101 protein-coding genes, 1 tRNA gene and 2 pseudogenes (2 of these 104 cut by a window edge) are annotated in these 115343 nt (G+C 35.1%); 44 read left to right on the forward strand and 60 right to left on the reverse strand.

The window, feature by feature from the left end:
• The 5 genes from FNW21_RS02885 to FNW21_RS02905 all read left to right on the forward strand — a co-directional run.
• Positions 1-298, forward strand: the 3' portion of a protein-coding gene (locus FNW21_RS02885) for a GAF domain-containing protein (protein WP_144255420.1). The gene continues 158 nt to the left of window position 1, outside the view; 298 of the gene's 456 nt are visible here — the last part of the coding sequence; its start codon lies beyond the left edge, outside the window; its stop codon occupies positions 296-298.
• A gap of 147 nt (positions 299-445) precedes the next feature.
• Positions 446-868, forward strand: a complete 423-nt coding sequence (locus FNW21_RS02890) for a DUF2452 domain-containing protein (RefSeq protein WP_144255232.1) — start codon at positions 446-448, stop codon at positions 866-868.
• Between the two features lie 388 nt (positions 869-1256).
• The gene (locus FNW21_RS02895) at positions 1257-2015 is read left to right on the forward strand and encodes a YqjF family protein (RefSeq protein ID WP_144255233.1); all 759 of its coding nucleotides are present in this window, start codon (positions 1257-1259) and stop codon (positions 2013-2015) included.
• 153 nt (positions 2016-2168) lie between these two features.
• Complete coding sequence (gene rpsO, locus FNW21_RS02900) at positions 2169-2435, forward strand: 30S ribosomal protein S15 (RefSeq protein ID WP_144255234.1); 267 nt, start codon at positions 2169-2171, stop codon at positions 2433-2435.
• A 206-nt stretch (positions 2436-2641) separates the two neighbouring features.
• Positions 2642-4768 carry a polyribonucleotide nucleotidyltransferase gene (locus tag FNW21_RS02905; protein ID WP_144255235.1) on the forward strand — a complete coding sequence of 709 codons (2127 nt, stop codon included), beginning with the start codon at positions 2642-2644 and terminating at the stop codon, positions 4766-4768.
• Positions 4769-4845: 77 nt separating this feature from the next.
• Here the strand turns inward: FNW21_RS02905 and FNW21_RS16765 are convergent, their stop codons facing one another.
• Positions 4846-5007, reverse strand: coding sequence for a hypothetical protein (locus FNW21_RS16765; protein WP_394344685.1), 162 nt, complete (start codon positions 5005-5007; stop codon positions 4846-4848).
• Between the two features lie 455 nt (positions 5008-5462).
• Here FNW21_RS16765 and FNW21_RS02910 point away from each other — a divergent pair, with 455 nt between their 5' ends.
• The 4 genes from FNW21_RS02910 (at position 5463) to rpe (ending at position 11927) form a co-directional block, all read left to right on the forward strand.
• Positions 5463-7388, forward strand: a complete 1926-nt coding sequence (locus tag FNW21_RS02910; RefSeq protein WP_144255236.1) for a DNA methyltransferase — start codon at positions 5463-5465, stop codon at positions 7386-7388.
• Between the two features lie 96 nt (positions 7389-7484).
• A complete protein-coding gene (locus FNW21_RS02915; RefSeq protein ID WP_144255237.1) occupies positions 7485-10052 on the forward strand; it encodes a DEAD/DEAH box helicase family protein in 2568 nt (855 codons plus the stop codon).
• An 89-nt stretch (positions 10053-10141) separates the two neighbouring features.
• Entirely contained in the window at positions 10142-11005 is an 864-nt protein-coding gene (locus FNW21_RS02920; RefSeq protein WP_007137700.1) for a sigma-70 family RNA polymerase sigma factor, read from the forward strand.
• Positions 11006-11261: 256 nt separating this feature from the next.
• Positions 11262-11927 (forward strand): ribulose-phosphate 3-epimerase, encoded by a 666-nt coding sequence (gene rpe / locus FNW21_RS02925; protein ID WP_144255238.1) that lies wholly within the window; start codon positions 11262-11264, stop codon positions 11925-11927.
• A gap of 71 nt (positions 11928-11998) precedes the next feature.
• Here rpe and FNW21_RS02930 read toward each other — a convergent pair.
• The 10 genes and pseudogenes from FNW21_RS02930 to FNW21_RS02975 form a co-directional block, all read right to left on the reverse strand.
• A pseudogene (locus tag FNW21_RS02930) lies at positions 11999-12157 on the reverse strand (ribosome biogenesis GTP-binding protein YihA/YsxC); the annotation flags it as partial.
• A 20-nt stretch (positions 12158-12177) separates the two neighbouring features.
• Complete coding sequence (locus FNW21_RS02935; RefSeq protein WP_144255239.1) at positions 12178-12726, reverse strand: hypothetical protein; 549 nt, start codon at positions 12724-12726, stop codon at positions 12178-12180.
• 79 nt (positions 12727-12805) lie between these two features.
• A complete protein-coding gene (locus tag FNW21_RS02940; RefSeq protein WP_144255240.1) occupies positions 12806-13207 on the reverse strand; it encodes a hypothetical protein in 402 nt (133 codons plus the stop codon).
• Positions 13208-13307: 100 nt separating this feature from the next.
• Positions 13308-14918 (reverse strand): hypothetical protein, encoded by a 1611-nt coding sequence (locus tag FNW21_RS02945; protein WP_221932043.1) that lies wholly within the window; start codon positions 14916-14918, stop codon positions 13308-13310.
• A 161-nt stretch (positions 14919-15079) separates the two neighbouring features.
• Positions 15080-15178 (reverse strand): annotated as a pseudogene (locus tag FNW21_RS16500) (ribosome biogenesis GTP-binding protein YihA/YsxC); the annotation flags it as partial.
• A gap of 44 nt (positions 15179-15222) precedes the next feature.
• Positions 15223-15675: a hypothetical protein gene (locus tag FNW21_RS02955; protein WP_144255242.1), complete on the reverse strand. Its 453-nt coding sequence runs from the start codon at positions 15673-15675 to the stop codon at positions 15223-15225.
• A 5-nt stretch (positions 15676-15680) separates the two neighbouring features.
• Positions 15681-15998, reverse strand: coding sequence for a hypothetical protein (locus FNW21_RS02960; RefSeq protein ID WP_221932044.1), 318 nt, complete (start codon positions 15996-15998; stop codon positions 15681-15683).
• Between the two features lie 89 nt (positions 15999-16087).
• The gene (locus FNW21_RS02965; RefSeq protein WP_144255244.1) at positions 16088-16657 is read right to left on the reverse strand and encodes a hypothetical protein; all 570 of its coding nucleotides are present in this window, start codon (positions 16655-16657) and stop codon (positions 16088-16090) included.
• Positions 16658-16780: 123 nt separating this feature from the next.
• The gene (gene yihA / locus FNW21_RS02970; RefSeq protein ID WP_144255245.1) at positions 16781-17401 is read right to left on the reverse strand and encodes a ribosome biogenesis GTP-binding protein YihA/YsxC; all 621 of its coding nucleotides are present in this window, start codon (positions 17399-17401) and stop codon (positions 16781-16783) included.
• A 31-nt stretch (positions 17402-17432) separates the two neighbouring features.
• Positions 17433-18206: an alpha/beta fold hydrolase gene (locus FNW21_RS02975; RefSeq protein WP_144255246.1), complete on the reverse strand. Its 774-nt coding sequence runs from the start codon at positions 18204-18206 to the stop codon at positions 17433-17435.
• A 380-nt stretch (positions 18207-18586) separates the two neighbouring features.
• Between FNW21_RS02975 and mraZ the strand changes: the two genes are divergently transcribed.
• From mraZ to FNW21_RS03065, 18 genes are all read left to right on the forward strand, one after another.
• Positions 18587-19060, forward strand: a complete 474-nt coding sequence (gene mraZ / locus FNW21_RS02980) for a division/cell wall cluster transcriptional repressor MraZ (RefSeq protein ID WP_144255247.1) — start codon at positions 18587-18589, stop codon at positions 19058-19060.
• Positions 19035-19952, forward strand: coding sequence for a 16S rRNA (cytosine(1402)-N(4))-methyltransferase RsmH (rsmH, locus tag FNW21_RS02985; protein ID WP_185963873.1), 918 nt, complete (start codon positions 19035-19037; stop codon positions 19950-19952). Before mraZ ends, rsmH begins: the two co-directional genes overlap by 26 nt.
• 99 nt (positions 19953-20051) lie before the next feature.
• Positions 20052-20399, forward strand: a complete 348-nt coding sequence (locus FNW21_RS02990; protein WP_144255249.1) for an FtsL-like putative cell division protein — start codon at positions 20052-20054, stop codon at positions 20397-20399.
• On the forward strand, positions 20390-22396 hold the full coding sequence (locus FNW21_RS02995; protein WP_144255250.1) for a penicillin-binding protein: 2007 nt from the start codon (positions 20390-20392) through the stop codon (positions 22394-22396). Before FNW21_RS02990 ends, FNW21_RS02995 begins: the two co-directional genes overlap by 10 nt.
• Positions 22393-23856, forward strand: a complete 1464-nt coding sequence (locus FNW21_RS03000) for a UDP-N-acetylmuramoyl-L-alanyl-D-glutamate--2,6-diaminopimelate ligase (protein ID WP_144255251.1) — start codon at positions 22393-22395, stop codon at positions 23854-23856. The genes FNW21_RS02995 and FNW21_RS03000 overlap by 4 nt, the downstream gene beginning before the upstream one ends.
• Before the next feature lie 62 nt (positions 23857-23918).
• Complete coding sequence (gene mraY / locus FNW21_RS03005) at positions 23919-25148, forward strand: phospho-N-acetylmuramoyl-pentapeptide-transferase (protein WP_144255252.1); 1230 nt, start codon at positions 23919-23921, stop codon at positions 25146-25148.
• Positions 25149-25323: 175 nt separating this feature from the next.
• On the forward strand, positions 25324-25584 hold the full coding sequence (locus FNW21_RS16770; RefSeq protein ID WP_394344686.1) for a four helix bundle protein: 261 nt from the start codon (positions 25324-25326) through the stop codon (positions 25582-25584).
• 51 nt (positions 25585-25635) lie between these two features.
• On the forward strand, positions 25636-26970 hold the full coding sequence (gene murD, locus FNW21_RS03015; protein ID WP_144255253.1) for a UDP-N-acetylmuramoyl-L-alanine--D-glutamate ligase: 1335 nt from the start codon (positions 25636-25638) through the stop codon (positions 26968-26970).
• A gap of 113 nt (positions 26971-27083) precedes the next feature.
• Positions 27084-28382 carry an FtsW/RodA/SpoVE family cell cycle protein gene (locus FNW21_RS03020; protein WP_144255254.1) on the forward strand — a complete coding sequence of 433 codons (1299 nt, stop codon included), beginning with the start codon at positions 27084-27086 and terminating at the stop codon, positions 28380-28382.
• Positions 28383-28411: 29 nt separating this feature from the next.
• A complete protein-coding gene (murG, locus tag FNW21_RS03025) occupies positions 28412-29497 on the forward strand; it encodes an undecaprenyldiphospho-muramoylpentapeptide beta-N-acetylglucosaminyltransferase (protein ID WP_144255255.1) in 1086 nt (361 codons plus the stop codon).
• Positions 29498-29841: 344 nt separating this feature from the next.
• Entirely contained in the window at positions 29842-31191 is a 1350-nt protein-coding gene (gene murC, locus FNW21_RS03030; protein WP_144255256.1) for a UDP-N-acetylmuramate--L-alanine ligase, read from the forward strand.
• Positions 31178-31900 carry a cell division protein FtsQ/DivIB gene (locus tag FNW21_RS03035; RefSeq protein WP_144255257.1) on the forward strand — a complete coding sequence of 241 codons (723 nt, stop codon included), beginning with the start codon at positions 31178-31180 and terminating at the stop codon, positions 31898-31900. The genes murC and FNW21_RS03035 overlap by 14 nt, the downstream gene beginning before the upstream one ends.
• Before the next feature lie 6 nt (positions 31901-31906).
• Positions 31907-33295 carry a cell division protein FtsA gene (gene ftsA, locus FNW21_RS03040; RefSeq protein WP_144255258.1) on the forward strand — a complete coding sequence of 463 codons (1389 nt, stop codon included), beginning with the start codon at positions 31907-31909 and terminating at the stop codon, positions 33293-33295.
• A 72-nt stretch (positions 33296-33367) separates the two neighbouring features.
• On the forward strand, positions 33368-35371 hold the full coding sequence (gene ftsZ, locus FNW21_RS03045) for a cell division protein FtsZ (RefSeq protein ID WP_144255259.1): 2004 nt from the start codon (positions 33368-33370) through the stop codon (positions 35369-35371).
• A gap of 245 nt (positions 35372-35616) precedes the next feature.
• Positions 35617-36066, forward strand: coding sequence for a GatB/YqeY domain-containing protein (locus tag FNW21_RS03050; protein WP_144255260.1), 450 nt, complete (start codon positions 35617-35619; stop codon positions 36064-36066).
• A 61-nt stretch (positions 36067-36127) separates the two neighbouring features.
• Positions 36128-36201 (forward strand) — tRNA-Arg (locus FNW21_RS03055).
• Positions 36202-36281: 80 nt separating this feature from the next.
• Positions 36282-37133: a helix-turn-helix domain-containing protein gene (locus tag FNW21_RS03060; RefSeq protein ID WP_144255261.1), complete on the forward strand. Its 852-nt coding sequence runs from the start codon at positions 36282-36284 to the stop codon at positions 37131-37133.
• Between the two features lie 93 nt (positions 37134-37226).
• Complete coding sequence (locus FNW21_RS03065; protein ID WP_144255262.1) at positions 37227-37625, forward strand: GlcG/HbpS family heme-binding protein; 399 nt, start codon at positions 37227-37229, stop codon at positions 37623-37625.
• Positions 37626-37823: 198 nt separating this feature from the next.
• Here FNW21_RS03065 and gldC read toward each other — a convergent pair whose 3' ends face one another.
• Both gldC and gldB read right to left on the reverse strand, forming a co-directional pair.
• A complete protein-coding gene (gldC, locus tag FNW21_RS03070) occupies positions 37824-38159 on the reverse strand; it encodes a gliding motility protein GldC (RefSeq protein ID WP_144255263.1) in 336 nt (111 codons plus the stop codon).
• Positions 38149-39114 (reverse strand): gliding motility lipoprotein GldB, encoded by a 966-nt coding sequence (gldB, locus tag FNW21_RS03075; RefSeq protein WP_144255264.1) that lies wholly within the window; start codon positions 39112-39114, stop codon positions 38149-38151. The genes gldC and gldB overlap by 11 nt, the downstream gene beginning before the upstream one ends.
• Before the next feature lie 99 nt (positions 39115-39213).
• Between gldB and nadE the strand changes: the two genes are divergently transcribed.
• Together nadE and FNW21_RS03085 are read left to right on the forward strand one after the other, a co-directional pair.
• On the forward strand, positions 39214-40014 hold the full coding sequence (gene nadE / locus FNW21_RS03080) for an NAD(+) synthase (protein ID WP_144255265.1): 801 nt from the start codon (positions 39214-39216) through the stop codon (positions 40012-40014).
• 87 nt (positions 40015-40101) lie between these two features.
• A complete protein-coding gene (locus tag FNW21_RS03085; RefSeq protein WP_144255266.1) occupies positions 40102-40731 on the forward strand; it encodes a response regulator transcription factor in 630 nt (209 codons plus the stop codon).
• Positions 40732-40785: 54 nt separating this feature from the next.
• Here FNW21_RS03085 and FNW21_RS03090 read toward each other — a convergent pair whose 3' ends face one another.
• The 3 genes from FNW21_RS03090 to FNW21_RS03100 all read right to left on the reverse strand — a co-directional run bounded on the left by FNW21_RS03090 (position 40786) and on the right by FNW21_RS03100 (position 43931).
• Positions 40786-41121, reverse strand: coding sequence for a Dabb family protein (locus FNW21_RS03090; protein ID WP_221932045.1), 336 nt, complete (start codon positions 41119-41121; stop codon positions 40786-40788).
• A 19-nt stretch (positions 41122-41140) separates the two neighbouring features.
• Positions 41141-43060, reverse strand: a complete 1920-nt coding sequence (locus FNW21_RS03095; RefSeq protein ID WP_144255267.1) for an alpha-amylase family protein — start codon at positions 43058-43060, stop codon at positions 41141-41143.
• 115 nt (positions 43061-43175) lie between these two features.
• On the reverse strand, positions 43176-43931 hold the full coding sequence (locus FNW21_RS03100) for an NUDIX hydrolase (RefSeq protein WP_144255422.1): 756 nt from the start codon (positions 43929-43931) through the stop codon (positions 43176-43178).
• Positions 43932-44392: 461 nt separating this feature from the next.
• Between FNW21_RS03100 and FNW21_RS03105 the strand changes: the two genes are divergently transcribed.
• Positions 44393-45526 carry an acyltransferase family protein gene (locus FNW21_RS03105; protein WP_144255268.1) on the forward strand — a complete coding sequence of 378 codons (1134 nt, stop codon included), beginning with the start codon at positions 44393-44395 and terminating at the stop codon, positions 45524-45526.
• A gap of 164 nt (positions 45527-45690) precedes the next feature.
• Here the strand turns inward: FNW21_RS03105 and FNW21_RS03110 are convergent, their stop codons facing one another.
• The 6 genes from FNW21_RS03110 to FNW21_RS03135 form a co-directional block, all read right to left on the reverse strand.
• On the reverse strand, positions 45691-46749 hold the full coding sequence (locus FNW21_RS03110; RefSeq protein ID WP_144255269.1) for a family 16 glycosylhydrolase: 1059 nt from the start codon (positions 46747-46749) through the stop codon (positions 45691-45693).
• A gap of 34 nt (positions 46750-46783) precedes the next feature.
• Positions 46784-48238: a glycoside hydrolase family 30 protein gene (locus FNW21_RS03115; RefSeq protein WP_144255270.1), complete on the reverse strand. Its 1455-nt coding sequence runs from the start codon at positions 48236-48238 to the stop codon at positions 46784-46786.
• A 227-nt stretch (positions 48239-48465) separates the two neighbouring features.
• A complete protein-coding gene (locus tag FNW21_RS03120) occupies positions 48466-49929 on the reverse strand; it encodes a glycoside hydrolase family 30 protein (RefSeq protein WP_144255271.1) in 1464 nt (487 codons plus the stop codon).
• A gap of 155 nt (positions 49930-50084) precedes the next feature.
• Positions 50085-50945, reverse strand: a complete 861-nt coding sequence (locus tag FNW21_RS03125) for a hypothetical protein (RefSeq protein ID WP_144255272.1) — start codon at positions 50943-50945, stop codon at positions 50085-50087.
• A 16-nt stretch (positions 50946-50961) separates the two neighbouring features.
• Positions 50962-52470: a RagB/SusD family nutrient uptake outer membrane protein gene (locus tag FNW21_RS03130; protein ID WP_144255273.1), complete on the reverse strand. Its 1509-nt coding sequence runs from the start codon at positions 52468-52470 to the stop codon at positions 50962-50964.
• Between the two features lie 14 nt (positions 52471-52484).
• On the reverse strand, positions 52485-55595 hold the full coding sequence (locus tag FNW21_RS03135; protein ID WP_144255274.1) for a SusC/RagA family TonB-linked outer membrane protein: 3111 nt from the start codon (positions 55593-55595) through the stop codon (positions 52485-52487).
• 279 nt (positions 55596-55874) lie between these two features.
• Here FNW21_RS03135 and FNW21_RS03140 point away from each other — a divergent pair, with 279 nt between their 5' ends.
• Positions 55875-58814 (forward strand): triple tyrosine motif-containing protein, encoded by a 2940-nt coding sequence (locus FNW21_RS03140; protein ID WP_235889580.1) that lies wholly within the window; start codon positions 55875-55877, stop codon positions 58812-58814.
• Positions 58815-58867: 53 nt separating this feature from the next.
• On the opposite strand, the gene queA is transcribed toward FNW21_RS03140, so the two are convergent.
• The 20 genes from queA to FNW21_RS03235 form a co-directional block, all read right to left on the reverse strand.
• Complete coding sequence (gene queA, locus FNW21_RS03145; RefSeq protein ID WP_144255275.1) at positions 58868-59917, reverse strand: tRNA preQ1(34) S-adenosylmethionine ribosyltransferase-isomerase QueA; 1050 nt, start codon at positions 59915-59917, stop codon at positions 58868-58870.
• A gap of 162 nt (positions 59918-60079) precedes the next feature.
• Positions 60080-61327 carry a 3-phosphoshikimate 1-carboxyvinyltransferase gene (gene aroA, locus FNW21_RS03150; protein ID WP_144255276.1) on the reverse strand — a complete coding sequence of 416 codons (1248 nt, stop codon included), beginning with the start codon at positions 61325-61327 and terminating at the stop codon, positions 60080-60082.
• A gap of 77 nt (positions 61328-61404) precedes the next feature.
• Positions 61405-61731 (reverse strand): nucleotide pyrophosphohydrolase, encoded by a 327-nt coding sequence (locus FNW21_RS03155; RefSeq protein ID WP_144255277.1) that lies wholly within the window; start codon positions 61729-61731, stop codon positions 61405-61407.
• Between the two features lie 55 nt (positions 61732-61786).
• Complete coding sequence (locus FNW21_RS03160; protein WP_144255278.1) at positions 61787-63754, reverse strand: DUF3857 domain-containing protein; 1968 nt, start codon at positions 63752-63754, stop codon at positions 61787-61789.
• Positions 63755-63758: 4 nt separating this feature from the next.
• Complete coding sequence (locus FNW21_RS03165) at positions 63759-65750, reverse strand: DUF3857 domain-containing protein (RefSeq protein WP_144255279.1); 1992 nt, start codon at positions 65748-65750, stop codon at positions 63759-63761.
• An 8-nt stretch (positions 65751-65758) separates the two neighbouring features.
• Positions 65759-67783: a transglutaminase domain-containing protein gene (locus FNW21_RS03170; RefSeq protein ID WP_144255280.1), complete on the reverse strand. Its 2025-nt coding sequence runs from the start codon at positions 67781-67783 to the stop codon at positions 65759-65761.
• Between the two features lie 3 nt (positions 67784-67786).
• The gene (locus FNW21_RS03175; protein WP_144255281.1) at positions 67787-69802 is read right to left on the reverse strand and encodes a DUF3857 domain-containing protein; all 2016 of its coding nucleotides are present in this window, start codon (positions 69800-69802) and stop codon (positions 67787-67789) included.
• 5 nt (positions 69803-69807) lie between these two features.
• Entirely contained in the window at positions 69808-71718 is a 1911-nt protein-coding gene (locus FNW21_RS03180; protein WP_144255282.1) for a DUF3857 domain-containing protein, read from the reverse strand.
• A 146-nt stretch (positions 71719-71864) separates the two neighbouring features.
• A complete protein-coding gene (gene dtd, locus FNW21_RS03185; RefSeq protein WP_144255283.1) occupies positions 71865-72317 on the reverse strand; it encodes a D-aminoacyl-tRNA deacylase in 453 nt (150 codons plus the stop codon).
• A gap of 2 nt (positions 72318-72319) precedes the next feature.
• Entirely contained in the window at positions 72320-72832 is a 513-nt protein-coding gene (locus FNW21_RS03190; protein WP_144255284.1) for a DUF4276 family protein, read from the reverse strand.
• Positions 72829-72987 (reverse strand): hypothetical protein, encoded by a 159-nt coding sequence (locus FNW21_RS16260; protein WP_185963874.1) that lies wholly within the window; start codon positions 72985-72987, stop codon positions 72829-72831. Before FNW21_RS16260 ends, FNW21_RS03190 begins: the two co-directional genes overlap by 4 nt.
• 3 nt (positions 72988-72990) lie before the next feature.
• Positions 72991-74391: an AAA family ATPase gene (locus tag FNW21_RS03195; protein ID WP_144255285.1), complete on the reverse strand. Its 1401-nt coding sequence runs from the start codon at positions 74389-74391 to the stop codon at positions 72991-72993.
• A 68-nt stretch (positions 74392-74459) separates the two neighbouring features.
• Complete coding sequence (gene rsgA, locus FNW21_RS03200; RefSeq protein ID WP_144255286.1) at positions 74460-75437, reverse strand: ribosome small subunit-dependent GTPase A; 978 nt, start codon at positions 75435-75437, stop codon at positions 74460-74462.
• 203 nt (positions 75438-75640) lie between these two features.
• Entirely contained in the window at positions 75641-76165 is a 525-nt protein-coding gene (locus tag FNW21_RS03205) for a hypothetical protein (protein WP_144255287.1), read from the reverse strand.
• A 122-nt stretch (positions 76166-76287) separates the two neighbouring features.
• On the reverse strand, positions 76288-77370 hold the full coding sequence (locus FNW21_RS03210; protein WP_144255288.1) for a bifunctional 3-deoxy-7-phosphoheptulonate synthase/chorismate mutase type II: 1083 nt from the start codon (positions 77368-77370) through the stop codon (positions 76288-76290).
• An 87-nt stretch (positions 77371-77457) separates the two neighbouring features.
• Positions 77458-78309 carry a prephenate dehydrogenase gene (locus FNW21_RS03215; protein WP_144255289.1) on the reverse strand — a complete coding sequence of 284 codons (852 nt, stop codon included), beginning with the start codon at positions 78307-78309 and terminating at the stop codon, positions 77458-77460.
• A 65-nt stretch (positions 78310-78374) separates the two neighbouring features.
• Positions 78375-79532: a pyridoxal phosphate-dependent aminotransferase gene (locus FNW21_RS03220; RefSeq protein WP_144255290.1), complete on the reverse strand. Its 1158-nt coding sequence runs from the start codon at positions 79530-79532 to the stop codon at positions 78375-78377.
• A 50-nt stretch (positions 79533-79582) separates the two neighbouring features.
• Positions 79583-80413 carry a prephenate dehydratase gene (locus FNW21_RS03225; protein ID WP_144255291.1) on the reverse strand — a complete coding sequence of 277 codons (831 nt, stop codon included), beginning with the start codon at positions 80411-80413 and terminating at the stop codon, positions 79583-79585.
• A gap of 386 nt (positions 80414-80799) precedes the next feature.
• Complete coding sequence (locus FNW21_RS03230; protein WP_144255424.1) at positions 80800-82035, reverse strand: ABC transporter permease; 1236 nt, start codon at positions 82033-82035, stop codon at positions 80800-80802.
• Positions 82036-82130: 95 nt separating this feature from the next.
• Positions 82131-82625, reverse strand: coding sequence for a YkgJ family cysteine cluster protein (locus tag FNW21_RS03235; protein WP_144255292.1), 495 nt, complete (start codon positions 82623-82625; stop codon positions 82131-82133).
• Between the two features lie 69 nt (positions 82626-82694).
• Here FNW21_RS03235 and FNW21_RS03240 point away from each other — a divergent pair, with 69 nt between their 5' ends.
• Positions 82695-83399, forward strand: a complete 705-nt coding sequence (locus tag FNW21_RS03240; RefSeq protein ID WP_144255293.1) for a class I SAM-dependent methyltransferase — start codon at positions 82695-82697, stop codon at positions 83397-83399.
• A 23-nt stretch (positions 83400-83422) separates the two neighbouring features.
• Positions 83423-83965 carry a YfiT family bacillithiol transferase gene (locus tag FNW21_RS03245; protein ID WP_144255294.1) on the forward strand — a complete coding sequence of 181 codons (543 nt, stop codon included), beginning with the start codon at positions 83423-83425 and terminating at the stop codon, positions 83963-83965.
• A 4-nt stretch (positions 83966-83969) separates the two neighbouring features.
• On the opposite strand, the gene FNW21_RS03250 is transcribed toward FNW21_RS03245, so the two are convergent.
• The 8 genes from FNW21_RS03250 to FNW21_RS03290 form a co-directional block, all read right to left on the reverse strand.
• The gene (locus FNW21_RS03250; protein WP_144255295.1) at positions 83970-85124 is read right to left on the reverse strand and encodes an aminotransferase class V-fold PLP-dependent enzyme; all 1155 of its coding nucleotides are present in this window, start codon (positions 85122-85124) and stop codon (positions 83970-83972) included.
• Positions 85125-85180: 56 nt separating this feature from the next.
• Positions 85181-85813, reverse strand: coding sequence for a 7-carboxy-7-deazaguanine synthase QueE (locus FNW21_RS03255; protein ID WP_144255296.1), 633 nt, complete (start codon positions 85811-85813; stop codon positions 85181-85183).
• A 132-nt stretch (positions 85814-85945) separates the two neighbouring features.
• Positions 85946-87613, reverse strand: coding sequence for a tetratricopeptide repeat protein (locus tag FNW21_RS03260; protein WP_144255297.1), 1668 nt, complete (start codon positions 87611-87613; stop codon positions 85946-85948).
• Positions 87614-87628: 15 nt separating this feature from the next.
• On the reverse strand, positions 87629-88540 hold the full coding sequence (locus FNW21_RS03265) for a PstS family phosphate ABC transporter substrate-binding protein (RefSeq protein WP_144255298.1): 912 nt from the start codon (positions 88538-88540) through the stop codon (positions 87629-87631).
• Positions 88541-88772: 232 nt separating this feature from the next.
• Positions 88773-89564, reverse strand: coding sequence for an energy transducer TonB (locus FNW21_RS03275; protein ID WP_144255300.1), 792 nt, complete (start codon positions 89562-89564; stop codon positions 88773-88775).
• A 37-nt stretch (positions 89565-89601) separates the two neighbouring features.
• Entirely contained in the window at positions 89602-90162 is a 561-nt protein-coding gene (locus tag FNW21_RS03280; protein ID WP_144255301.1) for an ExbD/TolR family protein, read from the reverse strand.
• A gap of 19 nt (positions 90163-90181) precedes the next feature.
• A complete protein-coding gene (locus FNW21_RS03285; protein WP_144255302.1) occupies positions 90182-90820 on the reverse strand; it encodes an ExbD/TolR family protein in 639 nt (212 codons plus the stop codon).
• A 36-nt stretch (positions 90821-90856) separates the two neighbouring features.
• Complete coding sequence (locus FNW21_RS03290) at positions 90857-91675, reverse strand: MotA/TolQ/ExbB proton channel family protein (RefSeq protein WP_144255303.1); 819 nt, start codon at positions 91673-91675, stop codon at positions 90857-90859.
• 373 nt (positions 91676-92048) lie between these two features.
• On the opposite strand from FNW21_RS03290, the gene FNW21_RS03295 reads away from it, so the two are divergent.
• Together FNW21_RS03295 and FNW21_RS03300 are read left to right on the forward strand one after the other, a co-directional pair.
• Positions 92049-93557, forward strand: coding sequence for a helicase HerA-like domain-containing protein (locus FNW21_RS03295; RefSeq protein ID WP_144255304.1), 1509 nt, complete (start codon positions 92049-92051; stop codon positions 93555-93557).
• A 102-nt stretch (positions 93558-93659) separates the two neighbouring features.
• On the forward strand, positions 93660-93827 hold the full coding sequence (locus tag FNW21_RS03300) for a DMT family protein (RefSeq protein ID WP_262710608.1): 168 nt from the start codon (positions 93660-93662) through the stop codon (positions 93825-93827).
• Positions 93828-93922: 95 nt separating this feature from the next.
• Here FNW21_RS03300 and FNW21_RS03305 read toward each other — a convergent pair whose 3' ends face one another.
• Positions 93923-95260 carry an FAD-dependent oxidoreductase gene (locus tag FNW21_RS03305; protein WP_144255305.1) on the reverse strand — a complete coding sequence of 446 codons (1338 nt, stop codon included), beginning with the start codon at positions 95258-95260 and terminating at the stop codon, positions 93923-93925.
• 66 nt (positions 95261-95326) lie between these two features.
• On the reverse strand, positions 95327-97717 hold the full coding sequence (locus FNW21_RS03310) for a penicillin acylase family protein (protein ID WP_144255306.1): 2391 nt from the start codon (positions 97715-97717) through the stop codon (positions 95327-95329).
• 183 nt (positions 97718-97900) lie between these two features.
• On the opposite strand from FNW21_RS03310, the gene FNW21_RS03315 reads away from it, so the two are divergent.
• The 4 genes from FNW21_RS03315 to FNW21_RS03330 all read left to right on the forward strand — a co-directional run bounded on the left by FNW21_RS03315 (position 97901) and on the right by FNW21_RS03330 (position 102826).
• On the forward strand, positions 97901-98542 hold the full coding sequence (locus FNW21_RS03315; protein WP_144255307.1) for a flavin reductase family protein: 642 nt from the start codon (positions 97901-97903) through the stop codon (positions 98540-98542).
• A 2-nt stretch (positions 98543-98544) separates the two neighbouring features.
• Complete coding sequence (locus FNW21_RS03320; protein WP_144255308.1) at positions 98545-100077, forward strand: cryptochrome/photolyase family protein; 1533 nt, start codon at positions 98545-98547, stop codon at positions 100075-100077.
• A 162-nt stretch (positions 100078-100239) separates the two neighbouring features.
• Positions 100240-100827, forward strand: a complete 588-nt coding sequence (locus FNW21_RS03325; protein WP_144255309.1) for a Uma2 family endonuclease — start codon at positions 100240-100242, stop codon at positions 100825-100827.
• A gap of 184 nt (positions 100828-101011) precedes the next feature.
• Positions 101012-102826, forward strand: a complete 1815-nt coding sequence (locus FNW21_RS03330; RefSeq protein ID WP_144255310.1) for a hypothetical protein — start codon at positions 101012-101014, stop codon at positions 102824-102826.
• A gap of 93 nt (positions 102827-102919) precedes the next feature.
• On the opposite strand, the gene kynU is transcribed toward FNW21_RS03330, so the two are convergent.
• From kynU to mutY, 5 genes are read right to left on the reverse strand one after another with little or no spacing between them, the layout of a single operon-like run.
• The gene (kynU, locus tag FNW21_RS03335) at positions 102920-104197 is read right to left on the reverse strand and encodes a kynureninase (protein ID WP_144255311.1); all 1278 of its coding nucleotides are present in this window, start codon (positions 104195-104197) and stop codon (positions 102920-102922) included.
• A 58-nt stretch (positions 104198-104255) separates the two neighbouring features.
• Positions 104256-104819: a gliding motility lipoprotein GldD gene (gldD, locus tag FNW21_RS03340; protein WP_144255312.1), complete on the reverse strand. Its 564-nt coding sequence runs from the start codon at positions 104817-104819 to the stop codon at positions 104256-104258.
• A gap of 7 nt (positions 104820-104826) precedes the next feature.
• A complete protein-coding gene (locus tag FNW21_RS03345; protein WP_144255313.1) occupies positions 104827-106122 on the reverse strand; it encodes a gliding motility-associated protein GldE in 1296 nt (431 codons plus the stop codon).
• Between the two features lie 23 nt (positions 106123-106145).
• Complete coding sequence (locus FNW21_RS03350; RefSeq protein ID WP_144255314.1) at positions 106146-106586, reverse strand: single-stranded DNA-binding protein; 441 nt, start codon at positions 106584-106586, stop codon at positions 106146-106148.
• A gap of 46 nt (positions 106587-106632) precedes the next feature.
• A complete protein-coding gene (gene mutY, locus FNW21_RS03355) occupies positions 106633-107676 on the reverse strand; it encodes an A/G-specific adenine glycosylase (protein WP_144255315.1) in 1044 nt (347 codons plus the stop codon).
• A gap of 134 nt (positions 107677-107810) precedes the next feature.
• On the opposite strand from mutY, the gene FNW21_RS03360 reads away from it, so the two are divergent.
• The 5 genes from FNW21_RS03360 (at position 107811) to FNW21_RS03380 (ending at position 112891) form a co-directional block, all read left to right on the forward strand.
• Positions 107811-108101 (forward strand): HU family DNA-binding protein, encoded by a 291-nt coding sequence (locus FNW21_RS03360; protein WP_039112429.1) that lies wholly within the window; start codon positions 107811-107813, stop codon positions 108099-108101.
• Positions 108102-108473: 372 nt separating this feature from the next.
• Complete coding sequence (locus FNW21_RS03365) at positions 108474-110018, forward strand: Rne/Rng family ribonuclease (protein ID WP_144255316.1); 1545 nt, start codon at positions 108474-108476, stop codon at positions 110016-110018.
• A gap of 261 nt (positions 110019-110279) precedes the next feature.
• Positions 110280-110984, forward strand: coding sequence for a phosphatase PAP2 family protein (locus tag FNW21_RS03370; RefSeq protein WP_144255317.1), 705 nt, complete (start codon positions 110280-110282; stop codon positions 110982-110984).
• A 3-nt stretch (positions 110985-110987) separates the two neighbouring features.
• Entirely contained in the window at positions 110988-111365 is a 378-nt protein-coding gene (locus tag FNW21_RS03375; protein ID WP_144255318.1) for a GtrA family protein, read from the forward strand.
• Positions 111365-112891, forward strand: coding sequence for an ArnT family glycosyltransferase (locus FNW21_RS03380; RefSeq protein WP_144255319.1), 1527 nt, complete (start codon positions 111365-111367; stop codon positions 112889-112891). The genes FNW21_RS03375 and FNW21_RS03380 overlap by 1 nt, the downstream gene beginning before the upstream one ends.
• Positions 112892-112979: 88 nt before the next feature.
• Here FNW21_RS03380 and FNW21_RS03385 read toward each other — a convergent pair whose 3' ends face one another.
• The 3 genes from FNW21_RS03385 to FNW21_RS03395 form a co-directional block, all read right to left on the reverse strand.
• Positions 112980-113738: an SIMPL domain-containing protein gene (locus tag FNW21_RS03385; RefSeq protein WP_144255320.1), complete on the reverse strand. Its 759-nt coding sequence runs from the start codon at positions 113736-113738 to the stop codon at positions 112980-112982.
• A 93-nt stretch (positions 113739-113831) separates the two neighbouring features.
• Positions 113832-114275 carry a nucleoside deaminase gene (locus FNW21_RS03390; protein ID WP_144255321.1) on the reverse strand — a complete coding sequence of 148 codons (444 nt, stop codon included), beginning with the start codon at positions 114273-114275 and terminating at the stop codon, positions 113832-113834.
• 104 nt (positions 114276-114379) lie between these two features.
• Positions 114380-115343, reverse strand: partial view of a Fic family protein gene (locus FNW21_RS03395; RefSeq protein WP_235889581.1) — the 3' portion only. Its footprint extends 161 nt past the window's final position; 964 of the gene's 1125 nt are visible here — the last part of the coding sequence; the start codon falls outside the window, past its right edge; the stop codon is at positions 114380-114382.

Here is a 115343-nt window from a genome sequence, read left to right on the forward strand (position 1 = left end):
GTTACATCTTGGTCCTTACGTGGGCGCCGAAACCGACCATACTGTAATCCCATTTGGGAAAGGAATTTGTGGTCAAGTGGCAGTTTCTAATGCTAATTTTGTCGTTCCAGATGTGGCCGCACAAGACAATTATATTGCGTGTAGTTTTACCGTAAAATCCGAAATTGTGGTACCACTTTTTGTAAACGGTAAAAACATTGGTCAAATAGATATAGACAGTCATGTAATTGATCCCTTTACCGAAGCCGACGAACGTTTTCTTGAGTTTGTGAACCAAGAAATTGCGAAGTTATTTTAAAGTGTAAATAAACATAAAACAGCCGTTCGACTATTTTCGATTCTTAATATTTTAATCAAAAAAAGTATCGAGAAGTGTTTTCTAATTTATCTTTAGTACCTTTGTTTACTTTTTATTTAAAAATGTTAAACAAAACTGATTTTGAGAATGAAAAAAAGCCACCCCGATAATGTTGTTTTTTCTGAAGAAAAAGGATATAACGCAAGTGTTTTGCCTTATGCAACAAGTGTAGGCGCACCCGTGATTAAAACCGATGATGTAGTTGCTTGGAAAACTAGAGGCATTCATAATGTCAATAAAGAATTCGAAAACAAGTTCAACGAGCTCAAACAACAATACCAAAAATTGATGCAAGAATACGAATGGAATGATATCGTATACAACGCTAAATTTTCGTTTGAACCTGTTATTGGCGAAATTTACCATTTGTATACGGGTGATGATGGGATTCATTTTTTGTCCTTAATTGGGCCACAGGAATGGAACAAAGAACACATTGCTACCTTTAAATTGAATAGCGACAAAAAGTGGATGCTTTTAAATCAAAAAGACCATTTTTCTTCCTATTAGCACTAAATTTTGGGTGAATCACCTGCTTTTAAGGGGCAACGCAAAATGATATTCTTTTTTTATCTCAAATAATTTATAAACACCAAAGCGTTCGATTTTAAAACAATTGTGAATTAAAAAAAATACACCACTGGTTGCTTCGCCTGTTCACCAGCGCTCGGGTCACAGATTTTAAAACCAAAATAACGCTGTTTGATTGCACAAATTCAAAAATCAGTGTCAATTTCATTACTTTTAAGTTATTAAAATCTGTGAATCTGTGACAGTCTTTATAAAAGCGAATGACCTTTACAAACGCAAAGTTATTGGGTATAAAAAGTATTTATTCCAACTGAATTTAATTTTTGCGAACTGTTTAACACAGAAAATAAATTCAAAAACAATGGTAATGACGACATTTTTAAAAGCAAATTGGGAAAACATCATTATGGCCAATTATGCCATTGATCCAGAAATCTTAAAGCCTTACCTACCCAAAGGAGTGAATTTAGATGTTTACGATGGCAAAGCCTATGTTAGTTTGGTTGGTTTTATGTTCAAAAACACAAAGTTGTTCCAAATCCCAATTCCGTTTTTAGGAACTTTCGAAGAAATTAATTTGCGTTTTTATGTCTACAGAAAAGAAGGCGGTACCATCAAACGTGGCGTTGTATTTATCAACGAAACTATTCCTTACAAAATAGTAGCTTGGATGGCGAATAAATTATACAAAGAACATTATACTGTGGTGCCAACCAAACATGAAATTGTAAAAAGTTCCGCTACTACCAAAATAAAATTCGAATGGCTCTTGCATAAAAAATGGAACAGTATTTATGTAGAAGCAGCCAATGAATCCCAAGAAATGGAGCAAAATACTTTGGAAAAATTCATTTATGAGCACTATTTTGGCTACACAAAAATCGACGACAACAACACCGAAGAATACCAATTACAACACCCAAGTTGGAATGTTCAAAAAGTGGTAGATTATAAAATAGATTGCGATTTTGAAGCCATGTATGGCAAATGCTTTTCGGTTTTAAACCATACTAAACCCGAAGCAGTATTTATTGCCCAAGGTTCCGCCGTAAAAGTTGCCTGGAAAAGAACCAAATTAGAGTTTACAAAGCAAGAAAACGGCAATGAAAATTCTGAATTTGAATAACAAAGAGAATTTAGTTGGTACAGTTTATGTGAAAAACGTCCGAATGGTTACTTTTTTGGATTTTTAAGGTTTTTTTTGAATTTTTATAGTACTTTTGCACCCGTCTTACAATAGCTGTATGACATACATAACAATCATTTAAATAATATTAGCATGTATTTAACGAAAGAAGTTAAAGAAGAAATCTTCGCAAAACACGGAGAAAAAACAAACACAGGAAAGTCAGAAGCACAAATTGCTTTATTTACTTTCAGAATTAGCCACCTTACAGAGCATTTGAAAAAAAATCGTCACGATTACAACACAGAGCGTTCATTAGTATTGCTAGTAGGTAAAAGAAGATCTTTGTTGGATTACTTGAAAAAGACAGAAATCAACAGATACCGTGAAATTATCAAAGTATTGGGTATTAGAAAATAATCAATATATAAAAGAGGTGCGAAAGTGCCTCTTTTTTATTTTAGAATTTAAATGGAAAGATTTAGATTCTTATAAAAAAGCTATTCGTTCTTACTAAACAGATAGCCCTTAAAAAAGTTAGGTTTTCATTGGAATTTTAGGCATTAACTACGCAAACAACTACACACAACTAAAAAACCATTGTATAAACAATTAGAAAAAAAATTATGATTCCACAATTATTTGTAGAAAGCATCGATTTAGGTGATGGCAGAAACATCACAATCGAGACAGGAAGATTAGCCAAACAAGCTGATGGATCTGTAGTAGTACGTATTGGAAAAACTGTTATTTTAGGAACAGTTGTATCCTCAAGAAAAGCAAGTCCAGGTATCGATTTCTTACCACTTACGGTAGATTATCGCGAAAAATTTGCAGCAGCAGGTCGTTTTCCTGGTGGTTTCTTCAAAAGAGAAGCACGTCCAAGCGATAACGAAGTATTAACAATGAGATTAGTTGACCGTGTTTTGCGTCCGCTTTTCCCATCAGATTATCACGCAGAAGTGCAAGTTATGATTCAGTTGATGTCTCATGACGAAGATGTAATGCCAGATGCATTAGCAGGTTTAGCCGCTTCGGCAGCTTTGGCTTTGTCTGACATTCCTTTTGAAACGTTGATTTCAGAAGCCAGAGTGGGAAGAATTGACGGTAAATTTATCATCAATCCATCTCGTGCACAATTAGAATTATCGGATATCGATATGATGATTGGCGCTTCAACCGATTCTATCGCCATGGTAGAAGGTGAAATGAAAGAAATCTCGGAAGCAGAAATGGTAGAAGCCATTAAATTTGCGCACGAGCACATCAAAAACCAAATTGCAGCGCAAGAACGTTTGCAAGCCGCTTTTGGAAAAAAAGAAGTGCGTACCTACGAACAAGAAAAAACAAACGATGCTATTTACGCTAAAGTAAAAGCAGCAGCTTACGATAAAATTTATGCTATTGCAAGCAAAGGTTCTTCTAAACAAGAGCGTACAGCAGCATTTGCAGAAGTAAAAGAAGAAGTAAAAGCTTTATTCTCTGAAGAAGAATTGGCAGTTGATGGCGATTTAGTTTCTAAATATTTTTACAAAACTAATAAAGAAGCCGTTCGTAACGTAACTTTAGATTTAGGAACTCGTTTAGACGGAAGAAAAACTACAGAAATCAGACCAATCTGGTGTGAAGTAGATTATTTACCATCGGTTCACGGATCTGCATTGTTTACTCGTGGAGAAACGCAAGCATTGGCAACAGCCACTTTAGGAACTTCTAGAGAAGCCAACCAAATTGATTCCCCTTCTGAACAAGGAGAAGAAAAATTCTATTTACATTATAATTTTCCACCATTTTCTACAGGAGAAGCGCGTCCGTTGAGAGGAACTTCAAGAAGAGAAGTTGGTCACGGAAACTTAGCACAACGTGCTTTGAAAAACATGATTCCTGCTGATTGTCCTTACACGATTCGTGTGGTTTCGGAAGTATTAGAATCAAATGGTTCTTCTTCAATGGCTACCGTTTGTGCTGGAACATTATCATTGATGGATGCTGGTATTCAAATGATTCGTCCCGTTTCTGGAATTGCAATGGGATTGATTACGGATGGGGATCGTTTTGCAGTTTTATCAGATATTTTAGGTGATGAAGATCATTTAGGAGATATGGATTTCAAAGTAACTGGAACTTCTGAAGGAATTACCGCTTGTCAAATGGACATCAAAATTGATGGATTGAAATACGAAATCATGGAAGCAGCTTTGGCTCAAGCTAGAGACGGTCGTTTGCATATTTTGAACATACTTACAGATACTTTGGCGCAACCAAAAGCAGATGTTAAGGCATACGCTCCAAAAATCTTGATGCGTACCATTCCTGGAAACTTCATTGGTGCCCTAATTGGTCCTGGTGGAAAAGTGATTCAAGAATTGCAAAAAGCAACCGGTTGTACTATCGTTATCAACGAGGAAAATGATATGGGAATTGTTGAAATTCTTGGAACTGATCCTGCAGGAATTGAAGCTGTATTAGCAAAAATCCAATCGATTACTTTCAAACCACAAATGGGCGAAGCGTATGAAGTTAAAGTAATCAAAATGCTTGATTTTGGTGCAGTAGTAGAATATCTTGACGCTCCAGGAAACGAAGTATTGCTTCACGTATCGGAATTGGCTTGGGAACGCACTGAAAACGTTGCCGATGTAGTGAATATGGGCGATGTCTTTATGATTAAGTATTTAGGTTTAGACCCAAAAACGCGTAAAGAAAAAGTGTCTAGAAAAGCTTTGATGCCAAGACCTCCAAGAGAATCTTAATTAGTAAATCCTTTTATTTTACTAAAAGTATATTTTATAAAGAACCCCGTTTCATTCCTTTGAAACGGGGTTTTTGGTTATCTATTTTTAAGAACTTGAAGTAATTTTTCGTTAATAAAATAATTGCTCTTTCCTATTTTAATTTTTGTCAAAAATTTATTTTCGTCATCTTCCAAAGCATTCAAATAAGTTCTTGCTGTGTGACGATGAATTTTAAGTTCGTGCTCCAGAAAATCTATTTTTGTGTATAAAAATTCAACCTATTTATACACGTTTTTACAACGTGTATAAAAAACAATGCTTTCTTATACACGTTGTAAGTTGCACGCATACAAAAATGTATTTTCACATGTCATTTTTATATCATACCCAAAAAACACTACGAACTCCGATTCCTGAACAGGAATCCGTTTTTTTGGTTTTATTCATCATTTTAATCAACTATATTTGCTACAACTAACAAAAATCAATTTTGAAAAGATAAATAGATAATAACAACATATAAAAATTAGCGTTTAGCGAAAGAACCTGTATTCTGAAAATTCGACACTTCAAAATACCTACAGGGAAGTTTAAGCTAACGTTCATGCATAGGCGTGGACGTTACTTTGCTTTGTAGGTACGGGCGTCGAATCCCGCAGAATACAAGTAAGGTAATTAGTCTGCGCTTCTTTTTGTTACTCCAACAAAAAACATGAAACTATACGCTACGGTCGAAGCAGTCTTAAAAAACGAACCCAATTATGTAACCGATGACGGTGACTTGAAAAAATGGGTAATTATTAGCAAAGCACAAAATTGCGATGCAGAATTAATCTCCATATTATTAGAAAATCCAGAAGTTAAAACTCATTTTTTTATTCCTATTAAAGATGTGCTGGTTTTTAACCAAGCATTATTTATAGAGTTTATGGAGCAAAAGAATTATTTGAACGATAGTTTTACTGCTTACAAAAACAAAATAGGATTAACGACTGATGGTAAATTCCTAAACCAACGAAACGAAGTAGCTCTAGTTTGGCCTTACAAAGATTGTGTTCTCGAAGGAGGACAAAGCCGAGAGGAAGACAAACGGGAAGAAATTTTCTTTAATGAAGTTTTGGCACAAGACGAAATCAACCAATTACTAGACCCAAAAGTAGTAACCAATGTGAAAACATTCACAGCAGAGGGAGAAAAAGCATTTGAAGGTTTTACTAGAAATGAGCAAGGAACAATAACCGATAATTTGGTTATAAAAGGCAATAATTTGTTGGATTTGCATTCATTAAAAGAAGAGTTTGCTGGAAAAGTAAAGCTCATTTATATTGACCCACCCTATAATACAGGAAGTGATGGATTTAAGTATAATGATAATTTTAATCATTCTACTTGGCTGACTTTTATGAGGAATAGGTTAGTTGTTGCAAGGGATTTATTGAAAAATGAAGGTGTGATATTTGTTCAATGTGATGATAATGAACAAGGTTATTTAAAAGTTTTGATGGATGATATTTTTACTTCATCAAACTTTATAGAAACCTTTATTTGGAAAAATACTGACAATGCACCAACATTATCTAAAAAATCTAGAAAAAATATTGAGTTTATACACTGCTATGAAAAATCTATTAATACTTCAAAAGGTTACAAAGGAAGAAATAGTGATAATGACGACGCACCTTTGTTAAATAGCGGTAACCCAATAACAACATTGGAATTTCAAAATGGATTAATTCAATTCAAAATTGCTGATGGAATTTATAAAAAAGGAAATTATGATAAAATTGAAATAATTGACGATTTAGTTGTAGAAAATGGACTTAATAAAAATACAATTAGATTACAAGGACAGTTTAAGTGGCAACAATCCTTTTTGGATGATGAGATTACAAAAGGAACTTACTTTTTAATTAAATCAAATTTATTTTCAATTAGATATCAAAGAAAAACAGCTTCAAATATTGCTCCTGATAAATTTTTGGATGAAAACTATTTGTCAAAAGCTATTGGTGTAGAGACGAATGAGGATTCAAAAAAACATATTGATTCTCTAAAATTAAATTTTGATTCATATCCTAAACCAGAAACATTAATTGCTTTTTTAATTAAAGCTGTAACTGAAGAAAACGATATTGTACTTGATTATCATCTAGGTAGCGGAACTACTTGTGCTACAGCTCATAAAATAAAAAGACAGTATATTGGGATTGAACAATTAGATTATATAGAAACTGTTGCTGTTGAACGCCTTAAAAAAGTAATTGCGGGTGAACAAGGTGGAATCTCTAAATCCGTCAATTGGCAAGGCGGTGGTTCTTTTACTTATTTAGAACTCAAAAAATACAATCAAACTTTTGTAGATAAAATACTTGAAGCCAAAGACAGCGAAACCTTATTTGGGATTTGGGAAGAGATGAAAAATAAATCCTTTCTGAATTATAATATCGCTATTCAAAAACAATCAGCACATATAGAAGACTTCAAAAAACTAGAATTTTCGGTACAACAAGAACTTTTGATTGCTTTATTGGATAAAAATCAATTGTATGTTAATCTTTCGTCTTTAAAAGATGTTGATTTTGAATGTACTGCTGAAGAATTAAAAGTAACACAGGATTTTTATCAACTCAAGAAATAGATAAAAGACCTACAAGGTTTTGGAAACCTTGCAGGTCAACTCGATTTCCTGCAAGGTTTTTTTCAAACCTTGTAGGTATAATAAAACAACAGGACTATGGCTTATTTATACGACACATTAAAAGATAATTTTGGTAAAATTGCTATTTCAAAAGTTGAAATCCCCAATTATATTTCAGACAATCTTAAACCAGGTTACGGAGAAAGAGAGTATCAAAAAGAAGCTTTTCAGCGCTTCATACTTTTCTATAATGAAGATTTTGAAGGGAAACCGAGAAAACCATTTCATTTGATGTACAATATGGCTACAGGAAGCGGTAAAACGCTTATTATGGCAGGATTAATGTTGTATTTATACGAGAAAGGTTATTGTAACTTTTTGTTTTTTGTACATTCTAATACCATTTTGGATAAGACCAGAGAGAATTTTTTAAATTCTTCGGCTAGTAAATATTTATTCAATCAGGATATTGTTGTCAATGGACAGAAAGTATATGTAAAAGAAGTGCGGAACTTTGATGAAGCCGATGATAGAAATATCAATATCCATTTTACTTCGATTCAAAAACTACATTCAGATTTGGTTCAAAGTGAGAAAGAAAACGCATTGAGTTTAGAGGATTTTAAGAACCGAAAAATAGTATTATTGGGCGATGAAGCACATCATTACAATGCTAATACGCAAAGTCAGACCCAATTATTTCAAAGTTGGGAAAAACTGATTGAGGATATTCATCAGGCAGATTTGAATAATATATTGTTAGAATTTACCGCTACTTTAGATTATGAAAAGCAAGATATTGTCAAGAAATATGAAGATAAAGTACTGTTTAAATACGATTTAAAACAGTTTCGATTGGATAAATTTTCAAAAGAAATCAATTTAATTCGGTCTAATTATGATGAAAAAGAACGAGTTATTCAAGCCATTATCCTTAATCAATACCGTCAGGAATTGGCGACCAAACAAAACATCAATTTGAAACCTGTAATTCTTTTTAAGGCAAAGCAAACCATAAAAGAATCTGAACAAAATAAGCAAAATTTTCATCAATTGATAGAAAGTTTAGACGGAGGTAGTATTGATGCTATTCGAGAAACTTCAACTGTGGCAATTGTTCAGAAAGCTTTTTCATTTTTTGACACTATTCATTTATCTTCAAATGAATTGGCTAAAAGGCTAAAATCTAATTTTCGTCCAGAAAATTGTTTGAGTGCCAATGACGAAAAAGAAGCCGAAGCCAATCAAATAAAATTGAATACACTTGAGGATGCGAATAATCCAATTCGAGCGATTTTTGCAGTTCAAAAATTAAATGAAGGTTGGGATGTTTTGAATTTGTTTGATATTGTGCGTTTGTATGAAGGACAAAATTCGGGAGGTTCTAATAAAACATTTGGAAAAACTACTGTTGCCGAAGCACAGTTAATAGGTAGAGGAGCGCGCTATTTTCCGTTTACTTTGGATATTGACCAAGACAAATACAGAAGGAAATATGATGATGCAATAGATAATGATTTTAAGGTTTTAGAAGAGTTATATTATCATACCAAAGACGAAAGTAAATACATTTCGGAACTCAAAAAAGCACTAGAACATTTTGGAAGCACAGAGAAAGAAGAAGATTTTATTCAATTCTCTCTTGAATTAAAAGACGATTTTAAAACAACTGATTTTTATAAAACAGGAACGGTTGTTTATAATAAGCGAAAAGAAAAGAGTTATGCTAATGTGAAATCATTTGCCGATTTAGGTGTTGTCAAAAAAAATTATGAGTACATTTTGTCTTCGGGAAGTGGAAGAATGTCAGGAATGTTTAGCTCTGATTTTGAAATTTCAGACGATAAAAGTACTGCAAAAGATGTCAAGCTGAATGAGATACTAAATCAACATATTATTAGATATGCATTAGCTCAAAATCCATTTTTCCATTTCGATAAATTATCAAAATACTTTCCAAATATTCCGTCAACAAGTTTTTTTATCAACGACAAAGACTATTTAGGTAATCTTGAAATTGCTTTTGTTGGTAATAAAAAGCGACTAGAAAACATTTCGAACAAAGACTATTTGCTAGCAATTCAAGGACTGTTATCTGCTATTGAAATCGAGATAAAAGCAAACTTAACGCAATACGAAGGGTCGGATTATATTCAGAAAAAAGTGCACGAGGTTTTTAGAGACAAATCTTTAAAAATAAATAGATACGATGAGAGAGCTGATGGACAAGAAAGTTTAGTAGTTAATGAACCGTGGTATGTTTACAATGCGAATTACGGGACAAGCGAAGAGAAAGATTTTGTAAAAATGTTTGCTGGGCGATTTGAAAGTTTAAACAAAAAATTTGATAATATCTTTTTAATCCGAAATGAAAGGGAAATAAAAATCATTGATAAATTAGGTCGTGCTTTTGAACCCGATTTTCTTTTATTTTGCAAGCAAAAAGAAGGTGAAGAATTGACTTTTCAAGTATTCATTGAGCCTAAAGGAGGGCATTTAATTTCTCATGATAAATGGAAAGAAGATTTTCTTAAAGAAATAGAAGGAGAAAAAAGAACGATAAAAATTAATACCGATAAATATAGAATTACGGGAGTTCCTTTTTATAATAACAAAATCGAAAATGACTTTAAAAAATCGTTAGAATCGGTTTTGGGGATTTGAACAAAATTTATTTACTCCTTTTTTGTAACTTTAATACAACTCCGTACGTATAACCATTTGTACACTTAAAAAATTGAGGAGACAACAACATGAGACAACTTAAAATCACCAAGCAGGTAACCAATCGTGAAACTGCATCATTAGACAAATATTTACAAGAAATAGGTAAAGTTGACCTTATTACCGCTGACGAAGAAGTAGAATTGGCACAAAAAATTAAAGCTGGCGATCAAAAAGCGTTAGAGAAATTAACAAAAGCCAATTTGCGTTTCGTAGTTTCGGTAGCCAAACAATACCAAAACCAAGGGCTTACACTTCCCGATTTGATTAATGAAGGAAATCTAGGTTTGATAAAAGCAGCACAACGTTTTGATGAAACTCGTGGTTTCAAATTCATTTCATACGCTGTATGGTGGATTCGTCAATCTATTTTGCAAGCCTTGGCAGAGCAATCTCGTATCGTTCGTTTGCCTTTAAATAAAATTGGTTCTATCAATAAAATCAACAAGATGTATGCTTTATTAGAACAATCTAACGAGCGTCCGCCCTCTGCTGAAGAAATTGCCAAAGAACTGGACATGACCGTAAATGACGTGAAAGAATCCATGAAAAATTCTGGTCGTCACTTATCTATGGATGCACCGCTTGTAGAAGGAGAAGATTCCAACCTTTATGATGTATTGCGTTCAGGTGAATCTCCAAATCCAGACAGAGAATTAATTCACGAATCATTGCGTACCGAAATTGAGCGTTCACTAGAAACCTTGACTCCAAGAGAAGCGGATGTTGTTCGTTTATATTTTGGTCTTGGTGATCAACATCCAATGACGCTTGAGGAAATTGGCGAAACTTTTGATCTAACGCGTGAACGTGTTCGACAAATCAAAGAAAAAGCAATCCGTAGATTGAAACATACTTCCAGAAGCAAAATCTTGAAAACGTATTTAGGCTAATTAGTCTTAAAGTTAGAAAGTTCAAAAAGTCTAAAGGTTTCTTTTTACTTTTAGACATTTGACTTTCGACTATACAGCAAACAACAGTCTGATTAACTGTTCGTTTTTTGATTGATGATTGAAACTCCGGCTGATTACCGGAGTTTTTGTTTTTTATACTACCTTTGCAAAATAATACAACTGTATCACTCCATCGTATAGAAGATTCACAATTGGAACACTAGTGAATTCCACAAACGATACAAAAAATAAAAAAATGTCTAAAAACACCCTTATTGCCCCTTCTGTTTTGGCTGCTGATTTTGCCAATTTACAACGTGATGTCGAAATGATAAATGCCAGTGAAGCTGATTGGTTTCATATCGATATTATGGATGGCGTTTTTGTTCCCAACATTTCTTTTGGAATGCCCGTACTCGAAGCGATTTCAAGACATGCCAAAAAAACAATTGATGTGCATTTGATGATTGTAAATCCAGATCAATACATTAAAACATTTGCATCATTGGGCGCTAATATCTTGACAGTGCATTACGAAGCCTGCACCCATTTGCACCGTACGCTTCAAGCCATCAAGGACGAAGGAATGAAAGCGGGTGTTGCGCTCAATCCGCATACGAGTATCGACTTGCTAGAGGACGTCATCAACGATATTGATATGGTATGTATTATGAGTGTTAATCCTGGTTTTGGAGGACAATCATTTATAGAAAACACCTACGAAAAAGTGCGAAAATTAAAAGATTTGATCACTAGAAAAGGGGCTAATACGATAATAGAAATTGACGGTGGCGTTACGAATAAAAACGCAAAACAACTTGTAGAAGCAGGTTCTGATGTGCTTGTAGCAGGAAGCTTTGTATTCAAAGCCGAAAACCCAACACAAACTATTGCCAACTTGAAGGAATTGACTGCTTTGTAAAAGTTTCAAAATAGCTTTAAATAAAAAATCCAAAGACAAAATCTTTGGATTTTTTTGTTGTAAAATATATTTTAAAACTCATTCTGGTTCTTGAAAACCTCCTGATTTACTTCGTCTATATAGGTCAATAATTCTTCTTTCCCAGTAGATTCAGTGGCGGATGTTACAAAATAATGTGGCATCTCGGCCCAGTTATTAGCAAACATTTGTTTCTTGTAAGCAGCGATATGCAAAATTGAAGTCAAACGTTTTAAAAGGTATAACCAATTCTTAAATGCAAATCATTGGCTCTGTCAAAGCTTTTATTCTCAAAATCATAAAGAAAGCCAATTCCTATACCTATTTCATAATTAAAATTAGATTTCAAGATATTCCTTCTTACTCCCCATTCTGGAATGAGGGAAATTTGATTTGGAATATTTGTGTTATTCTTATTTGAAATAACAAACCAGTCAGGAATATAGCTAATACGACAAGATAAAAAATTTGCTTCATTATTTTTTGAATCTTTATTTTTTGACATTCTATTAGTAAAATTATAGTACCACCGAGGCTCCATGTTTAGACTTGGAGCTAAAGTGTAATTCGTTTGATTTCCGAATTTTAAATTCACACCAGCATCAAACCCAATTTCTGTTCTTAAACTAAATTCATTAGACAATCTTGATTCATTATTTAACCAAAATCCTAACGGCCCAAATTGGACAGAATAAATAGATTTTTCGACACTTGCAGTTTGTGCATTTATATATTGACCTAATAAAACAGCCAAACTAATATATATTATTTTTATGTTCATTTTGTTTGTTTTTTAAATTTTTTAAAATATTACACCGAAAGATAAACCAAAGGCTGTAATATTATAATTACCCCTATCTTTATTTTTTTTCCAGTTCAATACTTTTTGATTTTTTAAAAATATCTACGTAATACGAAACCTTTTCGTTATTTGAAAAAATTAGACCCACCCCTAATTTTGATGTAGTTCCTTTCCCGTCGAACGAATTTGACCACTTTATATTTCTGCCTGTTTGTAAGTAGCCAAACAAACAATTTGATCTATCTTCATTTGAAAATAATCGAAAATCTAATGAGACTGGAGTTGATAAAAAACTCTCTTTTATATTATAATCAACACTAAAACCTGTCGAAATAGCAATAAAATTATAGATAACCACCCCTTGGATTGTATTTAATTCAACACTTGAGCCGTCAGATGTCCGCTCATCAGTTTTGCTAAACCCAGTAAAATAGCTTTCCGTGTTTTTGGTTATTGACATAGACGTCATGTTCAAGTACTCAAAGATAGATTCTTTTTTATCTTGCGAAAAAACAATGAAAGATTGTAATAAAAATAAGAAAATTATACTTTTTTTCATGCTACTCTATTCCTATGTTAAATTTATTTCCATGCCATGCACCAGCATTATAAACCGCTCCTATTATTTTTACTCTAAAATTAGTTGGTCTTATTAATTGATTTCCAGATCCAGCACCACTCATAGACCAATCTTGACTTCCGTTGTCAGAAAATTTAAATTTAATTTCTGCTCCCCAATCAAATGTTTTTTCTCTAACACCAATTCCAGTTCCTTCATCCAACAAAGATTTTTGAATAATAACCTTTCCGTTCTCTGGAAATTTAGCTACAAATGTTCTATTTGCAGGCGGCAAATAAATATTATTTTGCAATGCACTTCTTAATTGTGAAGTTATGATTGAATACAATCCATCATAAAAGTAATTATTTAATTGACTTGCTTTCAAACTACTATTAACACCATTTTGTATAAGATTATCTAATCCAGTATTACCAGTGCCAAAAAATTCAAATGTTAAACCCAATCCGTCGTTTTGTAAAACTTGAGGTAACGCTGACTCATTTAAATTTGTATATGTAAATCCATTTATTGTCATATTATTTGGAGCATATGAAATTTGTTGATTATTTACATAGTAAGTCTTGCTTTGAGATTGATTATTAATCATTACATTATTTAATAATTTATTCGCATTATACTCAAATTGTGCAGATTCGACTATTAACTTTATTTTATCTGCTGCTTCAACTCTCCACAAGCCTGTCCATCCTCTATATTGATTCACACATTTTACTCCCAAATGATACACAAAAAAATAATTATAGTTAAATGCTTTTGTTTTGACCCTTCTGCGGCTTTGATATTGATCTATGCAAATATTGTTGTCTCCAAAAAGGCTACCAAACAAACCAGATTCAGGGCTACAAGGATTTAAGTTTGACAAAAAGGCATTATAGGCTGGGTCAATTGATGCAGAACGAGAAGTGAGGTTTGGCTTGTTAGTATTCGTAGTTTTATTAGTAACATCAGTCTCAGGTTCAGATAATTTGAAATATTCCAAATCCCCACTAATATTTGTTATTCCTTCATTTGGAAATTCATTATGAATAGCTTCTTTTACTGATTGTTCAGTTGCTATTTTCATGTCTTTAGAAATATTTTTAGAAACTAAATAATCTTCCAGTAAATTGTAATTTTCTATACTTGTTATAAATAAGCCTACATCAGTATATTTACAGATTTGATTACCAATTTGAATTTCTCCATCAGAATTTAAAAATGAAGCATATAAATCATCTCCTATAATTTTTTCAACAGCATCAAAACTATCAATAAACTCATCATCTGCTGCGGTAGAAAGACTTTTGAGGTAAGTATTTTTTTTAGATTTTTCTTTGTAATGATTGTATAAAAAATCTTCATTTTTAGAAGTAACTATGGGTCTTAATGAATAAAACCCTTTTTGATATAGTGGGTTTAATAATTTATCAATTTCTTCATCAGTAGCAGTAGTGTAATCTTTGAAAACGCTAATTAATGACTCTTTGTTTTGAAAGAACAACCTACCATTCTTAACGCTTATTTGTTTGTTTATTACAACAGGTGTAAAACTGTCATAAGGCTCATTCTGACAAGAAGTTAAATTTAAAACAACTAACATTAAAAACAATGCCTTGAATAATTTACTTTTTGTTCTGTTCTGTTCTGTTCCGTTCTGTTCTGTTCTGTTCTCATAAGTTAAAGATTAAATTAAGCATCAAACATACGTAAATGAAATATAAATACTGTTAATTCAACATTAACGAAACAACAATAATTAGAGATTTAATTTTAAAACTCATTCTGGTTCTTGAAAACCTCCTGATTTACTTCGTCTATGTAGGTCAATAATTCTTCTTTTCCAGTAGATTCAGTGGCAGATGTTACAAAATTATAATACGATATTTTTTTTAAAGCTCTAATTTTAAAGCTTTTTAATTGCAGTTACCGCCGCAATCTATAGCATTTTGATAATCCTCTGGAGTTATTGTATATATTTCCGTTGTCTCATTATTGAAAGTATAGTTAAAAATATTTCGATCATTTAAACAAATTCCGTTTGGACAATATTCATACAATATTTTTTTACTATTGTTAAATGTAAAACAGACTTTAGTCAAATAACCTTCATAGAGCATTCGTTGAAAATCAAGATTGTCAGCATAAGGGGGAGAAACAGAAACCTCTTTAGAATACGATTTTCCGTTTAGAATACTAATTTTTTTTGACACATCTGCTTGACTATTGTCAGGGTTTTTATAAGGAATTATCTCTATATTAACGCCCGAATTATTTACAATCTCATAATGATAATGTCTTTCATTCCCTGTTTCTGTTACACAACTTGTAACTTGTACAAATAAAATCAATAATATTAACTTTTTCATAATAATTAATCTTGCCAATTATTAAACAATTCATCTAAATACATTTCAGTAGGATTATTATACTTACTTTTTAAATTATCTTTCCATTGATTCCAATATCTTGCGCCTTTCAAGCCATCTTGCAATTGTTTAAGAGAATAGCTATTCACTCTATCAATTGGAAAATCATTTCCAAAATCTCTCTGATTAAAATCATCAATCATATCGTAGCCTCCAGATGTATAATAATTATCATAATTAAGATCTTGATACTGAAGGTTGTGTAGTTTGTATGAATAATTTGGATTGTTGAATTTAGTCTTATACCGGTTTAAAGTCATCATAATTTCAACAGTAGTCGCCCATGTTTCTAACAATCTTCTATTTCTATTTTGAACAGACGAATGATTATCAAGAAAAGCATCTTTTACCATTAAGCCTCGTCAAGCAGCTGGTCTAATAGTTTTTCTTTTTTATCTGAAATTTTTTGAGTGGGGGTTAAATTACTCCCAAAATAAGGATCTTCTTCTGGAATGTATAACTCTTCCAAAGTTTCATATTGGGCTACGCTAGCTATTTCAGAGTCAATAGGAATTGCGGTATAATAATTTGGAACTTCACTTGATTCAAGTTTAGGTCTAGCATCTAATACTTGCTCGGTAAATATGTAATCTAACGGATAATCAAAAAGAACTACGGAGCTGTCGTGCTTTAAAACAGCTTCCTCCTCCTCTGACTTTGGTTCGAATTTCACATATAAATGTGTAGGCTCTATTTCAAAATTATCATCGATAGCTTCAACATTTGATTTCGATGAAGCATTTTTGTTTTTTAAATTCTGTAATGCTAACTTCATATTTTTTACAGAATAGGGATTTTCTAACTTTACCCCTTTCTTAATCCAATCCTCGCTAGTGGATTTTGATACAGATTCTAATAAATTAGACTCATTACTACAAGAAACAATACTTGTTAGTAAAATTAATCCGAGAAATAGTTTCACTTTTTTAATCTGTGCTGTGCTCACAAGTTAAAGATTAAATTAAGCAACAAACATACATAAATGAAGTACAAATACTATTAAGTTAATATTAACGAAATAACAACTATAATCAGAGATTTAATTTTAAAACTCATTCTGGTTCTTGAAAACCTCCTGATTTACTTCGTCTATGTAGGTCAATAATTCTTCTTTTCCAGTAGATTCAGTGGCAGATGTTACAAAATAATGGGGCATTTCGGCCCAATTATTAGCAAACATTTGTTTCTTGTAAGCAGCGATATGCGAGTCAATTTTGACTTTACTTATTTTATCGGCTTTAGTGAAAATAATACAAAAAGGAATTTCACTTTCGCCCATATACGACATAAACTCGATGTCAATTGTTTGGGCTTCGTGCCGAATGTCTATCAAAACGAAAGCGCAAACTAATTGCTGTCGAGTTTCAAAATAATCCGTAATAAATTCTTGAAATATAGATTTGGTTTTTTTAGAAACCTTGGCATACCCATATCCTGGCAAATCGACTAAAAACCAATTGCTATTGATTAAAAAATGATTTATCAATTGTGTTTTTCCTGGTCTTCCAGATGTTTTTGCTAGCTTTTTATGATTGGTTAGCATATTGATCAAGGAAGATTTCCCAACATTTGATCGTCCGATAAAAGCGTATTCTGGCAAAAAATCTTTGGGACATTTTGTTACATCAGAATTGCTAATAACAAATTCGGCAGTATTAATTTTCATGGTATTTGGTGTAAAAAAATTACCTTAATTACTAGTGTTCGGCTAAATGGGTGTGCGTTAGCCAGTTTTCAAGATGCGTATTGAACTCATCAGGATGCTCCATCATGGCTGCGTGACCGCATTTGTCAATCCAATATAAAGTGGAGTTTGGTAATAATTTATTAAATTCTTCGGCAACTGTTGGTGGCGTAACTTTATCATTTCGACCCCAAATAATACAAGTTTGAACGTGCATTTTTGGTAAATCTTTGGCCATATTATGCCTAATAGCACTTTTGGCAATGGTCAACGTTTTGATTAATTTGATGCGATCGTTTACTGTAGCATACACTTCGTCGATTAATTCTGGAGTGGCTATTTTGGGATCATAAAACACATCTTCGGCTTTCTTCTTGATGTATTCATAATCGCCTCTTTTGGGGTAACTGTCTCCCATAGCACTCTCGTAAAGTCCTGAACTTCCAGTTATTACAAGGCCAGAAACTTTTTCGGGATACATTTTGGTATGGTACAAAGCGATATGACCACCCAACGAATTTCCTAAAAGAATAACTCGGTCTAGCTTCTTGAAGGTAATAAAATTCTTTACATAAATAGCAAAACTCTTAACATTTGTTTTAAGTATGTTTTGCGTGTAAATAGGCAAATCAGGAATGATAATTTTGTAGCCTTTGTTCGAAAAGTAACTCGCAACAGCATCAAAATTACTCAACCCACCCATTAACCCGTGGAGAATTACAATTGGCGTTCCTTCTCCAGCCTCGTAATAGCTGTATTTACCTTCTTTTTTATAGTATTTTTCCATGTATCCTATTCCTGAATTTCAATTATGGCAAATATAGGGTTTAATAAATTAAAAATATTTTTTGACGACAATTTTTAACGTATAACTTGATTTTTTGTTAAAAAAATACATAACAAATTCTTGTTTTTTTCAACCAAAACTTTACTATGGTTTTAGTAATAAATGAAAGCAAAAGGCTAATTTTTAGCAAGAAATAATCAAAATTATTGGTTCTATTAACATTCTTTCAAAGAAATAAAAAACAAGCTAACATTCTGATAGTCTAAAAATTAAGTGTTTTTATTTCAAAGTGGTTAAACTTATCAACAAAGTGGTATATAGTGGTAAATAGTGGTAATAAATTTTATATTTTTGCTCTACATCATTTCAATACTATTTAGGTGAATACAATTGTTGGAACATATGAGTGCAAAGTTGATGCTAAAGGTAGGCTGTTGTTGCCTGCACCTTTAAAAAAGCAATTGGCTACTTCACTTCAAAACGGATTTGTTTTGAAGCGTTCCGTGTTTCAATCTTGTTTAGAATTGTATCCCATGGAAGAATGGAACTTGATGATGCAAAAAATCAATAAACTCAATCGTTTTGTCAAGAAAAACAATGATTTTATCCGTCGGTTTACCGCTGGCGTTAAGATCGTAGAGATTGATGCTTTGGGTCGCTTATTAGTACCAAAGGATTTAGTTTTATTTGCCAGCATCACCAAGGACGTTGTTTTTTCATCGGCTGTGAATATTGTGGAGATTTGGGATAAAGATTGCTATGAAAAATCAATAAGCGGCGAAGATGTAGATTTTGCAGATTTGGCCGAGGAAGTAATGGGTACACTAAATGACGACGATAATGGAATATCATAATCCTGTTTTGCTTCACGCATCAGTTGACGGTTTAAATATTAAGCCAGACGGTATTTATGTAGATGTGACTTTTGGCGGCGGCGGTCATTCCAAGGAGATTCTCAATAGATTGGGTCCTGACGGAAAACTGTTTGCTTTTGATCAAGACGAAGATGCGTTGGCGAATGCTTTGTCTGACGAAAGATTCACTTTGATCAACGAGAATTTTAGATTTATAAAACGTTTTTTGCGCTTTTACGGCATCAAAAGTGTTGACGGAATTTTGGCCGATTTAGGTGTTTCTTCCCATCAATTTGATGTTGCCGAGCGGGGCTTTTCGACTCGTTTCGATGCAGAATTAGACATGCGAATGAGTCAAAAAAACGATTTGAATGCGTATCGTGTGGTAAATGAATACGATGAAGCCAATTTAAAAAGAGTGTTTTTGGATTACGGAGAATTGAAGAATGCACCCGCAATTGCACGAGTAATCCTAGAAGCACGAGAGAAAGAGCCTATAAAAAACACCGAGCAATTAAAAGTAGTTTTAGGACGCTTTTTGCCCGCACACAAAAGCCATAAAATTTTGGCTCAAATGTACCAAGCCATCCGAATTGAAGTCAATCAAGAAATGGATGTTTTGAAAGAATTCCTAGAGCAATCATTAGAGATTTTAAATCCCAATGGGCGATTGAGTGTTATTTCGTATCACTCACTAGAAGATCGGTTGGTGAAACGATTTGTCAAAAACGGGCAATTTGAAGGAGAACCAGAACGCGATTTTTTTGGTAATTTTTCGGTTCCGTTCCAAACAATTGGAAAATTAATCGTTCCCAATGCCGACGAGATAAAAATAAACAACAGAGCACGAAGCGCCAAATTACGGATCGCTGAAAAAAAAGACGCCAAGTAAAGCGTTGAGATAAAATAAAATATAGTTAATACTAATATTTAAAACGTACCCAGTTTTGACTCCCCTCTCCTCTGGAGAGGGGCTGGGGGTGAGGAACAAATGAAAAACGGAGTTTACGGAATATTAAAAGCGAAGTACCTTATTAATGACGATGCACTCAAAAACTGGAGATTCATTGTTTTTTTGATTGTCTTGGCTATTATTATGATTGCAAACACCCAACGATTTGAACAAAAAGTATTCGAAATCAACGAGTTAAACAACAAAGTAAAAGAGTTGCGTTCCGAATTTGTTGACAGACGATCCGAGTTGATGAAGTTGAAAATGGAATCGACCGTTTCGACAAAAATGGAGGAAAAACAAATATTTTCCTCAACTGTTCCGCCTGTTAAAATAAAAGTAAAAAAAGAGGAAGAAAAAAGTTTCTTCAACAAAATATGGCAGTAGAAGATAAAAACATATCGTATCGCATTTATCTAGTAGCAGTTGTTATCTTCATGATGGCGGTTGCTATAGCTGTTAAATTAACTAATATTCAATGGGTTGAGGGCGATTATTATAGAAAATTGGCCAAGGAAAGAACCGTTAGGAACTTTGTAATTCCAGCCAACAAAGGCAATATTTATTCGGCTGACGGAAGTCTTTTGGCAACATCGATTCCTAACTACGAAATTCGGTTTGATGCGGTTGCGCCAAAAACCGAAGTTTTTGAAAAGAACGTAAAATTATTATCGGATTCATTGGCTTTTTTACTCGGAAAAACTTCGGATTCTTATGAAAGTGACTTGCGAAAAGCTAGAGCCAATAAAAGCCGGTATTTTCTAGTTGCCCAAAATTTAAGTTACACCGAATTTGTAAAAATAAAAAACTACCCTTTGTTTAAACTAGGAGCGTACAAAGGCGGAATTATAGTTGAGCAAGAAACCGTTAGAGAACATCCGATAGGACAAATTGCCGAACGAACCATTGGTTACGAACGAAAAACACCAGACGGAATAGCGGACGGAAAAGGAATTGAATGGGCCTATCGCAAATACCTTAACGGAAAAGATGGTCGAATATTAAAGCAAAAAATCGCAAAAGGACAATGGAAACCCATTCGGGATATTAACGAAATAGACCCGCAAGATGGTTATGACGTTATTTCGACCATTGATGTTTTCATTCAAGATATCGCACATCATGCGCTGTTGAAACAATTAGAAGAATATGGCGCCGAACACGGTTGTGTGGTCGTAATGGAAACCAAAACGGGTCAAGTTAAAGCCATTTCTAATTTAGGAAGAGATGAAAAATCAGGTAACTATTATGAAACAATAAACTATGCCATTGCCGAATCGCACGAGCCTGGTTCCACATTCAAATTAGTAGATATGCTTGCGTTACTAGATGATCATAAAGTGGATACAAGCAAGGTATATGATAGTCATGGAGGAACAATAGTTATTAAAGGAGATAAAGTTCGCGATTCTCACGAAGGCGGTTACGGTAAAGTCTCTTTGGCTAGAGGATTCGAAGTTTCGTCTAATACAATAATGGTACAAGCTGTTTATGAAAACTACAAAAGTAATCCTCAAAAATTTGTAGATAGAATTGATAAAATGGGACTAAACAAACCATTAGGATTGCCGTTTCAAGGAGAAGGAAAACCAAAAATACCACATCCATCAGATAAATCTTGGAGTGCTACCTCATTGCCATGGATGGCTTTTGGATATGGACTTGCTGTAACTCCTTTACAAACATTGACATTGTATAATGCTGTTGCAAATAATGGTGAAATGGTAAAACCACAATTTGTTTCGGAAATAAAAGAATGGAATAAAACCATCAAAAAATACGACAAGCAAGTTATCAATCCAAAGATATGTTCTGATGAAACTATCAAAAAAATGAAAACCGTATTGCAAAATGTGGTAAAAAGAGGAACAGCAGCAAAATTGTATTCCAAAGATTTTTCAATGGCAGGGAAAACAGGAACTGCAGCCGCGGGTTATGGCACAAATGGTGGCAGTGACAAATATTATATTTCATCCTTTGTAGGTTATTTTCCAGCAGATCACCCTAAATATTCTTGCATTGTTGTAGTTCATAAACCCAATACATCCAAAAATAATTATTACGGAGCCGATGTTGCTGGTCCCGTTTTTAAACGCATTGCTCAAAAAATATTTACCGATGCGCCAACAACAAATGAGATCAAAAGTCTAGACAAAAAAATACCAAAACAAGAAACAAATTACGATTCGTATTTTGCAAAGTCACAACAAAAAAGACAATCAATTCCAAATGTAAAAGGAATGAGCGGTATGGATGCGGTGGCTTTATTAGAAAATTTAGGGGTAAAAGTAAAAGCAACTGGAATAGGAAAAGTAAAAAAACAATCGGTGCAAGCGGGACAGAATATTGAGAAAAACACAACGATACTATTAGAATTATCATGAAGCTATTAAAAGACCTATTGTACAAAGTAGCCATTGAAGCCGTTATGGGTTCTACGGAAATTGCGATACGCAAAATTGATTTTGATTCTAGAAAAATAGAATCGGATTCCGTTTTTATTGCCATTCGAGGAACTGTTTCTAATGGGCATGAATTTATCGAAAAAGCAATTGCGCTAGGAGCTGTAGCCATTATTTGTGATACATTTCCTGAAGTTATGACAACAGGAATTGCCTATGTTCAGGTAAAAGATACCAATGCAGCTTTGGCATTTATGGCAGCTAATTTCTATGAAAATCCTTCACAAAAACTACAATTAGTTGGCATTACAGGTACCAATGGCAAAACGACAATTGCTTCGTTATTGTATCAATTGTTCAAAAAAGCAGGTTTCAAAGTTGGCTTATTGTCAACTGTGAAAATTTTGGTAGATGATCTCGAATACAAAGCAACACATACCACTCCCGATTCGATTACAATAAACCACTTTTTAAACGAAATGATTCTTGCAGACGTTCAGTATTGTTTTATGGAAGTGAGCTCGCACGGCATCCATCAAAAAAGAACCGAGGGATTGCATTTTGTAGGTGGCGTTTTTACAAATTTGTCACACGATCATTTGGATTACCACCCCACTTTTGCAGAATATAGAGATGTTAAAAAATCGTTTTTTGACAGCTTACCCAAAACGGCATTTGCCTTATCAAATAGTGATGATAAGAACGGACAAGTGATGTTGCAAAATACGGTCGCCAAAAAAAGAACCTATGCCTTAAAATCTTACGCCGATTATAAAGCACAAATTCTCGAAAATCAATTATCGGGATTGTTATTAAAAATTAATGGCAATGAGGTTTGGGTAAAATTAATTGGGACTTTTAATGCCTATAACTTATTGGCTATTTACGGAACTGCTGTTGAGTTGGGCTTGGACAATCTAGAAGTTTTACGTTTGTTATCTGATTTAGAAAGTGTTTCTGGGCGTTTTCAATTTATTGTTTCTACCCAAAACATTACTGCAATTGTAGATTATGCACATACACCCGATGCGCTTGAAAATGTTTTGAAAACCATTACTGCTATTCGGACTAAAAACGAACAACTACTTACCGTTGTAGGTTGTGGTGGCAATCGAGATACGACCAAACGACCAATTATGGCGGGTATTGCAACTGAATTGAGCGACAAAGTAATCCTTACAGCTGACAATCCTAGAAATGAAGATCCCGAAGTGATTATACAGGAAATGGAACAAGGAGTAGCACCACAAAACTACAAAAAAATGTTGTCTATAACCGATAGAAAGCAAGCCATCAAAACCGCCTGCCAGCTAGCGCAACCTAATGATATTATATTGATTGCGGGTAAAGGGCACGAAACATACCAGGAAATAAAAGGAGTTCGTCATGACTTTGACGACATGAAAATAGTAAAAGACATTTTAGAAGAATTAGGCAAATAAGCAGCCTTTTCGATTTTAAAAAAACTAAAAACAAACGAATTAGAATTTAAAAAAATAAAGATATGCTGTATTATTTATTTGAATATTTAAACAAAACAATGGACATTCCTGGAACGGGAGTTTTTCAGTACATCACTTTTAGATCTGCATTAGCATTTATGCTTTCGTTGTTGTTGTCTACCATATACGGAAAAAGAATCATCACTTTTTTAAGGAATCAACAAGTGGGTGAAACCGTTCGAGAACTTGGTTTAGCAGGTCAAAATGAAAAAGCAGGAACGCCTACAATGGGTGGTTTGATTATCATTTTTGCCACATTGGTTCCCGTATTATTGTTCGCAAGGTTGCATAATATTTACATCATTTTACTAATTGTAACCACATTGTGGATGGGAACAATCGGTTTTATTGACGATTATATTAAAATTTTCAAGAAAGATAAAGAAGGACTAAAAGGCATTTTCAAAGTTATCGGACAAGTGGGTTTGGGCTTAATCGTAGGTACCGTACTTTATTTTAGTCCTGCAGTTACGGTTCGAACCGACACGGGAAAGAGTGATATTTTTAAAACCCCTACCGAAAACGTCATTGTACAAGCACCTGTAGAAGTGAAATCTACAGCGACTACTATCCCGTTTTTTAAAAATAATGAATTTAATTACGCCGAGTTATTAGCTTGGACGGGCGAAGGCTACGAAAAATGGGCGTGGTTAATATTTATTCCCGTTGTAATTTTTATAATCACAGCCGTGTCCAATGGAGCCAATTTAACAGATGGTATTGATGGTCTGGCGGCAGGAACTTCGGCAGTATCGGTATTTGCGCTGGGGATTTTCACGTTCGTGTCGGGGAATATTATTTTCTCCAATTACCTTAATATTATGTACATCCCAAATTCAGGGGAAATGACAGTGTTTATATTTTCATTTGTAGGCGCATTGATTGGTTTTCTTTGGTACAATTCGTATCCCGCATCTGTATTTATGGGAGATACAGGAAGTTTAACTATTGGAGGAATCATAGCAGTATTGGCAATCGCAGTGCGAAAAGAAATGCTAATTCCATTATTATGCGGCATATTTTTGGTCGAAAATTTTTCGGTGGTGCTACAAGTTGCCTATTTCAAATTTACCAAAAAACGCTTTGGCGAAGGCCGTAGAATATTTTTAATGGCACCATTACACCACCATTATCAAAAGAAAGGGTATCACGAAAGTAAGATTGTGACTCGGTTTTGGATTGTTGCCATCATGTTAGCAATTTTATCGATAGTAACTTTAAAACTTCGTTAAATTAAAAATTAAAAATTACCAAAATGAAAGAAAACATTGTTCAAGAAAAATCATTCTATTTTGCAGTACGAATAATCAATTTATACAAATATTTGACGAGTAAAAACAAGGAATTTGTTTTATCAAGCAAATTTTAAGAAGCGGAACTTCCATTGGTGCGAACATAGAAGAGTCAATAGGTGGTAGATCTGACAAAGAGTTTTTGTTCAAATTAGAAATTTCACATAAAGAAGCGCAAGAAACCATTTATTGGTTAAAATTATTAAAAGAAACCGATTATATTTCTAGTAGTGAATTTGAAAGTGTTTATGCTGAAGCTGAAGAAATTTATAAAAATACTAGACAAAATTATAATAACCTTAAAAGAGAAAATGTAAATCAATTAAAAATACGAATTGAAAATAATAGGAATGAAAAGCTGCTTGAATTCGGTTAATGGTGTCCAAAATTTTTAATTTTTAATTTTTAATTTTTAATTCAGAATAAAATGAAAAGACTAGTTGTTTTAGGTGGAGGAGAAAGTGGTGTAGGCACAGCTATTTTGGGAAAGAAAAAAGGATATACAGTATTTGTTTCTGATTTTGGAAAAATAAAAGACAATTACAAAGAAGTGCTTATTCAAAATGACATTCCTTGGGAAGAAGAGCAGCATACTGAAAGCTTGATTCTAAATGCCGATGTTGTCATGAAAAGTCCCGGAATTCCAGACAAAGCACCAATAGTAAAAAAATTGATTGCCAAAGAGATTCCAGTAATTTCCGAAATAGAATTTACCGCTCCTTTTACCAATGCAATGACTATAGGGATTACAGGTAGCAACGGTAAAACCACCACCACGATGTTAGTCTATCATTTATTGCAAAGTGCTGGTTTAAATGTGGGTTTAGGCGGAAATATCGGGAAAAGTTTTGCGTGGCAAGTTGCCGAGAATGATTTTGATATCTACGTGCTGGAGTTGAGCAGTTTTCAACTCGACGGGATTATCAATTACAAACCACACATTGCCATTTTGACCAATATAAGTCCTGATCATTTGGATCGATACGAGTATAAATATGAAAATTACATTGCTTCAAAATTTAGAATTACAAGGAATCAAACTGAATCCGATTATTTAATTTATGATTCGGATGATGAAGCAACAACGGAATGGTTAACAACAAACAAAACAAAAGCAACATTAATTCCTTTTTCACTGACCCAAGATTTTGAACAAGGAGCATTTATCAAAAACAACAACATGGAAGTTAGAATCAATCACGAAGAGTTTATAATGGAGACGGAATACATTGCATTAGAAGGGAAACACAATATGAAAAACGCTATGGCTGCTACTTCTGTCGCCAAAATAATGCAAATACGAAATGCAACTATTCGGGAGAGTTTATCAAATTTTCAGGGCGTTGAACACCGTTTAGAGAAAGTACTCAAAATACAAAACGTGCAATATATAAATGACTCCAAAGCAACCAATGTAAACGCAACCTTTTTTGCTTTGGATAGCATGAATGTGCCAACAGTTTGGATTGTAGGTGGCGTTGACAAAGGAAATGATTACAATGAATTGATGTCATTGGTGAGAGAAAAAGTGAAAGCCATCATTTGCCTTGGTGTAGATAACAAAAAAATTATAGATGTTTTTGGGAACGTAGTCGACATCATGATTGAAGTTACGAATATGAACGATGCCGTAAAAATGGCACAACGCTTAACCGAAAAAGGCGATGCCGTTTTACTCTCTCCAGCTTGTGCGAGTTTTGATTTATTCGAAAATTACGAGGACAGAGGACAACAATTTAAGCAAGCGGTTCATAATTTATAATTTTAGATTATTAGTTCAAGATTAAAAAAACTATTAATGATAGAATAAGCAAACAAAATAAATTGTAATCACGCAAGAATCTAAAATCTAAATTCTTAAATCTAAATTTAATAATGAAAGAACTAGTAAACAAATTAAAAGGAGACAGAGTAATATGGACCTTCGTGGCCTTATTAGCCCTGTTTTCGTTTATGCCTGTTTTTAGTGCCAGTAGTAATTTGGCCTATATTGGCCATGGAACTGGGAATACATTAGGTTATTTGGTCAAACATTTGGCACATATTTGTATTGGGTTTTTAATAATTTACTGGGTACACAAAGTGCCGTATCATTATTTTAGAGCCATATCCAAAGCCGGTTTACCTGTAGTTTGGCTACTTTTAGCCTATACTTTAATCAAAGGTACCGTAATTGCGGGCGCCAATGCGAGTAGGTGGATTCAAATTCCGTTTATAGGTATTACCTTTCAAACATCGACTGTCGCAGCCATTATATTATTTATATTTGTGGCCCGTTATTTGTCAAAAAAAAGAGAAGAACCCATTACGTTTAAGTCATCTTTAATAGAACTTTGGTTGCCCGTTTTTATAACCTTATTATTTATTTTACCGGCTAACTTTTCGACTACTGCATTAATCTTTTCCATGGTTATTATGTTGGTTTTTATAGGAAAGTATCCTTTAAAATATATTGGTTTTATAATTGGTTCGGGTATTGTTTTTTTAGCTTTTTTTATTCTGATTGCCAAAGCATTTCCCGATTCGAGATTTTTTAGCCGAGTAGGAACTTGGGGAAGCCGAATCGAAAATTTTACTAGCAACAAACCCAACGAAGATGATTACCAAATAGAAAAAGCAAAAATAGCAATCGCCTCGGGAGGACTTTACGGTTTGGGTCCGGGAAAAAGCGTTCAAAAGAATTTTTTGCCACAATCCTCTTCCGATTTTATTTTTGCCATTATAGTTGAGGAATGGGGATTGTTTGGCGGATTAGTCATTCTGGGATTGTACTTATTATTGCTGTTTCGGTTTGTAATTGCCTCGCACAAAGCCAATACTTTATTTGGCAAATTAGTGGTGGTAGGTTTGGGTTTTCCTATGATATTTCAAGCCATGATTAATATGGCAGTTGCCGTTGAGTTACTTCCGGTAACAGGGCAAACGTTACCCCTTATCAGTAGTGGTGGAAGCTCGATTTGGATGACCTGTTTTGCGCTAGGAATCATTATAAGTGTCACCAGAAAAGAAGAGGAAATTGCCGAAGAATTGAAAGAAAAAGCAATTAGAGACGAAGCACTTCGCAAGTTGATAGACGCTCACATAGCATCAGAGGAGGATCCTGAAATGGATGCAACATCCTATTCTATTGAGGATAAAGCAACAAATCCCATGAGTGCAGTAGCAAATAAGTAGTAGATACAAATTGACTAATTAGTATAAAAATGGCTCAATATAAATTTATTTTAAGTGGTGGTGGAACTGGTGGACATATTTATCCAGCAATTGCTATTGCTAACGAATTAAAAGTTCGTTTTCCTGATGCCAAAATTCTTTTTGTAGGTGCCAAAGATAAAATGGAAATGCAAAAAGTACCACAAGCGGGTTACGAAATAAAAGGACTTTGGATTGCAGGATTGCAACGAAAATTGACCTTACAAAACGCAATGTTCCCCTTTAAACTAGTAGCTAGTTTATGGGAATCCCGAAAAATAATCAAACAATTCAAGCCCAATGTGGTAATAGGAACTGGCGGTTTTGCTAGCGGCCCATTACTAAATATGGCTAGTACGCTAGGAATTCCAACAGTGATTCAAGAGCAAAATTCCTTTCCAGGAATTACTAATAAATTGTTGAGCAAAAAAGCGAGAGCAATATGTGTAGCCTATGAAAATCTAGATCGTTTTTTTCCAAAAGAAAAAATGATCCTGACTGGGAATCCTGTACGTCAAGATTTACTGGATGTTGCTACCAAAAAAGACGAAGCAATCGCATTTTTTAATTTGGATACTTCCAAGAAAACACTTTTGGTTTTGGGTGGAAGCCTAGGTGCCCGTAGAGTGAATCAATTAATCGAAAAAGAAATAGACGGAATTCTTTTGCAAAATATTCAAGTAATCTGGCAATGCGGAAAATTATATTTAGAAGATTATAAAAAATACAGCAGTACCAATGTTCAGGTGGTTGCCTTCATCGAAAGAATGGATTTGGTTTATGCTGCGGCGGATATAGTAATTTCTAGAGCAGGAGCTTCCTCGGTTTCGGAGTTGTGTATCGTGGGGAAACCCGTTATTTTTATACCCTCCCCTAATGTCGCCGAAGATCACCAAACTAAAAATGCACAGGCGATAGTGTCCAAAAAAGGAGCACTCATGTTGAAAGAATCTGAATTAGACAGTCAGTTTAGTCTTGTTTTTGAAGCCTTATTGAAGGACAAAGGCAAACAATTGCAATTGAGCGAAAACATTAAACAATTGGCTTTGCCTATGGCAACTCAAAATATAGTTGATGCCATTGTTAAGTTGCTATAAATTCAATAATCTACCTACCAAAAGTAGTCTTGGAGTATAAAAAAATAAAATATGTTTTATCAATTACTTTTAGGTAGTGTTTTTGTAATCATTGGGATAAGTATTTATTTCTATATTATGAATAGAGAGATAAAAAAAAAGGAGAGTTATTGGATAAGCTATTTTTTTGGAATTGGATTTGTTGTTTTTGGATTATTCCTAATAGTTCAACAGATATTTAATTTTTCAATTTATAAGTGGGTCTTTTTTTTTATGAGTAAAAATAAGTAATAATAATTTAAAATAACCCTTTTCCAGTTTTGGTAACACTCTCTTTTGGTGAGGGGTTGGGATGAAGAAAAAAAATGAACTTAAATCAAATACATAACGTCTATTTTATAGGAATTGGAGGCATTGGAATGAGTGCTTTGGCACGTTATTTTAAAGCCATAGGAAAAGAAGTTTCAGGCTATGACAAAACACCGTCAATACTTACAAACGAATTAATCGAAAGTGGCATTGCAATTCATTTTGAAGACAATATAACTTTGATTCCCAGTCATTTTAATCCCAGCAATACGTTAGTGATTATTACGCCTGCCGTTCCGAAAGCACATTTGGAATGGAATTATTTTTTGCAAAATGATTTCCAAGTCAAAAAAAGAGCCGAAGTTTTAGGAATCATCACCAAAGATACTTTTTGTTTTGCTGTTGCAGGAACGCACGGAAAAACAACCACGTCAAGTATTTTGGGGCATATTTTATATGAAAGCGGAGCCGATGTTACCGCTTTTATAGGCGGAATTGTAGAAAATTACAACTCTAATTTAATAGGAACTGGCAAGACAATTACGGTAGTCGAGGCCGATGAATTTGACCGCTCCTTTTTGCATTTGCATCCCAATATTGCTTGCATCACCTCCATGGATGCTGATCATTTGGATATATATGGTACCAGCGAAGCAATAGAGGCCTCGTTTATAGAATTTGCCGATAAAATAACTGATAAAAACAACCTTTTTATAACCAATGAATTGTCAATTGAAGGTGTGGTTTGCGCAGTAAACCAAGAGGCAACATTCAAGGCATTTAACGTCCGAATTCAAGAGGCTAGTTATGTTTTTGACGTGCAAACACCAGACGAAATAATCAAGGATTTACATTTTGGATTACCTGGAAAACACAATTTAATGAATGCATTAATGGCTTTGGCAATGGCAAAAACTTTTGGCACCCCGACCGAGGCAATTGCTAAAGCTTTAATGTCATTCAGAGGGATTCGCAGACGTTTTTCATACCAAATAAAAACACCTCATTTAGTTTATATAGACGATTACGCACACCATCCTACGGAGATAAATGCGGTACATCAAGCGGTTAGAGAATTGTATCCTAATCAAAAAGTAGTAGCCATTTTTCAACCCCATTTGTTTAGTCGAACCAAAGATTTTGCTGATGATTTTGCCAAAAGCTTGTCACAATTTGACCAAGTGTTATTATTAGATATTTATCCCGCACGGGAACTACCCATGGAAGGAATTACGTCGCAATGGCTACTGGATAAAATGACAAACGAAAATAAAAAATTAGTAACCAAAAAAGATTTGATTCCAACTATTTTGGCAACTGATGCTACTATAATTGTAACCATTGGCGCAGGCGATTTGGGCGAAATGGTACCCACCATAAAAAAAGCATTGTATGAAAGGATTTAATTGGACAAATATTCGATTGTTGCTGATGGTGGTATTGGTGATTTTCCTGTTTTCGTTTACCTCAAAACGAAATGAAAAGCGGAAAATTGTTAAATCAGTAGTCGTTTTTGTTGGAGAAAATACGCTTTTTATTAAACAGGAAACGGTTAATAAATTGTTAATAGAAAATAAAAAAGAGGTGCAAAGTATTCGTAGAGAAGACTTAGATTTGAATAAATTGGAAAAAGCGATAGGCGCACAAGCAATGATAGACGAATCAGATGTTTTTGTGAGTATCGATGGTGTTCTAAAAGCAGTAGTTAAACAAAAAACTCCCATAGCGAGAATTTTTGATAACGGCACGTCTTTCTATATTGATTATAAAGGAAATAACATGCCGCTTTCAGCAAATTTTACCGCAAGAGTTCCACTTGTTTCTGGGGAAATAAATGCAAAAAACAAGAAAGATTTAACCGAAATATTTCGTGCAATCTATAACGATGCGTTTTTGAAAAAAAACATCATTGGGATACAAATAATGCCAAATGGAAGCTTATTAATGCTCAATAGAAATTTTGATTACCAAATAGATTTTGGTAGCGTAAGGAATGCAGAGCGAAAATTTAAAAATTACAAAGCTTTTTTTCAGAAAGCAGTTTCAGATAGTGTTTTGACAAAATACAAAAAAATTGACCTCCGGTTTACAGAACAAGTAGTGTGTACTAAATAATAGAGAATGGAAAAAGAGAATATTGCAGTAGGTCTAGATATTGGGACAACAAAAATTGTTGCCATGATAGGCAAAAAAAATGAGTACGGAAAACTAGAAATTTTGGGTGTTGGAAAATCCAAAAGTTTGGGTGTAGCGAGAGGAGTTGTAAATAACATTACTCAAACTATTCAATCCATACAACAAGCTATTTTAGAAGCCGAAAATAATTCTGGTTATAAAATAAAAGATGTTGTAGTAGGAATTGCAGGTCAGCACATTCGTAGCATTCAACACAGCGATTACATTAGCCGTAGCAATCCCGAAGAAGTAATAGGCGATTGCGATATTGATATGTTAATCAATCAAGTGCACAAATTAGCCATGCTTCCAGGTGAAGAAATCATACATGTATTGCCACAAGAATTTAAAATCGACGGACAATCTGACATCAAAGAGCCTGTGGGAATGTATGGTGGTCGTTTAGAAAGTAGTTTTCATATTGTTGTAGGACAAGCCTCGTCAATTCGAAATGTGGGTAGGTGTATTCAAAGTTCAGGCATCGAATTGTCAGGATTAACATTAGAACCATTGGCATCATCAGACGCAGTTTTGAGTCAAGAAGAAAAAGAAGCAGGAGTTGCACTTATTGATATAGGTGGCGGAACAACGGATTTAGCCATTTTTAAAGATGGAATTATTCGTCATACTGCTGTAATTCCTTTTGGAGGCAATGTCATTACCGAAGATATTAAAGAAGGTTGCTCGATTGTAGAGAAACAAGCCGAATTATTGAAAGTTAAATTTGGTTCTGCATGGCCTGGAGAAAATAAAGACAATGAAATTGTATCCATTCCTGGAATAAGAGGTAGAGAACCAAAAGAAATTTCGCTAAAGAATCTTTCTAAAATAATTCACGCCCGCGTTGTCGAAATTATCGAACAAGTTTTTGCCGAAATAAAAGTATACGGTCACGAGGATCCTCGTAAAAAATTAATTGCTGGAATTGTACTTACAGGTGGCGGAGCTCAACTCAAACACATCAAGCAATTAGTCGAATACATTACTGGAATCGATACCAGAATTGGATATCCAAACGAGCATTTAGCCGGAAATTCCGATGAAGAAATTTCAAGTCCGTTGTACGCAACAGCCGTTGGATTAGTGATGAACAGCATCGAAAAGAAAACACAAAGTGCTGTAAAAATGCAAGTAAATGTAATTCCTGAAAGAGTAGTTTACCAGCGAGAGCGCTATGTAGAACCCACTCCAGAGGTTCAGGAACCAGTACATATCGCAACAAAAGTGGTGGCAAACAAACCCACAGGAGCTGAATCAACTGAAACCAAAATCCGAAGATCCTTTCTAGACAAATATGTAGATAAGATTAAAGATTTTTTAGATAACGCAGAGTAAAAATAGTTTCCTTATTGGCCAAAGCCTTGAGTGAAAAAAAATAATAAATAAGAATTTCAAAAACCCAATAAGATGATGAGCAATTCAGAATTTGGAAGTATTTCATTTGATTTACCAAAAAACCAGTCAAATGTAATAAAAGTTATTGGTGTAGGTGGCGGCGGAAGCAATGCCATCAATCACATGTTTAAACAAGGCATCAAAGGTGTCGATTTTATCGTTTGTAATACGGATTCGCAAGCATTGCAAAACAGTGCCGTTCCCAACAAAATTCAGTTAGGCGTGAACTTAACCGAAGGACTTGGGGCTGGAGCAAATCCGGATGTAGGACAACAATCAGCAATAGAAAGTATTGGTGATATCGAAAAAATGCTCGATCGCAATACGAAAATGGTCTTTATAACCGCTGGAATGGGCGGAGGAACTGGAACTGGAGCTGCGCCAGTAATTGCTCAATTGGCCAAAGAAAGAGACATTTTAACTGTAGGTATTGTCACATTGCCGTTCTTGTTTGAAGGAAAAGTGCGTCAAGAACAAGCCAAGGTAGGAATCGAAAAACTGCGTAAACAAGTAGATTCTTTAATTGTTATCAATAATAATAAATTAAGAGAAGTATATGGTAATCTAGGTTTCAAAGCTGGATTTTCGAAAGCGGATGAAGTTCTGGCAACTGCCTCTAGAGGAATTGCCGAGGTAATCACACACCATTATACTCAAAATATAGATTTAAGAGATGCCAAAACGGTGTTGTTCAATAGCGGAACTGCCATCATGGGATCGTCGATTTCATCTGGTGAGAACAGAGCCAAAGAAGCTATAGTTGCTGCTTTGGATTCGCCTTTATTGAACGATAACAAAATTACAGGAGCCAAAAACGTATTGTTGCTTATCGTTTCTGGATCAACTGAAATTACAATTGACGAAATTGGCGAAATCAACGATCATATTCAAAACGAAGCAGGTCACAATGCCAATATTATTATGGGTGTGGGTGAGGATGAAACCCTTGGCGACTCAATAGCAGTTACTATTATTGCAACTGGTTTTGACGTTGAACAACAAAATGAAATTGTAAATACCGAACCAAAAAAAATCATTCACACATTAGAAGATGAACAAAAAAGTGTTCACAATCTAATCAATAGTCCTGTAGCTGCTTTTGATTCCAATGAAAAAAGCCAAGATTCAATTACTAACGAAAGAATTGTTTTTGAATTACTAGAAGAAGAAATAGTTCCAGAACCAGTTTTTGTTGCTGCACCAGTTATTGCTGCACCAATTGTTTTGGCTCCAGTTGTTTCTACAATAAATAAAGAGGAGCTTCAAGTGATGTCTGAATTTATTAAAAATTTAGATGTTACTTTCGAAATCGTTTCCCCTATTACGGATATCGATTTTACTATTTCTGCGCCAGTTGTTGCAGAAGTAAAAGCAGTACAACCCAAAATTATCGAGAAACTAGAACAAACATCATTCTCTTTCGATCTACCGCTTTTCTCTCCAAAAAAAGTGGAAGCAGCCCCAGTTGCTCCAAAAATGGAAAAAGTAGAAGAAAACAAAGTCTTTTTTGAATTAACAAATGATGCTCGAGAAATAAATGTGGTACAACCTGTACAATTCGTTCCTGTAACAGAATTGTCAGACAATGGAATTATCAAATATTCTCTTGAGGAATACATGGAAGAAGAACCTGATTTTACCGCTGTCAAAACAGTTGAAAAAATAGTAGAAGAAATTCCAGCCGAATTAAACATCACCATGAAACAGGTTGCAAAAACGCAACAGGACACAACCGCTTTCGAAAACATCTCCCCTATGGATATGACCATCGAAGAATCATTGAAATTCAGAGCCGATGAAAGACGTAAAAAACTAAAAGAGTTTAATTACAAATTTCACAATAACGTTTCGAGAGTTGATGAATTAGAACGTGAACCCGCTTATAAACGTTTGGGTTTGGATCTTTCTAGCACACAAACAAACAATACCAATTCAAGAATATCCGTTAGCACTGACAGTAACAACGACTTACAGTTCCGTTCTAACAACTCGTATTTACATGACAATGTAGATTAACTAACTCCAACCAATTTTGAACTAACCCGAATATTGAATTCAATTTTCGGGTTTTTTTTTGTACTAACAGTTCCCATATTACAGTTGGTAATTCCAGTAAATTTTCATAAATTTGTACCGCCTTAAAATAAAAGTATCACAAAAAGCCTTTTTTTTATTGTGGCAAAATAACAAGAAGAACATTCTATTTTTGGATTTACTCCAAAAACCTAAAATCCAATCTTCTACAATTAAATTCTAAAATTATGAGTTTATCAATATTAATCATGGACGACATTAAAGCCGCCATGAGAGCCAAAGACACCGTTGCACTAGAAGCATTACGAGCTATAAAATCAGAAATTTTATTAGCCCAAACTGCAACAGGATCCAAAGAAGAAATTTCGGCTGATGAAGAGATTAAATTACTTCAAAAATTGGTAAAAACCCGTAAGGATAGTGCTAAAATATTTACAGAACAAAACCGGTTGGATTTAGCTGAACCAGAATTAGCTCAAATAGCCGTAATCGAGAAATTCCTTCCCGCACAATTAAGCGAAGCTGAAGTGGAAGCGGTAGTTGCTAAAATTATAGCAGAGACTGGCGCATCAGGAATTGCTTCTATGGGAAAAGTAATGGGATTAGCAGCAGCTCAATTAGGCGGCACCGCCGAAGGGAAAACCATTTCGACTATTGTAAAAAAATTATTGACATAAATAATGATTTTAGTTTACGATTTTAAATCACAAATCTAAAATCGTAAATCAAAAATCAAAAGACTGCGTAGTTCAACTGGATAGAATATCAGATTTCGACTCTGAGGGTTGCAGGTTCGAACCCTGCCGTGGTCACTTTTAAAATTAATTAACGCAATTACCAGTTACAGGTGTTGCGTTTTTTTTGTTGTTGCAAATTCTATTAAACAACCAAAATGGAGATTCAAAACATACCCGAAATTTTTCTCACCAAGGCTGATTCGCTACCAGATTTATTTGTTTACGACTACAGGATGAATGCCGATGTGGTAAAAAACAAAGTAGATTTAGGTTTAAATATGTTTAGTTTTTTGCAAATTGGTCAAAAAAAAGTTCATTTTGCCAATGCGGTAGTCGCAGTAAATGAAGACCAATCCTTACTTATAGAAAGCGGCAATTGCTTGTTTACGGAATTATTGAATAAGGAAAATACGTATTTTTGTAAACTGTTTTTTTTCTCACAAGCCAAAGTAAACGATTTTTTAGAAAAACATGCTGTAAATTTTATTATCGAAAAAAACAATTCCCCCAAGGAGACTCCCTATTTTATTATAGAAAATGATGCTTATATTCGGCTATTTGTGACCTCACTTGCTTCGATAACGGTTGTGAAAAAGGAAAATATTCAAAGTTTTTTGTCCTTAAAATTCGAAGAAATCATGCTTTATTTGATGGATAAATACGGTATGGTATTCACTCAATACGCCTATTCGCTTATAAAAACAGACAACCAATCGTCCTTCAAAAAAATAATTGAAGCCAATGTTTATTCGAATCTAAAACTTGAAGAACTAGCCTTTTTATGCAACAGCAGCTTATCTACTTTTAAGCGCAATTTTGTTCGCATTTACGCAACATCCCCTGGGAAATGGTTACAGCAAAAAAGATTGCAAAAAGCCAAAGAACTTTTACAAGACGGAAAATTCAAGGCATCGGAGATTTACTTGGATTTTGGATATGATAATTTGTCCAATTTCAGCATTGCTTTCAAAAATGAATTTGGATTCAGTCCCAAAAAAACAATTTAAAAGTGACCTTTTTTAATAAGTTTTTGAACCTAAATAATAATTCATTATGCGCAGAAACTATTTAATTTTGGAATGAACTTTTAAAATAAAAAAATGAACATTACACTAGATCAAGCCGAAAAAATGATTGCCGCAGCAAAAGTTAAAGCAGTAGCTTTGAATACAAAAATGAATATTACCGTAGTAGACGCTGGAGCGAATATGGTTGCCTTTGCTCGCATGGATGGCGCCTGGTTAGGATCAGCCGATATTTCATTAAAAAAAGCAAAAACAGCCCGTTTTTTTGACATGAATACTGGAATTATAGGAAGTTTATCTCAACCTGGTGGCGCTTTATTTAATATAGAACATTCTAACGGGGGATTAATTACCTTTCCTGGTGGAGTTCCTGTACAAAATGCAGCTGGCGAAATCATAGGAGCTATTGGCGTAAGCGGAAGTACTGTAGAAAATGATCATGCCGTTGCAGCTGCTGGAGCTTTGGCAGTATAATCGCTTTTCAATCAAACTTAAAGCAATATAAACATTCAATTAATACCATTACCGTAAAATAGTAATGGTATTTTTTTATTAAAAAATATCGAATTAGCGGTATACACAAATTTAAACCAATACTGTTTATACAACCACTTTAATTTAGATTTCCCCAAAAAGAAGAGCTTTAATTTGAGAGCTTTAATACAAAATAAATTATTTTTTTAGCTCCAACTTCTCGGCAAAATAATCACAAAAATCCATCATCGTGGCTGCCATTTTTTCGTCATTTGTAGCCCGATTGAAGGTTTCGGACATGGAAACCAGCGTTTGATGAAAGAAGATTTTCATTTCATCAACAGGCATATCTTTTGTCCACAAATCAATTCGCATACTTTCTTTGGCTTTGCTATCCCATATAGAAAGCATAATGGCCTTTGCCTCTTCTTGATTGATACCGCCGTCTTGTGCAGACCAAGTTAGTTTTTCAGGTACTTTATTTTCATCCAAAGCGATTTGGAATTTAATTTCGGAGGTATTGTTATTCGTCATTTTTTTTAGGTTTATATTTTGATTTATCAAAAATTTCTTTGGCATCCAGTTGCAACATATCCTGTACGGAAATAGCATTGTTCTTCATGTACGAACGAACAATTTGCCAGCCTATCCAAGCACCAACTCGGCCAGGTGAGTCATTATCGATTTCTAGATAAAATTTAGAAAACGGAGCTGCAATTATGAATCGAGAATTCAGCTTTTGATCATCGCTAAAAAGTAGTTCTTTTTCAATAAAATAACGCCACATATAGCTTTCATTTTGCTCGCACCACGTAATTTGTGCAGGCGAATATCCCATTTTATCCGCATCTGTGTACTGTGGCAACAGGAGGTCTTTTAAATACAATTGCTTGCCAAAATAAATCATTTGAGTGAGAAGATTTTTAGCAGTGCTACCCGTAATTTTCCCTTGCGAAAAACTAGAAACAATATCGGGTAGGATTTGATTTTGCTCAAAATCTTGTTTGATATAGTCCGGAAATTGATAAAATTTATGGTTTTTTCCTAAATACAATTCCAACGGAATAATCACTAAACTATCCGCATAAATGGCTTTGGTTTTGTAATCCATTTCAGAGATTATGGTAATTACTTTTGGTGTTTTCGTACTAGGAAAATAATGCTTAATGTGCTTGAAAAGCGTTTCAATTTCAGCTTTTTCTGGGTCAAAATTGGCGTATTTTTTCTCCACCTCGGCATACAATTCTCGCCATTGTGGATTTTGCATTTTTTGTAGCCAAACGCTGTCGTCAATTCCAGTTGGAAAAAAGAACGGATATTGTTTTTTTACCTTATCTAAATCTTGTGGTTTGGTTTCAAAAAAAACGGTGTCAAAACGCTCCACCTTGATAGTCATAGGAATTGCTTCGACTTGTTTTTCGATTTTAGTCTTTTGGTCGCAGGACAAGAAAAAAAGACAAAAGACTAACGGCAATAGATATATTTTCATATTTATTAATTAAATTAGCTTCCTAATAATCAGGAACGCAAATGTACTGCTAAATTGGTTTTGCAAATATACATTCCTGCTGCTTAAAACTTAATTATTATGACTAAAAAAAGCACTATTCAAGTCGAAAAAGTAAATCTTCACATTGTAAATTGGCTCAAATCGTATGCAGAAAATGCCAAATCAAACGGATTTGTAATTGGTATTTCAGGAGGTGTCGATTCAGCAGTAACCTCAACTCTTTGTGCGCAAACAGGTTTGAAAGTCGTATGTATTGAAATGCCAATACATCAGGCAGAAAGTCATGTTACCCGCGCACGAGAACACATAGACCAACTCAAAAAGCGATTCTCAAATGTAGAGAATGCTGTAGCCGATTTAACTTCGGTTTTTGAAACATTCAAAAGTATTGTTCCTAATACTGTTGAGGAAAGCAAAGTTCATTTGTCCTTGGCCAATACTAGAGCTCGATTGCGCATGACTACGTTGTACTATTTTGCTGGAATTCATGGACTTTTGGTCGCTGGAACAGGAAATAAAGTAGAGGATTTTGGCGTTGGTTTTTATACCAAATATGGTGACGGTGGCGTTGACTTAAGTCCTATTGCTGACTTGATGAAATCCGAGGTATATGCGCTAGGAGCCTATTTGCAAGTGCCCAATGCCATCTTGATTGCTGCTCCAACGGATGGTTTATTTGGCGATGATCGATCAGATGAAGATCAATTAGGAGCCAGTTATGATGAATTGGAATGGGCAATGCTACAAGCCGAAAATGGCAAGGAGGCAAGCGATTTTTCAGGTAAAGAAAAAAATGTATTTGAAATTTATAAAAAATTAAATACAGCTAACCAGCACAAAATGAGAGCTATACCTGTTTGTGAAATAAATAGAGATTAAAAAAATCGATAAACTGCATTTTTATTGTATTTTTTTTACTACATTTAACCTATCATTTTGATAAACAACTCTTAAAAAATAAATACCATGATTAAAGTTTGTTTAGCAGATAATTTTCCAGTAACACATTTTGGCGTAAAGTCTTACTTTAAAGACAACTCCGAGATATCAATTGTTGCCAATGTAGGTAACTTTTTGATGGTTAGGGACATTCTTCTCAATAAAGAAATTGACGTTTTAGTTCTAGATTTAGAATTAGAAGGTCTAGCAAGTATTTTTGAAGTTAAAGCAACTTTGAAAAACTTCCCAAAAACAAAGATTATCATTTTTAGTGGTCTTTCAGAACAAATTTATGCTCCAAATGCAATAAAAGCAGGAGTTTCAGGATTTGTTCATAAGTCCGAAAAATTGGAAACTTTGGGTCAATCGATTATTAAAGTCCACCAAGGAAAAATAATCATTAACGAAACTGTTCGCAAAAACATGGCTTTGATAGCAAAACAAAGCAAAAGCGAACGCTTGTATCGAAAACTTTCTAATCGTGAGATTGAAGTATTGCGTTATTTGAGTGATGGTAAGAAAAATCACGAAATAGCAACCATTCTTACTTTGAACGAGAAGACAATTAGTACTTACAAATTGCGATTGCTTACCAAACTAAACGTAACCAATTTGGTCGATTTAGTAAATAAAGCCAAAACATTAGAAATTGTATAAATAAAAAAACCGTCTCCTATACTAGAGACGGTTTTTTTTTGAGTTCTAAAAATACTACAAGGACTCATAATCTATTTCTAAAAAATCCTCCACTTGTTTGAGCCAAATATTTTGAACAAAAGCCACATGATCGGGGTGATTGTTGTAATATTGATACGCCTCATTGTTTTGAAATTCCATAGAAATTCCAAATTCATATTTGTTTTTAACGCTGGTTTGTTTTAAAATCTCAAAGGTACGAACGCCTTCGATTGCAGTTAATTTTGAAACGGCATCAAAAAAATGGCGTTTATCCTGATCACTCATCCCTGCTTTGAATGAAAAAATAACCGAATGCCGAATGGTTTTATTTAAAGGTACTTTTTGGGAATTACTGTTGTTGTTCATCATTTTATTTTTAAGTCAAAAATTATTGTTTTTTTAGCCATAGCACATCATACGCACTAATAAAATTCTTTTCTTGAATTTCTATCACACTATTTGTGAGTAAGCTAAAGACCTTAATAATACTGTCATCAAGGAAAACGCTTTTGCCAAAAAAAGTGTCAAATTCAGAGAAATTAGTAATTACATAAATTTGTTCCCCCGTTTTGGCAGTCTTTTTGAAAACCAATAAATGGGTGTTTTCGTAATCTATAAATTGAATGTCATTATTGTCCGCAAAGGCAGGAGTTTGCTTTCTGATGGCAATCATTTTTTTGAGTTGGGCAAAAACTTGTGCAGGTGGGGATGCGGTAGTTTTCTCGTTGATTAAATTCCAGTTCATTGCAGAACGATGCAACCAGCGATTATCGAACTTTTTGGTTTCGTCGTTGCGGTAGTCGTAATTATTGGGCAAAGCCACCTCATCGCCACTATAAATCATAGGCAAACCGCCAAGTGACAATATGATTCCATGCTGTAAATTGATACGTTTTATGGCCAATTCCGTTTCCTTTTGATTGCTTACACTTACCGCTTTTTCTAAACCACAAAGCGCCGCCATAGAACCTGACAAGCGAGCATTTCCGGTTTGTGGCTCAATCATAAATCGTTCTCCTAACCCAAAACTTCCGTTAAAACCATCGCAATAATGTTTTAGAATATACAAGCGGTGCTGCAAACTATCCCGTCCCAATTCCGTGACTAATTGATCCGAAAATCCCAGTCCAATATCATCATGACAACGAGCATAATTGATCCAAGTGGTGTTTTTGGGCTTTTTAGGAATGGCTTGAATTGATTTTTTGAGTAAACGCGTGTCTCTAGTCGCCAAAGCCTCCCAACTTAAGGCCATAAAATTAGCATTATAGGCAATATCACACTCATCGCCTTGAGCCAATCCTTCTCCAAAATATTTTATAATTTCATCTGGGGCTACAATTGCCTCGGCGATATAACCTACGCCTGGTGCAACAATTTGTCCAGCTAATTTAAAAAGTTGGAGCAATAAGTGAACTTCGGGAAGGTTTTGATTGTATTTTCCAATTTCTTTCCACATGTAGGCTACGGCATCAAATCGAAAAATATCGATTCCCTTGTTTGACCAAAATAACATAGTATCAATCATTTCAACCAAAACCAATGGATTTTTATAGTTCAAATCCCATTGATAACCATAAAACAAGGTCATTACCCATTGATTAGAATCGGGTAAATAAGTAAAATTTCCTGGCGACGTATCCGGAAAAATATCCGTCATGGTTTGCTCGTAAGCATTGGGCAAAGTTCTATCTGGAAAAAAATAGAAAAAATCTTTGTATTTGGGATGACCATTCCTGCCTTCGACCGCCCATTGGTGTTGATCTGCGCAATGATTGAGGACAAAATCCATGACAAGATTCATATCATTTCTTTGCATTTCTTGAACCAAGTCTTCAAAATCTGCCATTGTTCCAAACTTCGGATTAATTTCACGGTAGTTTTTTACGGCATAACCACCATCATTTTCAAATTCAGGCACGTCCAGAAAAGGCATCAAATGAATGGTGTTAATTCCTAAATCTAACAAATAAGGAATTTTAGCTTTCAAGCCATTAATATCTATGTTAAAAAGATCTACATACAGCATCATCCCAACAATTTTTTCGCTTGAATACCAATTAGGGTGCGCAACACGACTCAAATCTCGCTTTTTTTGCAAAGCAGAACGCTTCTCGAAATTAGCGACTAGGGATTGCAGTAACAATTCAAAAGCTTCCTCTTTGAAAGGACTATTGGCATATAAATTTTGAAACAAATCAGTGATTATGGGGAAATTGGCTCCCAATCGCAAATAAAAATCTTTGTCTTTTATTTTTACGCTTTTTAAAAAAACGTTTAATTTTGATAATTTTTCTGCCTGCTGCATGTTGGTATTGGTTTATATATTTTAAAAATAGTAAGTGTTATTCTGTTTTTATGATTGTTTCTTTTTTAAATAAGTTCCGAGTTATAGCAATTATATCTCCTTTTAAAATTTGAATTTACCAGCCTTGATTCAAGCCATTCTTGACTACTTCTTGGTATTTTTGTTTATCAAAACTATATAAATTGGGCGCTTTATGAGCTACATTACTTTTCTTTTCGTCTAATTTGACTAGTATTCCAATAGCAGTAATTTTACGCAGAAAATTGCGTCGATCTAGTTTTTTTCCCAAAATAGTTTCATAAAGTCGTTGTAATTCTGGAATTGTAAATTTTTCGGGTAATAAATTGTATCCAACCGGCATCAAATTCAATTCCATCCGTAGTGTTTCAAGTGCTTTATCCAGAATCTCTTTATGATCTAAAATTAATTCAGGGACTGCATGGTGATCAATCCATTCTACTGTTTCATTTTTCCCAACTTGCTGCGGAATAATTTGCGAAAAATCTACTAATGCATAATAGCCCACCGTAACAAAACGATTGGTATACCACTCCCCTTTTTCTTTTGGAATTCCGTAAAAATCTAAAACAATACTACTAAAATCACTATCGTTTCGTTTGGCACACCCAAAAGTAGCAAACTGTCTCAAAAAAATTCCTTTTACCCCTGTTCGATTGTTCAACACAGTAACAGCAGCTTGATCAATATCCTCATCAACAGGAACGAAACCTCCTGGCAAAGCCCATTTCTCGCTGTATTTAGTTTTTATCAACAAGACTTTGAGTTGATTGTCATGAAATCCAAAAATCACACAATCAATTGACAACCCGGGTTGATAAAGAGAAGTATCTTCTAAAACAGCTTTTAACATGATTTTCATTTTGAATCTTTTCTTTATAGGGTTGCAATTTACTTTTTTTTTCAAAGCTACAACTCTTAAATTCCATTTTCGACCTCTTTAAGTCTATTCATTTTTAAAAATAGTATAAAAAAACGACTTTAATTACACAAGTATCTACATAAAATTGGGATAATAAAAACGATATGTACTTTTTTTTCTTTTTTTGAATGTGAAATGTTTAAGCTATTAAAAAAAAACTAACTTTGCGTCATAATAACACTTTGTAGAGCATTGCTATTATATTAAACCAAAAACTAAACTTATGAAAAAAAATGCAATGCCGTATTGCGGGTTGATTTTTTCGACTCCATGGTACGCGCAAACAATTGATTATCCCTAAAAACAGTATCAATTGTAGATTAAAATAAAAATTGTTAGTTACTTATTGAGGCTGTTTATGTTGGGCAGCCTCTTTAAAAAAAAGAATCCTTATGGAAAAACCCGCATTACATACCAAGAAACATTACGCAATACTTGACGGTTTACGTGGTGTTGCTGCAATTATGGTTGTTGCCTTTCATATCATGGAGGCTCATGCTACGAGTCATCTAGATCAGGTTATCAATCACGGGTACCTTGCGGTTGACTTTTTTTTCTTACTCTCTGGTTTTGTAATAAGCTACGCTTATGATGATCGCTGGAGTAAAATGAATGTCACCGATTTTTTTAAAATTCGTCTTGTTCGCTTGCAGCCCATGGTTGTCATGGGAATGATTATTGGGGCGTTGACTTTTTATTACCAAGATTCATCGTTGTGGCCTACCATACACCAAGTACCCGTATGGAAAACCATAGTGATTATGCTCATAGGATTTACATTGATACCCGTGCCGCCCTCTATGGATATAAGAGGTTGGCAGGAAATGCACCCATTGAACGGCCCGGGATGGTCTTTGTTTTTTGAATACATAGGGAATATTCTTTATGCGTTATTTGTACGGAAATTTTCGAATAAAGCGCTTTCGATACTCGTATTTTTGTCAGGTTGTTTGTTGATTCATCTTGCTGTTACGAGTCCAAACGGCGATGTAATTGGGGGTTGGTCACTAGATTCTACGCAACTACACATTGGTTTTTCACGAATGTTGTTTCCGTTTTTTGGAGGGCTGTTATTGCATCGAATGGTAAAACTAACCACTATCAAAAACGCTTTTTGGTGGGCTAGTTTACTTACTGTTGCCGTACTAGCAATGCCCAGAATAGGAGGAAGTGAGCATTTATGGATGAACGGAATTTATGATTCCTTAAGTATTATTCTTGTTTTCCCGTTAATTGTATTCTTGGGAGCAAGTGGCGAAGTTACTGGTAAGTACGCTACTCGGATTTGCAAATTTCTGGGCGAAATATCATATCCTATTTACATTACTCATTATCCGCTTATTTACTTATACACGGCATGGGTTGTTGGTGCTAAAATTTCATTTGAAGAAGCATTGCCTATGAGTGTGCTCACGCTGATAGGAGCTGTACTTATTGCTTATGCTTGTTTGAAATTATACGACGAACCAATACGTATCTGGTTAAAAAAAAAGGGTTTTGAAAAAGAATTGATAGCCGTTTTCTAATTGAAATACCACAATACCATTTAGAAAATAAAATGTAAAATCATTCTTTTATTAAAAAAGCGATACTATTCAAAGGAATGGTATCGCTTTTTTTATGTGACAATTCGTTACTGTACCAATTTCAATTTTAAACAGATTTCTACAAAAAGTTACGCTATTTTACACTAATTATAGACTCTAATATAATCTACCTCTAACGTTGAAGACGAAAAGTTAGGATCCACATCGCCACCCCAACTGCCGCCCATGGCAAAATTTACTATTAAATAGAATTTTTTATTGAATGGAAATTTCTCCGAATTTTGAAAGGTGTAATACAAAACATCATCTACATAAAATTTGATTGCAGTTGCAGTCCAATTTGCAGTGTAAATATGGAATTCCGTATTATCAGTAGGTACATTTATGGTTCCGGTATCAGGAGTATTTCCTGAACGACCGGGTGAGTGCAACGAGGAATGATTTACGTGTAATTCCTTTCCAACTGATTCTAAAATATCGACCTCACCACACGCTGGCCATCCCACAGTACCTATATTACTACCCAGCATCCAAACTGCGGGCCAAGTCCCCACACCAGTAGGAATTTTAGCCCGAATGACTACTTTGCCATAGGTAAAATCAAATTTTCCGTTGCTTTCTATTCTACCCGATGTAAAATCACCATTTCCGTATTTTTCTCTAACGGCTTTGATTTTCAAAACTCCCCCTTCAACAATTGTATTTTGAGGGCGATTCGTATAGGATTGTAACTCATTGTTAACATGACCAGGATCCCAAATTTGAAACGTCCATTTCGAATTATCAGGTGCACCATCTACATTAAACTCGTCAGACCACACTAGTGTCGAACCTACAAAAACCGTTATTGTAGTGGTTGTGCTTACAAAATTTGCACCATTGTATGCCGACCCGTATACCGTAAATGTGTTTGTTCCAGCTGCCGCAAAAGTGTGCGTAAAACTCCCCGTGGTAGACTCTATTGTTTGTCCATCGACTAGCATTTTATACGACGTGGCATTGGTCGCACTCAAGGTAAACGTTACTTTTCCGGTACCATCACCCGTTGGTTTTTGCACCGTTGCGCCATCAATACTGGCCGTAATGGTTAGATTAGAAGGTTTTAACGAAGGCTCATTGCCACCATCAGTATTGCTGCTGCAAGAGCAAAAGGTAAAGCAAAAACTAATTACAGCGACTAGTTGTGAAAACTGTTTGTACATATCTTTTTTTATATAAATTAAAATTTTAGTTTTTTTACCAAATAAAAGTTCCCACAGCACCTGCGTCTAAAGACGTTGTTACCCACTTCCCGTTGTATTTGATATTGAATATTTCAGAAGCACTTCCGTCGTTTTCGACTAATAAAACGGTCTTTCCCACAGGGGTTTTGAACGCAATTGTATTCAAACTTCCCATCATTGTACTTGCAATTCTTACGGAACCTGCAGGAACAAATTTAGAAGCGTGTGCCGCAATATAATACCCAACGTTTCTAATAAAAGTTTCGGAACTGGTAATCGTGATAGCTCCTTTGCAGGTTGAACAACCACCAGCGGTGTGGGGTCCAAAATTACCATCATTGGCAAGATTCCATTGTAAGGCTGTCTTGCTCCAATTGCGCATGGAACCAATAATTACGTTTTTGACTTGCCATTTCAAATCGCCATCAAAACTGCCCGTTGACGCCGTATATTGCTCGGTAAAATAAACGTTTTTGCTAGGAAAAGCGTCGTGAACCGTGCTCAATGCGCTAATATCGCCTCCGTATAAATGAAATGCGGCACCATCTACAAATGGGTTTGCACCTGCATCATTAAGTACCGTCATTGGGTATTGGGTGTTGTCACAATTGTGATCGTAAGCAACAATTTTTGTAGTACTTGCAGTGGCTTGTAAGGCAGGCCCTAAATGGTTTTTTATAAAATCGGCTTGCTGTAGTGCCGTCATAACCATACTCGGGTTGTTGCCTCCATGCAAAGGTTCGTTTTGAGGGGTAAGGGCGTCAATTGTAATGCCCTCTTCTTTCATTTTTTGAAGGTATTTTACAAAATATTGGGCGTAAACGCTGTAGTATTGTGCTTGTAAACTACCGCCAACAAAACTAGCTTTGTCCTTCATCCAGAGCGGTGCCGACCATGGAGTTGCCATAATTTTGATTTTTGGATTAATCGCTAAAATGGATTTTAGCACAGGAATTAAATTAATTTTATCGGCTGACAAGCTAAAATTAGTCAAGTTCACATCCGTTTGTCCCGTGGCAAGATCGTCATAGGTAAAAGGAGCCGCATCCATATCAGAAGCACCAATGCTAATACGCAAATAACTGATTCCTATACCCGTACTCGTCCCGAACAGTTCTTGCAACAATTCTTGTTTTTTGGCTGGCGTTAATTGGTTGATTACTTCAGCACTACCTCCTGTTAAAGTAAACCCAAAACCATCAACGGTTTGATACGTTACTGTTGGGTCAACATCTATAGTTTGATTCGTGTTAAGAAGCGTTCCAAAACCCAAAACGCTTGTTTGCTTTTCTAACAAGACCGTTTGATTTCCTTTGGTTAACCAAAAATCAACATCGTTCGTCACCACAGGCGGTGTTGGTGTAGGCGTTGGTGTAGGTACTGGATCTACGCTATCATTCGATGAGGAACAACTTAATTGCATGAATATTGTTGCAATCAAGAATATTTTTTTTACTACACTTTTCATAGTTGTTTTTTTTATTGGCTTAATTCTATGAATTACCGCATTTATTGTAAGTTCTCCTGCGTGAGGGATAGTAGTGGAGCTCTTTTTTAGCTGGGCTTTTTCTGCCCAGCTAAAAAAAGCGGGAACGGATAGCCCGCCCCGAGGCTTTTTCTGCCGAGGGACACGCCCAAATTATAATGCTGTAAATTGTAGAATTAAGCGGTTTTATTTAAAATCAGATTTTGCCATTAATAAACTAGTGTTTGTATAGCATGCGAAGGAATTACGACTACTGTTTTCTCTGTACCAATGATTAAATTATAAGTTACTTTTTGATTGCTTTGGTTCATGACAACGGTAACCATTTTGCCATTTGTGTTCAGGAATGAAGTACTTAAAAGGCTGCTTCGGCTCACTGCCGTACTCACTCGTTTGGCATTGGTATGAATGAATTTAGAAAAATGCCCAATGTAATAATAGGAAGGCGTGTAGATTAATTCTCCCGAACGAATATCGGCATGAATTGGGGCAAAACAAAAATTACCTACGTGATTAGGGCCACCATTTTGATCCAAAAGTATGTTCCAATCCGTCCAACCTACAGTCCCGTTGTTAAAATCATTAATCATAGAAGTCCCGTATCGCTCGGCATTACCCCAAAACTGATATTTGGCAGCGTCAAATTTTTCGACACAACCTTCGGTAAATAGCAGTTTTTTGTCGGGATAGGCTTCGTAAACTTTGCGAACATTGTCGAACATAGGAGCTCCACCTGCCCAGGTTTCATACCAGTGATAAGCCATTCCCCAAGCATACTTTGCTGCTTCTGGATCATCATAAATCACGTTAGCACGCTGGGTCATCAAATCCCGATTGTGATCCCAAACTACAATTTTTTTATCTCCCAAACCTTCTTTTTTCATTGTTGGTCCAAGAAAATTTTTCAGGAAATCGCGTTCGGCTTCAGCGGTATAGACACACGATTCCCATTTTTGAACGGCCATTGGTTCGTTTTCGGTGGTGATTCCCCAAATTGGCATTCCTTCTTTTTCGTAGGCTTTGATAAATTTGGTGTAATAATTAGCCCAAGCTTGGTAATATTCTGGGAGTAAGGTGCCGCCTTTTAGCATACTTTTATTGCTTTTCATAAAAGCAGGAGGGCTCCATGGCGTTACGTAAAGCAACAATTTTCCGCCAGCAATTTTGGTTGCTTCTTTAATCAAAGGGATTCGGTATTGCTTGTCGTGCTCGATACTGAAGGTTTTCAAACTCGCATCGCCTTCCTGAATGTAGGTGTAACTTGCGCTACTAAAATCCGTACTATGAATAGACGTTCTGGCCAGTGTATAGCCAATGCCGCTATTTTTATCATAATAAGCATGCAGTAGTTCTTGTTGTTTCTCTTTGGACAATTTGGCATAAACTTCGGCACTAGCATCCGTAATGGCACCACCAATTCCCATAAAGGATTGAAAGGTTTTTTGAGGAGCTACAAAAATCGAAATTTCTGTTTCCAAGGGTTGCTTGGTAGCTACAAAAGCGAGAGTATCAGTTGGGGTCAGCCTTAATTTAGTGCTATCAGCCGTGGTGTAAACGGTAACCAATTTGCCTTTGGTTGTAAAATCAGTTTGGTGCTTTTTGACTTTTTGCCCTTGAGCGAAAAAAGAAAAAGAGCACAGGAGACAAATAAGTTTTAAGCTATTATTTTTCATATTCTATAGTATTTTAGTTTGAAAATTCAGTTTGTTTAAAAAAAGTGTTTTTCAAAATTAACGGTATTATTTGAGAATTCAATTTTTTATAAAAAATAGCCCAAAATCCTAGGAAAATGGGCTATTTCACCAACTAAACTCAATTTAAACTTAACTTATTTTCCTCTCATTTCAACATTTGTAATAGAAATTCCTGTAGCCCCAATGTTTTCACCACCGCATTTAATTACTAAATAAATAGTTCCTGACTCTGCAAATTTGACAACATTTCCAGAACCTACGCAGCCCACAGCCGATAGTTTCCCTTCAAAAGACCCCGTGGCACAACCGTCCCAAGTGCTCATTCCCATTCTACGACCCTCTGCGGAGTAATCGCTGTTTTGAACAGGAACTGTTTTTGAAGCATAGACTTCAAACCAAGTATTTGAGGAACCTCCACCAAAAACTTTCATATCAATTTTATATTCTTTGCCCGCTTGAACCTGAATAGCTTGGTATATCCCTTGCTGATTCCAACCGCCTCCTTTTATGGTAGCACTTCCTGAATTGAAAGACCAGCTCGTACCAGAATCACTGATTTTTAGAATAGTCCATTTGGCGTGATCAGCCGCATTAGCAAACCTACCACCAAGTACCAAATTCCCTTTGGCAGGGTCCGAAGTAGCCACTACAAGTTCTTGTGCAACGGTATTGGTCAAACCTCCTCTACCTATTGCAGTGTGTTTTATGGTATAAGTACCAGCATCTGGCAAGGCAATTACCTCGGACATTTTGCCTACAAAAGCGCCTTCGCCAATATCCCATTTGGATGCAATGACATTGGTTGTTTGCGCATTCAAAGTGTAATTGTTAACCGCTCCAGACACCGGAGTGATTGTAAATGCAGCATCAACATTAGGGTCAGACAAACCGTTACCGTCCCCAACTGCATCAGTAGAACAACTGGTTAATCCACTTACTGTTGCCATAGCAAACAGCAGGAACACACTTCTTTTTAAAATTATATTTAAGTTCATATTTTTTTGCTTTAGATTAGTTGTAATTTGGATTTTGTTTCATTTTAGTCCCTAGCAATTCGTTCGCAGGTATAGGAAGAATTTCATCTTTACCAGCAACAAATCCTCTACTACCCAACTTTGCAGTAGCATCGCCCCAGCGAACTAAATCAAAAAATCGGTGGCCTTCGCCAGCAAGTTCCAGTCTTCTTTCAGCTTTAATGGCGGCCAATGTTACTGGAACAGACGGCAAACCAACTCTAGTGCGAACAGCATCCAGCAAGGCTTGTGCTCTTGGACCTGAACCCAATGCTTCGGCTTCCATCAAATAGGTATCGGCCAATCGAATCACGTATGAATCTTGTTTATAGTTCAGCTCGGCTGCGCCACCACCCGTTCTAACATCTGTTTTTCTTGGTAAAAACTTGTTGAGAAAATAACCGGTATCTTGATAACCCCCAATATAATCAGCCGTTCCAGCTGCTTTTAAGGCTTTCATATCATAAACAGTAGCTTCAAAACGGGGATCCATTTTTATAGCATCGTATAAATCATTTGTAATCACATTAAAGCTCCATCCCGAAGGCAAATCGGCAGCAGGAGAATTCGTTGGTCTGGAATAGCTACGAATTCCTACCATGACATTTACGGTATTTCCTTCGTCTGCTCCTGAACCCCAAAATCCCCAATCCGAATTTCCAGCACTTGTATGCACCACTTCGATTAATGACTCCGAATTGAATTTATTAGAAAAAACCCATAAATCACTATACTTGGCAAGCAATTTATTGCCATATTGACTCGTTCCACCAGGAGTTCCGTTAACTTGGGCGAGCATACTTGCGGCTTCGGTTTTTTTGCCTTCGTATAAATACACTTTTCCTAGCATGGCTTGCGCACCCGCTTTGGTCAATCGACCAGACTCGGTAGCTGCGATAACACTGGTAGGCAAACCACCAATAGCCTCGGTCAAATCTTTTTCGATTTGCACATAAACTGCCTCTGGTGTGGCTTGTTCCACATTATAAATGTTAGTAGTTGTTAATGGCTCTAATAGCAACGGAACATTCTTGAATAACCGAACAAGGTTAAAATAATAAATGGCACGCAATGCTTTAGTTTCGGCAACAAATCTAGTTTTCAAATTATCTGGCATATTCGTATCAGGCAATTTTACAAGCAAGGTATTGGCTCTATAAATCCCTTGAAAATGATCATTCCAGAAACTAGCAGGCACATTAGTAGCCGTAAGCGTGTGGGTAGAAAAAGCTTGAAGTCCAGCGCCATCCGTTGCACCACCGCCTCCAGCATAATGATCATCTGAACCGGCATTCATCATGGTAATCATGTTTTCAAATCCACCAGAATTTTTTCTAATGGGATCATAAACCCCTACCAAAGCCGCAGTTGCTTGTTGCTCATTGGAATAATAATTCTCCGAAAGAAAAGCACCTTTAGGAGTGATAGTTACAAAATCCTGTGTACATGATCCTAAAGAAATCAGTACAGCGGCAATAAAAATAGGTTTAAATTGTATCGTTTTCATAATTCTTTTATGTGTTAAAATTGTACGTTAGCACCAAGCATAAACGTTCTTGCTTGTGGATAAATTCCTTTGTCTATACCAAATACGCCTCCCCCAATTTCAGGATCATAACCTGAATATTTAGTAAACGTAAACAAGTTTTCGGCGGTGATGTACATGCGCAATTTACTAGCTCCAATTTTTGAAATAGCATCGCTTGGCAATGAATAGCCTATTTGAACCACTTTTAGACGGAGGTAATCTCCTTTTTCTAAATAGAAATCGGACATTTTTTCGAAATTTCCGTTGGTATCATTATTAGTCAATCTAGGATAATCGTTGGATGTTCCTTCACCTGTCCAGCGGTTTAAAGCGCTTGTTTGATAGTTAGCTGTCAAGATATCCAATCTTCGCAATCCCTGAAAAATTTTGTTTCCAGCTGCTCCTTGTGCAAAAGCCATGAAATCAAAGTTTTTGTAGTCAAGATTCAAGGTCAAGCCAAAAGTATATTTTGGAATATTACTTCCTAAAAATTGCTTATCAGTATCGCTAATGCTTCCATTCCCGTCCGTATCTACCCATTTAAAATCACCCGGTTTAGCATTTGGCTGGATTAATCCTCCATTGGCATTGGTGTATTGGTTGATTTCGGTTTGATTTTGAAAAATGCCATTGGTTTTATACCCATAAAAAGAGTTATAGGATTGTCCCACTTTTGTTCTTGTTACCACACCCATATTTTGAAAAGAAGCATCTCCCCCAATATAATCCGAGTCGGCAGCCACATAAGTCACTTGGTTTTTCAAGTAAGCCACATTTCCGTTGAGCGAAAAATTAACTTGTCCCAATTGTTTTTTGTACCCCAATTCCACTTCTATTCCTTTATTGTCCATATCAGCAACATTCCCGTAAGGTGCTGCTGAAACACCTACATATCCTGGGATTCGTATAGGACGTAAAATTCCTTTTGTTGATTTTTTATACAAATCAACCGTAAGGTTTATGGTATTGAAAAATTTAGATTCGAAACCTACATTGGCTTGAGATGTTTCTTCCCATCTCAAATCAGGATTGTCTAATGTTAAATTAGCATATCCTGTAGTTATAGCTCCAGCGTTTCCAAAAGAATAATTATTTCCACCAGAAACTAACGATAAATACCTGAAATCAGCAATGGCATCATTCCCTACAACTCCATAACCACCTCGAATTTTCAAAGTATTTACAACATTATTATCTTTCCAAAAATCTTCTTTGGTTACGACCCATCCTACATTAAAGGAAGGAAAAACGCCAAATTTATGATTGGGACCAAAACGAGAAGATCCATCACGACGCACAATTCCTGTAAATAAATATCTCTCTTTGCAATCATAATTTACTCTGGCAAATAACGATGCTAATTTATGCTCCGTACTGTCATACGTATACGAGGATCTATCTGATTGTGGAATATCAAAATTGAAAGACGCATCATGATAATCCGTAATAGGTAAGCCAAATAAAGTCGCTCCATTGCCCCCACCAATATTCTCAACATAAGCACCTTGACCTAATAATACTGTGAAATGATGTTCCCCAAAATTATTAGAATAGGTTAATGTATTCTCAACATTCCAGTTAAAACTTTTGTTCTCGCCAATGCCGTAATTGTTTTTAAGCACACTTGAAGTAGCACTTAAATAAAAAACGGGTGTAAAAGATTGTCCGCCCCAGTAGGAAATTTTCCCTCCAAAAGTTGTTCTTACTTTCAAATGGCTGTTTACTGCAGCTTCCATATACGCATTGCCAACAAAATCATCAGACCAACTATAGCCGCCAAGCCTAGTTTGGGTATAGGCCAAAGGATTTGTCATTTCTTGACCAACCACACTAGAGATTCCGTACGGATTTCCGTTAGCATCACGAATCACAGGATTGCTGGCATAAGGCGCACCATTTGCTTTTACAGGATCTGTTTCAACAAGAGGCGTTGTAGGATCCAAGTTGATTGCAGAACTCAATGGGCCACCAAATTCGCTGTTGGTATTTCCTATTCCAACCGTTTTTTGTCTTGTAAATCCTAATGTTTGTCCAAAAGTAAAAACTTTAGAAATCTTGTGTGTCGAGTTCAAACGAAAGTTCTTTTTGTTGTAATTAGAAATATCCGTAGCCACAATTCCCTCTTGATTAGTAAGACCAAAAGAAGCATAAAAGTTAGAAACTTCATTCCCGCCACTAATGCTTAATTCATGTGAATAGCGCGCTGCACTGGTATTAAAAATTGCTTTTTGCCAATCGGTTCCTGCACCTAACGAAGCTGGATTTGCATAAAGTAATCCACCGCCAGCCGCAACTGATTTCTCATTCATAATGGTAGCATATTGCGTAGCATTCAACAAATCCAAGGATTTTGCCGAAGAAGAAATACCTGTAAACCCATTATAAGAAACGGTAATTTTCCCTGATTTTCCCTTTTTGGTGGTCACCAAAATAACTCCCGTTGCAGCACGAGTTCCATAAATAGCAGCCGAAGCCGCGTCCTTAAGAACCTCTATCGATTCGATATCCGATTGATTCAAAAAACCAATACCACCCGCATCAACAACAATACCGTCAATAACCCATAACGGATTATTTCCCCCATCGCCAAAAGTAGTTACCCCACGAACTCTAATAGTAGAACCAGATCCAGGCTGTCCTGAACTTGACATAATAGTTACACCAGAAACTCTCCCTTGTAATGCTTGCTCGATGCGTCCATTTGGGATTTTTTCTAGGTCTTTTGCCTTCACACTCGAGATTGCTCCTGTTACTACACTTTTCTTTTGGGTTCCATACCCAACCACGACAACCTCGTTCAAATCTTGCGAATCGGGCAGTAGTTTCACGTCGATTTTAGTTTTTCCGTTTAGTGTTTGTTGTACCGTTTTGTACCCCACAAAACTAAAAATCAAAGTACTTGAAACGGGCGCTTTAATGTCATAATTCCCATCAAAATCAGAAGCAGTAGCCTTGGTCGTCCCTTTGATTAAAACTGTTGCTCCAGGAATAGGTAATCCACTTTCGTCGTAAATTTTTCCGCTTATCTTAACATCTTGTGCTTGTCCATAAACTGAAAATAAGAGAGACGAAAAACAAAAAATAAGTAATTTTGTTAATTTCATTTTTCTAAAAATTTTGGTTAATTAATTAGTAATTTGAAGCAATACTACAGTTATTTTTTTGGTATTCGTTTTTTATAATCCTTACAAAAACACATCAAATCTATTTTAAAGACTAAACAAAAACACATCAAATGTTTTATAAATATCTATTTTACAGTTATTTAAAAATATTTTTATGTTATATCCAAAGAATAAAAACTAAAAAACAACCCTACATTTATCAAAAAACTGCTATTTTCGCTTTTATTGCGGAATTCATCAAAAAAAGAACTAAATAAAATGTGTATTGCCATCAGTAAATCAAGCCATTCCGCAGTGAATCCAAATGCTATTCTCAAAACCAAAAAAATGAGTTACAAAAACCGTTATCTTCTACTTTTCTTTTTTTTAGCAACTCAAATACTGTTGTGTCAAATCAAGAATATTGGTCTACCTGACATTCGTAATTATAAAAAATCCGATTATAAAGGAGGTACACAAAACTGGAATATAGACCAAGACAAAAACGGAAATTTGTACTTTGCAAACAACGATGGTTTGTATCAATTTGATGGGGCGACTTGGCGTAAATACGCATTGCCAAATACCACCAGTATTCGCTGTTTGAAAATTGACCATTATGGTAAAATTTTTGTGGGGAGTTACAATGAGTTTGGTTATTTTAAATCGAACTCAAAAGGAAAACTAGTTTATTTTTCGTTATCGAAATTTACGAACTTGAATACTACCAAAATAATCGATTTTGTATGGAAAATACATCTTTACAAAGACGAAGTTATTTTTCAGTCATTTGAAAAAATGTATATTTTCAAAAACAACAAAATCAAATCCATCAATGCCCCTACTCGATTTCAGTTTTCATTTTTGGTAAAAAATCATCTTTACATTCAGGATATTAAAAACGGGATTCTAGAATATTCGAACGGAAAACTCTATCCTTTAAAAGGTACCTATGCGCTCAATAACACTGAAATTTGGGGTATATTTTCATTGCCTAAAAACCAATTATTGATTAGCACGCTAAACAAAGGATTGTATGTTTACGGAAATGAAAAATTAACCCCATGGCAAACCGAAGCAAATGCGTTTATCCAAAAAAATAGTTCATTAGGCGGTGTGGCAATCGAGGATAAATTTATTGTGCTCAACTCGGTTTTAAACGGCATTATTATATGCGATACGAGCGGCAAAATAATCCAACACATCAATGATAAAAAAGGACTTCAAAACAATACCGTCCTGACTTCATTTGTAGACAGTAAAAACAATCTTTGGTTGGGACTGGACAACGGAATCACATTTGTCAACGAGAATTCACCGTTTACTTATTTTGGTTTTAGTCATAATATCAGCACCGTTTATGCCTCCATAATTCATAAAGGAAATCTTTATGTTGCCACAAATCAAGGTGTTTTTTTCCATCCATGGAATACTAATTTCAAGGAGGAAACCTTTGAACTTGTGGCAGGAACAACAGGTCAAGCTTGGAACGTACAAGTCATAGACGGTCAATTGTTGTGCGGGAATAACAACGGCGCTTTGGTCATTGAAGGGGCGAAAACGAGCAAAATACTAGACAACAAAGGATATTTTGGATTCAAAAAAATCCCAAATCATCCTAATTTTATAATTGGTTCCAACTACAATGGTTTTGCCTTATTTGAAAAAACTGGAAACAACTGGGAATACCGAAACCAAGTTGCGGGCTTCGACAAATCTTCGAGTAATTTTGAACTTGATGCGAACAATTTATGGCTAAAAAAAGACGATTTAATATACAAAATGGTACTTTCCAATGATTACAAAAGCTTTAGATCCATACAAACATTTAAAAAACTATCCGATGCTACTACTGGAATTGGAAGCATTCAATACTTAAAAAACACGGTATATTTCCAAACGAACAACCATTTTTTTAAATATTCTAAAGAACAAAACCTTTTTTATGAAGATAAAAAAATGTCCGCGTTATTCCGTAGTATTCCAAAAATAAGTGCCTTAATCGAGGATAAATATGGCAATATTTGGTATTGTTTTAAGGAATCATTGGGCGTTTTAATGAGTAGTAGCTCCGGAAAATATTCAAATGTTGTTGCCCCTTTTTCTAATTTAACGGGGAACTTGGTCAACAACTATATGTCTATAAACACCATTGACTCCAAGAACATTTTAATTGGTTTAACCGATGGTTTGGCGCATTTTGATTCGGAATCCTCCAACCATTTTGTGACCAAACCCAAAGCGTATATTCGCAGTTTTTCCTTTCCCGGTAATACTTTGCTATTGGGAAATGGTCAAAATACAGTTCCAAGATGCACCATTCCGTTTTCGGCAAATCAGGTTCGGTTTACTTTTTCATCGCCAACCTACGAAAATCTTCAAAATGTAGAATTCTCCTATCAGTTAGAAAATTTTGACGAAAAATGGAGTAATTGGTCTACTATTTCGTTTAAGGAATACACCAATTTAAGAGAAGGAAATTACACCATGAGACTAAAGGTTCGCAACAGTTACGGCATCCAATCCCAGGAATCTCGTATTGAATTTACGATAGCTCCGCCTTGGTACCGTCATTTTTTGGCTTATTTTTTTTATATTTTACTAGTGCTCGCAGGCATTTATTATGTTCGGATTCGGATAAAAATGAAAATTCGAAAAAACAAATATTATGAAACCATTGAACAACGCCGATTGTATTTAGAAAAAGAATCACGAATCAGGCAGGAGCAATACCATTTAGAAAAAGAAATTGAAAAACTTAAAAACGACAAACTGCAGATCAAGATTTTGGCCAAAGACAAAGAACTTGTCAACAATTCGCTTCAAGTGGTCAAGAAAAATAAAATTCTAAACGGAATTATTTACAAACTGAAAGACATTAACGCTGACTCATTTGACGAATCGACTAAATCCCAATTTACAAAACTCAACAAAAGCATTGTAAAAGAAGTGAATTCAGATAAAAGTTGGAAAGATTTAGAAAAACACATTAAGAATGTTCATTTTGATTTCTTGAAAAGATTAAAAGAGAAATACCCCACCATTTCGCCACGAGAACTCGATTTGTCCACGTATTTATTGATGAATATGTCGACCAAAGAAATTGCCGAAATCATGAATATTTCTAACGGTGGTGTGGAACTCGCTCGCTACCGATTGCGAAAAAAATTAGATCTTACCAAAAAAGAAAACCTAATTGGGTTTTTAATGCAGATTTAAGACCAAAAAAAATCTCGTCGCTAGGACGAGATTTTTTAAGTATAATTATTCTATTAAATGATGAGCATTGCATCACCGTAAGAATAAAATTTATATTCTTCCTTGATGGCTTCTTCGTATGCTTTTTTCATTAAATCGTGTCCACAAAAGGCAGAAACCATCATTAACAACGTTGATTTTGGTGTATGAAAGTTGGTTATCATGCAGGTTGGAATGGTAAAGTCATGTGGAGGAAAAACGAATTTGTTTGTCCAACCATCAAAAGGATTTAAAGTGTTTTGAGACGAAACCGAACTTTCAACGGCACGCATTGAGGTGGTTCCTACGGTACAAATTCTTTTTTTGTTGGCTTTGGCATTGTTGACAATATCACAAGCTTCTTGGGTGATTTTCAACTCCTCGGAATCCATTTTGTGTTTAGACAAATCTTCAACCTCAACAGGATTGAAAGTTCCTAAACCTACGTGAAGCGTTACTTCGGCAAATTTTATTCCTTTTATTTCTAGTCGTTTTAATAAATGTTTAGAAAAATGCAAACCAGCAGTTGGTGCTGCAACGGCTCCTTCTTCTTTGGCATAAATGGTTTGGTATCTTTCGGCATCTTCTGGAGTTACGTCTCTTGAAATGTATTTTGGAATAGGTGTTTCGCCCAGTTCTGTCAATTTATTTCTAAATTCTTCATAAGAGCCATCGTACAAGAAACGCAATGTTCTTCCACGAGAAGTCGTGTTGTCGATTACTTCGGCTACTAATGAGTCGTCATCGCCAAAATACAATTTGTTACCAATTCTAATTTTACGTGCTGGATCTACTAATACGTCCCAAAGGCGTTGTTCGGCATTGAGTTCCCGCAACAAAAACACTTCGATTCTTGCGCCAGTTTTTTCTTTATTACCGTACAAACGAGCTGGAAAAACTTTGGTATTATTCAAAATTAAAACATCGCCATCATCAAAATAATTGATCACATCTTTGAACATTTTGTGTTCTATTGTTTGTTTTTTACGATCAATTACCATTAAACGAGATTCATCTCTATTTTCGGCAGGATATTCGGCAAGAAGTTCTTTTGGTAAATTGAATTGAAAATGGGATAATTTCATCTTATAAAGTTAGAAGTTATGAATTATAAATTATGACCTTCGGCTACGCTCTGGATGACAATTTTAATTCGAGTATGCAAATATACGATTGTAAGATAGGCGTTGTCAAGTGTTTTGCTGTTTATTTTCGTTTTCAATGGAAAGACGCCAAGTCACCAAGTTTTATATTTCAGAAATTTGCAATCCCAAACTTTTCATATCGGTCCAAAAATCAGGGTAGGATTTTGAAACTACTTCGGCATTTTCTATAATTATAGGCACTTTTAAGGCTAATGGTGCAAATGCCATTGCCATTCTATGATCGTTATAAGTGGCAATTTTTACATTTGGATTAATTGCGTTTGAAGCTACAAGTGTCAAACTATCATTCGTTACCATAATGTTTGCGCCTAGTTTAGTCAATTCAATTCGTAGTGCTTCGAGCCTATCCGTTTCTTTGATTTTCAAGGTATGCAATCCCGTTAAGTGGCATCCTATTCCTAATCCAAGACAAGTCACTACTATGGTTTGAGCAATATCCGGGGTGTTGTTGAGTTCTAAATTTAAAGTTTCTAGCTTGAAATCAGGTTGTTTGACCAATGTCATTTTGTTTTCGTCAAAATGAGTCGTCACACCCATTTGTGCATAAATACCAACCAAAGCCGAATCGCCTTGCAAGCTTGTAGGCTTGTAACTTGTTAACGAAATGCTAGCCTGGTCAGACAAAGCTACTAAACTAAAAAAATAAGAAGCCGAGCTCCAATCGGATTCTACGGTCATGGTCTTGGTAGCTACTGCTTGTTGGGGATATATTTTGATCATATTTCCTTCAAAACTGGTTTGAATATCCAAATCGTTAAGCAAAGCCAAAGTCATTTTGATATAAGGCACCGAGGTGATTTCGCCAACCAAAGTCAATTCGATTCCGTTTTCTAGTTTTGGAGCGATTAACAGCAATGCCGATATGTACTGACTGCTTACATTAGCAGGAATAGAGACTTTGTTTGCCGTTATTTTTTGCCCTTTAATTCGAATGGGCGGATAGCCTACTTGATTTTCATACGTGATGTGAGCCCCTAATTGTTGTAAGGCTTCGACCAAAACTTGTATGGGACGCTCGGTCATACGTTGCGAGCCTGTAAGGACTATTTCTCGCCCTTCGCTTCCTGCAAAATAAGCGGTAAGAAAACGCATTGCCGTACCAGCATGATGAATATCCACAATTTGGTTAGTGGTTGGTGCTTGGTGGTTGATGGCTAGTGCTTTTTGCATCACTTCGGAATCATCTGAATTAGACGTATTTGCCAAAGCAATATTGGGGTATAAGGCTTGCAGGAGCAATAATCGATTGGTTTCGCTTTTTGAACCTGTTATGTTTACTTGTAAATTGTCTATTGTGAATGGTGAACTAGTGGTTAAAAGTAAATTCATTTTTTTTGAATTGTAAATTAATTTAAAGGCGCAATTTACCACTCCGCATTTATAATTCATAATTTATAAACTATAAATTACTTCAATTTGTCGTTGTTTTTGTGACGGTCTTTGTCCCGAATGGACTTCAAATCCATTTTTTGGTCAAAAGCGGCTTGCAAATCAATTCCAGTTTGGTTCGCTAGACACAAAACCACAAACACAACATCGGCCAGTTCTTCGCCAAGGTCTTTGTTTTTATCGCTTTCTTTTTCGGATTGTTCCCCGTAACGTCGGGCAATAATTCGGGCTACTTCACCTACTTCTTCTGTAAGTTGCGCCATATTGGTCAATTCGTTAAAGTAGCGAACACCGTGTTCTTTGATCCAAGTATCTACGTCGAGTTGTGCGTTTTTTAGGTTCATGGGATTTAGTTTTTTTATTAGTTTAACCCTTTCGGGGTTGTTGAAGGTAGAAAATTTAGATCTTTTTCAACACAATTTTTTCATTTTGTTTGGCAATTACTTGCTGAAAATAATTTTTAAGCATATCGTAGTCTTCGGCTGCAAAAATAGCTTTATTTATTTCTTTTACCACTTCAATATTTACTGTATCCTTTTCACTATTTACATTCATCACATAGGATGCTTCTTTGTTTTCTGTAACAATCCTAATTGACGCTGGCAACGATTCAATACTATATCCATGTGGGACTTTTAAAGAGACCGTATAAATATACCGATGAGGGTATCCAAAATAAATAGGCATTTGTCTTACTTCCTGACGAAATGGATTGGTAGTAACTGTAAAAAAAAGTATTGGATTCAGGAATAGCTTTCCTGCAATATTATCATATGAATGATCCCATTTAAAATTAAAACTTTCAAATACTGGCTTTGCCAAATCTTGACTTTTATTATCTATAAAATAATCTGTAATTTCAATTTTGTTTAAATTGTTTTCTAAATATTCCAAATAGATATCCTTACTTTTATCACCATTTGTTTCTCTAAAATTAAAAGCAGAATAATCTGTTCTTTTTACAGTAAGGAGCCCTTCAATAATTCTTAAATCAGGTTGTATAGTTGCTTTTATATTGTAATGATCCTCTGAAACTATAGCAGGAATTAAATCAATTTCCTTTGAAGAGCCATCCTCTTTAATAAGCCTTCCTTGCCAATTTAAAAGATTTAACGGCAAGACATTTGATGTTGTAAATTTATTTGTTATGTCTAATAAAATTTTCTGACCGTCAATTTCAGCAACAGCAATAACATAATTAAAAACTGTTCTGTTAGGAAATACAGGAATGCCATTTTCAATGGTGCTAACTAAAACTGGATTTGCTATAATTCCAGCAGTTTTTAACATTGAAATCAGCATAAAATTTATTTCGGCAACATTACCTGTTTTTGACTCATAAGCTTTTTCAACACCTTTATCAGCATAATATCCCATTACTTTGTTCCAATTCATTTTATTTTGAACATACTTAAAAATAACATTTAAACGTTCTACAGGTGTATTTATATGTAGTAACAATCCATTTAAATCTTTTGAATAATAATTCCTAATCTTAATCTCATCCCCAAAATTTTTATTTTTATAAATTGTTGCTGCAACTCCCTCCCATGTTCGCGCATAATCAACAACTGGCATATCAGGAAATCTTTTTGTTTCTAACTCATTTTGTATTGCCCCTAGATAATTATCAATATTATCTACAAATTCTTCTTTATTAAGTGCTGGAATATTTTTGGAACTATACAAGCTGTTATTTTGTTTATACCCTAGAGCATATTCTTTCTTACTATCTACAACTTCCATTTTCGTTTCAATTTCCTGACTCCCTTTAAGTAATGAGTTGTAAATGAAATATTCTGGAATTTCGGTTTTGTATTCAAAAAAATTAACTGGAATATCATATTGAAAATCAAAATCTGGAAACCGAACTAAATTCTCTGATTCTAAAACATATTTAAACTCTATAACCGACCCTATTTTTACATTTGGTAAAGTAATAGTAGCCTGATTCCAATATTTATTTATTTTGGTTTTAAAATTACCTTCGTTATTTAACTTTGTTTTCACAATTTTTCCATCTTCAAGATTATAAGTTACCGCACTCGAAAACCGAACTTTATCATCATTCAAATTTTCATACCCAACGTAATACGAAACTTTTTGATTGGCCCAACTTAAGCCTTCAAGACTATAAATTTTTATCCTAAATTCACACTCGTGATTAGCAGTAAAGCCCGTTGCATTCGTGTAGGTAAAAAAAGTCTTTCCTCTTTTGAACAGCACTGCTGCGACTGCACTTGAATCTATTGGATGTTTTTTTTCGTTCAATTCTGCAACAGAAACCTTTCCTAATTCAAACTTTTGAGCATATGTATTCACAATAGCAATGATCAATAACAAAACAATATATAATTTAGCTTTCATATTATTACCTCTTTTTCAACACAATTTGCTCCTTTTCTTTTTCAATTATTTTTTGAAAAAAATCTTTCAGCGCATCATAATAATCTGCTGATACGATTGCCTTATTTAGCTCCATGCTGACCTGAATTTGAATTTTGTTTCCTACTAAAAGCGTATCCAACGAAAAGGAAGCAACCGAATCTGGTGTGACAATTTTGATCCCTTTTGGCATTGATTCTATTGCAAATCCCTCCGGAATTTCAAAATTTATGGAAAACTTTTCCAGTTTTGGATATTGAAAATAAATAGGCATTACACGTTTTTCTTGCACAAACGGATTTACAGTCGTAGTAAAAAACAACATGGGATTAATGTACATTTTGCCATTAATTATATCAGAATGTTTTTCGGTACTGAAAGTAAAAGTCTCGGTAACTGGTTTGGAAAAATCAGTCGCCGTATTCTCAATACTATAGTCGCTGATGTCAACGCCGTTCCAATCATTCTCTATTTTTTCAAGATAATTATCTTTATTCATTCTTGCATTTTCTTCTCTAAAACGCAAGGCATCATAATCTTTTCTTTGAATTCGGATTTTGCCTGCCATTTTGCCATTAGCATCAATATTCAGTAACAAACTGTAGTTTTTTCTGGAAGGTAAACTGGGATATAAATTAATTTCAGCCGAATTACCGTCTTGTTCTATGAGCCGTCCTGTCCAATTAAGAACTGGCAAAGGCAAGATATTAGGTGAGGTGAATTTATTGGTTGCGTCTAACAAAATTTGTTTGTCATCAATTTGAACGGCGGCGATAACATAATTAAAAATCGTTCGGTTGGGATAGGTTGGAATACCACGATCTACGGTACAGGTCAATACTGGATTAGCTTTAATACCTGCTAATTTGAGCATTGCAATCAAAATAAAGTTAATCTCGGCTACATTCCCAGTTCGGTCTAAATAGGCTTTTTTGACACCTTTGTCTGTATAAAAGCCATAATCATTGTTCCAATTCATTTTATTTTGGACAAACTTAAAAATGATGTCCATTTTCTCTTCGGGAGTGGTGGCGTCCTTCAAAATTGCTCGTACATCTTGCTCCAGATAAGCATGTTCGTTGAGCTCTTTGCCAAAATCGTCTTCCTTATAAATTGTTTTTGCTACACCTTCCCAAGTTATGGAATAGTCCTTGACGGGTTCCTCTGGAAAACGAGTTCGTTCTAATTCATAATTGATGTAGGATCTATAGTTTTTTATGTTGTCTACATAATTCTCGCCTATCAGTGCGGGAACATTCTCGGCAGTAAACATGGAATTTATTTGCTTATAATACATATTGACGGTAGCATTGAATTTATCCTCGTAATTTTGGCTTCCATTCTCGAGTTTCATTTCATTTTTGACCGCTACAAACCCTTTTAGAATAGGTTTGTAAATAAAAAATTCAGGCGTTTTTGAGTTGTATTCAAAATAATCAACAGGAATATCGTATTGCACATTAAAAACAGGAAACTTGGTAATATTAGCTGATTTTAAGGTGTATTTGAATTCAATAACCGATCCTACCTTTACATTAGGCAATACAATAGTGGCTTCATTCCAATATTTATTTACATTTTGCTTGAAAGTTCCCTCGTTAGTCAGCTTTGTTTTTACTACCGTTTTATTTTCAAGATTATAAGTCATTCCATTCGAAAATTCTACCACATCTTTCTTATCATTTTCGTAACCTACATAATACGGAACAGTAAAATTAGCCCAACTCAAGCCTTCCTTTTTATAAATTTTTATTCTGATTTGAAATTCATGAACTACCGAAAACCCATTTCTTATATCATATACAAAAACAGTTTTTGCCTTATTGAACAAGATTGCAGCCACAGCAGTAGTATCGTTTGGATGGACTTTACTTTCTAATTCGGCCATAGAAACTTTGCCTAACTCCTGATTTTGCGCTGTTGCATTGGCAAAAAACAGCAGCACAAAAAACACTAAACGGATTGTTTTGAAAAACATAGTTGTATTTATTTTTTTACTAAAACTATTTTTTCGTTTTGTTTAGTAACCACTTGCTGGAAAAAATCTTTAATTACTTGGTAATAATCGGCGGCAACGATAACTTTCTTCAGGTCTAATGTAGCCTGAACCTGAATTTTATTACCCGCATTGGCAATGATGTACTTAAAAGCTGCAATATCATCCGCTGTGGCCACATTCATAGGAGCAGGCAATGATTCTACAACATATCCCTCGGGCAGTTCAATATTGATATTAAATTTGGTTTGTTTTGGGTAATTAAAATCAATAGGATACTCCCTAACCTCTTGTTTGAATGGATTTTCTTTGGTAGCAAAAAACAACAACGGTGCTATATAAATTTTGTTATTGATGTTTTCAAAACTTTTGGTGTCTTTAAAAGTGTATGATTCTACAATTGGACTGCTTAAATCCGTTTCGTTATCCCGAACGTAATCACCGACTTCTATACCATTGTTTTTGTTTTCTAATTCCTCAAGATAAGCATCTTTCAATGTCAGTAAATTACGTTTTCTGAAAGTCAGTGCCTCGTGATCAGAGAGTTGATTTCTAATTTTTCCGGTAATAATTCCATTTTTATCAACACCAAAATTCATATTTACAATTTCTTTTGAAACAGTTGTTGGTGTTAAATTCACTTCCAATGAAGTTTCGTCTTTCCGAATCAATCGACCAATCCAGTTTAAATCCCTGGTAGGCAATATATTGGGTGAAGCATATTTCTCTGTAGCATCCAATAAAATAATACCATCCGTAGTTTCGACTGCGGCAATAACATAATCAAAAGCATTCAAATTTGGAAACAAAGCAATTCCATTTGCACGTGTACTTATTAGCACTGGATTCGCTTGCAAACCAGCATAACGCAACATGGCAGTAAGCATCAAGTTAATTTCGGCTACATTTCCTGTTTTATTTTTATAGGCTTTTTTTACACCATCATTACAATAAAATCCATAATAACCATCCCACTTTATATTGGATTTTACAAATTTAAAAATAGCCATAATTTTTTCTTCGGGAGAATTTAAACCAGCAAGCAATGCTTTAAAATCATCCTCAAAATAACTTGTATTATCAAGCTCTTCCCCAAAATCATCAAACTTATAAATTGTTTTTACTAATGATTTCCAATCCGTTGAATACTTTTTTAACGGTTGGTTAGGATACTGGGTCATAGACAATTCTTCAACTAAACTTGCTGTATAATTATCAATATTATTTACGTAAGCCTCTGTTTTTAAAGCAGGTACATTTTCTAAAACATAGGTCGTTTTATTTTCTAAATACGTTAAGGATGACGTGTAGAAACTTGTATTAGTATTACTTGAACTCCATCCTGGGTCAGCTCGTTCCATTTGCATAAATTTAACTGATTTTTGTTTATGCTCTGCGGTTACTACTGGAAATAAAAACCCTTTTTGATTGGTATTAAACACATAATACTCTGGCACAAAAGTTTTGTACTCCGAAAAATTAACTGGAATTGTAGTTTGAAAATCCCAATTTCTACTAATACCAATGTTTTGACTACGAATAGAATATTTAAATTCTAGAACCGATCCTTCCTTTACATTAGGCATTGTTATTTTTTTTTCGGCACGATACTTATTCACTTTTTGATCAAATATACCATCCGATTTCAAAGAGGTCTTTTCTATTTTTCCACCATTTAAATTATAAGTCACAGCATCCGAAAACGAAACACTTTCCTTGGAATCCTCTCGAATAGAATAACTAACAATTTCGGTAGCCCAATCGTATCCTTCTTTCTTGTAAATTTTAATTCTGGCTACAACATCCGTAATTTTTATAAATCCTTCATCTTTTTTATATTCATATCGTGATTCTCCTTTTTTAAACAAAATTGCTGCTACTGCGGAGCTATCTTTGGGATGGCTTTTTTCTTGTAACTCTGCAACGGTAACTTTGCCCAATTCGAAATTTTGAGCATTGCTAATTATACTTAAAAGAAGAAAGAAAAAAACGGAGGTGGTTTTACTAAAATGCATCTGTTATATTTTTTTTAAGATTATTTTTTCACTTTGTTTGGCAAGCATTCCTTGGTAATAATCTTTCAACATGGGATAATATTCCGAAGAAATAATGGGAGTGTTAATTTGGTGCGTCATGGCTATTTGAATGATATTCCCAGATACATTGGTCATGAATTTGAAAGCGCCTAAATCATCTTGCATTTTTAGAATCGCTGCTACGGGCAAAGTCTCTACTTCATAACCGTCCGGAATGGTGATATTTATAGCATATTTCTCTAGGAAAGGATACCCAAAATCTACTGGATATTCCCGAACTTCTTGTTTGAATGGATTTTGCTCTTTGGCAAAAAATAATAGGGGACTTATATAGATTTTCCCTCCAATGATCTCGCATAGATTGGCTCCTTTAAAAGCAAAAGTTTCGGAAACAGGTAATTGTAGTTCCTTTTCATTAGCTCTCACATAATCCGAAATTTCTATTTTTTTATACTCATTTTCTAATTTTTCTAGATACATATCTGCTGTAACTGCATCGGCATTTTTCCTAAAAAGTAAGGCTTCATGATCTGTTTTTTGTTCTCGTAATTTACCCGATATTTGGCCATTGGCATCAACAGTATAGTTCATGGCAATAGTATCCATTGAGGCTACTTTAGGCATTAAATCTATTTCTTGGGAGGTACCATCTTTTCGGATCAATCGTCCCACCCAATTTAAGGCTCTAAAAGGCAAGACATTGGGCATAGCAAATTTATCTGTAGCGTCTAATAATACGACTCCCTGCGGAGTCTCGACTGCCGCAATAACATAATTAAAAGCGGTACGATTGGGGAATAATGCAATCCCATTCGAGCGCGTACTAACTAAAACTGGGTTTGCTGTTAAACCCGCATAACGCAGCATTGCGGTGAGCATTAAGTTGATTTCGGCAACATTTCCGGTTTTATCTTTGTAGGCTTTTTTTACCCCATCGTTACAACTGTAGCCAGTATAATCATTCCATTTAACAGCGTTTTTTACATAATTCAATAATGCCGAAATTTTTTCATCGGTGGTGTTCAATCCTGCAAGAACGATTTTTAAATCATCTTCAAAATATCCAGTTTTGTTGAGTTCTGGTCCAAAATCATCGTAGTCGTAAATCGTTTTGGTCACCGCTGCCCAATCAGTCGAATAATATTCATACGGACGGTTAGGGTATTTAATAACCGATAATTCATGAGAAACACTTGATGCGTAGTTATTGATGTTATTCACAAAGGCTTCTTCCTTGAGTGCGGGCAAGTTCTCCGCCACATACGTAGTTTTAGTTTCTTGAAATTCAAGTTTTTCCTGCGAGGAAGACGTAGTTATTGCACTTCCTGGTTCAGCAGGTTCTCTGTAACTATAATTTATTGTTTTTTGCTTTTTTTCCTCGGTTACTTTAGGCGTAATAAATCCTTTCATACTCGGTTTGTATGAATAATATTCAGGGATATAGGTTTTAAATTCAGAGTAGTTTACTGGAATCGAATTTTGAAATTGCCAATCTTGCAGGGAGCCATATCGAGAGGATTTCACTGTGTATTTAAACTCGATTACTGATCCTACTTTTACATTTGGCAAAGCAATTTTTACTTGTCCCCAATAACGGTTTACTTTTTCGTTAAACTCCCCATCACTTTTAAGCTTTGTTTTTTCTATTTTGCCATCAACCAAATTATAAGTTGCAGCATCCGTAAAGGAAACGTTCTCTTTTGTACTGCCTCCAATGTAATACGCCACCTTTTGATTAGAAAAATCATACCCTTCTTTTTTGTAAATTTTAATACGTGTAGCCACTTCGGTAACCATGGTAAATCCGTTATCTTGGGTGAATTCAAAATGAACTTCCCCCTTTTCGAACAATATTGCCGCTACCGCAGTAGTATCTTTTGGATGTTGCTTTTGTTGCAATTCGGCAATAGAAACTTTTCCTAATTTGAATTCTTGTGCATTCGATTGTAAACAAACCGACAACAACAATAGTAATAATACGGATTTATTTAATGACATTGGTATTAGTTTTTGGTTAGTATAATTTTGGCGTTATCATTGCGGTTGACTTGTTCCATAAACAAGCGGTATTCATCGTAGTCTTTGTTTGCATACAAACCACTTTTTACAAAAAGAGTTCTTTTGTAAATCAAGTTGTTGTCGTCTTTCTTAATAATTTCGGTAGTGTAGGAACCAAATTTAGTTTTTGATTCAAAATTAGCAGGCAAAAATTCTACTGAAAATCCTGCTGGCAAAACCACCTTTATTTCATCGGAATCAGCAGAACCTCTTGCAATTTCAAAAGGGGTTTTTCTATTTCTAATTCTTTTTACACTTCCAGTATATTGGGTAAAAGCATTGACAGGAACCATCATTTTGTTGTTGGCTATTGTTCCATAATTGACCGCACTTATAGCTACGTTTTCGGTAAAGCGAATCGCTTCTTTATCGTTTACAAATGCCAATTTATCAATTTTTAAATTATTGATATTGTCCCAATACTCTTTGTAATGCTTTTCCTGATCGGTAGGTTGCATTTTCTCTAAATAATATTTCCTACCGTATCGAGTCCCTTCAGAAACCATGGTAACTGTCCCCGAAAGCGTTCCATCAGGGGCAACTGTATAACTGCCTTTGCTACTTTTGGTATTATCGGTATCATCATATATTTTGGTTCTAATGATTTCGCCGCCGTCAGGTTTCATGACAATAACATTTCTATCATCGGTAAAATTAGCTTGGTAGCCAAAAGGAATATCTTGACTCGTACATTCTAAAAAAAGATATTTATCCTTGTTAGGAACACATAAAATAACGTGATTTCCTTGAATAGAAACAAAATCAGATTTAATATCCATTTTGTCCTCATCGCCATACAACTCGGTGTAATAGGCAGGCACGTCGACCGCTTCGAGCAAGGCTTTGGTGTAATTAGAGAGCGCTTTGCAGTCGCCATATCCTAGCCGATCCACATCACTGGCGGGCATGGGTTTCCAACCGCCAATGCCCACATGTATAAAAATATACCGCGTTTTTTCCTGTACATAATGATATACAATTCTGGCTTTCTTGATTGGATCGGTTTCATTTCCTACGAGTGTTCTAATTTTGGTCTTGGTTTCGGCTGATAAATCATCGGTTCCAGATAAAATCTTTTCCGAAAACCATTGCCCATACTCTTTCCAAGTCTTGGCATTTCCATCTACTCCTTCTAGGTTAAAATACTCTAATCCCATAGTAACTACAGGGAAAATGACATCAAAATCCGGACTGTACTCTTCTCTTTTTTGAGCTAAAATATGGGTAGCCGTATACGAAAGTTGCGTTGGTGTATCCGTAGATTTTACTATTTTAAAATCAGAAAAATTAGCTTCTTTCTTTTTAAAACCAAGATTTGAAGGACAATTTACATTCAAAATGCTTTTTTCGACACTCAAAAAATAGTCCGTCAAAGGTTTCCATTCAGGTATAAAAGCAGTAGTTGAAGTTTGTACTTCGCTTTCATAAATTAATGTAAATGGATAAACAATTGGCGTGTAATCTAAAAAAACGTAGCGGTTTTCAGAAAAAAGAGTGCTACCGCTAACGGCACTTTGATCTTTAAAATCTTTGCGCTTTATTTTTTTGATTTCATTACCCAAACCATCATAAACAATCGCTTCGATGCTTCTAACTGTGGTCGATTTATTATACCATTCAATTGCATCAATAGCACGCAACCCTTTTTCATTAAGGACTGTAATAACTCTTTTGGTTTTGATAGTCATGCTTCGTTGTGAGGCAATTAGAATATCAATTTGATTCAAACGCACCACAGCATTGGCGTTTTCTTTAAGACTATCCGAAATTGATTGCGCATTGTATTCACTTTTTTGGGCTTGGACTGCAATCGAAATACAAATAGTTAGTACTAAAAATAGGGATTTAATCTTCATGAAGGTTTGTGAAAGTGTGAATAATTTACCAAATAAAAGGGCACAAAAAAACCAATCGCAGGCAATTGGGCAATAACATTTTTGTTTTTGGATATTCTTAATTCGTGGTTCTCAAAAATAGATTAAATCGCACAATAAACAATAAACTATTCTTTATTTTTACTATCAATAATAATTGTTACTGGGCCATCGTTCAAAAGCAGTACTTTCATATCCGCTCCAAAAACTCCAGTTTGGATCTTTTTACCCAATTCTTTTTCTAATTTTTGAACAAAATTCTCGTAGATGGGAATAGCAATTTCGGGTTTGGATGCTTTGATATACGAGGGACGATTGCCTTTTTTGGTCAAGGCTTGAAGGGTAAATTGGGAAACCACAATAACATCGCCACCACTATCTTTTACGGAAAGATTCATTACATGATTTTCATCTCCAAAAATGCGAAGACTCACGATTTTTTGGCACAACCAATCGATGTCTTCTTGTGTATCGGCGTCAACAATCCCAACTAAAACTAGTAATCCGTTTTGGATTTCGGCTACCATTTTAGAATCGATGGTTACAGAGGCGGAAGAAACCCTTTGAATTACTGTTTTCAAAATTATTTGTGATAAAAGTTCAACTCTCGAAGTTTTTCTATCAAAGACCCCTTAAATTTAAGGTAAGAAGGCAATTTATTTAACTCAATTTTTTGACCAATGATTTGATATAAATCTGAAATATCTAAACCTTTACCTCTTCTTCTTTTAGTCAAATCTAATTTTGACAAACGAATAATCTCTTGAATCAATTTTTTAGGATTATTTATTGTTTCAGGATTTGAATTTAATCCTAATTCTCCGTCTGTTTTATCTATACCAATTTCATCTTTTATAAGTTGAGTGTCCGCAAGCATCCAGGATTCCGTCATCTGAATTGGAACAATTGCTATTATATGTTTACAAAAAATAGCCTCATCTTGTGCAGCTATTTTTTTTTGAGCAGGAATTATTTTAGATTCAAAAACCAAAGTATCATTAATATCATCGGAATCTGTATGGACAAATAAAATCAGCATACTGTATTTTTCATAACCTATCTTTGAAGCTTCTAGTATTTGATCTATAAAACTCATTCCTGTTTTTTCGAACTTATAATTTCTAATTCAGTTTCGATATCTCCAGTACATTCAAAAGCTATATCTAATAAAGTTCGTTCAACAATACTTGATAAAAATCTAACATCAGTTGTTCCCTCTGTAAATAATCCTGCAAGAATAAAATTACTCATAATTTAAATAATTGAATCTTCAAATTGTGCTGTTTTTAAATAATCATTCACAATAGACAATGTTAACTTCCTATCTTGTTCAGAGAATACTAAACTCAATTGCTGCAATGCATTATCTTTAATTACAGGACTAATCTTTGTTGAATTTAATTTTAATCTAAAACCATTTGAATCAGCAACAGAAGTTCGCATTTGTGCATACCAAATACTAACATTTTTATCATACTTCCACACTTCCATATTACCAACTAAAACAGGAGAATGTGTATTAACAATAACTTGACGCAAAGGAATTTCTATTTCATTAAAATCTACGCTTAAATCCTTTAATAATTCCGTCATCGCTTTTATTCTAAAAGGATGAATCCCATTTTCTGGCTCTTCAAAACAAAGTAAACCAGTATGTTTTTCATCAAACTCTAATATGCATAAAGCCAAAATTCTTAAAGTACCTTCAGACAATACTCTGGAAGAAAACTCTTTCTTATCAACGTCTTTTAGCTTAATTAAATATTGCTTATTCTCATTATCATCAATAACATCTACTTCTGTAAAATTGGGTAAAAAAGTATTTAATTTTCTTGAAATCTCTTTGAGTAAGTATTTATCTGTTTGTTTTATCCTAAATAATGCTGCTGCTAAATTTTTACCACTAATAGAAATCGTATCTTCTCCGTTATTTTTATTAGTTGCTTGTCTTAAATCTTCAGGATTTAACTGCAAAAATTTCCAACTTTTCATTTCTTCTTTTGCTGCAAAAACGTGAGGAAAATCTATTGTATCGAAACTACTTAAAACAGTTCTGGTTGCATTACTTAATGGAAATCTTCTTTTATTTCCAGTAGTTCCGTCTTGAGGCACTTGAATAGTCGCTAAATTATTATCGTATACAGTTTCAATATAAGGAATTCCTCTTTTACCAGTTCCAACTTTTGGTCTCCAATACTCTAATGTTTTTTTGGGAATTATACCAGAAACCCAAACATCCTCCTGATGATTTAACTTAAATAAATTCTCCTTTGAGACTGTTAAATCCTGAATACCAGATGAATTAATAATTCGTTTAATTGATAATTCATATCTTAATCTAGTATATTTAAGTTTTGTATCATTTCCCCATGCATCTTTAATGTCTTTATTTACCAACATTTCAACAACAAACTCAATTTCAGTTGCATAATTATCATCACCGTATTGAGTAAATAATTCAATAAACTCTCCTCTTTGTTCACTAAATGCACGCTTTAAATTATCTGTTTCTGCTAATCTTGAAAGTAATGTTAAAGCATCAAATAAATTGCTTTTGCCAGAAGCATTTGCTCCTGCAATTACTGTAAAAGGCGTAAATTCCATTTCAAAATTATGAAAGGATTTAAAACCATCTATTTTTATATATGTTATCATTTTGCTGACAGTAATTTTTAATTATAATCAAAATTTAATTGCAATATAAGAAATTAAAAGAATCAAAACTACTTCCTCGTTTCATCACTGGCTTTTCGATCTTCGTCGAATGAATCGACACGATAATTTTCGTCATCACCTTCGAGGATTTTAAGGTAACTGTTGTAGCGTGACCAAGCAATTTCATCTTTTTCCAAAGCCGCTTTAATAGCACAATGTGGTTCTTCTTTGTGCAGGCAATTATTGAATTTGCATTGGTCTTTTAGCTTAAAAAATTCTGGAAAATAACCACTGATTTCTTCCTTCTCCATATCGACAATCCCAAAACCTTTAATGCCTGGTGTATCAATTATTCGAGCATCAAAACTCAAATCATACATTTCGGCAAAAGTCGTGGTGTGTTGTCCTTGCTTGCTGGCCTCGGAAATGGTTTTGGTTTTAAGGTGCAAAGTCGGTTCCATGGCGTTGACCAAAGTCGATTTCCCTACACCAGAATGCCCCGAAAACATCGTTACTTTGCCAATCATTAATTGTTTTAACTCTTCAACTCCTTTGCCTGTTGCTGCCGAAACTCGCAAACATTGGTACCCAATTTCTTGATACACATGTTGCATATACAATTGCTCATCGAGAGTAGCATCATCAAAAGTATCTATTTTATTAAAAACCAAAATGGTTTCTATGCCATACGCTTCGGCAGTGACCAAGAATCGATCAATAAAATTAAAAGTCGTTGGCGGATTATTGATGGTGACCAACAGGAAAACGCAATCAATATTGGAAGCAATAATGTGCATTTGATGCGAGAGATTCACGGATTTCCTAACAATATAATTCTTGCGTTCGTGAATGTTATGAATAGTTCCCGTTACAGTATCGGATGTTTCTTCGAGTTCATAATCTACTATATCTCCCACCGCAATTGGGTTGGTGCTTTTGATGCCTTTGATTCGGAATTTTCCCTTCATGCGGCATTCAATAAAATGACCCTCTTGGGATTTTACGGTGTACCAACTTCCTGTAGATTTATAAACGAGTCCTGTCATAGAGGATTTTTGATTGTAGATTAACGATTTCAGATTAATCCAAAACCTTTTGCAAAGATAAAACTTTGTTTTAGCTTTAAAGTTTAAAGTTTTTGAAAATTCCATAAAAAAACAAAATCCCAAAACGATACGTCTTGGGATTTTAAAAAAACTGAATTCATTCTATGATTTCAATATTTTTCTTGTCAAATATCTTTAAGAAATTAGTATTTATAAGAAACTCCTTTTTTTATGGCTTGAACGCCTCCTAATTGGTTCGAATTGGCTCCAACCGTAGTTTTATCAGCAGTCAATAAAATAAATGGGCAACCAATTGCTGCCGCAGCCATTTTTAATTTTTTTTCTGCTTTTTTATCTCCTGTGTTACCTGTTTGAAAATTTATCAAACCAGTTTTCCCTCTTACTTCTTCTCCTTTTTTTAAACCTGCTATATAAGCTTTGTCTTCCAAAATAACCACTTTTTCCCAATCATCTTCAGTAGCTACTACAATTTTTTCGGTTACTTCTTCCACTCTACCACTTTTTCCATATACAATTTTTTCAACTGCATATTTGCTAATAGTATTTTCGGCATCTTCACCATCATACTTAAAAACAATAGTAAACTCCTCTAGTTTTACAACTTTCCCTTTCACAATTTCGCCACTGTGTTTTGTAATTACATCAACTTGGGCGTTTGCTATGATTCCTACTAAAAGCAAAGCAATTACTGTAACAATTTTTTTCATTTTTTTTTGATTTTAAATTTGATTCCAAATCTAGTATAATCATTGTTAAAAATCAAATTAATTTCATAATAAAATCCCCACAATTAAAAAATTATGGAGATTCATTTTAAATAGAATATTGATTAAGCGTTCAAGATTTTTTCTTGATGTCCAATACTTTCTTGGTGAATTTCTTTGAACAATTTAACAATAAATTCTTCTGTCAATCCTTTTTTACTTCCTTCGGCAATCATTTTTTCTTGAATTTCATTCCAACGGTTGTTTTGTAAAACTGCTACGTTATTGTCTTTTTTTACTTGACCTATTTCGTCTGCAACCTTCATACGTTTTCCTAAAAGCTCTAGCAAATTAGCATCCAAAATATCGATATTCGCTCTTAATTTTGTCATTTTTTGTTCAAAATCAGCGGTATCACCACTCACTTTTCTTACTTTCAAATCTTTGAAAATTTGTTTCAAAGCATCTGGCGTTACTTGCTGTGCCGCATCGCTCCAAGCATTGTCTGGATCATTGTGCGTTTCGATAATCATACCGTCATAATTCAAATCCAAGGCTTCTTGCGTCACTTCAAGAATCATATCACGGTTTCCTGTAATGTGTGATGGATCAATGATTAAAGGCAAATCAGGGAATTTATTTTGCAATTCGATAGCAATTTGCCATTCTGGAATGTTACGGTATTTTGTTTTTTCGTACGTAGAAAAACCTCTGTGAATTACGCCTAATTTTTTGATTCCAGCAGCATACAAACGTTCTACACCACCTAGCCACAAAGCCATATCTGGATTTACTGGATTTTTGATCAATACAATTTTATCCGTTCCTGCTAATGTATCGGCAATTTCTTGAACCGCAAATGGATTTGCAGTCGTACGAGCACCTACCCATAAAACATCAATATCAGCCTCTAAAGCCAATTTACAATGTGCAGCCGTGGCAACCTCGGTTCCCATTAGCAAACCAGTTTCAGCTTTGGCTTTTTTCAACCATTTCAAACCAATTTCTCCAACACCTTCAAATCCTCCTGGACGTGTTCTTGGTTTCCAAATTCCCGCTCTAAAAACACTTACATCAGAATCTTTCAATTCATGAGCAATTTTCAAAACTTGTTCTTCTGTTTCAGCACTACATGGGCCTGCTATTACAAATGGATGAGTCAAATTGAATTCGTTCAACCAATTTCTCATTTCTTTTTTGTTTTCCATCTTTTCTAAATTTAATTTTTTATTGTATTATTATGTGTTGTTCTTTCTTTTTGTAATTGCAATTGCTTTTATTGCAATTGCAATTGACTACTTCTTCATTCCGTTTAGTATTTCTTTTATCCTATTCACGCTTCGCATTTCGTTGTAAATCGCCTCGTAATCGTCCTTCTCCAACAACGCTTTGAAATGGGATAAATTGGAAATGTATTCTTCCAAAGTTTTTACGACTTGCTTTTTATTCTGTTTAAAAATCGGTGTCCACATTGCTGGCGAACTTTTGGCCAAACGCACCGTACTTTCAAAACCAGAACCCGCCATGTCAAAAATATCTTGCTCGTCTTTCTCTTTATTTATTACCGTTTTTCCCAGCATAAATGCACTTATATGCGACAAATGCGATACATAAGCAATGTGTTTGTCATGCGATTTGGGATCCATATATCGGATTCGCATTCCCAAACTTTTGAACAATTCCAAGGCTTTTTCTTGTAGTTTGAAAGTAGTTTTTTCCACCTCACAAATGATATTCGTTTTCCCTTGAAACAACCCTTTTATCGCTGCCGAAGGTCCTGAAAATTCCGTTCCCGCAATAGGATGTGTGGCAATATAATTTCTTCTTTTGGGATGATTCGCTACCGCTTCGCAAATAGGTGTTTTAGTCGAACCTACTTCAAAAACGATGGTGTTTTCTCCAATGGCATCCAAAACTTTTGGCAAAACCATCAGCGCCACATCCACAGGAACGGAAACAATTACAAAATCGGCATCTGCCAAATCCTCGAATGTTGCCGCTTTATCAATTACTCCAAGAGCAATGGCTTCCGCCAAATGACTTTCGTTAGTATCGATTCCATAAATAGTCGCATCTGGATGTAGCGATTTGATGTCCAAAACCATCGAACCGCCTATTAATCCTATTCCTATTACGTGTATATTCATTTTATTTTGCTTTTGGCTTTTGGCTTTTGGCTTTTAATAGTTGACAATTTGCCAACCGATAAAAGCTAAAAGCCAATTGCAAATCTATCTATCGCTTCTTGTACTTTTTCTTCTTTTACACACAATGCAAATCGGATGTATCCTTCGCCATTACTGCCAAAAATGGTTCCTGGTGTGATGAAAATCGATTTCTCGTATAAAATTTTATCAATAAAATCCTCTGATGATGTGATTCCGTCAGGCAATTTTGCCCAAACAAACAATCCAACTCCTTCCTTATACACTTTACAACCTAGCTTTTCGGCTAATTGTTCCGTTAAAATTCTTCTTCGTTTATAGATAGCATTCATCGAATCGAACCAAGATTTATCACTTTTCAAAGCTGCAATGGCTCCTTTTTGAATCCCGAAGAACATTCCGCTATCCATATTGCTTTTTACTTTCAAAACGGCATCAATACAAGCCGCATTTCCTAAAACCATTCCAACTCTCCAACCCGCCATATTGAAGGTTTTTGACAAGGAATTTAACTCTAATGCTACTTCTTTTGCGCCTTCCACTTGCAACAAACTCATGGGTTTATCATTCAAAACAAAACTGTATGGGTTGTCATTGATTAATAAAATGTTGTGCTTTCTGGCGAAAGCCACCAACTTTTCGAACAATTCTAAACATCCTCTCGCTCCTGTTGGCATGTGCGGATAACCCATCCACATGATTTTCACTTTAGATAAATCTAATTTTTCTAGAGCTTCAAAATCAGGTTCCCAATTATTTGCTTCTACTAAATCATAATAAACTGGTACTGCTCCGACTAAATTTGTCACCGAAGAATAAGTAGGATATCCTGGATTTGGAATCAAAACTTGATCGCCTTCGTTCAAAAAGGCCAATGAAATATGCATAATTCCCTCTTTGGAACCCATCAAAGGAAGAATTTCATTAGCTGGATTCAAGGCAACTCCATAATTATTCTGATAGAAATCAGCCATTCCAGTTCTTAATTCTGGTAATCCTTGATAGCTTTGATATTGGTGTGCATTTTCATCTTGCATTGCCAAAGCTACAGCCTCAATAACCGCTTGTGAAGGCTTTAAATCTGGACTTCCAATTCCCATATTAATAATGGGTTTCCCTTCGGAAGCCAATTGTCGTACTTCTCTCAATTTTGAAGAGAAATAGTATTCTTCCACTATATCCAGACGTTTTGCTGTTGTAATCATTACTTTATTTTAAATTCTTTCGACCTTTCGACTTTATAACTTTCGACTAATTATGATGGCTTTGTATTTTTATATTCTCCTAACACTTTGAAGTATTCCGCCATAATAGTCATTAATACTTTGGCCTTGGCATAATCTTCATATTTATCGAAAGTGACGTCCACAAAAAACGAATATTTCCAAGGTGTTTCTATTTTTGGCAAGGACTGAATTTTGGTTAAATTCAATTTACAGTCGCTCATTACATTCAAAACTGCTGCTAAACTTCCTCGTTTGTGATCCAATTCGAATTTGAGTGAAGCTCGGTTTATTTGCTCTTCTTCAACAACTACTTTCTCTTTGTTTATAATCACAAAACGAGTCATATTGTTATTGATGGTTTGAATTTCGGGAGCCAAAATTTCTAAATCATACATTTCCGAAGCCGTTTTACTGGCAATTGCTGCAACTCCTTTGAGTTGTTTTTCGTGAATTCGTCGTGCGGTTTCGGCTGTATCTTTATCTTCAACTAATTTTATGTTTGGGTATTTTTTCAAAAACTCCATACATTGCAATAACGCCATTGGATGGGAATGTACTTCCTGAATATCCTCGATTTTTTGACCTCTTAACGCCATCAAATTTTGATGAATATCTAAATAATGTTCGCCTATAATGTGTAAATTGTTCTTGTCTATCAAAGCATAATTCGGGATAATTGGCCCTGCAATAGAATTCTCAATCGCCATGACTGCTTGATCCGATTTTCCAGACAAAACGCTATCAACCAATTCCTCAAATGACAAACATTCATCTACCTCTATATTTTGATAGAAATAATCCTGTGCCACTTGATGGTGAAATGATCCTTTTATACCTTGTATCGCAATTTTTGTTCTCATATACTCAAAAAAAAATCCTGATTTTCATCAGGATTGTATAGTAGTTTTATTTGTTTGTTGTTTTTCAAATAACCATAGCACAATCCTTTATTTCTTAAAGAAGAAATAAAAAGAGTTGCTAAAATAAAAACGGTTAGTTGACATCGTGTATTCTTTATTTTTAATTAATGCTATGCAAATGTATAACTTATTTTAAATCAAGCAAAAAATAAATTTAATATTATGTAACAAAAAAAGATTTCTTTGTGAAAATGAATTTTAACTCCTTATTATTCAAAAAACATACTGGTTATGGCACTAAAATTATTGATTCCAAAATACAACACCACTAACATTCGTTCCTTTTTAATACCAATCGACACAAATACCACTTTTGGCGGCAGCTTTTAATCGAACCTAATGGCTTTTACAGGCGATATTTTGGTAATAATATAGGACGGAATTAACAAGACCAAAAAACACACGCTTACTGTAAGCACATTTAACAGTAAAATATAAAATAAGTTAATATCAACTGGTGCTTGGTTGACGTAGTAATTTTCGGGATTGAGTTTGATGACTCCAAAGTATTTTTGGATTAACAATGCCGAAATTCCTATTAGATTTCCCCAAAACAAACCTCTTACTATGAGATAAAACGCGTTGTATAAAAATATTTTTCGGACAGACCAATTTGTAGCGCCCAATGCTTTCAAAATCCCAATCATTTGAGTACGTTCTAGAATTAATACCAGCAAAGCTACAACCATATTGATGGTGGCAACTAGAATCATAACGACTAAAATAACGATAATATTGAAATCAAAAAGTTGCAACCAGTCGAATATATAGCTGTATTTTTCGATGATAGTTTTAGAATCTAATGTGGATGACGTTTGCTCGTATACTTTGTCGCCCGTCGCTTTGATGGCATTAAAATCAGTCACAAAAACCTCGAAAGCACCCACTTGATCTGGTGACCATTTATTGATACGCTGTATGTGCCGAATGTCGCCAATGATATAACTGGCGTCAAATTCTTGGAATCCAGAATTAAAAATACCCGTTATTTTGAACCTTCGGATATTGGGCAACTGATTTTGAGATTCTTTGATAAAAAAAGTATTGAAGGAATCACCCACTTTCAAATTCAATCGGTTGGCTAGAAATTCAGAAATAATTACTTCTGGGTTAATTGTGCCAGACAAATTGGGTAACTTTCCTGAAACCAAATAATCCTTGATATTATTCCATTGATAATCCGTACCAACGCCTTTGAAAATTATTCCTTCAAATGCGGTTTCGGTTCGTATGATTCCCGCTTTGCTCGCAATGGCATGAACATGACTAATTCCAGCAACGGAGTTGAATTTGGGATAAAATTCTTGTTTTTTTGAAATTGGCGTTAGCGTAACTTCGGATTGGTTGTTGTCGTAATTAGAAATAATGATATTCCCATTGAAAGCCGAAATTTTTTCACGGATTTTTTGTTGCAAACCAATTCCTGTAGCAACCGAAACAATCATCATAATCATCCCGATAGCGATTGCCGAAATGGCAATTTTAATAATTGGTGCCGAAATACTGCTTTTATAATCTTTGGCAGTAATCAGTCTTTTGGCAATGAAATATTCTAGATTCAAGTTGTGTTCCTTTGGATTTAAAGACAAAGATACGCAAAGTTTTGGCTTTGAAAGAAGGAAGTTTTTTTTGGGAGCATTTCTAGAAACACCCTATTTTACAAAGGCAATTTCTTTTTTATAGCTTCCACAATATTAAAAGCTGCGGGACAAATGGCCGTGTTTTTAAGCGTTAAATCCGTAATTTGAATGAACTTTTTCCTGTCCGTATGTGGAAATTCGCGACACGCTTTAGGACGTACATCATAAATAAAACAGGTATTATCTGTATCTAGAAAAGCACAAGGCACGCTTTGCAAAACATAATCTTGATCTTCATCTATACGCAAATATTGAGTTATAAATTGTTGCGGTTTCTGGCGCAAATGTTTTGAAATCCGCTCAATGTCCGCAGCCGTAAACAAGGGGCCAGTAGTTTTGCAACAATTAGCACAATCCAAGCAATTGGTTTTCTTAAATTCGGCATCATGCACCTCTTGCATCATGTAGTCCAAATTCTTGGGGGTCTTTTTTTTCAGCTTATCAAAATACTTTTTATTTTCGATATGCTTATCTTTGGCTTCTTTAGGAAGTTGTGCTATAATTTGTTTCAATTTTAAAGTTTAAAGTTGATTGGACAAAATTACTCAATTCGAATACACAAATAACCAAATACTTTAAAAATGAAAGACCTTTTTGGCAAAGCGATTCTTGATTTTCAAACCAACAATGCCCCAGAAGATTTAATTACTGAAACCAGCATTTCTGAAGAAGATGAAATGAGTGTGGCCTATTTATTTCGAACCTATGACCAGATGCCGCAACTGGAACAAAAAGCACTGCAACTTGCCAAAGGCAAAGTCCTAGACGTAGGCTGTGGTGCCGGAAGTCATAGTTTGAGTTTGCAAAACGACCGCAATATCGAGGTTTCTGCAATCGATATTTCTAAAAATGCTATTGCAGCTTGCCAACTTCGAGGGCTAAAAAACGCGAGAGTTCAGGATGTAATGACTTTGGAAAACGAAAAATTCGATACTATTTTGCTTTTAATGAATGGTACGGGAATATTTGGAACATTGGATAAAACACCTGCATTTATTCAAAAACTGAAGTCACTTTTGCTTCCAAATGGACAAATTCTCATTGACAGTTCCGATATTATTTATATGTTTGATGAGGATGAGGATGGCGGAAAATGGATTGATGGAAATGGGTATTACGGTGAAATAAATTTTACAATAACCTATAAATCCGAAAAAGAAAATCCGTTTCCTTGGCTGTATTTGGATTACAATACGCTCCAAAATGCCGCTTTGGCAAATGGATTGCAATGCGAATTGCTGCTTGAAGGCGAACATTACGATTATTTGGCTCGACTTTTTATATAAAAAAAAACAAAAACTTTATAGCTATGCAAGACCTAACCGTAGAAGAATTACAATATCCAATAGGAAAATTTAGTGCGCCAGCCGTATTTACAACGGACTATCTTACTGGAAAAATTGCCGAAATTGCTTCCTTTCCAGAACGATTAAGAACCGAAGTTGCGCAATTGACAAATGAACAACTCGACACGCCGTACCGACCAAATGGCTGGACTATTCGCCAAGTGATTCATCATTGCGCCGAAAGCCACATGAATTGCTACATCCGAATTAAATGGGCGTTGACCGAGGATAAACCCGTTATAAAATACTATCATGAAGACCGTTGGGCAACTTTGGAAGATAACGTAACCATGCCTATTGCTCCTACTTTACTACTATTGGACGGATTGCACCAACGCTTGGCTTTCTTGATGAGCTCCTTAAAAGAAAGTGATTTAGAAAAATCATTTATTCATCCAGAATACAACGCCGAATTTAAAATCAAAGAAATTATTGGCACGTATGCATGGCATGGAAACCACCATTTGGCACACATTACCACTTTGAAAAAACAAAAAAGCTGGTAGGATTTTAGTTCAACAAATCTGTATTTTCTTGAATGTCTATAATTGCCAAACGCAATTTATCTAAATCGGCTTGGGAGTTATAGGCATTAATAGAAATCCTCAAATAAGTCGCACCATAAATTTGCATGATGGGAATTTCAATTTTATAGTGCTGGTAAAGCAGTTCTTTTAACTCCACAGGTTGTTGGGTACGAATAGGAATACTACACATTTGCCCTAAAAACTCCGAACTAATAGGACAAATAGGTTCCGATTGAAGCAAATCGCAAAAAGCTTGATAATTATCTAAAATTAACTGCTTGCTTTGCTGTGATTGCTGCGACCAATTGTTATCCTCCAGAAATTGAATGGCAGTTGGAACGGTCAAAAAAGCAGAAATATCTCGAGTGCCTTGCAATTGATGCAATTCTAAAAACGGATTCGCATTAGGAACTTGACTTTGATATCCCCAACTCACCACCAAGGGTTCCAGCATGGATTGGTACGTTTTTTTTACGTATAAAAACGAATTTCCTTTGGGGGTAAGCATCCATTTATGGGTCGTGGCCGTATAAAAATCAGGATCAAGTGCCCTAATATTCAAGTCGATGTGTCCGGGAACGTGGGCTCCATCAACAATAATAATCAACCCAAGTGCTCTTGCTTTCTCGCAAATTTCCTTTACAGGAAAAATCAAAGCGGTACAACTTGACATGTGATTTATAAAAACAACCTTGGTTTTGGTAGTATATCCGTTCCAAAATTCGGTTAACAATTGCGCTTTCGAAACCACTGGAAGTGATATGTTTTGACGAACGTATTTAGCTCCCGATTTACTACAATAAAATTCCCAAGTTTTATCCATGGCACCATATTCGTGATTGGTGGCTAAAATTTCATCACCAGCTTTAAGGCACAAACTCCGCATAATGGTATTGATAGCGACTGTTGGATTTTGCACAAAGAAAAAATCTTCGGGATTACAACCCACGTATTTTGACAAAGCCTCTTTGGAAATATTCAAATACCCAGCAGCTTTTTTTTGAATAAACTGCGTAGGGTTTTTCTCGAGTTCCATTTGCCAAAATTGATAATTCTGGAAAATAGGTTTTGGACAAGCACCAAAGGCACCGTGATTTAAATAGGTAATTTCAGGATCAAGAAGGAATTGTGATTTCATAAGGATTAAAACAGCTACATCTAAAGAAACAAAAACAGTATTCTTAAATTGAAAAATTAAGGAATATTCAAATATTTATGGGTTTGCAAGGAAACGCGCCATTTGGGATTTTTCATGACATAATCAACAATTAGAGGAGTCATTTCTTCTTTTTTGCTCCATTCTGGTTGCAAAAATAAAATAGCAGATTTGGTTACTTGCTCGGCTTGCTCTTCGGCAAAAATAAAGTCATGCTTGTTGTGAATAATCACTTTCAACTCCTGCGCATGATCATATACGGTTTGTGTTGGCAGTTTGTTTTTCTTTGGCGAAAGACAAATCCAATCCCACGTTCCAGAAAGCGGATACGCACCAGAGGTTTCGATATGCACTTTTAAATCCTGTTCTTTAAGCTTTTGCGTGAGCAAAGTCATATCCCACATCAAAGGTTCGCCACCAGTTACCACAACGGTATCGGCATACGTTTTTGCATTGGTAACAATTAAATCAATGCTTGTTGGGGGATGTAGCTCGGCATTCCAACTTTCTTTGACATCGCACCAATGACAACCCACATCGCAACCACCAATTCTAATAAAATAAGCGGCAGTCCCAGTGTGAAATCCTTCTCCTTGAATGGTATAAAACTCCTCCATCAATGGCAACATAGCGCCTTTATTAACTTCTAATTGTATTTCTTTTGATAACATTTGTTCCATTTAAAAGTGCAAAGATAGTGTTTTCAGCACGTACCAATTCCGGTTGTTTAAGAAAGTTACTGGAAACAAAAAAAACCGACAGTTAAGAAACTATCGGTTTTTGGTATTAATTTTTATAAAATCCTATTTCAAGAAAGCAAGCAAGTCTAATGCACGCTTATCTGCTGGATCTAATTCTAGTGATTTATTCACGAATTCTTTGGCTTTAACTTTATCTGAATTCAAATAAGTAGAAGCGATATTATTATATGATTCGATAAATTTCTTTTTTACCGCTGGTTTTGCTAATTCCTCTGCTCCTTTTTCGGTAGTTTTGGCAACATAATCTTCGTAATTTTTTTTCATTACGTCATTGTTTTCTAGCAAAGCATTCGTTCTAGCTCTGTACAAATAAGCATCTTGATAGGCTGGAGACGCTTTTATCACATTTTCGAAAGCAGTATCTGCTTTTTTCAAGGCCACTTTGTCAGCAACAACATCTTTTTTGGTATTGGCATAAAAAATTGACAATCCAAAATAAATATTATCATCTACATAGTTTTTAGCTTCTGGATTAGTAATGCCTAATTCAAAAACGCTTGCAGCTTCTTTGTACATTTTTTGACCAAACATTTTCTTACCAATTTCGTTCAAATCTTCGGCAGATGTTGGTTCCATTGCAATTGCTTTTTTCAATTGATCAAGACCTTCGTTGTATAAAGTGGGATCCATTGCTAATCCATCGGCACTTAATCCTTTTTTGAATTTGGCTGCTCCAAGATATAAATAATCTTTAGAAATTACTTTGTTCGTTGGATTTGCAACAAAACTTTCGAGTGATTTAATAGCAACATCAACATTACCATTTTCGTAAGCAGAATAACCCAAATACCTGTAGATTCTTGGATTTACTTTATCCAATTCAATCATTTTGTTGGCTTCAACTTCTAGAGCGGCATAATCTTTTACCAAAACTAGAAAGTCAGCATGACGCATTCTTGAATTCAAGGAATGATCTGTGAGGTCTAAATATTTTTCATAAAAGCCAATAGCAATTTTCATGTTTTCGGCTGATTTAGAAGGTTTGTTTCTTCCCCATTTATAATAGGTTTCGGCCAACTCTCTGTAAACTGGACCGTAATTAGGATTCAAAGCTATCACTTCGTTGAACGCTTTTATAGCTTCATCGTATGATTTTGCTCCTTTAAGCAACACACCCAACTGCATTTTGGCACGAAGTAAGGTATTATCCGCTTGAAACGCATTACGATACGAAACATAGGCTTCGTTTTGTTTGTTGTCGCCATAATATGCATCACCAAGAGTCAATAACAGTTGTGCATCTTGAGGATTGTCAATCACTGCTCTATTGACCACTGCAATAGCGGTTTTGAAATCTGGTTTTACTGTATTCATGTAGGCTCTACCAATATAATTGGGAACATCTACATCTTTCTTTTTGGCATCTTTTGTAGCCAAAGCAAAATTAGCTTGAGCAGCAGCAAGATTGTTATTGTCAAGATCAATTTGACCCAAACCAATATAATTAAGCTTTGCTCCTTCGCTACCGGTTAATCCTTTTTGGAAATAGATTTTAGCCGAATCTACATTGGATTGAATTAAATATACTTTACCTAAAAAGAACGAAGCAGCACCATTAGTAGGTTTGGCTTGAATTATCGATTTCAACATCGATTTGGCTTTCTCGTATTGTTCTGCGTCGATAGCTTTTTTGGCTTGGTTTAAATCTTGCGCATGACTCACTGATACGGATGCCAATAAAGCAATACTAAAAATTTTAAATTTATTCATCTTAACTCTATTTAATTATTTTTTATCATTATTGATTTTATTCCTAATCATCAATTTTCTATTAGGAACTCGTACAGGCAATAAACCTGATTTTAAAATTATCCTTTGCCCAATATCACCTGCAACAAAAGAAGCAAACCCCATTCCTAATCCAGAATAACCTTGACAATTGATGATATACAAATCGCGTGCCAAAGGATACGTCCCTTCAGCCATGCTGTTTTGAGAAGGCGATTGGTACGTAGTACTCGTCATGCCTTTTACACTCATAACAGCCACTTGACCTACAAACTGTTGCATATCCGGTTGTGGTTGGGAGAGCCAATTGACACCTACTACCCCTATCATTCCTTTATTTTGAGCGACAAATTTAATTACTTCATCATTCGTTTTGAGCGAAAAAACACCTTTGGAAGGAATCGTTTTCAATCCAGCCAAAGTATTCATGTAGCGAACTGTACTTGAATTAGGATTGTCAAAAACCAACCCTTTGAAAGCTTGATTTTGGTTGCCATTCATAAACGAAACTACATCCTTTATAGCGACTAACGTATCATTACTACTTTTATTGGATATAAAAGCAATTGCATCTGATGCAAAGAGGGTTGTTTTGGGGATAATTTTCTTTTGTAGAAAATTATCCTTTTCCACTTTGGTCAAATCTCTTGCTAAAATGGCGATAACAGATTTATCATGAAACAATGCGTTAAGAGCTTCTGACTCGGATTTAGGGATCAATGTAATCTTGGCATCATAGGTACTTTCAAAAACTTGAACCTGATCTTGAATAATGGGAAGCAAGGTTTCGTCGACAATAATTGATACCGATCCTTTTAGGATTGTTTCTTTATTTTCAGTAGACTCTTTACAGGTTATAAAAAGCATTCCAACTACTAAAATCGCAATAACAGCACTTTTTTTAAACATGATATTTATTTATTAGCATTAAAAAATCTTAAAAACCTCAAAAACGAATATACTATTAATAAAACTCCAAAAGCGATTCTATAATTGGGTTGCATTACGATTGGAAATTTTTTCCAAAAGATGATTATCAATCCTAAAACCAAATAAATCAGGAAAAACAAAATCCCTATAACGAGAAGAAATCGCTCTTTAAGCGATTTCTTCTTACTATTCTCAATTAAATCCTTCAACATTATTCCGCTGATTGAATAGTAATAGGCAAAGAATACAATACCCTTACTTTTTTACCATTTTGCTCACCAGGATTCCATCTTGGGCATTTGTTTAAAACACGTATTGCTTCTTTTCCTGTTCCGTAACCAATATCTCTTAAAACTTTAATATCAGTCAATGAACCATCTTTTTCAACAACAAAAGTAACATAGACTTTTCCTTTCAAACCTTCTTCTTCGGGAGTTTGGTAATTATTTCCTACGAATTTGTAGAATTTATCCATCCCTCCTGGGAATTCTGGTTTTACTTCGATACCAGCAGTGTTGTAAATTTGAGTATCCTCTTCTACTACTGCGGCAGTACCTGTACCAACTGGTTCAACAGTTAAATCAGCATCAGGATCTCCTTTGATGGTTTCTTTCCCGATGTTTTTGTCCTTGATGTCTTTGATAACAACAATTTCCTCTACCACTTCATCTGCTTTTGCCACTACTGGTTTCACAAATTTTACTTGATCCACTTTTGGTGGTGGTGGTGGAGGTGGTGGTAAATTTTCTTTAGGCTCTTCTTTCTTTGGTGGCAGTTTAACAGCAGTAATTTTCACATCCAAATTTTCATTATCTGATGAATCTGGAATTAAACTCGCAATAAGTGGTGCACTAATGGCAAGTGTAAAAATTATAGTACCAATGATAAGTGCTCTAAAAGAGGTCTTACGGTTTGATTTTCTTAATTCATAAGCACCGTAAATTTTGTTACGTCCTTCGAATACGATATCAAGCCATTGGTTTTTTAATATATCTAATTTCATTTTTCTTAATTATTAGGTTATTGGGTTGTAGGAAATCCTATTTACCCTCTAACAATTTTAGTTCCTCGGGCGAAAAATCGTTTACAATAGCATACGTAGGAACATCTACAATTGCCATTTCATCTAGTATATCAACCAAGTTACGATAATTTGATTTCTTACCTGGTTTAATAATTACAATCATACCATCTTTCGGTTTTCCTTTTGCTGCCGAATAATCCAGTACCATTTTTTTTCTAGCTAGTAATTCTTGACGAATTCCAGCTTTACCATAAATAAAATCTTTTGGTGTGCCGCCAGCTACTGGTGTAGCTAATAAACCAACGTAACGAATCAATTTGTTATTGGCACCTAACAAGATAGTCATTGTTCGGTTTTCATCAACTTTTATTGGTTTTTCAGTAGGATCATCTTGTTTGTCCGGCAAACCTAAATTCATCGATTGAGGTTTTGACAACGTAGTAGTTAGCATAAAGAAGGTAATCAATAAGAAGGCCAAATCCACCATGGCAGTTAAATCTACCTTTGAGTTTTGTTTTTTACTTCTTACTTTTCCACCTTTTCCGCCACCATCGCCGCCAGTATTTAATTCAGCCATTTTAGTGTGTCTTTTTTAATTAAAAATTCTTTCCTCTTAAGCCAGTAACCAAACTAAAGCTGTTGATTTTTTGGTCTTGAAGCATGTCCATTACTTTATGAATTTCAGGATATTCTTCTTTGGCATCACCTTTTATAGCAATTTCTAGCTGTTTATCATCAATTTCAATATTAGCGGTTCTCGCATAGAATATCCAATCTTTCAATTGATTGTCAAGAGAATCTTTAGGTATACCAGGTTGTCCTGCTTTTGACCTATCAGCCGCTTTCATATCGATAATTTGCTTCAAACTCTGAATTGGCACACCAAAACTTTCCATTAATGCAAATTTAGTTTTATCATCTTCCGAGAAAGCTACGCCATATTTTTGTCCCATAAGTTCTAAAGTTCTTTTACGAACTTCTCTTCCTTTTAGGTCAAAAAATATAATACTCTTACCGTCTGCCCCTGCACCTTTTATTTTACCAATCGTGATTGTTGCCAAGTCTGCTGATGGTAATTTGGTTTGTACCGTTGACTGCGGAGTATCCACAGGCAGTACTTCTGGAACTTTGGCTGTAGCTGTCAAAATAAAGAACGTAAGCAATAGAAAAGCTACGTCACACATCGCTGTCATGTCAGTCGATGTTGACTTTTTTTTCATTTTTATTTTAGCCATTGTTGTTTTATATTATTTGATATTAACTATCAAAAATTATTGTTTTAAGCTACCTCTAAATTTTCTGTAAGTGTTTACAATTGTAGTACCTGCCTCATCGATAGAGTACGTCAAATCATCAATTTTAGAAGTAAAGAAGTTGTAAGAGATAATAGCTAATACCGAAGTAGAGATACCTGTTGCAGTATTGATAAGTGCTTCAGAAATACCTGTTGCAAGTGCAGCTTGATCTGGAGTTCCAGCAGAAGCCAAAGCACCAAACGCTTTAATCATCCCAGATACTGTTCCTAATAATCCTCCAAGAGTTCCAAGAGAAACTAAAGTAGAGATAATAGTCATGTGTTTTTCTAACATTGGCATTTCAAGTGAAGTTGCCTCTTCGATTTCTTTGTGAATAGTTTCAGCAGCATCCTCGCTATTGAATCCTTCTTTTTTAACATCTTGGTATTTAATCAAAGCTGATTTGATTGAATTTGCAACTGAACCTTGTTGTTTGTCACAAGCAGCAATAGCTTCGTCAATTTTACCTTCTTTAATATCACCTTGTACTTTTTTCATAAAAACATCTAGTTTTCCTTTACCAGCTGCTTTTGCAGTTACAATATATCTTTCGATTGAAAAAACAACAACCATCAACAACATTCCTAATAAAACAGGAACAATAAATCCTCCTTTATAAACCATACCTAAAGTATTCAAAGGGTGTCCTTTCACATTATCTCCACCTTCGAAATTCGCAGGAGAACCCATTACTTGAGACCAGATTAAGTAACCAACAAAAATACATAATACAATAATAATTGCTGAAACCATTCCTCCTCCGTTTGAACTGCTTTCTTTTTTAACGTTTGCCATTTTTTTAAATTTTAATAGTTTTAAATAATTTTTTTTTGTTATAATAAACTTGTAGAGGAGCAAATTTATATTTTTAGTTGAAATAAAAAAATTTTTTTTGTCCTAAAATTTCAAATGATTTTATTCGAAATAATCAACTACAACGTTTTTTAAGGAGTTTATGTAACATAATTCGGCATTTCGCTACATAAATCTAATGAATCTGGCTTTTTTTTTAGGATTATAAGAGAATATTTCAATAAAACCGATGCTATTAAAAAGTGTATTTTTTTAATTTATCACTTAAATATTAAGAATAACCTCTAGGATAAAGCGTTAAAAGCATCCAATTTGAAAAAAATTAATATCTTGCAGTTGATTTAAATTCAGAAAAATGGACAGAAAACAAGGTTTTATAGAACAGATAACTGCAGGGTACACTTCAAAAGGCGAAAGCATTATATTAGGTGGCGCCATGCTTGACGGCGAAGCAATAATCGATGCGTTTGTAAAAATCCCATTGAAGACTCTAAACCGCCACGGACTTATTGCAGGTGCGACTGGAACTGGAAAAACTAAAACCATCCAAGTGCTTTCGGAACAATTATCCAATTTTGGAATTCCTGTGCTAATGATGGACATCAAAGGCGATTTTAGCGGTGTTGCCAAAGAAGGAGAAGAAAAACCCTTTATAACGGAGCGGCATGCCAAAATTAACATCCCCTATACCACCGCCAGTTTTCCGGTTGAGTTGCTCTCCTTGTCGGAACAAAGTGGCGTTCGGCTTCGGGCTACTGTATCGGAATTTGGACCTGTTCTATTTTCTAGGATTCTGGGTTTGAATGATACGCAAGCGGGTGTTGTTGCGGTAATTTTTAAATATTGTGACGACAAGCAGATGCCACTTTTGGATTTGAAAGACATCAAAAAAGTCATCAATTATATTACCGAAGAGGGAAAGGATGAAATTGCCGCTGATTATGGTAAAATTTCTACCGCTACTACCGGAACGATTTTGCGCAAAATCATTGAGCTTGAACAACAAGGCGCGGGTCTTTTCTTTGGAGAAAAATCTTTTGAAATTGACGATTTAATGCGCATTGACGAAAACGGAAAAGGATACATCAATATCATTAGGTTAACCGATATTCAAGACAAACCTAAATTATTTTCTACTTTTATGTTGAGCCTTTTGGCCGAAATATACCAACAAATGCCTGAAAAAGGCGATGCCGATCAACCTGAATTGGTTATTTTTATAGATGAAGCGCATTTGATTTTTAACGAAGCCAGCAAAGCATTGTTAGAACAAATCGAGACCATTGTCAAGCTCATTCGTTCCAAAGGAATTGGCATTTATTTTATTACTCAAAACCCAATGGATATTCCGAGTGCCGTTTTGGCACAATTGGGATTGAAAATTCAACATGCTTTGCGAGCTTTTACAGCCAATGATCGCAAGGCAATTAAGCAAACTGCAGACAATTACCCCAACTCTGATTACTACAAAACCGATGAAATATTGACTAGTTTAGGCATTGGTGAAGCACTCGTAACGGCATTGAACGAAAAAGGAATTCCAACGCCTCTCGCTGCCACAATGATGCGCACCCCGATGAGCCGAATGGATATTTTGACCGAAAGTGAGATTCAAGAAATCAACTCCAAATCGAAATTGGTCAAAAAATATAGCGAACTTATTGATAGAGAAAGTGCTTATGAATTGCTTACCAAAAAAATAAACGCAGCACAAGAACAAGCGGAACAAACTCAAGAAGCAACGCCGCAAAGCAATGAGCCCAGTACCGCCAGCGTGGTAGGAAAATCAGTGCTCAAAGTCGTTACAAGTGCTAGTTTCATTCGAGGTGTTTTTGGGATTTTGTCAAAAATATTTAAAAAATAAAGGATGCAATTTCAATAGCAAATGGCAATTTCAATGGCAAATGGAAATTTCAATTTCAAATAGCAATTAAAAATCATTCAAAAAAATGAAAGGCTACCTACAATAGGATTACTTGTTTTGTCTATTGTGTTTATGACTTTGGCTTGGTATGGTCACTTGAAATTCAAGGAATTAAAATGGTTCGAAAATGCGGGACTCCTAACCATTATTTTGATAAGTTGGGGAATGGCAAAATTCAACTGCAATGGCAATAAAAATATTAAAAAATAATGGTTTAAAATAAGAAAATACTTAATTATATATTTGAAATTGCCATTGAAATTGCCATTGTTATTGAAATTGCCATTGAAATTGAAATTATTTTTTTACTGCAACAATTCCAAAATCTTGTCTTCAACTTCTTTTGAATCCCATTTATTTTCGATGTTTTCAAGGGCTAAAATTTGCTTCATAATGGCATCTTGAAAATCTCCTATAGCAAGCGCCTCCGCATACGGTCGATCACTAAAGGTAACACGGCTATAAAGCGGAATCCATTTTTCGGGATATTTATCGGAAAATGCTTTTTCGATTTTTTTCTGTAATAAAAAGCGATCATCGGCAGTTTTAGAACTCATTTCCAAAAAATTTCGATACGAAAGCTCCGCAATCGCATCGGCATTGGGTTTACGCGATTTTTGATATTCGGAAAAAATCATTTTCCAATCGTCACCATACTTACCCATCATTTCATTCAAAATGGTGATATCTTCAAAACCAGCATTCATACCTTGCCCATAAAACGGCACAATGGCATGACAAGCATCGCCAATTAATGCAATTTTATCTTCAAAAGTCCAAGGAAAACATTTCATTGTTACCAAAGTGCTCGTAGGATTTTTGAAAAAATCTTCGGCAAGTTTTGGAATAACATCAATCGAATCCGGGAAATTTTTCTCAAAAAAAACTTCAACTTCTTTTCGTTCTTGGAGTAAATCAAACGAGTTTTCTCCTTCAAAAGGCATAAATAAGGTACAGGTAAAACTGCCGTCTAAATTGGGTAAAGCAATTAACATATAAGCACCTCGAGGCCAGATATGAAAAGAGTTTTTGTCTAATTTATGTGATCCATCTGCATTGGCAGGAATGTTCAATTCTTTGTAACCTATGGGTAAAAATTCCTGTGAATAATCAAACATACTTTGTCGCTGCATGCGATGCCTAATTCTAGAAAATGCTCCATCGGCACCAAAAACCATATCGTATTTTTTTTCTTCCCAAGCCCCACGTTCGGTTTCGCCTATGTGCAACGTTGCCTCGTCGAGCGTAACATCCCAAATTTTTTGTTCAAAAAAGAATTCGGCTCCCGCATCTTCGGCTAAATCAATCATTTTTCGGTTCAAAAGTCCTCTCGAAATCGAATAAATACTTTCGCCTTCTTGTCCGTAATTTTGAAAATTAAGTTTGTCAACAAGATGTATGGCACGTTTCCCCATGGGAATAGCGATAGCCCGAACAGCATCGCCTACGCCTACGCCATCCAATGCTTTCCAACCGCGATTTGACATAGCCAAATTGATGGATCGTCCTGAAAAATTAATCTTTCTAATATCAGGACTCCTGTCGTAAATATGCACCTGATGCCCTGCTTTGCGCAAATAAATAGCTAACAAAGAGCCGACTAATCCTGAACCTACAATAGCAATTTTTCGAGGTGTTTGCATGCTGTTTTTTTTTATAAAAAGTAAAACAAAAATACTAATTCAATAAGGCAAGTGCTTTGAAAACAACTAATTATCAAGCGGTACAAAAACCAATTTTGTTGAAGTTGCAACAATCTCGGCTTTATTTAATTTCATTTTACGGAACTTTCCCGTATTGTACAATTTGGCTTGATCATCATAATGCGAACTCATTGGGTTTCCAGATTGTCCAGTGGGCAGGATGCTCCAACTGTTTTCTATATCCGAAAAATCGATAATTCTTCGGGTAGATGGGCCGCCTTTTACCAGATAATTTCCATCATTAGTGTAATCAAAAAACAAATTATTAATCACCTCATTCGATCCCGAAACAGGAAAAGGTCCCACGTTGAAAAAAGGCTTCAATAATGCCACTTTTCCCAACGGATGCTGGTGTTCTACATGATGCACTTTGTCCCAAGTCCAGTCCGAAACCGTAGTTCCTAATTGTTTTTCTAATGCAAAAACGCCTTCTTTGAATGCTTGTGAGAGAATTTGGTTTCTGGTTTCTATTTGGTTTTTGGTGGTGGTGTTATCCCACCAAAGGGAACTTTCATTTGCCATTTGTTTGGCAACAATTTGTTTCATGATGTGCGTCCCGAGAAATTGCTTGAAATTATCGGTTCCTAATTCGTCTTCAAAGGTTTTTTTTAAATACAAATAAATCCATTTGTTGTAAATTGTGGGTGCTACATCTTCCAGATTATGAGAACCATTCCAGATTTTTAATACCGCAACAGCCTCCTTTTCGGTGGTCGAAAGGGTGGTATTCTCTACACTACCAATCAAGATTTTAACCACTTCAGGCGCAACGGCCGAGGTATTGTCAAAAATCATTTTACTCACCGATTCCTTATCCCAATTTGATTTTGGCGCCAACAATTGATTGATTCTTTTGGCTCTATCTTCGGGAAGGTAATAGCCTGGATACAAAAACCCATCAATCGCTTCCGGCTGATTATTAGCCGAATAAACATAATTCCAAGCAGGATTCACCGCCGAAGGATTCTTGGAAAATGGCAAATATTCCGCAATATCATCCTTACCAGAAGCACCGTCTAATACAAAGTTTGGGTTTACACCTTTGCGGTGTTTGTACAACTTTCCGGTTGCCCACCATGCCACATTTCCTTTGGCATCGCCATACATCACATTCAGTCCAGGTGCCGCAATAAGGGACGCACCTTTGTGAAAATCGGCTTTGTTTTTAGCATGCGAAAGGGTGTAAACCGCATCCAGAATTTGAATAGGTTGTTGGGTATAAATCCAAGACATCGCTACCGGATTTTGCCCCTTTAAACCTGCAATCAAGTCATTCATAACGGGGCCATGCCGACTTATTTTTACTTTCAAAACGACATCCAAAGTGTCTTTTACCTTTATAATTTTGGTTCTAGTTTCATAGTTGTTAAAACCGTTTGGCGTTTTGTATTGATTGGAATTGATGGGATTATTTTGTTCTTTATAAAAATCAATATCATCGTTTTCGAACATTGTCAAACCATACGCATACTCGCGGTTGTGTCCCAAAAGCGGAAATGGAGTTCCTGCCAAATAACAGCCATACAACTCAAAATCAGGGGTAACCAAATGCGCTTCGTACCAAGTTCCGGGTTGCGAAAACCCAATATGCGGATCATTTGCAAAAATGACTTTTCCGTTTTTAGTCTTTTGTGGAGCAATTACCCAGCTGTTGCTTCCCACAAAAGGAGGAGTTGGTGATTGGTCTAAAAGTGCTGCAACCGACTTGGCTATGGCGGCATATTCGGTGGGATTTTCGGAGGCATTTTTAATTCGAGTCGTATTAAAAGAGCTGTCAATTCCAAAATCCTTTAGGTATTCCATTCCCCATTTATTGCGAATATCTGTCAATAGTGGATCTGATTTTTGTGCCATGGCGAAACTAAAAGACATGTATCCAAAAATATTATACACATCTTTTATCGTGAACTTTTCCTTCTTTATTCCCAGCAAAGTGAACTCGATAGGCGTTTTCCCTTGGTCTAAATAGTGATTAATTCCGTCTAAATATGCCATTGTTAATTGGTAACTAGGACTGTTTTTATCCAAATGAGCAATGGCTTTGGCGGAAGCCTCTTCAATACCTATACCTGCAAAAAAAGTATCGTTTTTTAAAGCCACCGAACCAAATATTTCCGACAAACGTCCCGGTGCAATACGCCGCATGAGCTCCATTTGCCACAAGCGATCTTGCGCATGTAGGTAGCCCAAAGCCTCCATGGCATCATGCGAAGTAGCGGCATAAATATGGGGCACCCCAAATTCATCAAAATAAACCGTTGTTTCTTTTTTAATATTTTGCAAAGCAATTTGCCCTTCGTATTGGGGTTTGGTATAAAAAGCATACCCCACTCCCAGTAGCACCAAAAGCAGTGTTAGAAAAAGAAAAACGAGACCGATTTTTTTAATTTTATTCATTTTAAATACCATTTGAATAACAAATATATAGGATTTTGAAGTTATATTTAATTTTGAAGCACAATTAGTATCATTATGACAAACACCATTTTGAAAAAGGAGACAAAAATATATATTTTTTGTTTAATAAATTTCATTTTTAATTAAACAAAAGTATATTTGTTAAAAATTAAACCTAAAAAAATGAAACACATATCAAGAGATGATATTTCGCAAATGGAAAAAGTACCACGCTTGAATTTAATTAATTCCTGCACGGGGTATAAATCAGCCAATCTTATAGCCACAAAATCTATTGATGGACAATCTAATGTTGCCATTTTTAGTAGCATTACGCATCTAGGAAGCAACCCAGCACTTTTGGGATTTATCATGCGACCCACCACCGTTCCTAGAGATACCTATAAAAATATTAGAGAAACTGGTTATTTTACGGTAAATCATGTGACCCAAAACATCATTGCAGCGGCACATCACACCTCGGCAAATTATGAATTGGGCGTATCGGAATTTGACAAAACAACTTTGGATGAGGAATATAAAAATGATATTGAAATTCCATTTGTAAAAGGAAGTCCCGTACAATTGTACTGCAAATATGTGAATGAATATTACATTAAAGAGAACGATACCATTCATGTTATTGCCTCGATTGAGCACCTATTTTTTGATGAAAATCTAGAACACAAAGATGGTTGGTTGCAACTTGACAAAGGAAATGTGGTAACATTAAATGGTTTAGACGGCTATTGCTTGCCCCAACTTATTGACCGTTTTGAATATGCCAGAAAGGAAGTTCCTACCAAATCTTTTTACCAGAAATAAACATGAGAAAACTACGCTTACTCCTTGGTGATCAGCTTAATTTAGCGCATTCTTGGTTTGAGGAAACCAATGAAAACACAATATATTTAATGGCCGAAATGCGTCAGGAAACGGATTATGTAAAACACCATATTCAAAAAGTTGTTGCTTTTTTTCTATCCATGCGCCACTTTGCAACCGATCTAAAAGCAAAGGGACATCAGGTATCGTATTTTCAAATTACAGCCGAAAACAACCCGCAAGATCTTGAAAAATTGATTGCGATTTGCATCGAAAAACACCAAATCGAAAAATTTGAATACCAACTTCCAGATGAGTACAGGCTGGATTTACAACTCAAAACCATTGCATCGCAGCTAAAAATTCCAGCTGAAGCGTCCGATACGGAACACTTTTATACCACACGCAACGAATTGGAAAATTTCTTTGAAGGAAAGAAACTATTGTTGATGGAGAATTTCTACAGGAACATGCGCAAAAAACACCATGTCCTCATGGATGGCTCAACTCCAGTGGGCAATCAATGGAATTTTGACCACGACAACCGCAAGAAATACAAAGGCGAAATTCCCGTTCCAACCGAGAAAAACTTTCATAAAAATATAACCGAAATACTGCATGAAATTAAACTATCTGGTATTCAAACTTTTGGAAACATAAAGGAAAATGATTTCAGTTGGCCCACTTCAAGAGCAGAATCGCTTGTGGTTCTAGACTATTTTTGTACGCATTTATTACAGCATTTTGGCGATTACGAGGATGCCATGCACACCGATGAAAAATTTCTTTTTCATTCCCGCCTTTCCTTTGCTATGAATACAAAAATGCTGTCTCCAAAAGAAGTCATCGAAACCGTTATTGCCCATTATCACAACAACGAAGCCCAGATTTCAATCTCGCAAGTAGAAGGTTTTGTACGCCAAATTCTAGGCTGGCGGGAATATATTCGAGGAATTTACTGGAAAGAAATGCCAGATTACGCACAACTCAACGCCCTGAATAACCACAACAACCTACCAGATTTTTTCTGGACTGGCAAGACCAAAATGAATTGCATGCAGCACGCTATTACACAAAGTTTGGACGAAGCCTACGCCCACCACATCCAGCGGTTGATGGTCATAGGCAACTTTACTTTGCTAACCCAAATTCATCCAGATCAAGTAGATGCTTGGTATCTTGGCGTGTATATTGACGCCATCGAATGGGTCGAAATGCCCAATACTCGAGGCATGTCGCAATATGCTGATGGCGGTATTATTGCAACTAAACCCTACGTTTCCTCGGGCAGTTACATCAACAAAATGAGTAACAACTGCTCCAAATGCCATTATAATGTGAAAGAAAAATTGGGCGAGAAAGCCTGCCCTTTCAATTCGTTATACTGGAATTTTTTGGACGAAAAAAAGGATTATTTCAAAGGAAATCAGCGCATGAGTATGATGCTTAATTTACTCCAAAAAATAAAACCCGAAGACCTATTTCTAATAAAAACCAAAGCCCAGGAGATTATTGCCAACCTTGATGGGTATTAGATCTATTTACTCAAGTAGGTAGCTATCTAAACCGATACACTAATTCAGGAGTTTATAAAAACACACTTAAGAACGGTATAAAATAACAGCATTTGTATTTTCGTGAAGACAATCAAGAATAGGTTTTCGTTTTTTTACTAACTTTGAAAAAAAGCAATCCTTATGATAACGGACATTAATTTATTGGATTTAGAAAAAACCTACACTTATGCCGATTATTTAAATTGGGAGTTTGAAGAAAGAGTAGAAATATTGAAAGGAAAAGTTTCAAGTATGGGAGCTACTCCAAACACTTTTCATCAAATAATTTCAGGGAAATTGTCTGGGTTTTTGTGGCAAAAATTTAATAATAAAGCTTTGAACTTTTTTGCAGCTCCTTTTGATGTTAGATTATTAGATAAGAAAAAATCGACATTAGACCAAGAAATTTATACCGTTATTCAACCCGATTTGTGTGTGATTTGTGACGAAAATAAAATTGACGAACGAGGTGCAATTGGTGCTCCTGATTTAGTGATTGAAATCCTATCCCCGGGAAATTCAAATAAAGAAATGAAGTACAAATTTGATTTGTATGAAGAAGCCGGAGTTCTCGAATATTGGATTGTAAACCCAGCGGACAAAACAGTTTTTGTTTACGTTCTAAAAGAAAATCAGTTCATAGGAATGCACCCTTTGATTGAAGAAGATACTATTCAAAGCAAATTGTTCCCCGAATTGGATTTTAAATTAGAAGCCATTTTTAATTAAAACAATTTTAAAGTTTAGCATTAGATAATAAGGAGTCGTGTTAACTCCCGTTCCGAAAATGAAAACGAACAAAAACAAGTAGACCCATAAACATAAGCGGTCAAAAAAAATCCGTATGATAATTATCAGTTTTTAAATGAATTCATTTTGTAACCTTTGTCGTTATTTAACTGAATTTATTTGCATGAAAACAACAAAACCCATACATACGTTTCACATTCCCGTTATGGGATTGGCCTACACGATTGACAGCCCTATTCGGGTGGCAAAATACGGTATTTCGTCAGTGATTTCAATCGCTGATGATGAATTAATCGAAAAAATGACGGCATTTTATAGTCGGAAATTTGAGATTCATTACCAAGAAATAACCCAGAAATTTCAGGATTATCGTGCCCAACGCATTACTACTTATTTGAACTTGGTTGACATCATTGTAAAAGAAAAATTCGAGAATTTCAAAACCGAATTATCCGAAAGCAAAGCAGCATTGGCTGGTTATATTGCCTTATTACCCAACAAATCCAGACTCAAATTAGGATTGCAAAACCTACTTAAAGAAGGTGTTGCTTGCAAGGAAAGCCTTAAAAATTATCTTGAAAACAATCTCTATTCTGGAGACATCGATGTGAATATCATGACCAAATTAGACAAAGATAATTTCATTAACCAAGAACAATTACCAATTGAATTCAATGATGCTCATGCCGCACTTCGTGGTTTTGCGAACAGCACTTTGACATCGTCAGTGGTACTTTCGGCAGGAATGAATCCGAGATTGTTCAGCTATTTCGGAAATTTTCCTGCCTTTTTTCCCGATGCCACTCATGCACTTCAAAAAAAAATTACCCTCAAAGTAAGTGACTTTCGATCAGCGATGATTCAAGGAAATTTTCTGGCCAAAAAAGGACTTTGGGTTTCGGAATACCGCATCGAATCTGGACTAAATTGTGGTGGTCATGCTTTTGCCACCGAGGGATTTTTGTTAGGACCAATATTGGAGGAATTCAAACAAAAAAAATCCCAACTGATACAATCCGCACATGATTTAATGGTAAAAGCCTTGACACAAAAAGGATTGCATTGTCCAGAGACGCCTTTGAACTTGAAAATTACGGTTCAAGGTGGCGTAGGAACTGCGGAGGAGCATACTTTTTTACTAGCCCATTACAATATGGATTCCGTAGGTTGGGGAACTCCTTTTTTGTTAGTCCCTGAAGCAACAGCTGTCGATAACGCTACTCGTGAATTGCTGGCAAATGCCAAAGAAGAAGATTTGTATTTGAGCCATATCTCGCCATTGGGCGTGCCTTTTAACACCTTACGAGGCACTACAAATGAGTACATGAAGCAAAAACGAATTCAAGAAAGTAAGGCTGGAAGTTCGTGTCCCAAAAAGTTTTTGGCACTAAACAAAGATGCCAGTGGTCAACCAATATGTACCGCATCCAAAAAATACCAAGACCAAAAACTTCACGAATTAGAAACTAAAAAAGACAGCGTTTCCCCCGAAATTTTTGTCAAATTAAAAGAAAATATTACCGAGAAGTCATGTCTTTGTGTTGGTTTAGCCAATGCCTCCTATCTCGAAAACAACATCAAAATAAAGGGACAAGCACAAGGAGTTGTTATTTGTCCTGGTCCTAATATGGCGTATTTTGACCAGCAAGTTTCACTCACTACGATGGTGCAACACATTTATGGAAATACTAATGTGATTGGTGCAACCCACCGACCAAATGTGTTTGTAAAAGAATTAAAGATGTATCTGGATTATTTGAAAAATGAAATCAACAGCCTCACCGAAGAAATTACAACTGCAAAAATCAAAAAGTGGACTGTTTTCAAAAACAATTTATTTCTTGGAATTGCGTATTATGAAGACCTGTTTTTGACTACGTCCTATTTTAAAAACAGTAGTGCCGAAATTCAAAATCAGCTTAAAAAGTACAAATTAGAACTGCAATCAATCGCCATTCCTGTATTGGAATTAGTCTAAAAAACTATTGTTGCTATTATAAAGCCGGTGTGTTGCATCGGCTTTATTTTTTTGTAGCACCTTTTATAAAAGGAGTTCGGATTATTAATTTGCTTATTTTGCTAAAATTCCCGCTTTCAAAATTTGACCAAATTCATACATATCTTCAAAAGAACAATACATAGGAACGGGAGCTAACCGAATCACATTGGGCTCACGCCAATCTGTAATAACTCCGTTTTTCATTAAATAATCGAATAAACTGCGCCCTTCCCCATGAAGAAAAACTGATAATTGGCATGCTCGTTCGGATGGATTAGCAGGGGTTATGATTTCGAAGTTTCCATTGACTTCTTGATCGATTTCGTGTAAAATAAATTCTAAATAAGCGGTTATTTTGTCTCTTTTGAGGATCAAAGCATCCATCCCTATTTCCTCAAAAAGGGTAACAGAGGCAAGATATGGAGCCAATGAAAGCACTGGTAAATTACTTATTTGCCAGCCATCGGCACCGTGGATGGGGTCGAAATTTGGCTCCATCTTGAAACGCCGTTCTTTGTTATGTCCCCACCAACCTGCAAATCGTGGCAAATTAGGATTGTTATGGTGCTGTTCGTGAATGAAACAACCCGACGCATTTCCTGGTCCTGAATTCATGTATTTGTAACTACACCAAGCAGCAAAATCTACGTTCCAATCGTGCAAGTGCAATTTTACATTTCCCGCAGCATGTGCTAAATCCCACCCTACTTTTGCCCCTACTTGATGTCCCGCTTGGGTTATGGCTTTCATGTCAAAAACTTGACCGGTATAATAATTAACACCTCCTATTAATACCAATGCGAGTGCATCGCCAACTTGGGCAATTTTGGCCAAAATATCTTCCAATCGCAGGTTGTGTTCGCCTTCTCTGCGCTTGATTTCAACAATGGCATCTTCGGGTTGGTAGCCGTGAAAATGCACTTGGCTTTGAAACATATATTGATCCGATGGAAACGCTTTTTCCTCACAAATAATTTTATATTGCGTGGCTGTTGGTTGATAAAAAGAAACCATCAATAGGTGCAAATTGACAGTTAAAGTATTCATTACAGTGACTTCGCTAGGCAAAGCCCCTACAATAGAACTCAACGGATTGGCAAAACGTTCGTGGTAATCCCACCACGGTTTTTGAGCATAAAAATGACCTTCGACAGCAAGATTTGCCCAATCGTTCAGGATTTCATCAACATAGGATTTGGCTCTTTTGGGTTGCAATCCTAATGAGTTTCCAGTAAAATAAATGACTTTTTTGTCGTTTACTTTTGGAAAAATAAATTCGTCTTGATACTGGCGTAAAACATCTTTATTGTCGAGATCTTGTGCAAATTCACGAGTGTTTTCAAAAGTCATTGTTTCTAGATTTAAAGAGTAAAAGTACTAAAAAAGACCGCAAATTGCCTTGCCAAAACTACTTCCACTTCAAGGTTTCCAGCAAACGTTGCATGTCATTTTTTACATAACTTGCAGCGGGCATGATCGAATCGAAATTGGGTTTGGCGTAAAAATAAACCGAAGCGGTAACAAAATGTTTGGTACTATCCGTGGCGTAAAACTGGGAATTGGTTGCGGCATTACCATCTACTTGGTAGAACATTCCGTATACTTTTTTGTTGGGATTCAAAAAAGGTTGCTCCAGAATATCATCGGCTTTTATAACGTGCTCATAGGTTAGTTTTTGAGCATCACGCAACAGTTTATTGATATCGTTATGAACGGGTTTATAGGTCAAATAAATAGTGGCTTTCATTTTGGGATACGTAATGGTAAAACCACAATTTTTTTCGCCTTTGATAACCGCCTCCGAATTCATTTCGAAAGTAAACGGGCATTCATTCCCGAAATTCACATATTTGGCTTCATTATAATCCAACCGCAAATAGGCCGATGGTTTAGGCAAAACATCGTTTTTACAACTAAAAAAAGGAAGCATAACAATAAAAAGGAGGGCGATAGTGCTTGTTCTTTGGGTCATTTTATACTTATTCAATCGTTACTTTTATTTGCTTGATTCGTTTTTTGTCGACAGCTTCGATGGTAAACAAGCAATTTTCGAAAGCTATTTTTTGTTCTTTTTTGGGAAAATTGCCCAGTATTTCAAGAATAAAACCAGCGAGCGTTTCGGCTTCGCCTTTTTTAATTTCAAAAACAGCTTCATCAACATCAATAATTCGGTAGAAATCTTTTAGGTTTATTTTGCCCTCAAAAAGAAAATTTTTATCGTCAATTTGAGAAAAATTAATGTGTTCGTCGTCAAATTCGTCGCTGATATCGCCTACAATTTCTTCGATTACATCTTCTAAAGATACCAATCCCGAGGTGCCTCCATACTCATCGACCACTATGGCGAGATGGCTTTTCATGCTTTGAAACTCTTTTAACAAATCGTCCAGTTTTTTGTTTTCGGGCACAAAAAACGGTTCACGGAGTAAGGTTTTCCAATCGAAATCATTGTTATTAATGTGTGGCAATAAATCTTTTACAAATAAAATTCCCACGATTTGATCCACATTATCTTGGTAAACTGGAATTCTAGAATAGCCTTTTTCGATAATTTTGGGATAAATTTCAGCGAAAGAAGCATCAATTTCGAGTGCAAAAATATCAATTCTAGGACTCATGACCTGTTTGGTATCGGTATTCCCAAAAGAAACTATTCCTTCTAGAATTTTTTGTTCCTCGCTAGAAGTATCATCGGTGGTTGTAAGCCCAAGTGCTTGTGAGAGTTGGTCTACCGAAAAATTATTTTTTTGTTTCCCAAGTTTCGTGTGCAAATAAATGGTTGTGGCGCGCATGGGCAAACTTATTGGCGAGAGCAATTTGTCCAAAAAAGCAATAGGATAGGCCACCAAATTTGCAAATTTAATGTTGTTGCGACTGGCATAAACTTTGGGCAAAACTTCGCCAAATAACAACAATAAAAAAGTAACTACAATTACCTCTAGAATAAACTTTAAAATGGGCGAGGTCACTGCCAAGAATAGTTCCTTCCCGACAAAAGAAAACAAAATAACGACTCCAATATTTATAAAATTATTGGCTACTAGTAAGGTAGCTAACAATTTCTTGGGTCTTTCTAAAAGTTGAGCGATTATTTTTCCTTTGGAAGGATTTTGAAGTGTGGTCTCCTCGAGGTCTTTTTGCGAAAGCGAAAACAAGGCCACCTCGGCACCTGAAACTATGGCAGAACAAAAAAGCAATGCAAAAATAGCACTAAAACCTAGTACTGCAGGAGTATCTATGGTGTAGGCAAAATCTAAACTGGGCGCTGGGTCCAAATTACATACGATTAGTTAAACAATTAAAACGGCAAATCATTTATAGGTAAGTCGTTATTTACGGTGTCAAAGTTAGTGTTTTTTGCTGGTTCAGGAGTTTGGATTTGCTTCTGGTTTTCGGTGTCTTTTTTGGTGTTCAAAAACGTAAATTCGGTTACTTGAATCTCGGTGGTGTATTTGGTTGAACCATCTTCGGCTTGCCATTGACGTGATTTTATTCGTCCTTCTACATATATTTTATCTCCTTTTGATAAATATTTTTCGCAAATTTCGGCGGCTTTGTTGCGCACTACAAGGCTGTGCCACTCGGTTGACGTGATTTTCTCATTGGTCGTTTTATTGATATAAACCTCATTAGTAGCCAATTGAAAACGCCCAATGCAGTTGCCTCCTTCAAAATAATGCATTTTAATATCGTCACCTAAATAACCTATAAGCATTACCTTATTTAATGTTCCGTTCATAATAATGTGGTGGTATTTGAATCAAAGATACATTTTTTTTGAAAAATTAGGAAACACAATGCGCTTCAATAAAATTATGGATCACAATAGGAAACGGAAATGTTTTTAAAGTCGCGTTATCAATTCCGTTTTGAATAGGCTCGTTCAAATTTACTTTCCAGAATTTGATGTGTAAATGCTGGTGAGAAAGCTTGTGAATAATACTTTTAGGGTTGTATTCTAGAATGCTTTTGATGGAATTTTGCTCAAAAAAATCATTCTGAACCGCACTGGCAATACACTCAAAATCCTCTTCTTGGTTCGTTTCTATCAACGGAAATTCATAGAGGTTGTGCCAAATTCCTTTGTCCGTTCGTTTTTGAATGATGGTATTGGCATTGGCATCGGCCACAACCAGATAATTGAAGTAGCGGTTTCGTACTTTTAATTTCTTTGATTTTACGGGTAATTGAGCCACTTTCTTTTTTTGAAGCGCTGCACAACTTTCGTTAAAAACACAATTGTTACAATCGGGATTTTTAGGAACACATTGCAAGGCGCCAAACTCCATTATGGCTTGATTAAAAAGTGCTGGATTATTTTTGGGTATTAACTCAAAGGCCAAAGCAGTAAATTCCTTTTTGGCGGAAGCCGCAGCAATATCCGTTTCGACATCAAAATACCGAGACAAAACCCGAAAAACATTTCCGTCAACAACAGGCACGACCTCATTATAGGAGAAAGAGGCAATCGCGGCAGCGGTATATTCGCCTACTCCTTTTAGTTTTAACAAATCTATATAATTGTCTGGAAAAACTCCTGATAACTCATTGGCAATATATTGAGCCGTTTGATGCAAGTTTCGAGCTCTGGAATAATAGCCTAATCCTTGCCAAAGTTTTAATACTTGCTCCTCATGAGCATTGGCCAAATCAAAAACAGTAGGAAAAGCAGCTGTAAACGAGTTAAAATAAGGTAATCCTTGGGCAACTCTAGTTTGCTGTAACATGATTTCGGAGAGCCAAATCAGGTAGGGATTAGTGGTGTTTCGCCAAGGCAAATCTCGTTTATTTTGTAAATACCAATGCGTAAGCAAGTTAGAAAAAATCATGGATTAATTATTTGTTAGCAAAAGTAAAAGTTTATGTAATTAAAATTTAATGAATTAGCTTGAATTATTGTTTTTTAAATTCATATATTTGCAACCTCAAAAAAAATAGTACAACATAATAAATAGGAAAGAAAATGACGAAAGCAGATATCGTAGCAAAAATTTCAGAAAAATTAGGTCTTGAAAAAGGAGATGTTCAAGCAACAGTAGAGACTTTTATGAATGAAGTAAAAACTTCATTAGAAACTGGAGACAATGTTTATCTAAGAGGTTTTGGAAGTTTTATCGTAAAAACGAGAGCTGAAAAAACAGGAAGAAATATTTCTAAAAATACAACTATTAAAATTCCTGCACACAACATTCCTGCGTTCAAACCAGCAAAAGTATTTGTTGAAGGCGTAAAAATCAATAACGAAGCAAAATAAAAATATTAATTAATCATAAAATCGACAAGATATGCCAAGTGGTAAAAAAAGAAAGAGACATAAGGTAGCAACGCACAAACGTAAAAAAAGAGCGAGAGCTAACCGTCACAAAAAGAAAAAGTAGTTTTAAACTACTTTTTTCTTTTTAAAAGTTCATTGAAATGGAGATTTAAGATTGTAGATTACCAATTTAAGATTGCAGATTTAAAAAATCTAAAATCAAGAATTAAAATCAAGAAATCTAAAATCTCACCGGGGTCAATACCTGTTAAAATTATTGTTTAATCCATCCTTACAATTAGCCATTAGCCATTAGCAATGTCATGTTTGCTAAAAGCCAAAAGCTAAAAAGTCTGGATAAAAATTTACAGTGTGAATAAAGAATTAATCATTAGATCGAGTTCTGAAGCCGTAGATTTTGCCTTATTAAAAGATGGAAAACTAATTGAATTACACAAAGAACAAGAAACGAGCAACTTTCAGGTTGGTGATATTTTTATTGCCAAAATCAGAAAACCAGTTGCGGGACTTAATGCCGCTTTTGTAAATGTAGGCTTCGAAAAAGATGCTTTTTTACATTACCATGATTTAGGACCAAATCTTGCTTCCCAACTGAAATTCATAAAACTTGTAAGCGCAGGTAAAATAAAAGATTTCTCCCTAAAAAATTTTCAGTTTGAAAAAGAGATTGATAAAGATGGCACTATTACCGAGGTTTTAAATGCCAATCAATCCGTTTTAGTACAAGTTGTCAAAGAACCAATATCGACCAAAGGCCCAAGAATTAGCGCAGAGCTATCTCTTGCAGGTCGTTTTATTGTGTTAGTTCCTTTTTCTGACCGAGTGTCTATTTCTCAAAAAATAGAAGACCGAAGAGAAAAAGAACGACTAAAAAAACTTGTACAATCCGTCAAACCAAAAGGATTTGGTGTTATTGTTCGCACAGTAGCCGAAGGCAAAAATACCGCAGAATTAGAAAAAGATTTGCAGAACCTGTTAGACAGATGGACTGCAATGTGTAAAAAATTACCAACTGCTCATCATCCGTCCAAAGTATTGGGAGAACTCAACAGAGCCTCTTCGATATTACGAGACGTGTTCAATGATACCTTTAGTGGTATTCAGATAGATGACGAAGAGTTGTACAACCAAACAAAGGATTATTTGCAAGAAATTGCACCATCCAAACAATCGATTGTTAAGTTTTATCAGTCAAATGATACGCCTATATTCGAGAAATACAACATAGAAAGACAAATCAAAACTTCTTTTGGCAAAACCGTTTCGATGAGCAAAGGAGCGTATCTTATTATAGAACACACTGAAGCATTGCACGTTATAGACGTAAATAGCGGAAACCGTTCGAATAAGGCTTCTAATCAAGAGGACACCGCCATGGAAGTAAACATGATTGCCGCCGCCGAAATCGCTAGACAATTGCGTCTTCGAGATATGGGCGGAATAATCGTGATTGATTTTATTGATATGTCTAATCCCGAAAATCGCAAAGTATTGTTCGACTTCTTGAGAGAAGAAATGAGCGACGATAAAGCCAAACACAAAATCTTACCTCCCAGTAAATTTGGATTAGTTCAAATTACTAGACAAAGAGTAAGACCAGAAGTGAATATCAAAACTAGAGAAGAAGATCCTAACAATGAACACGGCGAAATTGAAGCGCCAATTTTAATCATTGATCGAATCGCTTTGGATCTAGAACGAATTCTAAAAGTCCACACCGATGTTGTGCTTAATGTGCACCCATTTGTGGCCGCTTACCTTACCAAAGGATTTCCATCACTACGTTCAAAATGGTTTTTTGAACATAAAAAATGGATAAAAATAATTCCTCGTGACGCTTACACGTATCTAGAATATCATTTCTACGATAAAAAAGGAACTGTATTAAAAGAATAAATTAAAACCGCCTTTCGCAAGATTGCTTTGCCAGTACGGCTTAGCAGCCTCGAGTGGCGGTTTTTTTTGTAGTTTTTTTTAGCACAATAACCACAATAAACTACATACCAGCGCTTTAAATTAACGTTATTTATAAAACAGTATTGAAATACCTTAACAATAGTAACCTTTGATTTACAATTTGGTTTTATTTTTATAAACTTAAGTTCGTATTCACAACACAGTAAGCCAGTATTTTTACGCCTGATTAATATCCGTAAAATGACTCACTTAATCTCCAAGAACAGCTGGTTTTACACCATTACACTACTATTACTCGTGGCTATGAGCTGCTTTTTATGTTGTTTTTCGCATTGTGATGGCTTCATGCTTTTGAATAGTTTTCATACCAAAGCCTTGAATTTCTTTTTTGAAATTATTACTTTTTTTGGCGACGGCATCTTTTTAATTGCTGTTAGTTTGCTCCTTCTTTTTGGTTTTAAAAAGCATCGAAAACTTGCATTTCTTATCCTACTTTCGTATTTTATTTCTGGTGTTTTTGCACAATTTTTCAAAGCCTTTATTACAGCTCCTAGACCAAGTGTGTATTTTGCAATGCATCATTACACCTATTATCTGGATACCTTTGCCACGAGCAGAATTGGATTTCGGAGTTTTCCTTCGGGTCATGCCGCTTCTGCATTTGCAATGGCTACCGTTATTTCTATTTATTGTCATAAAAAATCGGTTTGTATAGCGGCCTTACTCTTTGCGCTCTTGGTGGGTTATTCCCGAATATACTTGGCGCACCATTTTCTAATTGATGTTTTGGGCGGGACAGCTATTGGTGTTTTATCGGCATCATTATCGGTAATTTGGTATAACGCCATCCAATCAAAAATTAGCAAAATAGTCAAAAAGAGCTTGTTTCATAAAAACAATTGGCCCAATACGGCATTCCCAAATTCTTCCTTAAGCAACCCCTGATAGATGGATTTTATTCGATTTATAAAGTTTGGACTAGTTGGTTTTTCTGGACTTTTGATAGATTTTTCGGTAACTTGGATTTGCAAAGAAAAACTCCAATTGAACAAATATGTTTCAAACGGATTTGGTTTTTTGTTTGGCGTAGTAAACAACTATTTTCTTAATAAATACTTTACTTTTCAAAACAATGACCACCATCTTGCTGCGCAGTTTTTAAGTTTTTTGTTGGTTTCCATCATTGGCTTTACCTTGAATACGGCTCTCCTTTATGGACTTCAAAAAAAGACTAAAATTAATTTTTATGTTTGCAAAGCTATGGTAACCGTCCTAGTTTTCGTTTGGAATTTTGCTGCAAATAGCTGGTATACTTTTAAAATATAATGATTACAAAACACAAACTATTTTTACTAATTGCAGTTGCAACGCTGGTACGCTGTTGTATTGCTACGACCCTAAATCTAGGGAACGACGAGGTGTATTACCTCACTTATGCGCAACATTTGCAATGGAATTATTTTGATCATCCGCCCATGGTGGCGCTACTTATACGCTTAACTACGCTTAATTTATGGCTAACGAATGACTTTTTTGTAAGGCTAGGATCTATTCTTTTTTCGGGTATAAATACGTATTTAATTTATGCCATTGGCACAAAAATAAAAAATGAGAATACGGGTTTTATAGCAGCTGTGCTGTTTTCGACCTCTATTTATTCCAGTATAATTGCTGGCGTATTTATTTTGCCTGATGCGCCTCAACTCTTTTTTTGGATGGTGAGCTTGTGGCTTTTGATTGAAATAGTAACAACGAATACCTCCAAAAACCAACTCAATATCAATCTGTTACTTTTTGGTTTAACTACGGGTTTGTGTGTGATGAGCAAAATTCACGGTGTTTTTTTGTGGCTTGGCTTTGGATTGTATATTTTGATTTACAAAAGAAATTTGCTGTCGAATGTCTATTTGTATCTGGCGGTGTTGCTAACTTTGATGCTAATTTCGCCAATACTTTTTTGGAATATCGACAACCATTTTATAACCTATACTTTTCACAGCAATCGAGTTAGCATTCACAGCGGTTTGAATTCCAGCAGTTTTTTTAGAGAGCTTTTTGGCGGTATTTTATACAACAATCCCATCAACTATTTTCTTATCAGTATCACTTTGATTGCCATGTGCAAAAATCAAATTACCCTTGCGCAACCCGTGAAAAGAATATTACTTTTATCAGGACTACCGTTACTCGTTATTATTCTTTTTATCTCCTTATTTAGAGACACATTACCGCATTGGTCTGGTCCTGGATTTACTGCTTTACTCCTTTTGGCAGCTTGCTTTATCGATGACAAAACAAAATTGAATACTACCAATATAAGTAAAGCTGTAGCCTATTCGGGTGTTTTGATTCTAGTCGTGGTTGTTTCAGGGATTTTAGTAATCAATTATTATCCAGGAACCATTGGCGATAAAAAAGAAGAATCACTTGGCAAAAAAGATGTGACGCTGGATATGTACGGCTGGGATTTTTTCAAAAAAGAATTTGACAATCTGCATCAAAAAGACCTTTATTTAAAGAAAACTAAAACTAATTTTATCATTACTAACAAATGGTTTCCAGGTGCTCATATTGATAATTATATTGCACAACCCTTGCATCTGGATTTTGTAGCCCTAGGAAAATTGGAGGACATACATACCTATGCGTGGCTGAACGCCTATAGAAAGAAAATAAAAAAAGGAGATGACGCCTACTTTATTACGGTTTCTAATAGCTTTAGCAATCCTAAAGACTCCTACAAAATGCTTTTCGAAAAAATTAATTCGCCCGTAATAATCAAACAATACCGCAATAATAAACCAACACGAAATATGCTTGTTTATTTGCTCGAAGGCTATAAAGGGGAATGAAATAAAATAGAAGTATACACCAAAACATCTACAAATTAATTCTTTTCGAGTTCCCTCTTTAAAGTGAAATTGTTTGGTTTAATTAGTTTTATTTCAAACCATATTCCAATCTTACTGTAATTCTGGCTGTTTTATTTTTACTAAAAGTATCATTATTACCACCATAACTATCCTCTGCTGTTGAGCCTTGACCCGTAATTTGAAAAACGCCCATACTTGCATCTTTAAGTTTGCCTATACTACCATTTGCCGTATTTACAATTTTATTCGCCCGCTCGTTTGCATCTTTTGTAGCATTTTCTATCAAGCTTTGTTTCAAACTTGGCAAGTTAGAATAGGTGTATTGGATAGAGTTTGACGTTAGTTCTATTCCGGAATTTATCAATTCAGATGTTTTGCTTGATACGGTTTCAATACGTTTCATGAGTTCTGGATTTTTCTTGGCCGAAAACGAAATACTTTGCGTTGCTTCATACCCATCAAAAACTTGTTCTGTATTTATGTATTCGTTATTGGCATTTTGAACTTTAATTTCTCTAAACTTTTTTTGAAAATTTACGGCTCCAAAAGAAAACTCGTTCGGTTTAAATCCTTTTGAAATAAAAAATTCGGAAACAATTTTTTGGTCCGAAATAATTTTGCCATAAGCTGTTTTGATATCTAGACTATTTGCCGTAAAACTGCCAGACCACAAAATTTCGTCCGAAACAAAATCTTTCGTTCCAAGCCCAATTACCGAAATAGAATCTAAATTTTCATTTCTGTTTTTAAAAGATTGACCCAAAATAAAGGCAGTAACTACGATTGCAATTCCAATAATAAGTGATGTTTTGATTTTGGTTTCCATCGTCAACGTAATTTTAGAATTTAGTTATTTCTTTCCACTAGTATACTATAACTGTAAATGTAATGAGAAATTGACAACATTAAACGATAGGTCTTACTTTCTTTTCTCGGCAAAAAATCGCTTTATTAAATCAGTAGCTTCATTTGCCAAAATTCCACGAACAACCGTAGTTTTGGGATGCAATTGTGTTCCCATTTTCTCGAAACCGCGATTTTCATCGCTGGCACCAAAAACAATTTTCGAAATTTGTGACCAGTATAATGCACCCGCACACATCTGGCAAGGTTCGAGCGTGACATATAGCGTACAATCCTTGAGGTATTTTCCTCCAATAAAATTAGCAGCGGCAGTAATCGCTTGCATTTCAGCATGGGCTGTAACATCATTGAGCAATTCAGTCAAATTATGACTTCTAGCAATGACCTTATTATCGATTACAATGATTGCGCCTACAGGGATTTCATCTTTTTCAAAAGCGGTTTCTGCCTCTTGCAAGGCTTTTTTCATGAAATATTCGTCGGTGAAAGGGTTTTCCATAGTGCAAAAGTACGATTTTGAACTAATTTTAGGTTTCTCAAATACAATTTCTAGTAGCCATTCACAAAAAAAATCAATTTAAAAACAAAAAACTTATTGTAACGTTATAACAACAAATTCAAGTCATACCCTCTACTTCTTCCTTCTCCTTTTGGAATCAAAACGCTTTTTTCTGTCAAATCCTGTAAATCTCTTGTGGCAGTTGCTCTGGAAGTTTTTGTGATAGCAACATATTTTATAGCAGTCATTCCACCTTCAAAACCAGCAATACCATTTTCAAACATTTTTAAAACAGCCTTACTTTGTCTTTCGTTCATTTGATTTTTAAAACGGTCTATAAATTTGGTTTTATTTAAAGTAAAAAGAACCGTTTCTTTGGCATTTTTCTGTGATTCTAAAATCAGTGTAGAAAAATAAAAAATCCAATCTGTGATTTCTAAAGTTCTTTGGGCTTGCTGTAATGATTCATAATATCGTTTTTTATCCTGTTCAATAGTACTTGAAATGCTCATTAAAACAGGTCGATTTAAGGATTCCGAAAGACATTTTTCGGCAATAGCCCTACCAATTCTATCATTTCCGTCTTCAAAAGGATGAATACTTTCAAAATACAAATGCGAAATTGAAGTTTTAATCAATGCACTTTTGATATCGGTTGGTTTCACTTCAAAATTAGTATACCAATCGATAAAATTTTTCATTTCAACTGGAACTTGATTGGATGGTGGCGCTTCAAAATGAATGATTTCTTTACCAAATCTACCTGAAACAATTTGCATTGGTTCCTCGCCAATTCTATACTCTCCAGGATTAATACGCTTGGAAAATTCCATGAGAATAGTGTGCCATTCTTTTATCGAAAACTCGGTAAGCTTTGCAGCATAAGAATTTCGCACCGTCACCATCAACTTTCCAATTCCTTGTGCATTTTTGTCTCTTATTTGACCAAAAGTAGCTCCAATTCCTAAATTCTTTTTAATCGAGGACATTACATCTTGACGACTAAAAAATTCTCCTTCTATTTCCGAAGTTTTGATAGCCTCAAAAATCATAAATTGCAAAATTGTT

The sequence above is a fragment of the Flavobacterium restrictum genome, assembly GCF_007097245.1.
Taxonomy (GTDB): domain Bacteria; phylum Bacteroidota; class Bacteroidia; order Flavobacteriales; family Flavobacteriaceae; genus Flavobacterium; species Flavobacterium restrictum.

Coding starts and splice junctions, on each gene's coding strand:
- FNW21_RS03050 (WP_144255260.1), top strand. CDS start 35,617: ATGAGTTTATCAATATTAATCATGGACGACATTAAAGCCGCCATGAGA.
- FNW21_RS02975 (WP_144255246.1), bottom strand. CDS start 18,206: ATGGAAAAATACTATAAAAAAGAAGGTAAATACAGCTATTACGAGGCT.
- FNW21_RS02905 (WP_144255235.1), top strand. CDS start 2,642: ATGATTCCACAATTATTTGTAGAAAGCATCGATTTAGGTGATGGCAGA.
- FNW21_RS03155 (WP_144255277.1), bottom strand. CDS start 61,731: ATGAACCTAAAAAACGCACAACTCGACGTAGATACTTGGATCAAAGAA.
- FNW21_RS03325 (WP_144255309.1), top strand. CDS start 100,240: ATGATAACGGACATTAATTTATTGGATTTAGAAAAAACCTACACTTAT.
- FNW21_RS02915 (WP_144255237.1), top strand. CDS start 7,485: ATGGCTTATTTATACGACACATTAAAAGATAATTTTGGTAAAATTGCT.
- FNW21_RS03350 (WP_144255314.1), bottom strand. CDS start 106,586: ATGAACGGAACATTAAATAAGGTAATGCTTATAGGTTATTTAGGTGAC.
- FNW21_RS03280 (WP_144255301.1), bottom strand. CDS start 90,162: ATGGCTGAATTAAATACTGGCGGCGATGGTGGCGGAAAAGGTGGAAAA.
- FNW21_RS02935 (WP_144255239.1), bottom strand. CDS start 12,726: ATGAACATAAAAATAATATATATTAGTTTGGCTGTTTTATTAGGTCAA.
- FNW21_RS03115 (WP_144255270.1), bottom strand. CDS start 48,238: ATGAAAAGTGTAGTAAAAAAAATATTCTTGATTGCAACAATATTCATG.
- gldC (WP_144255263.1), bottom strand. CDS start 38,159: ATGACGAATAACAATACCTCCGAAATTAAATTCCAAATCGCTTTGGAT.
- FNW21_RS03290 (WP_144255303.1), bottom strand. CDS start 91,675: ATGGCAAACGTTAAAAAAGAAAGCAGTTCAAACGGAGGAGGAATGGTT.
- FNW21_RS03240 (WP_144255293.1), top strand. CDS start 82,695: ATGAAAGACCTTTTTGGCAAAGCGATTCTTGATTTTCAAACCAACAAT.
- FNW21_RS02910 (WP_144255236.1), top strand. CDS start 5,463: ATGAAACTATACGCTACGGTCGAAGCAGTCTTAAAAAACGAACCCAAT.
- FNW21_RS03305 (WP_144255305.1), bottom strand. CDS start 95,260: ATGCAAACACCTCGAAAAATTGCTATTGTAGGTTCAGGATTAGTCGGC.
- yihA (WP_144255245.1), bottom strand. CDS start 17,401: ATGAAAATTAATACTGCCGAATTTGTTATTAGCAATTCTGATGTAACA.
- FNW21_RS03385 (WP_144255320.1), bottom strand. CDS start 113,738: ATGGAAACCAAAATCAAAACATCACTTATTATTGGAATTGCAATCGTA.
- FNW21_RS02920 (WP_007137700.1), top strand. CDS start 10,142: ATGAGACAACTTAAAATCACCAAGCAGGTAACCAATCGTGAAACTGCA.
- FNW21_RS03320 (WP_144255308.1), top strand. CDS start 98,545: ATGAGAAAACTACGCTTACTCCTTGGTGATCAGCTTAATTTAGCGCAT.
- FNW21_RS03250 (WP_144255295.1), bottom strand. CDS start 85,124: ATGAAATCACAATTCCTTCTTGATCCTGAAATTACCTATTTAAATCAC.
- FNW21_RS02995 (WP_144255250.1), top strand. CDS start 20,390: ATGGCAGTAGAAGATAAAAACATATCGTATCGCATTTATCTAGTAGCA.
- FNW21_RS03275 (WP_144255300.1), bottom strand. CDS start 89,564: ATGAAATTAGATATATTAAAAAACCAATGGCTTGATATCGTATTCGAA.
- kynU (WP_144255311.1), bottom strand. CDS start 104,197: ATGACTTTTGAAAACACTCGTGAATTTGCACAAGATCTCGACAATAAA.
- FNW21_RS03140 (WP_235889580.1), top strand. CDS start 55,875: ATGTGTATTGCCATCAGTAAATCAAGCCATTCCGCAGTGAATCCAAAT.
- FNW21_RS03215 (WP_144255289.1), bottom strand. CDS start 78,309: ATGAATATACACGTAATAGGAATAGGATTAATAGGCGGTTCGATGGTT.
- FNW21_RS03095 (WP_144255267.1), bottom strand. CDS start 43,060: ATGCAGCAGGCAGAAAAATTATCAAAATTAAACGTTTTTTTAAAAAGC.
- FNW21_RS03120 (WP_144255271.1), bottom strand. CDS start 49,929: ATGAAAAATAATAGCTTAAAACTTATTTGTCTCCTGTGCTCTTTTTCT.
- rsgA (WP_144255286.1), bottom strand. CDS start 75,437: ATGACAGGACTCGTTTATAAATCTACAGGAAGTTGGTACACCGTAAAA.
- queA (WP_144255275.1), bottom strand. CDS start 59,917: ATGAAATTATCCCATTTTCAATTCAATTTACCAAAAGAACTTCTTGCC.
- FNW21_RS03060 (WP_144255261.1), top strand. CDS start 36,282: ATGGAGATTCAAAACATACCCGAAATTTTTCTCACCAAGGCTGATTCG.
- mutY (WP_144255315.1), bottom strand. CDS start 107,676: ATGATTTTTTCTAACTTGCTTACGCATTGGTATTTACAAAATAAACGA.
- FNW21_RS03370 (WP_144255317.1), top strand. CDS start 110,280: ATGACTCACTTAATCTCCAAGAACAGCTGGTTTTACACCATTACACTA.
- FNW21_RS03125 (WP_144255272.1), bottom strand. CDS start 50,945: ATGAACTTAAATATAATTTTAAAAAGAAGTGTGTTCCTGCTGTTTGCT.
- FNW21_RS03100 (WP_144255422.1), bottom strand. CDS start 43,931: ATGTTAAAAGCTGTTTTAGAAGATACTTCTCTTTATCAACCCGGGTTG.
- FNW21_RS03020 (WP_144255254.1), top strand. CDS start 27,084: ATGAAAGAACTAGTAAACAAATTAAAAGGAGACAGAGTAATATGGACC.
- FNW21_RS02990 (WP_144255249.1), top strand. CDS start 20,052: ATGAAAAACGGAGTTTACGGAATATTAAAAGCGAAGTACCTTATTAAT.
- ftsZ (WP_144255259.1), top strand. CDS start 33,368: ATGATGAGCAATTCAGAATTTGGAAGTATTTCATTTGATTTACCAAAA.
- FNW21_RS03285 (WP_144255302.1), bottom strand. CDS start 90,820: ATGGCTAAAATAAAAATGAAAAAAAAGTCAACATCGACTGACATGACA.
- rpe (WP_144255238.1), top strand. CDS start 11,262: ATGTCTAAAAACACCCTTATTGCCCCTTCTGTTTTGGCTGCTGATTTT.
- FNW21_RS03380 (WP_144255319.1), top strand. CDS start 111,365: ATGATTACAAAACACAAACTATTTTTACTAATTGCAGTTGCAACGCTG.
- FNW21_RS03065 (WP_144255262.1), top strand. CDS start 37,227: ATGAACATTACACTAGATCAAGCCGAAAAAATGATTGCCGCAGCAAAA.
- FNW21_RS03130 (WP_144255273.1), bottom strand. CDS start 52,470: ATGAAAACGATACAATTTAAACCTATTTTTATTGCCGCTGTACTGATT.
- rpsO (WP_144255234.1), top strand. CDS start 2,169: ATGTATTTAACGAAAGAAGTTAAAGAAGAAATCTTCGCAAAACACGGA.
- FNW21_RS03295 (WP_144255304.1), top strand. CDS start 92,049: ATGGACAGAAAACAAGGTTTTATAGAACAGATAACTGCAGGGTACACT.
- FNW21_RS02960 (WP_221932044.1), bottom strand. CDS start 15,998: ATGATGACTTTAAACCGGTATAAGACTAAATTCAACAATCCAAATTAT.
- murD (WP_144255253.1), top strand. CDS start 25,636: ATGAAAAGACTAGTTGTTTTAGGTGGAGGAGAAAGTGGTGTAGGCACA.
- FNW21_RS02895 (WP_144255233.1), top strand. CDS start 1,257: ATGACGACATTTTTAAAAGCAAATTGGGAAAACATCATTATGGCCAAT.
- FNW21_RS03190 (WP_144255284.1), bottom strand. CDS start 72,832: ATGAGTTTTATAGATCAAATACTAGAAGCTTCAAAGATAGGTTATGAA.
- FNW21_RS03330 (WP_144255310.1), top strand. CDS start 101,012: ATGAAAACAACAAAACCCATACATACGTTTCACATTCCCGTTATGGGA.
- FNW21_RS03105 (WP_144255268.1), top strand. CDS start 44,393: ATGGAAAAACCCGCATTACATACCAAGAAACATTACGCAATACTTGAC.
- FNW21_RS03220 (WP_144255290.1), bottom strand. CDS start 79,532: ATGATTACAACAGCAAAACGTCTGGATATAGTGGAAGAATACTATTTC.
- rsmH (WP_185963873.1), top strand. CDS start 19,035: ATGACGACGATAATGGAATATCATAATCCTGTTTTGCTTCACGCATCA.
- FNW21_RS03375 (WP_144255318.1), top strand. CDS start 110,988: ATGGATTTTATTCGATTTATAAAGTTTGGACTAGTTGGTTTTTCTGGA.
- FNW21_RS02940 (WP_144255240.1), bottom strand. CDS start 13,207: ATGTCAATAACCAAAAACACGGAAAGCTATTTTACTGGGTTTAGCAAA.
- FNW21_RS02890 (WP_144255232.1), top strand. CDS start 446: ATGAAAAAAAGCCACCCCGATAATGTTGTTTTTTCTGAAGAAAAAGGA.
- FNW21_RS03170 (WP_144255280.1), bottom strand. CDS start 67,783: ATGCATTTTAGTAAAACCACCTCCGTTTTTTTCTTTCTTCTTTTAAGT.
- murG (WP_144255255.1), top strand. CDS start 28,412: ATGGCTCAATATAAATTTATTTTAAGTGGTGGTGGAACTGGTGGACAT.
- nadE (WP_144255265.1), top strand. CDS start 39,214: ATGACTAAAAAAAGCACTATTCAAGTCGAAAAAGTAAATCTTCACATT.
- ftsA (WP_144255258.1), top strand. CDS start 31,907: ATGGAAAAAGAGAATATTGCAGTAGGTCTAGATATTGGGACAACAAAA.
- FNW21_RS03360 (WP_039112429.1), top strand. CDS start 107,811: ATGACGAAAGCAGATATCGTAGCAAAAATTTCAGAAAAATTAGGTCTT.
- FNW21_RS03315 (WP_144255307.1), top strand. CDS start 97,901: ATGAAACACATATCAAGAGATGATATTTCGCAAATGGAAAAAGTACCA.
- FNW21_RS03175 (WP_144255281.1), bottom strand. CDS start 69,802: ATGTCATTAAATAAATCCGTATTATTACTATTGTTGTTGTCGGTTTGT.
- FNW21_RS03310 (WP_144255306.1), bottom strand. CDS start 97,717: ATGAATAAAATTAAAAAAATCGGTCTCGTTTTTCTTTTTCTAACACTG.
- FNW21_RS03260 (WP_144255297.1), bottom strand. CDS start 87,613: ATGAATAAATTTAAAATTTTTAGTATTGCTTTATTGGCATCCGTATCA.
- murC (WP_144255256.1), top strand. CDS start 29,842: ATGAACTTAAATCAAATACATAACGTCTATTTTATAGGAATTGGAGGC.
- FNW21_RS02955 (WP_144255242.1), bottom strand. CDS start 15,675: ATGAAAAAGTTAATATTATTGATTTTATTTGTACAAGTTACAAGTTGT.
- FNW21_RS03165 (WP_144255279.1), bottom strand. CDS start 65,750: ATGTTTTTCAAAACAATCCGTTTAGTGTTTTTTGTGCTGCTGTTTTTT.
- FNW21_RS03195 (WP_144255285.1), bottom strand. CDS start 74,391: ATGATAACATATATAAAAATAGATGGTTTTAAATCCTTTCATAATTTT.
- FNW21_RS03090 (WP_221932045.1), bottom strand. CDS start 41,121: ATGATGAACAACAACAGTAATTCCCAAAAAGTACCTTTAAATAAAACC.
- gldB (WP_144255264.1), bottom strand. CDS start 39,114: ATGAAAATATATCTATTGCCGTTAGTCTTTTGTCTTTTTTTCTTGTCC.
- FNW21_RS03135 (WP_144255274.1), bottom strand. CDS start 55,595: ATGAAATTAACAAAATTACTTATTTTTTGTTTTTCGTCTCTCTTATTT.
- FNW21_RS03160 (WP_144255278.1), bottom strand. CDS start 63,754: ATGAAAGCTAAATTATATATTGTTTTGTTATTGATCATTGCTATTGTG.
- FNW21_RS03035 (WP_144255257.1), top strand. CDS start 31,178: ATGAAAGGATTTAATTGGACAAATATTCGATTGTTGCTGATGGTGGTA.
- FNW21_RS16260 (WP_185963874.1), bottom strand. CDS start 72,987: ATGAGTAATTTTATTCTTGCAGGATTATTTACAGAGGGAACAACTGAT.
- FNW21_RS03110 (WP_144255269.1), bottom strand. CDS start 46,749: ATGTACAAACAGTTTTCACAACTAGTCGCTGTAATTAGTTTTTGCTTT.
- FNW21_RS03265 (WP_144255298.1), bottom strand. CDS start 88,540: ATGTTTAAAAAAAGTGCTGTTATTGCGATTTTAGTAGTTGGAATGCTT.
- FNW21_RS03225 (WP_144255291.1), bottom strand. CDS start 80,413: ATGAGAACAAAAATTGCGATACAAGGTATAAAAGGATCATTTCACCAT.
- FNW21_RS03255 (WP_144255296.1), bottom strand. CDS start 85,813: ATGTTATCAAAAGAAATACAATTAGAAGTTAATAAAGGCGCTATGTTG.
- FNW21_RS03390 (WP_144255321.1), bottom strand. CDS start 114,275: ATGGAAAACCCTTTCACCGACGAATATTTCATGAAAAAAGCCTTGCAA.
- FNW21_RS03210 (WP_144255288.1), bottom strand. CDS start 77,370: ATGGAAAACAAAAAAGAAATGAGAAATTGGTTGAACGAATTCAATTTG.
- FNW21_RS03085 (WP_144255266.1), top strand. CDS start 40,102: ATGATTAAAGTTTGTTTAGCAGATAATTTTCCAGTAACACATTTTGGC.
- FNW21_RS03205 (WP_144255287.1), bottom strand. CDS start 76,165: ATGAAAAAAATTGTTACAGTAATTGCTTTGCTTTTAGTAGGAATCATA.
- FNW21_RS03180 (WP_144255282.1), bottom strand. CDS start 71,718: ATGAAGATTAAATCCCTATTTTTAGTACTAACTATTTGTATTTCGATT.
- aroA (WP_144255276.1), bottom strand. CDS start 61,327: ATGAATTTACTTTTAACCACTAGTTCACCATTCACAATAGACAATTTA.
- FNW21_RS03245 (WP_144255294.1), top strand. CDS start 83,423: ATGCAAGACCTAACCGTAGAAGAATTACAATATCCAATAGGAAAATTT.
- mraY (WP_144255252.1), top strand. CDS start 23,919: ATGCTGTATTATTTATTTGAATATTTAAACAAAACAATGGACATTCCT.
- FNW21_RS03000 (WP_144255251.1), top strand. CDS start 22,393: ATGAAGCTATTAAAAGACCTATTGTACAAAGTAGCCATTGAAGCCGTT.
- gldD (WP_144255312.1), bottom strand. CDS start 104,819: ATGACCCAAAGAACAAGCACTATCGCCCTCCTTTTTATTGTTATGCTT.